The sequence below is a fragment of the Rhizobium leguminosarum bv. viciae USDA 2370 genome (assembly GCF_002008365.1).
GTDB lineage: Bacteria > Pseudomonadota > Alphaproteobacteria > Rhizobiales > Rhizobiaceae > Rhizobium > Rhizobium leguminosarum.
In genome coordinates this window covers 1-115,343 of sequence record NZ_MRDL01000054.1, presented here as the reverse complement: position 1 = coordinate 115,343, position 115,343 = coordinate 1, and the positions used below count along the sequence as shown (strand labels likewise).

Genomic DNA, 115,343 nt, shown 5'->3' with positions numbered 1-115,343 from the left:
GCAGAGGCAGGCGGCGATTGGGATTTTTACACCGCCGGAAAAACCACGTTCGTCAGCGAGACGCTGCGGTTGGCAGACTTGAGGACGTGGAGTGCGCAGCCGCACTCCGCGCCCGATTAATCGCCGTCACCCCGTCCCGATACGATCTCGCGCTTGCCGACGTGGTTGGCTGGGCCGACGAGACCTTCCTTTTCCATGCGTTCTACCAGTGAGGCGGCGCGGTTGTAGCCGATGCCGAGGCGGCGCTGGATGTAGGACGTCGAGCACTTCTTGTCGCGCATGACGACCTTGACCGCCTGCTCGTAGAGTTCATTACCATCTTCCGAGGCCATGGCGCTCTTGTCGAAGACGGCGCCGGCTTCTTCCTCTTCCGTCTCTTCCTCCTCGTCGGCGGTGACGGTGTCGAGATATTCCGGGCGGCCCTGGGTTTTCAGATGGGCGACAACCTTTTCCACTTCGACATCCGAGACGAAAGGACCGTGGACGCGGGAAATCCGCCCGCCGCCCTGCATATGCAGCATATCTCCCTGACCGAGCAGCTGCTCGGCGCCCTGTTCGCCGAGAATGGTGCGGCTGTCGATCTTCGAGGTCACCTGGAAGGAGATACGGGTCGGGAAGTTTGCCTTGATCGTGCCGGTGATGACGTCGACCGACGGACGCTGTGTCGCCATGATCAGATGGATGCCGGCGGCGCGGGCCATCTGGGCGAGGCGCTGGATTGCCCCTTCGATGTCCTTGCCGGCGACCATCATCAGGTCGGCCATCTCGTCGACGATGACGACGATATAGGGCATCGGCGTCAGGTCCAGCGCCTGGCTTTCCTCGATCGGAACACCGGTGCCCTTATCGAAGCCGACCTGGACCATGACATGGATGGTCTCGCCCTTTTCGCGGGCCTGTGCCATGCGGTCGTTATAGCCATCGATATTGCGCACGCCGAGGCGCGACATCTTGCGATAGCGCTCCTCCATTTCGCGCACGGCCCATTTCAGCGCCATGACCGCCTTCTTCGGATCGGTGACGACGGGCGTCAGCAGATGCGGGATGCCGTCATAGACTGACAGTTCGAGCATCTTCGGGTCGACCATGATCAGGCGGCACTGTTCCGGCGTCATGCGGTAGAGCAGCGACAGGATCATCGTGTTGATGGCGACCGACTTGCCGGAGCCGGTGGTGCCTGCCACGAGCAGATGCGGCATCTTGGCGAGCTCGGCGATGACAGGCTCGCCGCCGATGGTTTTGCCGAGGCCGAGCGCCAGCTTGTAACCGCTCTTCTCGAAATCCTGGCTCTCGATCATCTCGCGGAAATAGACGGTTTCACGTGTCACATTCGGCAATTCGATGCCGATGACGTTGCGGCCGGGGACGACGGCCACGCGGGCCGAAAGCGCCGACATCGAGCGGGCGATATCATCGGCAAGGCCGATGACCCGCGACGATTTCACGCCCGGCGCCGGCTCGAATTCATAGAGGGTGACGACAGGACCGGGACGGACATGGATGATTTCGCCCTTGATGCCGAAATCTTCCAGCACGCTTTCCAGAAGCCCGGCATTCTGTTCCAGCGTCTCCTGCGACATGATCTCGCCGAGGCGTTCCGGCGGTTCCTGCAGCAGGGCACGCGGCGGGAATTGATAGCCGGATGCGTCGATCCTTTCGGGCCGCGCGGCCAGGCGCGGCGACGGCAGGACCGCGGCGACAGGCGGCGTGCGCTGCGGCGCTGGTGCTGCCTGAGGGGCTGATGCAATTTGAGGGGCTGGCGCGACCTGAGAGGTTGGCGCCGCCTGAGGTACGGGCGCGACCGGTGCCTCGACAGCGATGCGCCTGGGCCTTTCCAGGGACGGGGCGGCCGGAGGGCGCACGGCGACCTTTGCGGAGATCGCAGCGGGCTGCGGGAGCGGGCAGGAGGTGACGGGAGCAGGGGCCGACCGGCCAGGACGCCATTCCATGACCCGGAACAGCGACGTGATCGACTCGGGCGAGGTCTCGGTCTTCGGGAACGACATCAAGGCGGGCGCGCGAACCGGCACCTCTTCGAAGGCCATGACTTCCCAGAAGGCGAAATCGGAAATGGAGGAAAGCTCGGCTGTGGCACGGAAGGCCGGCACGATGGTCTCGTCAGCGAGCGGTGACTGCTGCAGTTCGACCCTGTGCGGTGCTGCGGAAATTTCGTCCGGCCCCGGCAGATAGATATCGAAGGGCACGTCGACGGCTACCGGCTCTATCCGTATCGCCTGCTGTCCAATCTGCGAATCATCGCGAACGGGCTCATTCGGCGCGCGCCGCCTGCTGATCAGCGTTTCCGGCGTGCGGGTGAAACGGACATTCGGCGCGAGGGAAAAGTTGCTCTGCCAGATGGGTGGCGCCGGCTTCTCCCCTGGGTTTTCCGCCGGAAGGTCCGTTTCAATCTCGCTGGAAAAATCTCCGGCATCAGTCAAATTGGTTCTGGGAAAACGCATGCGTCCGCTACTCACTCATGCTTTGCAAATTACGACCCTACCGGGATAGAAAAGGAAGGTTAATAAGTTCCTTCCTGCCGTATCGTTCCGATACGACCCGTTGGGATAAATCGTTGCACTTTCAATGAGTTCTGGCAGTGAGAAAAATCTTTGCCAATTTTGGGGAAGTCGTTAGTGCGCCTCGTCCCAATTGGTGGCGGCGCGTGCATCGACCCTCAGCGGCACACGCATTTCCAGCGCCGGCATGGTGGCGTTTTCCATCACCGAGACGATGACCGGCATCGCCTTTTCGACATCTTGGTCCTCGACCTCAAAGATGAGTTCGTCGTGCACCTGCAGCAGCATGCGGACGCGATCGGCAAGGCCGACTTCAACAAGCGCCGGCTCTATCTTGATCATCGCCCGGCGGATGACGTCGGCAGCCGAACCCTGGATCGGCGCATTGATCGCCGCACGCTCGTTGAAGGCGCGCACGGATGGATTGGAAGAGCGGATTTCGGGATAGTTGATGCGGCGACCGAAGATCGTTTCGACATAACCCTTGTCGCGCGCCATGGCCTTTCGGCTTTCCATATAATCGCGGATGCCGGGGAAACGCTCGAAATACTTCTTGATATAGTCGCCGGCTTCCGAACGCTCGATCGAAAGCTGATTGGCAAGCCCGAAGGCCGAAATGCCGTAGATGATGCCGAAATTGATTGCCTTGGCGCGGCGGCGCACCTCGCCCGGCATGCCTTCCACCGGCACGCCGAACATTTCCGAAGCCGTCATGGCGTGGATGTCGACGCCATCTTCGAACGCCTTGGTCAGCTGCGGGATCTCGGCCACATGGGCCAGCACGCGCAGTTCGATCTGGCTGTAGTCGGCGGAGATCAGCTTGTGGCCAGGCGTCGAGATGAAGGCGGTGCGGATCTTGCGGCCTTCTGCGGTGCGCACCGGAATGTTCTGCAGGTTCGGCTCGGACGAGGACAGGCGCCCCGTGGTCGTCGAAGCCAGCGAGTAGGAGGTGTGGACCCGCTTTGTCTCGGGGTGAACGTAACCTGGAAGCGCGTCGGTATAGGTGGATTTCAGCTTGGTGACCTGGCGCCAGTCGACGATCTTGCGCGGCAATTCGAAACCGGCGGCGGCCAGATCCTCGAGCACCTGCGCGGAGGTGGACCATTGGCCTGTCTTTGTCTTGCTGCCGCCGGAAAGGCCCATCTTGCCGAACAGGATATCGCCCAGCTGCTTCGGCGAGCCGATGTTGAAACGTTCGCCGGCCAGCACGTAGATCTCGTCCTCCAGCCTTGCTGCACCCTGGGCCAGCTCGCCGGAGAGCCGCGACAGGATCTGCCGGTCGACGGTGATGCCGCGCGCTTCCATACGCGCAAGCACGGGCAATAGCGGCCGCTCCAGCCGTTCATAGACGCTGGTCAGCCCTGCTGCCGCCAGCCGGGGCTTCAGCACCAGCCAGAGGCGCAGCGTCACGTCGGCATCTTCGGCGGCATAGTGGGTGGCGCGGTCGATGTCGACCAGATCGAAGGTGACATTCGCCTTGCCGCTGCCCGCCACGTCCTTGTAGGGGATCGGGGTATGGCCGAGGAATTTTTCCGAGAGCGGATCCATGCCATGCGCGCCGGTGCCGGCGTCGAGCACGTAGGAGATCAGCATTGTGTCGTCGAAACTCCTGGTCTCGATGCCGTAGCGCTTCAACAGCAGGTAGTCGTATTTCAGGTTCTGGGCGACCTTGAGAACCGATTCGTCCTCCAGCAATGCCTTCAGCCGCGGCAGGGCATCGCGCATCGGGATCTGGTTGTCGGCAAGGCCGCCGCCGAGCAGATCGCCGACTCCGTTCTTATGGACAAGCGGCACATAGGCGGCGCGGATCTTCGTGCCGGTGGGATCGGCCGTATTGTCGGCGATCGCCAGCGAAAAGCCGACAAGTTCGGCCTGCATCGCATCCAGCGACGTGGTCTCGGTATCGAAAGCAACGAGGCCGGTAGCGCGCGCATCGGCAATCCATCGGTCGAGCGTCACCAGGTCGCGGATCGTGACATAGGCCGAATGATCGAAGGGCAGCGTTGCAAAGGCCTCGGCCCGCGCCTTGGCAAGATCGGCGGGCGAAAAGGCGCCTTCGACGGCGCTCTTCGCCTTCGCGCGCGGCGGCATCGGCACGGATTCGCCCGAGACTTCGGGGATGCCGCCGGCAACAGGCTCGGGCTCCGCGGCATCGAGATCCGGGCCGCGGGCCGTCTCACCCCATTCGATGCGGACGATCGCCGGTTCGATGGCGCTCGCATCGCAATCGCAGGCCTCGGCGACGCGGCGCGTCAGCGTGGTGAACTCCATCGTCTTCAGGAAGCCGATCAGCTTCGGGCCGTTCTGCGGTTCTAGCACCAGCGCGTCGAGATCGAGATCGAGCGGCACATCGGTGCGCAGCCGCACGAGGTCGCGCGAGAGCCTGGCCATGTCGATATTGGCGAGGATCGTCTCGCGGCGTTTGACCTGTTTGATCTCGGTGGCGCGTTCGAGCAGCGTGTCGAGATCGCCGTATTCTTCGAGCAACTGGGCGGCGGTTTTCGGGCCGATGCCCGGAATGCCGGGAACGTTGTCGACGGAATCACCGGTCATTGCCTGCAGGTCGATCATCTTTTCCGGCGGCACACCCCATTTCTCGATGACATCGGGAATGCCGATCTGCTTGTCCTTCATGCTGTCATACATATGGACATTGGGGCTGACGAGCTGCATCAGATCCTTGTCGGAGGAGACGATGGTGACATCGGCGCCGGTTGCCTCGGCCTGGCGGGCATAGGTGGCGATGATGTCGTCAGCCTCGAAGCCTTCAGTCTCGATGCAGGGCAGATTGAAGGCGCGGGTCGCCTCTCTTATAAGGCCGAATTGCGGGATGAGCTCTTCCGGCGGGGCGGAGCGGTTCGCCTTGTAGGCGTCGTAGAGATCCTTGCGAAACGTCTTGGCGGAATAATCGAAGATGACGGCAAGATGTGTCGGCGTCACACCGACATCGGTATTGCGCGCATCCCTCAGCAGCTTCCACAGCATGTTGCAGAAACCGGACACGGCGCCGATCGGCAGGCCGTCGGTCTTGCGGGTCAGCGGCGGCAATGCATGAAACGCCCGGAAAATGAATCCGGAACCGTCGACTAGGAAGAGGTGATCGCCTTTTTTCATGCGTGCATGGATAGCGCGGGCATCGGACGAGGTCCATATAGAGTTCGGCATAAAGTTCGGCGCGCGAAAAGGATTATGGCGTTCGGAGCGTCACACAGCGCCGCGCGTCTTTTCGGACGCGCAAAGGACGCTGAGCACTTGGCGTTGCTGCATAATTTTAATTCCGATCTCAGGAATTGTGCGGCAGCGATTCCAGCTCACCAAACTGTTACCGATTTGTAACGATCGCCCTCCCTTGAAAAACCACATTCTGAGCCACAAATCCATGTCACCGGCGCTTGATTGCGTCGCGGGTCTGATTACCGGCTTGTCCCCCGCCGCGTCAGGCTTGGACAAAGGCCTTATCCCCCTCTCCGGGCCTTTGTCCCCACTTTAAAGTCGCCATGGCCAACCTCCAGGCCATGGCGACTTTTGTTTTTTCCAGGCACTCGAAATTATCGTCACGGCTTGCATGTTAAGGAGCATCGTATGCGATTTGCTGCATTGTCTCCGGCATGGTTTTGAGCCTAACTTGCAATCATGGGATTTAACCGCATGGATTCGGGAGCCTACCTTGCCAGCCAGCTGGCGAAGGGTTTTGCCCGCTCGCTGCACCAGCGCGCGGTCGGGCTTGGTTTTTCTCCGGGCCAGTTCCCCATCCTGCTGGAACTCTGGGCCGAGGACGGGCTGACCCAGAAACAACTTCTCGAGCGGGTCGATATCGAGCAGGCGACCATGGCCAATACGCTTTCGCGCATGGTGCGCGACGGGCTGATCGAACGCCGGCCGCATCCGTCCGACAAGCGGGCGCAACTGCTCTTCCTGACGCCGAGGGCGCGCGCCATGGAGGCCGAGGCGATCGAGACCGCGCGGGAGGCCGACCTTGCGCTGTTCAAAGGTTTTCGGGTTTTCGAGCGCGAGCTGACGCTCGAATATATCCGCCGGCTTCTGGAAAACGCCAAGGCGCTCTGACCACTGCATAATTCCTTAAATCGTAATCGATTTAAGGATAAATTATGCAGCAACTCAAAGTGTTACAGCGTCCTTTGCGCGTCAGAAATGACGCGCGGCGCTGTAAGATCACTCGCCGGCACGCTGTGCGCATCGCAATGGGGCCCCGCCGGTTTCGATCTGCACACTCAGGACGTTTTCGTCGGCGGCAAGCTTGACGCTCGGCTCGATATCCGGCTTGCCGAGTAAAAGGCCCTGTACTTGCGCGCAGCCTTCCTCAACGACGATCCGGCGCTGCATCTCGGTTTCCACGCCCTCCGTCACGACAGGCATGCCGAGGCTATGACCAAGGCCGATGATGGCGCGCACGATCGAGCGTGCCGACGCATCATGTTCCAGCACGCCGGTGAAACTGCGGTCGACCTTGATCTTGTCGAAAGGGAATGAACGCAGGTTGGACAGCGAGGAAAAACCGGTGCCGAAATCATCCATGACGATGTGCACGCCGAGCTTGTGCAGCCGCAGCAGCGTCGTCATCACCCGGTCGCGATCGCGAATGAGGGCCGCCTCGGTGATCTCGAGCTCCAGCCGGCCGGGCGCAAGCCCGGTTTCGGCGAGGATCGACTCGATCCGCTCACAGAGGTTCGGCAGCATGAATTGCACCGGTGAGAGATTGACGGCGATCATCAGCGGCAGCGGCCAGCGCACGGCCTCCCTGCAGGCCTGCAGCAACACCCATTCGCCGAGTTGGACGATCGAGCCGCTTTCCTCGGCGATCGGGATGAAGATATCGGGCTCGGTCAGGCCGTAACCTGGCCGGTTCCAGCGCATCAGGGCCTCGTAGCCGCCGATCTCGCCGCTCAGCGCATCGAGGATCGGCTGATAGCTGACATGGATCTGGTTGCGGGAGATCGCATGGCGCAGTTCGCTTTCGATCTGGCGGCGGTTCCGTGCCGCCTTGTCCATTTCCGCGTCGAAGAAACAGACCTTGCCGCGACCGTCATGCTTGACGCGGTAGAGTGCGGTATCGGCATTGTTGCAGAGTTCTTCAGCGGCAGCGCCATCCGCGGGATAGAGTGCGATGCCGAGGCTGACGCCGACGGCTGTGGGGTCACGCGCCGTGTCCATTTCGGCGGCGAATTCGTCGAGGATATCAGCGGCAAGCTTTTGCGCCGCCGCCGGCTGTTGCCCGGCGGGCTGAATGATGGCGAATTCATCGCCGCCGAGGCGGGCGACCGTATCGCTCTCATCGGCCACGCGGCGCAGGATCGAGGCGACCTTGCGGAGAATGCGGTCGCCTTCGGCATGACCGAAGATGTCGTTGACGGCCTTGAAGCGATCGAGGTCGAGATAGAAGAGGGCAACCTCGCTGTTCTTTCGTTCAGCCATCTGCAGCGCCTGCCGGATGCGGGTGTCGAACAGCGACCTATTCGGCAGATCGGTGAGCACATCGTGGTGGGCGAGATGCTCGATCATCTCCTCGGCCTGCCTGCGCTCGGTGAGGTCACGCACAGCCAGCACCTCGCAATTGTGCCCGCGATAGACGATCCTGCTCGCGGTCACTTCGACGGCGATCTCCCTGCCGTTCCTGGTGTTGAGCAGCGTCTCGCTGGGTCTGTTCTGCCCAGTTCCCTGAATAGCGGACAAAACAGCCGAGGGCGCCTTGCCAGCAAGATCGGCAAGCTTCCAGCCGGAAAGCCCTTGGAAGCGTTCATTGGCATCGATGATCCGGCCTTCCCGCAGGATCAGCAGCCCTTCCTGCGAGGCATTCGCGAGCCCCCTCAGATCCGTCAGGTGGCTTTCGATAAAGACCACCGCGAGGGCAATCAGAATGAGCGTCGTCGCCGCCACCACGACGATCACAGCAAGCAGGCTGGCGTCGAGCACCGTTGCCGGAACTTGCTTGCCGGGATCCGGCACGAGTGTGATGCTAGCCATCGAGATGAAATGGAGAGCGCAGATCGCGAGGACGAAAGTGATTGACGAGGCGAGGAGCCGCCTCAGTCCCTTCAATTGGAAAAAGGCGTGGAAGGCGGCGCCCGACAACAGCGCTCCTGCGAGAACCGCACTCAGCGTCATCAAGGGATCATAAAGGATGACCGCCTGCGTTTCGATCGCCTGCATGCCGGTCAGGTGCATAGAGGCGATGCCGAGCGCCATCAGGACGCCGCCGCGGATGCGAGAAAATCTGCCGCGGCTTTCCGAAGCGACGAGGATCGCCGCCCACGAACCGACAACCGACAGGAGGAAAGAAAGCGTCGTCAGGCCCAGTTGGTAGCCGATCGGCATGCCGCCGTCATAGGCCAGCATCGCGATGAAGTGCGTTGCCCATACGCCGGTACCGAAAGCGAAAGCCGAGGCGCCGATCCAGAGCTTGCGCCGCCCGGCATCGCATTCCTGGGCGCGGGAAAGCAGCAGCATAGCCGCCGTAGCGCCGACCAGGCAGACCGCGGCGGCCGCAAGCACCAGCCGCCAATCGTGGTTGTCCCGAATACATGTAATGACCGAAAACATCCGAACCTCGCACAGCTGAATTCGGTCAGGCTATTTAGGTTATGCTAAATAACGGTAAATTGAATTAGAATTCTCTTCTATATTAACCAGCAAATCTTCTTGATATTAGTCTATGCCCCGCCGGTCTTTCGCGCCGCCGATTTTTTGTTTTTCCGCCTCGCCTGCCTATCTGGTTTGGTCTATCGTCCGGCCGAATTTCAAAAAGGAGTCGAAAATGACCGATGTACGTCAAGTGCTTGCGCGCGCGGATCAGAATCTTCCATCGAGCCTCGACAAGCTGTTCGAGCTTCTGCGCATCCAGTCGATATCCACCGATCCCGCCTACAAAGCCGAATGCCGAAAGGCTGCGGAATGGCTCGTCGCTTATCTCGGGACGCTCGGTTTTACGGCCTCGGTGCGCGATACACCAGGCCATCCGATGGTCGTCGCCCATCATGCCGGCGCGTCCGCCGATGCGCCGCATGTTCTCTTCTACGGCCATTACGATGTTCAGCCGGTCGATCCGATCGAACTCTGGGAAAACGACCCGTTCGAGCCATCGATCAAGGATGTCGGCGAGGGCCGCAAGATCCTGACCGGCCGCGGCACCTCCGACGACAAGGGCCAGTTGATGACCTTCGTCGAGGCTTGCCGCGCCTATACGGAGATCAACGGCGCGCTTCCCTGCCGCATTACCATTCTCTTCGAGGGCGAGGAGGAATCCGGTTCGCCGTCCCTGAAGCCTTTTCTCGAAGCCAATGCCGCAGAGCTCAAGGCCGACTATGCGCTCGTCTGCGATACCGGCATGTGGGACCGCGACACGCCAGCGATCGCCGCAGCATTGCGCGGCCTCGTCGGCGAGGAAGTGATCGTGACGGCGGCGGACCGCGACCTGCATTCCGGTCTCTTCGGCGGCGCGGCGGCCAATCCGATCCATATTCTCGTCGAGGCTCTTGCCGGCCTGCATGACGAGACGGGCCGCATCACGCTTGACGGCTTCTATGAAGGCGTCGAGGAGACGCCTGACAACATCAAGGCGTCATGGGAGACGCTCGGCAAGACCGCAGAGAGCTTCCTCGGCGAAGTCGGCCTTTCCATTCCATCCGGCGAGAAGGGCCGTTCGGTGCTGGAACTCACCTGGGCCCGGCCAACCGCCGAAATCAACGGCATCTGGGGCGGGTATACCGGCGAAGGCTTCAAGACGGTGATCGCCGCCAAGGCTTCGGCCAAGGTTTCGTTCCGGCTTGTCGGCACGCAGGATCCGGCCGCCATCCGCGAGGCTTTCCGCAGCTATATCAGCTCGAAGATTCCCGCCGATTGCTCGGTGGAGTTCCATCCGCATGGCGGCTCGCCGGCAATTCATCTCTCCTACGATTCGCCGGTTCTGACAAAGGCGAAGAACGCGCTTTCCGACGAGTGGCCGAAACCCGCCATCGTCATCGGCATGGGCGGGTCGATCCCGATCGTCGGGGATTTCCAGAAGATGCTCGGCATGGAATCGCTGCTCGTCGGCTTCGGCCTCAGCGATGATCGCATCCACTCGCCGAACGAGAAATACGAGCTTATCTCCTACCACAAGGGCATCCGCTCCTGGGTGCGGATTCTTCAGTCGCTCGCTGCCTGATGGAAAAGGCGCACCTTCCATCAAGATGCGCCACGCAAAGTCGCGACAAACAAAAAGGCCGGTTCGACCCGGCCTTTCGTCATCCGCTCATCTCAGTGCCAGTTCATCCGTGGTCAAGGAGCAAGCGGGTATTGCAATGAGACTGCCGCCGAAAGGTTAACGGACCGTTAACAGTGCCCGCCCTTGCCGGAAGCACTACTCGCGGCTCAAGGGCGCTGACAGACATTTCGCCGTTCAAGCTACGTTCATCGCGAGCGACGCATAAGCCATTGAAAGATAAGACGAATGATAACGCCCTAAACACCTGCGGGCGATCCGTCTATCTTTTGTTTCAGTGGCATATGCCAAGGAAACGCGGCCCAGCGCTGCCTGAAAAACGTGCCAACAAGGACTGAGAAGCGTGAAAAATCTCTTTGTTAAAATCGCAGCGGTCGGCCTGCTTATGCTGGCGCCTGCCGTAGCGCAGGCTGCCGAGGGCTACTCGACGGCGAACGTCAACATGCGTGCGGGTCCGAGCACCCGTTATCCTGCCGTCGCGGTCATCCCGGCTGGTTCTTCCGTCGAAATCCGCGGATGCCTTTCCGACGTCAACTGGTGCGACGTGGAATTCTACGGCGGCCGCGGCTGGGTTTCCGGCCAGTACGTGCAGGCCTCCTACCAGCAGCGCCGCGTCTATGTCGGCCCGCAATATTACCGTCCGCTCGGCATTCCGATGATTCGCTTCAGCGTCGACAATTATTGGGACCGCTACTACCGCAACCGCGATTTCTATCGCGACCGTGACCGCTGGAGCCGCGGCCCGGACTATTACTATCGCGACCGCGACAATCGGGATCGCGATCGCGATCGGGATAACCGGGATCGCGACCGTAACTGGCGCGAGCGGGATGGCGACCGAGATGGGCGCGACCGCAATCGTGACTGGCGCGACGACAATCAAAGGGACGATCGGCAGAGGGGCGATCGGCAAAGAGGTGAACGGCAGAGGGACGACCGGAGAGGCGATGATCGCAGGCCCGACCGCAGGGACTTTGATTGCCGCCCCGGCGATCCCTCCTGCGACGAATGAAACAGAAAGGGGACGGCAGCGCCGTCCTCTTCCGAGGCTTGAAGCCAAGGGAAAACACCCAAGAAAAAGCCCGGCGCTCCCATGAGGGATGCACCGGGCCTGATGTCGATCGGCGCGTGTTGAGGGGAGACGGCCGATCATGCGCGGGACGTGAGGGGTTGTCCCGCTTGTACTTAAACAATCGCGGAGCCTATTGGTTCCGCCTCCTGCATAATTCCTTAAATCGGAATCGAATTTAAGGACGAAATTATGCAGTAATTCAAAGTGTTACAGCGTCCTTTGCGCTTCTCGAAAAGACGCGCGGCGCGGTAATCCACGTCGTATCGCACGTAACTCACGCCACGCACTTCGGGGCCTTTGTTTTCACGACGCGCGCCGCTTCGCCGGCGAGCGCAAGACAGGAACCGCGGGGGAAGCATCGATCCTCGAATGCGGTCACCGACAATTTGATGTGAAGCCATCGCGAGGCTCTTGTTTTGCAGGATTCTTTATTGCAGTTTTGTGAAGTTGCGGATTGATTTTAATCCGTTCGAGGCTGGACCCTGATGACGCAAGACTACCTGGCTTTCTTCGGGCTTTTCGCCCCTCGGGCAGCCGCCACAGATGTTACCGTTTGGCATAAACACAACCCTATCCTGCCTGTGCGCCTCACCGATGGGGCGAGCCTTAACCCTTCCGGCCAGATCTGGCGCCGCTTTCATCTGGGCGAGTGGGAATATAAGCAGGACCCGGAAACGCTCGACGATTACGAGGCCCGGCAGTTCTGAAGGCCAATGCTGTCGCCCGGCGCGATTTGCTTTACTTTCCATTATTAACACCCCGTTAAATCGCCGCATTTACAGTTCAGTCGGATGATCACGGCGGCACTCAAAGTGCTCCAGCGTCCTTTGCGCGTCTGAAAAGACGCGCGGCGCTGGAGAAGAGCACCGTTATGCGAAGTTGGCTTCGCGATCGAACATGGGGTGTGACCGGTCCGCGATGGCAGGCAGAGGCAGATCAGGCGACAGAATAGAACCGTCCTTCAGCGGCCGCCCGGCGCGCGACGATGACGAATTCTCGCTCGATGCCGACGATCGCATAGCCGGAGGCCGATCCCAGCGCCGCGGCGGCTCGAAACCCCCACCGCAACGTGCAGCCCGCCGGCGGCGGCGCGAGCCGCGGGAGCGTGAAGGCGGCGGGTTTTTCGGATTCCTGCGCCGCGTCATCTACTGGTGCGTCGTGCTTTTCATCTGGGCGGGCATCGGCGTTGCCGGGCTTGTGGTCTATTATGGCTCGCGCATGCCGAGCGCCAGCACATGGGCGATCCCGGAACGGCCGCCGAATGTGAAGATTACTGCCGTCGACGGCAGCGTCATCGCCAATCGCGGCGCGACCGGCGGCGAGGCGCTGTCGCTCGAAAACATGTCGCCCTATATTCCGGAAGCCGTCATCGCCATCGAGGATCGGCGTTTCTATTCGCATTTCGGCGTCGATCCGCTCGGCCTCGGCCGGGCGATCGTGACCAACTTCACGGCCGGCCACATGGTGCAGGGTGGCTCGACGCTGACGCAGCAGCTTGCCAAGAACCTCTTCCTCTCCCCGGACAGGACGCTGGAACGTAAGGTGCAGGAGGTGCTGCTCGCGCTGTGGCTGGAGCAGAAATACACCAAGGACCAGATCCTTGCGATGTATCTCAACCGGGTGTTCTTCGGATCGAACGCCTATGGTGTCGAGGCGGCATCACGCCGCTACTTCAACAAATCGGCGCGTGACGTGAACCTCGGCGAGGCCGCGGTGCTGGCCGGCCTGCTCAAGGCGCCGTCGCGGCTTTCGCCGGCCCGCGATGCCGACGCGGCGAATGCCCGCGCCCAACTCGTGCTCGCAGCAATGCGCGAACAGGGTTTCATCACCGATTCCGAGGTCAAGACGGCGATGTCACAGACCCCGGCTTCGGCCAAGAGCTACTGGTCGGGCGCCGGGCACTATGTCGCCGACATGGTGATGGACGAGCTGCCGGGTCTGATCGGCGACGTCAAGGAAGACGTCATCGTCGATACGACGATCGACAAGTCGCTGGAAAAGAAGGCCGAGCAATCGCTGGTCGACGTGCTCGACAAGGAGGGCGGGAAGCTCGACGCCTCGCAGGCGGCCCTCGTCTCGATCGACGGCACCGGCGCGATCCGGGCGCTCGTCGGCGGCAGGGACTATGCGACGAGCCAGTTCAACCGCGCCGTCAAGGCCAAACGCCAGCCGGGTTCCTCGTTCAAGCCCTTCGTCTATGCCGCAGCACTCGAGAAGGGGCTGACGCCCTATTCGGTGTTCAACGACGCGCCGATCCGGATTGGTGACTGGACGCCCGAAAATTACGAGAAGAAATACAATGGCGAAGTGACGCTGGCGACCGCGCTGGCCAAGTCGCTGAACACGGTGGCCGCCCAGCTGGTGATGTATGACGGGCCGGATCAGGTGATCAAGCTTGCCCACCGGCTCGGCATCGAAAGCGAGCTGCAGCCGAACGCCTCGATCGCGCTCGGTACGTCCGAGGTGTCGCTGATGGAACTTACCGCCTCCTATGCCGCCTTCATGAACGGCGGCTACAAGGCGACGCCGCACGTCATCCGCCGGGTGACGACTGCCGAAGGGAAGGTTCTCTACGAAAATACCTATGACAGCCCGCCGCGCGTGCTCTCCGAGCAGATCGTCGCCGAGATGGATGCGATGATGATGGGCGTCATCGACAACGGCACCGGCAAGAGCGCTAAGATCCCAGGCTGGCAGGCGGCGGGAAAGACCGGCACAACGCAGAATTCGCGCGACGCGCTCTTCGTCGGCTTCACCAGCAACCTCACCACGGGGGTCTGGTTCGGCAATGACGACGGCAAGCCGATGAAGAAGGTGACAGGCGGCGGCTTGCCCGCCAAGGCCTGGAAGGAATTCATGATCGCCGCCCACAAGGGTCTTTCGCCGGCACCGCTCTTCGGCAACGGCCAGTTGATCGCCGATCCGAACAATGGTCAGCCGATGGCGCAGGCAGCCCCTGGTGATGGACAAGCGGGCGATGGGCAGTTGGGCAGCGGGCAACCGATGACGGCCGAGGCGCCGCCGTCGACGATCGGCGGTATCATTTCCGGCGTCTTCGGCGGCGACGACAATGCAAACCGCTATCCGCAAGCGCCTGTCCGGCAGCAGGCGGCAAGCTCCGGCAATGGCCCGGTTCCGCCCGCAGACATTGCCGAAGGCGGCGGCTCGAACTATGAGGGCGTGGTGCCACCCGGGGATGTCGGAGGCGCGCAGACAACCTCTTCTGTCCAGCCGCGGCGCACGACGCTGCTCGATCTGATCATGGGCCAGTGAGATCTTTGCTGCACGTCCAACACAAGCCCGATGCTCTAAAGCGCATCGCGATCTTTCAGAATCGCTCCTCGCGCTTTAGGTCTTCGTTTTACGCATGTCGTCGTCGCAAGACCGCTTCACAGTTTTGCGCGACATGCTCTAAAAATCGGCCGCTTTCCGGACATGGGGCGACCTCTTTCCCGGCTACTGTAAAAATTGAACGCAACACATTCGTTTTGCTGGATTCCGGGGCATTTCTCGCCTTGCAGTCCAGAAAACCGCTCCTTATATACGCCGCATCACCGCAATCACGATTGCGTAATCGCAAGTAGACCCATCCCGTAAGGGGCTGTCAGGGAAATGCCTTCTCGGGGTTCCGACAGCTTGCTTCAAGGAGAGAATGACATGGCAAAAGTAATTGGTATCGACCTTGGAACGACGAATTCCTGCGTCGCAGTCATGGACGGCAAGGACGCGAAGGTTATCGAGAATGCGGAAGGTGCACGCACGACCCCTTCCATGGTGGCATTTTCCGATGATGGCGAACGCCTCGTCGGCCAGCCGGCCAAGCGCCAGGCAGTCACCAACCCGACGAACACGCTCTTTGCGGTCAAGCGCCTGATCGGCCGCCGCTACGAAGATCCGACCGTCGAGAAGGACAAGCACCTCGTTCCCTTCACCATCGTCAAGGGCGACAATGGCGACGCCTGGGTCGAAGCCAATGGCAAGGGCTATTCGCCCGCACAGATTTCCGCGATGATCCTTCAGAAGATGAAGGAAACCGCCGAATCCTATCTCGGCGAAAAGGTCGAGAAGGCCGTTATCACCGTTCCCGCCTATTTCAACGACGCGCAGCGCCAGGCAACCAAGGATGCCGGCCGCATCGCTGGTCTTGAAGTTCTGCGCATCATCAACGAGCCGACCGCTGCAGCCCTCGCCTACGGCCTCGACAAGAAAGAAGGCAAGACAATTGCCGTCTACGACCTTGGCGGCGGCACCTTCGATATTTCGATCCTCGAGATCGGCGACGGCGTCTTCGAAGTGAAGTCCACCAACGGCGATACTTTCCTCGGCGGTGAAGACTTCGACATGCGTCTCGTCGAATATCTCGTTGCCGAGTTCAAGAGGGACAACGGCATCGACCTGAAGAACGACAAGCTTGCCCTGCAGCGCCTCAAGGAAGCTGCGGAAAAGGCAAAGATCGAGCTTTCGTCCTCGCAGCAGACCGAAATCAACCTGCCGTTCATCACGGCCGACGCCTCCGGCCCGAAGCATCTGACGCTGAAGCTGACCCGCGCCAAGCTCGAGAGCCTGGTCGACGATCTCGTCCAGCGCACGATCGCGCCGTGCAAGGCAGCGCTCAAGGATGCCGGTGTCACCGCTGCCGAAATCGACGAAGTGGTTCTCGTCGGTGGGATGAGCCGCATGCCGAAGGTACAGGAAGTCGTCAAGCAGCTGTTCGGCAAGGAGCCGCATAAGGGCGTCAACCCGGATGAAGTGGTGGCGCTTGGTGCTGCCATCCAGGCCGGCGTTCTGCAGGGCGACGTCAAGGATGTCCTGCTCCTCGACGTGACGCCGCTGTCGCTCGGCATCGAGACCCTAGGTGGTGTCTTCACCCGCCTGATCGAACGCAACACGACGATCCCGACGAAGAAGAGCCAGACCTTCTCGACCGCCGAAGACAACCAGCAGGCCGTGACCATCCGCGTTTCACAGGGCGAGCGTGAAATGGCTGCCGACAACAAGCTGCTCGGCCAGTTCGACCTCGTTGGTCTGCCACCGTCGCCGCGCGGCATGCCGCAGATCGAAGTCACCTTCGACATCGACGCCAACGGCATCGTGCAGGTTTCGGCCAAGGACAAGGGCACCGGCAAGGAACAGCAGATCCGCATCCAGGCTTCCGGCGGTCTTTCCGACGCCGACATCGAGAAGATGGTGAAGGATGCCGAAGCCCATGCCACCGAAGACAAGAAGCGCCGCGAGGCCGTCGAAGCCCGGAACCAGGCTGAAAGCCTGATCCATTCCTCGGAAAAGTCGCTGAAAGATTACGGTGACAAGGTTTCCGAGGCCGACCGCACCGCGATCTCGGATGCGATCGCCGCGCTGAAGACGGCGTCGGAAGCGTCGGAGCCCGATGCCGACGACATCAAGGCCAAGACCCAGACGCTGATGGAAGTGTCGATGAAGCTCGGCCAGGCGATCTATGAAGCACAGCAGGCCGAAAGCGGCGCTGCTGGCGATGCCTCCGCCGAAGGCGGCGACAATGTCGTCGATGCCGACTACGAGGAAATCAAGGACGACGACCGCAAGAAGTCCGCGTAATCCGCGACGGCGTGGTTATGCTTCAACACCTGATCCGGCTGCTCACCATGGCAGCCGGAAAATCCATTTCCGGGGTTTAATCCTTAATGGCAAAAGCGGACTTTTACGAAACTCTGGGTGTAGCCAAGTCGGCGGACGAGAAAGAGCTGAAAAGCGCCTTCCGCAAACTGGCGATGAAATTTCATCCGGACAAAAACCCGGATGACAAGGACGCCGAACGGAAGTTCAAGGAAATCAACGAAGCCTACGAGATGCTCAAGGACCCGCAGAAGCGGGCGGCCTATGATCGCTATGGCCATGCGGCTTTCGAGCATGGCGGCATGGGCGGCGGTGGCGGCGGATTTGCCGGCGGCGGTTTCTCCGACATCTTCGAGGATATCTTCGGCGAAATGATGGGTGGTGGGCGCGCTCGCCAGCGCTCGTCGGGCGGCCGCGAGCGTGGTGCCGATCTTCGCTACAACATGGAAATAACGCTGGAAGAATCTTTCTCCGGCAAGACGGCGCAGATCCGCGTTCCCACCTCGATCACCTGCGACGTCTGTACGGGTTCGGGCGCCAAGCCCGGCACGCAGCCAAAGAACTGCGGCACCTGCCAGGGAACGGGGCGCGTGCGCGCGGCACAGGGCTTCTTCTCGATCGAGCGGACCTGCCCGACCTGCCATGGCCGCGGCCAGATCATTCCCGATCCCTGCCCGAAGTGCCACGGCCAGGGCCGGGTGACGGAAGAGCGTTCGCTCTCGGTCAACATCCCTGCCGGCATCGAGGACGGCACGCGCATCCGGCTGCAGGGCGAAGGCGAAGCCGGCGCCCGCGGCGGACCAGCGGGCGATCTCTACATCTTCCTGTCGGTCAAACCGCATGAATTCTACCAGCGCGACGGAGCCGATCTCTATTGCGCGGTTCCGATCTCGATGACGACGGCCGCGCTCGGCGGAACCTTCGACGTAGCGACGCTTGACGGCACCAAGTCGCGCGTAACCGTGCCTGAGGGCACGCAGGTCGGCAAACAGTTCCGCCTCAAGGGCAAGGGAATGCCGGTGCTGCGTTCGGTGCAGACGGGCGACCTCTACATCCAGATCCAGATCGAGACGCCGCAAAAGCTCACCAAGCGGCAACGCGAACTGCTTCAGGAATTCGAGCAGCTTTCTTCCAAGGAGAACAATCCGGAATCGACGGGCTTCTTTGCCCGCATGAAGGAATTCTTCGAAGGCTGAGCCGCAATCGACACGCCTATTTCGAAAGCCGGGGACGGAAACGTCTCCGGTTTTTTTGTTCCAGGAATCCCGATTTGCGACATTCACCGCCCGCGCCGGCCAATCTGTCCCGGATCGATACGGCGGCGGACGGGAAGACGACTTGCGTTAACGCAGCCAGATGATGCCGCTTGCAAGTTTTCCAAATGAATTCAGTCTCTGCGGTCAGCGCATAACTCCGAAGATCGGAATCTCCTTTTGGGGTTATGCACCAAATCAAAGCGATAGAGCGTCCTTAGCACGGCGCTCTAGCGGGGGACAACCAAACCAAGGGTATCGACCATGGCGCCAGCCTTTTCCTCTCAGTCCGAAGACGTCGACGTTCTCGCCGGCGCCATCTACACCTGGTGCGCCGAGCGCAACATCAAGCTTCGCAGCCAGCAGGGCCTTTCAATCGCCAACATCGCGATCGACCTCTATCATGCCGGCCACCAGACGCAGGACGATCTGCTGATGGCGCTGCACGAATGCGAGATTCACTGAAGCGCGCGGCATCGAACCTGAACCGGGCGACCTGCTTCCCGGTCTTCGCCTTGAGGCACGCCGTCATTCCAAAACCGCTGTACACCCGCATCGGTCCGAGATCATCCAGACCTTGAACAGGTCGTGCTTTCGGTGGGAATCCATTGCCCGCTGCATAGCTTATCGGAACCGATGCAGGGATAAAATCATGCAGCAATTCAAAGTGCTAGAGCGTCCTTGCGGCTCTCGAAAAGATGCCCGGCGCTGTCGTGGAATCAAGCGGCGGTTTCGGCCACTTCGCCAGTCATGAGGGTGACGATGGTCTTGACCGCTTCCTTGCCTGCCGGTGAGTTCAGCTTGTCGTAGCTCAGCGCAAGCGCATAGGCGTCGGGGCTGAGTTCGACACGGCTGCCGAATGGTGACATGCCGGCGCCCTCGAAAAGAGCAGAGATCTCAACGTCGAGAAAAACCGCGATCTGATGCAGCTTGCTGGCGGAAACGCGGTTCGTTCCCTTTTCGTATTTCTGGATCTGCTGGAAAGTCAGTCCGAGTGCTTCGCCAAGCTCAAGTTGGGAAACACGGCGAAGGGCGCGAAACTGTCTGACGTTGCGACCGACGATAATATCAACCGGATCTGGCACTTCATCACTCTCTTATACATAAACGTTCCGTTTACCATATCGTCTGCACCAGATAACTCAACCCTGCAGTTGCAAAATTCAACCGACTTTTTTTGGGCTTTACGTTACGTCAATAGCCTTAAAGGATGGCAGCAAACCCTGAATATCCGGAGCTGGGAGGCATTGACAATAACTGTCGACAGTATCAGCTTGGCGATGTCAGACCATCTCCGGTGGTTGTATTTTTAGCAGAATTTCGAAAGTGTCATGGCTGCCGTTACACCGGGAAGATGTCGGACACCAGGACTTCGGTCACGGGATCTCTGGAATATATGTCCTGGGTGGCGCCAGCCGCCGCGTCCCTGACTTGCGGCAGCACCGACGGTACGATCCCACGGCCAAAAAGCTGCCAGCCTTGCCATCAGCGCCGCTTCGGCTTAGCTGTCACGCTTTACGATTCCGGACATTCGATGCCGCACAAGGTTTCTCTTTCCCGTCTGAAGCTGACAGACTTCCGCAACTATGCGGCGGCGGCCCTTACCCTTGACGGTCGGCATGCCGTACTGACGGGAGATAACGGCGCCGGCAAGACCAATCTCATGGAGGCCGTCTCCCTGCTTTCGCCTGGCCGCGGCCTGCGCCGCGCGGCTTATGGCGATATCACCCGCGTCGGCGCCGCCGGTGGCTTTTCGATCTTCGCCGCGCTCGACGGCATGGAGGGTGACGTCGAGATCGGCACCGGCATCGAAACGAGCGAGGAGACCATCGCCCGCAGGCTGCGCATCAATGGCACGACGGCAAAGACTGCGGACGAACTGACCGACCATCTGCGCCTTCTCTGGCTGACACCGGCGATGGACGGGCTCTTTACCGGCGCCTCTTCCGACCGACGCCGCTTTCTCGACCGGCTGGTGCTGTCACTCGATCCCGCTCATGGCCGCCGCGCCAGCGATTTCGAGCGCGCCATGCGCAGCCGCAACAAATTGCTGGACGAAGGCCGCTTCGATCCGTCCTGGCTTGCCGGCATCGAGGAGCAGATGGCAAGCCTCGGTATCGCCATGGCGCTCGCCCGGCAGGAGATGCTCGGCCTCCTGACCCGGCTGATCGAGGAAACACGGGAGAGCTCGCCCTTCCCTTCGGCATCGCTGCAGCTCTCGGGCTTCATGGACGGTCAGTTCTCGCGCCCCTCGGTCGACCTCGAAGATGACTACGCGGCGATGCTGGCAGAGAGCCGCTACCGCGATGCCGGCGCTGGACGCACGCTCGAGGGGCCGCACCGGGCCGACCTCATCGTGCATCACCGCGAAAAGGCGATGGAGGCGGAGCGTTGCTCCACCGGCGAGCAGAAAGCGCTGCTTGTCGGCCTGGTGCTTGCGCATGCGCGGCTCGTCGGGAATCTCACCGGCCATGCGCCGATCCTGCTGCTCGACGAGATCGCAGCGCATCTCGACGAGAACAGACGCGCCGCGCTGTTCGACCTTATCGACGGGCTCGGCGGCCAGGCCTTCATGACCGGAACAGATCGCGCGATGTTTTCGGCACTCGGCGACAGGGCGCAGTTTTTCACGGTTTCCGACGGAAGAGTGTTCGAATGACGGAGGCGGCTTTTCCCGGCGTCGGGCGTCATGATAACATCGGCGCCATGGAACCGCTCAGCCCGGAAGAAATAGCGCGGTATCACCGCCACATCCTGCTCCCCGAGATCGGCGGCGCCGGCCAGCAGAAACTGAAAGCCGCCCGCGTGCTGGTGATCGGCGCCGGCGGCCTCGGTGCACCGGTCCTGCAATATCTGGCCGCAGCCGGCGTCGGCACGCTCGGTATCGTCGACGACGACCGGGTGTCGCTGTCGAACCTGCAGCGCCAGGTGATCCATGATTCCGGCACGATCGGCGAGTTGAAGACGGAGAGTGCCGCCTTCGCCATCGCCAGGCTCAATCCGCATGTCCGACTGATCCGCTTCGAGGAACGCTTTTCCCCGGAGGCCGCCCGCCGTCAGCTCTCCGGTTTCGATCTACTGATCGACGGCTCCGACAATTTCGACACGCGTTATGCCGCCGCCGATGCGGCGGAAGAAGCGCGCATCCCGCTCGTCACCGGCGCCGTCGGGCGCTTCGACGGCTCGCTGACGGTTCTCAAGCCCTATGAGACGGCTGAGGACGGAACGTCCAACCCTAGATATCGCGACCTGTTTCCGGAAGCGCCGCCGGCGGGTCTGATTCCCGCCTGCGCCGAGGCCGGCATCATCGGCGCGCTCACAGGCGTCATCGGCACGATGATGGCGATGGAGGCGATCAAGCTCGTCACCGGCACCGGCGAACCGCTGGTCGGACGGTTGCTGCTCTACGACGCGCTCTCGGCCCGCTTCGACACGGTTCGCTACAAACGACGCCGTACAACACAAAGACCAGCCGGATGACGATTATTCGTCTTGATCATAGCTTCACGCGCTGGGACGAACTGCTGACGCTCGTCCTTTCCGCCTTCGCCTCGATGAACGGCAGGATCGACCCGCCATCTTCGGCGCTCAAGCTGACGACGGAGTCACTGGCCGAAAAGGCCAGGGCCGAGATCGGCCATGTCGCCATCGACGGCGAAAAGCTGATCGGCTGCCTCTTCCTGCGGCCGGAGGCCGATTGTCTCTATGTCGGCAAGCTCGCCGTCCTGCCTGAGATGCAGGGCAAGGGCCTCGGCAAGCGGCTGCTGGCGATTGCCGAGGAAACGGCTGCGGTGCTCGGTCTTCCCGCTTTGCGGCTGGAAACACGCATCGAACTCACCGACAATCACGCCGTCTTTGCCGCCTGTGGATTTTCCAGAACCGCCGAAAAGGCGCATCCCGGCTTTGCCAGGACGACATTCGTCGAGCTGCGCAAGGTCCTTGCGCCTCCAATCTGCGTCGCCTGATTTACAGCGTTCTTCAACGACCCGGCAGCACGCGGTTCGGCGGCCTGTGACCGTCGATGAAGGTGCGGATGTTGATGATGACCTTGTCGCCCATGTCGATGCGGCCTTCGATCGTCGCCGAGCTCATATGCGGCAGCAGCACGACCTTGCCCTCATTGGCGAGCTTGACCAGCTTCGGATTGACGGCAGGCTCGTTCTCGAAGACGTCGAGGCCGGCGCCGGCGATCCGGCCCTCCCTCAGGCATTTGATCAGCGCAGCTTCGTCGACCACGTCGCCGCGCGCGGTGTTGACGAGATAGGCCGTCGGCTGCAGCAGCGCCAGACGGCGGGCCGAGATCAGGTGGAAGGTCGCCGGCGTCGACGGACAATTGATCGAAACGATGTCGACACGGGCGAGCATCTGGTCGAGGCTTTCCCAATAGGTCGCCTCCAGTTCGTCCTCAACGGCCGGATTGACGCGCTTGCGGTTGTGATAGTGGATCGACAGGCCGAAAGCCTTGGCGCGGCGGGCCACCGCCGTGCCGATGCGGCCCATACCGACGATGCCGATTCGCTTGCCGTGAATGCGCCGACCGAGCATCCAGGTGGGAGACCAGCCTGCCCATTCACCCGGCTTGTCGGTCAGCACGCGCGCACCTTCGCCGAGCCTTCTCGGCACCGCGAGAATCAGCGCCATGGTCATATCGGCGGTGTCTTCGGTCAGGACGTTCGGCGTGTTGGTAACGGTGATGCCCTTGCGCGCCGCCGCCTCGACGTCGATGTGATCGGTGCCATTGGAGAAGCTTGCAATCAGCTTCATCTGCGGTCCCGCCTGCTCGATCAACGCCGCGTCGATGCGATCGGTGACGGTCGGCACCAGCACGTCGGCGGTCTTGACCGCGGCGATAAGCTCGGGAACGGAACGCGGCGCGTCGTCGATGTTCAGCTCGGCGTCGAAGAGCTCTCGCATGCGGGTTTCGACGGCATCCGGCAGCTTGCGGGTGATGTAGACCTTCGGTTTTTTCTTCGCTGTCATGGCTGCCTGTGGTGCCTTGTTCAGAGGTCTTTAACCAAGAGGGGTGATAATTTTCCCATTCCGGGCATTTTCTACCAGACCCGCACGCGAAGACAAACAAAACTCGCGGTGCAGCCGGGGAATGTCAAAGCCCGGACCGCGAGCAGGCCGGGCCTGCCCGCGAATTCGAGCAAACGGAAACTTCCATGAGCAGCAAAGTCCTGAAGTCCTGCCTCGCCCTTGCCATCGCACTGGCCGCATCCATGGGAAGTGTCGAATTCGCCCATGCGCAGGCGGCCAAGGGGCCAAGCGGACTGCCGTTGCCGCGCTTCGTCACGCTGAAATCCAAGCGCGTCAACCTGCGCATCGGTCCGGGAACGGATTACGCCGTTTCGTGGATGTACCTGAAATCCGGCCTGCCGGTGGAGATCATCCAGGAATACGACAACTGGCGCCGCATCCGTGATGCTGACGGCACCGAAGGCTGGGTCAACCAGTCACTGTTGTCCGGCCAGCGCGCGGCGATTGCCGCCCCGTGGATGAAGACCAAGGGCAAAGGCGTCTATGTCAATCTGCGCCGCGAGGCGCAGCCCTCTGCCTCGATCGTTGCCAAGCTAGAACCCGGCGTGATGATCACCATTGGCGAATGCAACGGCGACTGGTGCCGCGCCGAAACCGACGGCGCCTCGGGCTGGGTGGCGCAGTCGGAGATCTGGGGCGCCTATCCTGGTGAAGCCTTCAAATAAGCCCTGCCCGTTTGGCTGCCTCGGAAAGCGAGGTCATCGGGCGCGGGCCGATCTGCTGGATGACGATGCCGGCAGCCAGGCAACCGAGCTTGCCGCAATCTTCCAAAGAACGTCCCTGGGTGTAGCCATAGAGGAAGCCAGAGGCGAACAAATCGCCGGCACCCGTCGTATCCACAACTTCCTTGATCCGGATCGCATCGACGTAAAAACGCTCACGGCCCTTCAGGATGACGGCACCATTCTCGCTCATCGTCACAGCGGCGATTTTGCAATCGGCGGCGATCCTGTTCAGCGCCTCCTCGAAATCGTCGGTCTCGTAGAGCGACAGCGCTTCCTGGCGATTGGCGAAGACGATATCGACCTTGCCGGAGCGCATCAGATCGAGGAATTCGCCGCGATAGCGGTCGACGCAGAAACTGTCGGACAGCGTCATCGACACTTCGCGGCCGTTTTCATGGGCGATGCGGGCACAATCGAGGATCGCTTCCTTGGCGCGCGGCGGATCCCAGAGATAACCTTCGAAATAGGTGACCTTGGCGTTGGCCACGACGTCGGTCTCGACGTCTTCCGGGCCGAGCTCGACGCAAGCGCCCAGATAGGTGTTCATCGAGCGCTCGCCATCCTCGGTGACGAAGATCATCGAACGTGCCGTCGGCGGGAAGGTGCCCTTGGGCCGGGTCTGGTAGTGGACGCCCTGGGCGCGGATGTCGTGCGCGAAGATATCACCGAGCTGATCTTCGGCGACATTGCCGAAATAGGCAGCTTTGCCGCCGAGGTTAGCCACGCCCGCCGCCGTGTTGCCGGCGCTGCCGCCGGAGGCTTCGAGCGCCGGTCCCATGCGCGAGTACAAGAGTTCAGCGCGTTCGGCATCGATGAGGTTCATCGCCGCCTTGGTGATCTGGTTGTCAATGAGGAACTGGTCGTCGCAACGGGCAATGATATCCACGATTGCGTTGCCGACTGTCAGAACATCGAATCTTGTCATGAAATGGGGGGTCCCGGATTTTGTGATAGCCGGGGTTTGGTCTTAGCGAAATTTCCGCGGTTTGGAAGGATAAATGGTGGATGGCGCATCTATTTCTTCGCAAAAGTGCCGCCTATTCGTCATGTCCCTGTCATCTTCCAAATCTAGAAATACTCGCAAGAAGACCGGCATGAGCAGCTTTCAGTTGCAGCCGGGCGCACGAGGGATGATCCCTTCGATCTTACCGGCGCGACGCTGACCACGGATGAACTGGCAGCTTCGTGATCCGGGTTTCCGGCAAGACCGGAGCGGAAAAGCGGGCTATGCCCGCTTTTTTTGTTTTGCCGATGCGCCTGATTGGACGGCGATTGCCTTTTCAATCCAAGCGGTTTGCTGCTACTGCATAATTCCTTAAATCGGAATCGATTTAAGGAAAAAATTATGCAGCAATTCAAAGTGCTACAGCGTCCTTTGCGCGGCTCGAAAAGACGCGCGGCGCTGTAGACGTCGAATACTCCCCCGCGCAGAGCAGCCTCCCCCATGTCAGCCATCATTCTCGACGTCCTTCCCATCTTCATCCTGATTCTCATCGGCTGGGTGATCGTCCGCAGCGGATTGATGGCGTCGAATGTCGGCGAAGCGCTCAGCGAATTCGTCTTTAAGATCGCCGTGCCGCTTCTGCTCTTCCGCACCATCGCCGAGGCGGATTTTCATGGCGCCTCGCCCTTCCGACTCTGGATCGTCTATTTTTCCGGCGTTGCCATCACCTGGACGGCCGGCCATATCGCGGCCACACGCCTCTTCGGCCGCGACGAACGGATCGGCGTGCTGGCCGGCGTTTCCTCGGCCTTCGCCAACAATATTTTCATCGGCCTGCCGCTGGTCGAGCGAACCGTCGGCGACGAAGGGCTGGTGGCGCTGTCGATCCTGCTTGCCGTGCATCTGCCGGTGATGATGGTCGCCGGCACGGTCCTGATGGAGCATGCCGAGCGCAAGATCGCCGGCAAAAGCGATCGCAGCATGGTGCTCGTGCTTCGCCAGATCGCGGTCAATCTCGTGCGCAACCCGCTGGTGATCGGGCTTGCGGCCGGCATGGCAATGCACCTTTCCGGTCTCACCATGCCGACGACGGTGGCAACGGTCGTCGGGCAGATCGCCGGCATTGCCGGTCCGGCGGCGCTGATATCGCTTGGCATGGCGCTGGAGAGATACGGCGTCTCCGGCAATCTCGGCATCGCCAGCGTCACCTCGACCTTGAAGCTGCTGTTGCTGCCCGGCTGCGTGTGGGCGGCGAGCCATCTCCTCGGTCTCAGTCCCGAATGGACGGCAGCGATCGTGCTGACTTCCTCCGTCCCGACAGGCGTCAACGCCTGGCTGATTGCCAATCGCTTCGGCGTCGGTCACAGCCTCGCCGCCTCGACGATCACGGTGACGACGGCGCTCGGCGCCATCACGGTCTCGCTCTGGGCCTATTTCCTCGGCGCCTAAAGCGCGTCGTAATGTCGTTAGCGCAAAACCGCTGCGCAGTTTTGCGCGACATGCTTTAAGCGGCTCTCTGCACAACGAAAAGCCCGGCTTGCGGGCCGGGCTTCGATGTCATGCGATTGTCTTCCGCGTCACTGCGTCGCGGCGTTCGGATCCGGCAGCGGCACCGGCGAATCGGCGAGCGTGTGCAGGTAAAGAATGACGTTGGCGCGGTCCTGATCCTTCGCCAGACCGGCGAAGCCCATGGCGGTGCCCGGAACGTCCTTTTTCGGCGCCAGCAGGAACTTGTTGAGAAATTCGAAAGTCCACTTCTCGCTGCTGCCCTTGGAGAAATCCTTCATGGCAGCGGAATAGGCGAAGCCTTCATGCGAGGCGATCGGGCGATCTACGACACCAAAGAGGTTGGGACCGACCTTGTTCGGTCCCCCTTTGGTGCCGTCATGACAGGCCTGACACTTCTTGAAGACCGTTTCACCGGCCTTGGCATCTGCAGAAGCGAGCAATTGCGCGATCGGAACAGCAACGGCAGGCGCAGCCTCACCACCAGCGGCGGGCGCCTCTTCGGCAACGATCGCGAAACCTTCCTTTTCCGGTGCTTCGGAATGGAAGATCCCTTCGGACGCGATGGAGACCGACATCAGAACGAAAATCGTTCCGAGCAGCGCCCCCACGGCCGTATTGACGTATGAATTCATCTGCAATGCTCCCCTTGCAGCCGGCAGACCATAAACCGGACCATCTTGAAATCGCGCGGAACCTATGTCTTTTGGTTGATCGTTGCAACTGTCTAAATGGTCTTGTGCGTGAGACTTTTTGACACTTTTCAGCCCGGAATAGAAGGCCCGAACAATGAGTGATTCAAATTTAGACGGCGTGCTCGTATTGATCCCGGCGCGCATGGCCTCCACCCGGCTTCCGGGCAAGCCGCTCGCCGATATTTGCGGCCTGCCGATGATCGTCCAGGTGGCGCTACGCGCCAGGGAGGCAGCCATCGGCCGCGTTGTCGTCGCCGTCGACGATGATCGAGTGTTCGATGCCGTCGCCGCCGCCGGCTTCGAAGTCGTCATGACCCGCGTAGACCACCAATCGGGTTCTGATCGAATCTTTGAGGCGCTGAAGAAAGTCGATCCGGACGGAAAGGCGAAAATCATCGTCAACGTCCAGGGCGATCTGCCGACGATCGATCCCGAAACGGTGCGCGCGGCTTTGCGCCCTCTCGAGAACGAGGCGGTCGATATCGGAACGCTGACAACCGAAATCGACAATGAGGAGGACAAGTCCGCGCCGCACATCGTCAAGATCGTCGGCTCGCCGATTTCCGACGCCCGGCTGCACGCGCTCTACTTCACGCGGGCAACGGCCCCTTACGGCCAAGGGCCGCTCTACCACCATATCGGCCTCTATGCTTATCGGCGGGCGGCGCTCGAACGGTTCGTCTCGCTCGGTCCTTCGACGCTCGAAAAGCGCGAATCGCTGGAGCAGCTACGGGCGCTGGAAGCCGGCATGCGCATCGACGCCGAGATCGTTGACACGGTTCCGCTCGGTGTCGATACTCCGGCCGACCTCGAAAAAGCGCGGCGCATCCTCTCCGCAAAGTCGAACTGACGGAACCATCATGAACATCAAGACCAACAGGATCGCCTTCCAGGGCGAATTCGGCGCCAATTCCGATATGGCCAGCCGCGACATGTTTCCGACCATGGAGCCCCTGCCCTGTCAGACCTTCGAGGATGCGTTCACGGCGGTCGATAACGGCGACGCCGATATCGCGATGATCCCGATCGAGAACACGATTGCCGGGCGCGTCGCCGATATCCACCATCTGCTGCCGGAGTCGCGGCTGCACATTATCGGCGAATATTTCATGCCGATCCGCTTCCAGCTGATGGTGCTGCCCGGTGTCACCAAGGACGAGATCCGCACGGTGCACAGCCATATCCACGCGCTCGGCCAGTGCCGGAAGATCGTTCGCGCCAACGGCTGGAAACCGGTGATCGCCGGCGATACGGCAGGGGCGGCAAAACTCGTCAAGGAAACCGGCGACCGCTCGATGGCCGCCTTGGCACCACGCCTTGCCGCCGATCTCTACGGGCTCGAGATCATTGCCGAAAATGTCGAGGATACCGAAAACAATGTCACCCGTTTCGTCGTCCTGTCCCGCGACGAGGAATGGGCGCAGCGGAATTCGGCGGAAGAAAAGGTCGTCACCACCTTCGTCTTCAACGTCCGCAACATTCCGGCCGCGCTCTACAAGGCGCTCGGCGGTTTTGCCACCAACAACATCAACATGACGAAGCTGGAAAGCTACCAGCTCGGCGGAAAATTCGTGGCGACGCAGTTTTACGCCGATATCGAAGGCCATCCGAACGATCCGAACGTGCGCCGGGCATTGGAGGAATTGCGTTTCTTTTCCGAGAAAGTCCGCATCCTCGGCGTCTACAAGGGGCATGCGATGCGAGGCCAGCTGTAAGGCAAGCCCCGCAAGTCGCCTTAATTATTTATCCGGCTCACAGACACGCAGCCGATGCCCATCCGGATCGAGCACGACGAAGGTCGGACCAAAATCCAGTTCGGTCAGTTCCTGGGCGATCGGCAGGCCGCGCTGGCGCCAGTCCTCATAATGTCTGGCGACAGCATTTTCTCCCTCGACCATGAAGGCCACTTCGCCTCGATTGCCGATGGCGGAGGGCTGCGGTTCGACCTTGCTGCGCCGCCAGAGACCGAGCGTGAAGCCACCCTCGAGCGGAAAAGCGACGAAATTCGGCGCCTCCACGGCCGGTTCGCGATTGAGCAGGTTCCGGTAGAAACTGGCGCTTTCACCGGGGTCCTTGACGTAAAGAATGATGAGATTGGGGCTGGTCATTTCGGTTCTCCCGTTATTTAAGAATGGCGCCGCGAGAGACCTCGTCTGCTGACAGATTATGGCAGCAGATTACCGAGGGCGTTGCGATCGCAACGCCCCGTTCTCGTCGGGCAGAGTGTTGATAAGGATGGGCGGCCTAAAGCGGTCGCGCATGTCGTTGTCGCAAAACCGCTGCACACTTTTGCGCGATATGCTTTAGAGCGGAAAACGGTCCTCGCAGCGCGGGTCGCGTCCGTCGATGAAGCCGAGGTCGCGCTTCAAGTAATCCGGTGTCGCTTCAAGGTCGAGGCCGGTGCGGTCTCCTCTGCGAAATCGGAAAATGTTCATGACCAGGTCCAGCAGGCCGGACGGCGCTGACTGGCGAACATCGGCAAAAGTCTCGGCCGAAATGACATCGGCAAAGGCCTCGGCCGCAAAACGGTCGTTGGTGAAATGAATGGCTGGAGGCGTTACCATGATCAGTACTCCTTCCTGGTGGATTGGCACTGATAATAACTCCATCTGCTGACAGTTTATGGCAGCAGCGTTCAGTTCTCCATCGGCACGTCCTGCGTCTCGCGCCATTCCTTGAGGAGCACCGTGCGGCGGCGCGGATAACGCCCCTCATGCAACGCCATATCGATGATGCGATCGGTGCGGAAATGGCGAAAATCCTGGCGCAGTTCGCACCAGGCCATGAGGACGCGCACATGCTCGAAATAGCCGAGCGCGAAGGGCCAGACGCGGCGGCGCGAAATACGGCCCTGCTCGTCGCCATAATGCAGTTCGAGGATACGCTCCAGGCGGATCGCCCTACGGATGGCCGAGACATCGGCCTTGTCCTCGTCCCTGCGTTTAGGGCCGACGAAAAGCGCTGCCGAATCGATCATCTCTCGCATATCGGCCGGCAGCACGGCGGCAATCTTGGCCAGCGCGTCGGCGCCAGCGCCGGCAAGGCGCGGCTCGGCGGCGCGGGCAACCCAGCGCGAGCCGAGCACCAATGCCTCCAGCTCTTCTTCGGAAAACATCATCGGCGGGAGCATGAAACCGGGCTTCAGCACATAACCGATGCCGGCTTCGCCTTCGATCATCGCACCCTGGGCCTGCAGGCTGGCAATATCGCGATAGAGCGTGCGCAGGCTGACACCGGTCTCCTCAGCGAGCACCGAGCCGGTCACCGGCCGCCGGTAACGCCGGAGCGTCTGGAGCAGCGTCAGCAGCCGTTCCGAGCGGGCGACCGCCATGGCGCTACCGCTTCCACTCCACCCAGTCACGCATCAGGCGGTGGGCGATCGCCCCTTTCGGCGGCGAGGCCTTGCCTGTCGCGCTCGGGCGTTCCAGCATCTCGATCGTTTCCTCGCGGGTAAACCAGCGACAATCCTCCAGTTCCGTCTCATCGCGGCTGATTTCGGTGGATTTCGCCTCGGCGTAACAACCGATCATCAGGGAATGCGGCATCGGCCAGGGCTGCGAGGCGTGGTAGCGGATGCGGCCGGTGCGGATGCCCGATTCCTCCAGCGTTTCGCGACGCACGGCGTTCTCGATGGTCTCGCCGGGTTCGAGGAAGCCGGCAAGACAAGAATACATGCCGGGCGCGAAATGCGGGCTGCGGCCGAGCAGGCAGAGGTCGCGCTGCTCATCGACCGTCAGCATGATGACCACGGGGTCGGTTCGGGGGAAGATCATGTGCTCGCAGGCGGCGCAGACGCGCTTGTAGCCGCCGATGTGGATCTCCATCGCCGAGCCGCAGCGGCCGCAGAAGCGATTGTCGCCGTTCCAGCGGATGAGGCTTGCGGCCTGGGCGAATTCACCGAGCAACACTTCGTCGATCAGCATTTCGCGAAACAGCGTGCGGCCGTCGGCAGGCTTGTACTGGCTGGTGAGGTCGTCGACATCGATGCCGACGGGAACGGCAAGGCGCGGCTCGCCGGTCTTGCGGTAGCCGAGAAGCACCGTTTCATCCCAATCCGGCTGCAATCCCTGCAGCTCATAGCGGGCAAAGAGCGGGTCGAGCACCTGGCCGTCATGCTTCAGCACCAGCTTATCCCCCGCGAAGGCGAAGATATGGGTGCCTTCCTTTGCCAGCGCCTTTTCGACGGATTGTTCATCGCGATGTTCGGAATCGCGATTGAGGTCGTTGGCGGCAAAGGCCGTGAGATTGCTGGGTTCCGGATGCGGCACATCCGAATCGAAAAGCGAATGACTCATGATGAAAGGGCTTCCCGCAGCTTCGCTATAAATTCGTCTCTCTTTCCGTCCTCGTAGGGCTCCGCGCGCCCGAAGCCCCAGACGGGACCCGGCCAGTTGGCATCGCCTTCGAAGCGGGCAATGATATGAACATGAAGCTGGCGGACGATATTGCCAAGAGCCCCGACATTGATTTTTGTCGCGCCGGTGATCTCCTTCAGCGCCTTGGCGACCAGCTCCGTCTCGAAGGCAAGCAGCACCTGGTCGAGCGGCGTCAGCTCGAAGATTTCCGTGATACCAGCCCGGCGCGGCACGAGAATGAGCCAGGGCCAGCGGGCATCCCTCGACAATCTCAGATCGCAGAGACCGGTGACCATGATGCTGACGCTGTCGTTTTCCAGCCGAGGGTCGAGCGCGAAACCTTTCAAAGGGCATTCTCCTCATGTTTTCCAACGACTAGCAGTTTTTTTGCATGTTGGCTTGCTTTTGATGACGATATTGCCGATATGTGCATCCGGGAGGTTGGTGGTGGACGAGCCACTCGCCAACCGGGTCAGGTCCGGAAGGAAGCAGCCCTAACGAGCCCGGCACGGGTCATCGTGCCAGCCTCCCACCTTCTCTCCACGAAGTGCCCGACGATCCGGGCGACAAGCAGGGCGATGAGCGACACCGAGCGACAATCAAAAGATGCCGCCTCGACGGGCACCGGATACCGGGTGCTGGCTCGCAAATACCGCCCCAAGGATTTCACGGACTTGATGGTCGGCCAGGAGCCGATGGTCCGTACCCTCACCAACGCCTTCGAAACCGGCCGCATCGCGCAAGCCTATATGCTGACGGGTGTGCGCGGTGTCGGCAAAACGACGACGGCGCGCATCCTGGCGCGGGCGCTGAACTACAAGACATCGGAAATCGACAAGCCGACGATCGACCTTCGCACGCCGGGCGAGCACTGCCAGGCGATCATGGAAGGCCGGCATGTCGACGTGATCGAGATGGATGCCGCCTCCCATACCGGTATCGACGATATCCGCGAGATCATCGAGCAGGTGCGGTACCGACCGGTTTCGGCGCGCTACAAGGTCTATATCATCGACGAAGTGCATATGCTGTCGACGCAGGCCTTTAACGGCCTGTTGAAGACGCTGGAAGAGCCGCCGGAGCATGTGAAATTCATCTTCGCCACTACCGAAATCCGCAAGGTTCCGATCACCGTGCTGTCGCGCTGCCAGCGCTTCGACCTGCGCCGTATCAGCGCCTCCGATCTCGTCGGGCTGTTCACGACGATCGCCGCCAAGGAAGGCATCGAGGCGGAAGCCGATGCGCTGGCGATGATCGCGCGTGCTGCCGAAGGTTCGGCGCGCGACGGCCTGTCGCTGCTCGACCAGGCAATCGCCCATGGCGCAGGCGTCGTGCAGGCGGAAGCCGTGCGCGGCATGCTCGGCCTTGCCGATCGCGCCCGGATCGTCGATCTCTTCCAGCATATCGTCAAAGGCGATGTGGCCGCCGCGCTCGGCGAGTTCCAGAACCAATACGAAGCCGGCGCCAATCCGGTGGTGGTGCTGACCGATCTTGCCGATTTCACCCATCTGGTGACGCGGCTGAAATATGTGCCGGATGCGGCAAACGATCCTTCGCTCAGCGAGGTCGAACGCACCAAGGCGGCGGAATTCGCCAAGGGCGTTGCGGTGACAACGCTGTCGCGCATCTGGCAGATGCTGCTGAAGGGCATTCCGGAAACGGAAGGCTCGTCGCGGACGGCAGGGGCAGCCGAGATGGTACTGATCCGGCTTGCACATGCCGCGCATCTGCCGGCGCCCGAAGATGCGGCGCGGCGGCTTGCTGAATTTTCCGGCGACAATTCCGGCCCGCGGCCTGCGGCTCCGCCGTCCGGCAATGGCGGCGGCAACGGGACACGGGTTTCCTATCAGAACAGTGTCGCGGCGCGTGCCGCGGAAGCCGCACCGAGCCCGCCACAGCCTTCGGCGCCGGTCGCGATGCTGCGTGCCGTGCCGAGCAGCCAGCCCGAGACCATGTCTGTCGGGCGGATCGAGCCAAAACCGGCGGAAGCCCTAAAGCCGCTCGTCCCGGTCAATTCGGTCAATGATATCGTCAACCTCGCCACCGAGAAACGCGATCCGAAGCTGAAGGCGATGGTGCGCACCTTCCTGCGCCCCGTGCGGATCGAAGCCGGCCGGCTCGACGTCAGCTTGGCTCCCGGTGCGCCGACGACGCTGCTCAACGAGCTTGCCGTCAAACTGAAGGAATGGACCGGCATCCATTGGATCGTCAGCCTCAGCCGCGACGAGGGCCAGCCGACGCTTGTCGAAGCGGAGGCCAGGACCAGGGAACAGCATGTGATCGACGCGCGCCAGGACCCTGACGTAGCGGCAATCCTTGCGCATTTCCCCGGTGCCAAGATCATCGACGTGCGCGTACGGGCGCCCGAACCGGAGGAGGAAGGCGAGGCGACGCCGCCGGCGGCCGCCGAATCCGAGGAAGGTGACATCCTGCCCGGCGACGACATAGAATTCTAAAGTTTCAACAAGGAGCGAGACGATGCGCGACATCATGGGCATGATGGGCAAAGTCAAGGAAATGCAGGCCAAGATGGAGCAGATGCAGGCGGAGATCGCCGAGCTCACGGCCGAAGGCAAGGCGGGGGGCGGGCTCGTCACCGTCATCATCACGGGCAAGGGCGAGCTGAAGAGCCTGAAGATCGACCCATCGCTGTTCAAGGAAGACGACGTCGAGATCCTCGAGGACCTGATCGTCGCCGCCCACAAGGACGCCAAGGACAAGGCCGAGGCGCTGGCCGCCGAAAAGACCAAGGCGCTGACGGCCGGCCTGCCGATCCCGCCCGGCTTCAAGCTGCCGTTTTGATCTATACGCCACGTATGCCCGGTGGTCAGCGCCCGGCTTCCAACAACGCTCTCAGTTTGTAGTGGAGCGGCGACGCGAGATATCGCGCCCGATCCGTCTCCGAAAGCCTCCGGCCGAAAGTTTGCATCAGCTCCGGCATCGTCACCTTCTCTCCCGTAAAAAGCCGATGGTCGACCGGCATTCCGGCCTCGACCACACCGCCTTTGATGACGCGGCAATAGATGCCGGGACGGGCGGCGTCCGTATAGCGCTTGACGAATGTCGGATCGGCCATCCTGGCGGCGAAGGTGGCGCAGGGAATGCGGCATGACGTGACTTCGAGGACGAAATCGCCGGCGACGAATCGGTCGCCGACTGCGACGTCGCGATTGTCGAGATCCGATATCACCATGTTCTCGCCGAATGTGCCGGGTTCATATGGCCTGCCGAGCTCCCTGCTCCACCAATCGAGTGTCAGCGATCCCTCGACATACACAGCCTGGTCGACGCCGCCATGGTGTTTGCGGTTGCAGATCGCATCGCCGACAAGACCTTCATCATCGATCATCACCGCGCCATTGACGGCTTGTTTGAAGATGCCGGTCTTGTAGCTTTTGCCCGGCAGTCTTTCGGGATTGCCGGTGCACAAGGCCAGGATTTTCATGGGACGGGCAATCCTTCCGCGATTCCGTTTCCGTTCCATATCAGTTAAGAACGACGCATGGCAAAACGAGTCACCGGCCCCGAGATCGAAAAACTCATCCAGCTTCTGGCAAAGGTGCCGGGCCTCGGGCCGCGTTCGGCGCGCCGGGCGGCACTTCATCTGATCAAGAAGAAGGACCAGCTTCTCGGCCCGCTGTCGAATGCGATGGGCGAGGCCTATGACAAGGTGAAGATCTGCTCGCGCTGCGGCAATGTCGATACGGTCGATCCCTGCATTGTCTGCACCGACACGCAACGCGATCAATCCGTCATCATTGTCGTCGAGGACGTATCGGATCTCTGGGCGCTGGAGCGGGCAGGCGCGATGAACGCCGCCTATCATGTGCTCGGCGGCACGCTGTCACCGCTCGACGGGGTCGGTCCTGACGATCTTAACATTCGCGGCCTGATCGACCGGGTCGGCGAAGGCGGCATCCGGGAACTGATCATCGCGGTCAACGCCACAGTCGAGGGACAGACGACGGCGCATTACATCACCGACCAGTTGCAGGGGCTCGACGTGAAGATCACACGCCTGGCGCATGGCGTGCCGGTCGGCGGCGAACTCGACTATCTCGACGAGGGCACGCTTGCGGCGGCACTTCGGGCGCGGACGGTGATATGAAAAACTTGTCTATGCTCAAGCGCACTCTCCCCTGCCTTATCGCCCAACGACTATTCGCCATTCTCATTGTCATCCCCACCCTCCTTCCCTTGCCTGCCCACGCCGCCTCCAAGGCCGATGTCGAGGCGCAGTTCGAGAAATGGGTGCAGAGCGACCTCTGGCCGGAGGCGAAGGCCAACGGCATTTCGGAGAAGGTCTTTCAAGCCGCTTTCTCCGGCATCACGCTGAACTGGAACTTGCCCGATCTCGCTCCGCCGGGCTTCCCGCCGCCGAAGGAACAGAAGCAGACACAGGCCGAATTTTCCTCGCCCGCTCCCTATTTCAACGAAGACCAACTGAAGAAGCTTGCCGCAACGGGACGCGGCTTTGCCGCCCAATATGGCTCGACGCTGAAGCGGATCGAAAAGACCTATGGCGTGCCGGGCTCGATCGTGCTGGCTATCTGGGGCCGGGAGACGGGCTTCGGTGCGGCGAAGATCCCGAATTCGGCGATCGAGGTGCTGGCGACCAAGGCCTTCATGTCGACGCGCAAGGAGATGTTCCGCACCGAGCTGGTGGCCGCACTCCATATTCTCGACGGCGGCGACGTGACACCTGCCAACTTCAAGGGGTCGTGGGCGGGCGCACTCGGCCAGCCGCAATTCATGCCGACGAGCTATCTGAAATATGCGGTGGATTTCGATGGTGACGGTCACCGCAATATCTGGACCTCGGTGCCCGATACACTCGCCTCGATCGCCAATTACCTGGTCAAAAAAGGCTGGCAGCGCGGCCGCGACTGGGGCTTCGAGGTGTCGATACCGGAGGCGGTCTCCTGCGCGCAGGAGGGACCCGATCTGGCAAAGCCGCTGTCGCACTGGGCCTCGCTCGGCATCGACCGCATCTCCGGCAAGGGCTTTCCCTCCGGCGAGATGAAGGCTGAGGGCATGATGCTGGTACCGGCCGGCCGCGACGGACCGGAATTCATCGTCACCCCGAATTTCTACATCATCAAGGAATATAATAATTCCGATCTCTACGCGCTCTATGTCGGCAATCTGGCCGACCGCATCGCCTATAATGGCGGCGCCTTCCAGGGCAGATGGGGCGACGTCGGCAAGATGCTGCGCTCGGACGTCGCCGCCATGCAGAAGGCGCTGGAACGGCAGGGCTATGATGTCGGCGGTTCCGACGGCCTGCCGGGCTACAAGACGCGGCGCTCGATCGGCCAGTGGCAGGCAAAGAACGGCATGAAGCCGACATGTTTTCCGGAGGCCACGATGAAGGGCAAGCTGAAGTAACCGGCTTTAGATATTGCGTTTCAAACCTTCATGGCTGGTGACGAAACCGAGCTTCTCGTAGAAGCGGATCGCATCCCCCCGCGTCTTGTCCGATGTTAGCTGCACGAGGCCACAGCCACGCTCTGCGCATTGGGCGATCGCCCATTCGATGAAGTGCGAGCCGAGGCCTGAACCGCGAAGATCGCTTGCGACACGCACGCTTTCGATCTGGCCGCGCCACATGCCCGTCCTCGAAAGGCCTGGAACAAAACTCAGTTGCAGGCAGCCGACGACCCGATCGGCCGCATCGGTTGCGACGGCCAGAAGCTGATTGGCGTCCGCCTCGATCGCCGCGAAGGCCGAGAGATAACGCGCGTCGACGGGGTCCGAAACGATCTCCCTGGTGCCGCCGAGATCGTCATCGGCCAGAAGCCGGACGATGGCAGCAAGATCGGACGGGCGGGCGAGCCTGAATTTGTACATGCTTGATCTATGCATAGCTGGTCTCAATGATGCAGATCGATCGGCGCCTTGTGGAAGACGTCGTCACCCGGTGGAATGGCCTGGCGTTCGATCATCCGGTGGACATGCAGCGGACCTTCGCCGCGGTGAAGTGCACGAAGCCTGTCGGTGTTTTCGGCATCGGCCTGCGTGCGCCGCTGGTTGTGTCTTATATATTCGACCCAGGTTGGCGTGTGGTAGGTTTCCGTCCAAAGGCTGGGGTTTTCGAGATCACGCATCAGCGCCCAGTTGCGGGCGCCGTCGCGGATGCGGATACGGCGGCGTTCGCCCATCAATTCCATGAACTCGGCAAGGTCCTCATCGGCAATCTCGTAATCGACCTGGATGACGATCGGCCCGCTGCGTGGCGTGATATCGAGACTGAGAGCCGGCTCGGTGAAGCGGTTCAGCGGGTCGAGATTGAGCGAGGCGAAGGCCGGCATCGAAAAACGCAGGCCGATGGCGATGCCGAGCAGCATGACGACGGATGACATCAGCAGCGCATCGGCAACGCCATAGCGATCGGCGGCAATGCCCCACAGCCAGCTGCCGCCGGCAATGCCACCGAAGGTGACGGTCTGATAAAGCGACAGCGCCCGGCCGACCACCCAGCGCGGCGTCGAAAGCTGAACGATGGTATTGAAGAGCGAAAGTGCGGAGACCCAGCAGGCGCCGGAGACGAGCAGCCCGGCAGAGGTGAGGACGGCACTCGGGCTGAAGGCTGCGATGACAGCACTCAGTGCAAAGCCGGCAAAGGAGAGGCGGATGATCATCTCGCTGGAAAGCACCTCGCGAAGCCTGGCATTCAGCACGGCGCCGCCGATCGCGCCGATGCCGAAGGCGCCGAGCATGAAACCATAGGTCAGCGGCCCGCCGGCAACGAGATCGAGGGCGACGACCGGCAGCAGCGCCAGGATCGAGCTGGCGCCGATGCCGAAGAGCAGCCCTCTGACGAGAACCTTTTCGAGATTGGGCGACATCGAGACGTAACGCAGGCCGGCGAAGATGGCGCTGCCGAGCGCCTCGCGCGGCAGGGTCGAGACGGGCGCGGCTGGCCGCCAGCGCAGCAGGGCATAGATCAAGGCGAGGTAACTCAGCGTGTTCACCGCGAAGGCCGCGGCCGCGCCGGCAGCCGCCACGATGACGCCGCCGATTGCCGGGCCGACGCTGCGGGTGATGTTGAAACCCATGCTGTTCAGCGTGACCGCGGCCGGCAGATCGGCGCGCGGCACCATGTCGCCGACCGAGGCCTGCCAGGAGGGATTGTTGAGCGCGGTGCCGCAACCGATCAGGAAGGTGAAGAAGAGCAGCAGCCAGGGCGTGATCCAGCCGAGAAGGGCTGAGGCCGTCAGCAGCGCCGAGACGGTGAGCATCATGCACTGCGCCGTCAGCATGACCCGGCGGCGGTCATAATTGTCGGCCAGCGCGCCCGATATCAGCGAAAACAGCATGATCGGCAGCGCCGTCGAGGTCTGCACCAGTGCGACCATGTCCTCCGAGGCGGTGATCGTCGTCATCATCCAGGCGGCGCCGACCGCCTGGATCAGGCCGCCGAAATTCGAGGAAAGGCTCGCGAACCAGATGGTGCGGTAGGTATCGTGCCGCAAAGGCGCCAATGTCGACGAAGTGTAGGCCACGACTTCTCCCGCTTTTGTTATTGCGCGCCAACGGCAATATATGCGCAAGACCGGCGCTGGCCATAGGCCTGTTCACGTCGCCGGAAGCGAATTGGCCGAATCGGTCGCAGACCTTGCAATTTCGGAAAAACCCGACTATATGCCTCTCAAATTCTTGATCGCTTGATGAAGAGTGGGCCGCAAGGACCCGCTCTTTTTTATTACCGCGATCGCTTAAACAGCATGAAATTGCGAGGAGCGCACCGCTTGTCGGACATGACAAACGCAGACAACGAACTTGAGCCGCGGCTGATTACCGAAACAGGGCTCGACCAGCGTCTTGCCGATATCATCGAACCCGTTCTCGTCGGCATCGGCTTTCGGCTTATCCGCGTCCGTATGCTGAACCAGAACGGCGCGACGATGCAGGTTATGGCCGAACGCAACGACGGCACGATGTCGGTTCAGGATTGCGAAGAAGTCTCGATGGCGATTTCTCCCGTCCTCGATGTGGAAGATCCGATCGATAAAGAGTATCATCTGGAAGTGTCTTCGCCCGGCATCGACCGTCCGATGGTGCGGAAATCCGATTTCGTCCGCTGGCAGGGCCACCTTGTGAAATGCGAGACGTCGATCTTGATCGACAATCGCAAGCGCTTCCGCGGCAAGATCGTCGAAGCAGGCGCAGATGGTTTCACGCTCGAGCGTGACCAGGTTGCCTATGGGGAAGAGCAGAAGGTCACCATTCCCTTCACGGCGCTTAGCGATGCGAAGCTCATTCTGACCGACGACCTGATCCGCGATGCGTTGCGCGCCGACAAGCTGGCGAAAGCCCAGGCTGCCAACCAGAACGAAGCAGAAGACGAAGAATAACCGATCAACAGACCGCTCTAGGGACGGGAACCCGGCGAGTAAAGACGGAGAAACAAGACAATGGCAGTCAGTGCGAACCGGCTCGAACTTCTGCAGATCGCAGATGCAGTGGCGCGCGAAAAAGTCATCGACCGCGAGATCGTGCTGGCCGCTATGGCCGATGCCATCCAGAAGGCGGCACGCTCCCGTTACGGCACCGAGTCCAACATCCGGGCCGACATCAATCCGAAGACCGGCGAAATCCGTCTGCAGCGCCTGCTTGAAGTCGTCGAGAAGGCCGAGGATTATTCGACGCAGATCCCGCTGGAGCTTGCTCGCGACCGCAACCCGGACGCCGCACTCGGCGACTTCATCGCCGATCCGCTGCCGCCGATGGATTTCGGCCGTATCGCCGCACAGTCCGCCAAGCAGGTGATCGTGCAGAAGGTGCGTGAAGCCGAGCGTGACCGCCAGTTCGACGAATTCAAGGATCGCGTCGGCGAAATCGTCAACGGTACCGTCAAGCGCGTTGAATACGGCAACGTCATCGTCGATCTCGGCCGTGGCGAAGGCATCATCCGCCGTGACGAAATGATCCCGCGCGAAAACGTCCGCTATGGCGACCGCGTCCGTGCCTACGTCTATGATGTCCGTCGCGAGCAGCGCGGTCCGCAGATCTTCCTGTCGCGCACGCATCCGCAGTTCATGGTGAAACTCTTCACCATGGAAGTGCCGGAGATTTACGACGGCATCATCCAGGTGAAGTCGGTCGCCCGCGATCCGGGTTCGCGCGCCAAGATTGCGGTGATCTCGAACGACAGCTCGATCGATCCGGTTGGCGCCTGCGTCGGTATGCGCGGCTCGCGCGTTCAGGCCGTCGTCGGCGAGCTCCAGGGCGAGAAGATCGACATCATTCCATGGTCGCAGGACCCGGCGACGTTCGTCGTCAACGCCCTGCAGCCGGCCGAAGTCGCCAAGGTCGTTCTCGATGAGGATGCAGAGCGTATCGAAGTCGTCGTTCCCGACGAGCAGCTGTCGCTTGCGATCGGCCGCCGCGGCCAGAACGTCCGCCTCGCCTCGCAGCTGACCGGCTGGGATATCGACATCATGACGGAGGCCGAGGAATCGGAACGCCGCCAGAAGGAATTCAACGAGCGCACCAACCTGTTCATGGATTCGCTCGATGTCGACGAGATGGTCGGCCAAGTTCTGGCTTCGGAAGGTTTTGCCGCGGTTGAAGAACTGGCTTATGTCGATCTCGACGAAATCTCTTCGATCGACGGTTTCGACGAGGAAACGGCGCAGGAAATCCAGCAGCGCGCCCGCGAATTCCTCGAGCGTCTCGAAGCCGAGATGGACGAGAAGCGCAAGGCGCTCGGTGTTCAGGACGAACTGCGTGAAATCAACGGCATGACCGCCCAGATGATGGTGGCGCTCGGCGAAGACGGCATCAAGACGATCGAGGACTTTGCCGGATGTGCTGCCGACGATCTCGTCGGCTGGACGGAGCGCAAGAACGGCGAAACGAAGAAGTTCGAGGGTCTGTTCTCGAAGTTCGACGTGTCGCGCGTCGAAGCAGAACAGATGATCGTCCAGGCCCGCCTTTCGGCCGGCTGGATCACGCAAGAGGACCTGGATAAGGGGACCGAAGAAGAGGTCACCGAAGCCGAACAAGAAGCATGATGACCGCGCATGAACCGGACGCTCCTCTCGAGGACGACGATCTTGCAGGTTATGACGTGAACGGACGCATGTGCATCGTGACGCGCGAAAGCGGATCGCCGGAAGAGCTGATCCGCTTCGTCGCCGCTCCCGATGGAACAGTTGTCGCCGACCTGAAGCGCGAGCTTCCGGGACGTGGATGCTGGGTGAAGATCGACCGGTCGCTGGTCGACAGGGCAGTGGCGAAGAAGCTCTTCGCCCGTGCACTGAAGACGGATGTAAAGGCGGCGGACGATCTCGGCGCGAGTGTCGATCGGCTGCTCGCGGCGCAACTGATGCAGATGATGAACATGGCTCGGAAAGCCGGCCAGTTCGTCAGTGGATCCTCGAAAGTGGATGCCGCGGTCAGAAGCGGAGCAGCCCTTGCGGTGTTCCACGCGACTGGGGCAGCGGACGACGGCGTCCGGAAAATCGACCAGGCCCGCAAGGCCTGGCACCTCGGAATGGAGACCGAGGAGGAGATACCTTCCTTCCGTCTCTTCTCGGAGAGCGAAATGGAAGGCCTGATGGGCCAGAATGCTTTTATCCATGCCGCAGTGCTTGCAGGGCAGGCGGGTGAAGGTGTAGTGAAGCGCGCAAAGATGCTCGAACAGTACCGTATTGGCGGTCAGTCCCGGGCAGCGGGCGGCGCTGGCCGGCAAAAACAATGAGGCGGTCACCGGCATCGGCCGGTCCCATACTCATTGATCGACAGTATTGAACGACAGGGTCTGATCTAGTCATCGCTCCCTGTCCGAAGGAACGGGAACGAATGACCGATAGTAACGACGACAAGACAATCAGCGTAGCGGGCAAAAAGACACTCACCCTGAAACCATCGGGGATGAGCCAGGGCACCGTTCGCCAGGATATGGGTCGAGGTCGCACCAAGGCGGTCGTCGTCGAGACCCGTAAGCGGCGCCCGATGCGCCCAGAAGATGAAAAGCCGATCACGCCCGTCGCTCCGGCGGCCCCCGTCCGCGCAGCCGAACCGGCGCCCGCACCCGTGCAGGCGCGTCCGCAGCAGCCGACGCCGGCTCCGCGGGTTCAGCAGGGCAACAACAACCAGACGAACCAGCGTCCGCCGCAGCAGTCTCACCAGCCGCCGCGCCAGAACGATCGCCCGCGCCCGGTGGTGCTGAACCATCTGTCGCCGGAAGAGATGGACGCCCGCCGCCGCGCGCTTGCCGACTCCCAGGCACGTGACGCCCAGGATGCGATCCGCCGCGCCGAGGAAGAAAAGCGCCGTGCCGCCGAAGAGGTGATCCGCAAGGCCGCCGAAGCGGAAGAAGCTGCCCGCAGGGCCGCTGAAGAGGCTATCCGGCAGGCTGAGGCACCCGCTGTCGCAGAACCCGCAGTCGCAGAACCGGCTCCGACCGAAGCACGCTCCGACGCGCCACGGCCGCCGCAGCCCGCATCGTCGGCACCGGCTGCACGCCGGTCCGATGCGGCTGGAGCACCTGCTGCCCGTCCGGCACCCGGCGCTGCCGTCCCCGGCGCCGTTCGCGGCCGTCGCGAGGAAAAGGAAGACGACGATCGTGGCGCAGCGCGCGGCGGTCCGGTCCGTGGCCGCGTCGTTCGCCCGGAACCGGCAAAGCCGGTCACCACGCGTCCGAAGACGGACGAAGAGCGCCGTCGCGGCAAGTTGACGATCACCACTGCCAACGTGGACGGCGAGGACAATGCCCGCGGTCGTTCGCTCTCGGCGATGCGTCGCCGGCAGGAGAAGTTCCGCCGCGGTCAGATGCAGGAAACCCGCGAGAAGATCTCCCGCGAGGTGGTTCTGCCCGAGACCATCACCATTCAGGAACTGTCGCAGCGCATGTCCGAACGCGCCGTCGACGTCATCAAGTACCTGATGAAGGAAGGCCAGATGATGAAGCCGGGCGACGTCATCGACGCCGACCTTGCCGAACTCATCGCCGGCGAATTCGGCCATACGGTCAGGCGCGTGTCGGAATCCGACGTCGAACTCGGCATCTTCAACGTCTCTGACGAGGATGGCGAACTGGTTTCGCGCCCGCCGGTCGTTACCATCATGGGCCATGTCGACCACGGCAAGACCTCGCTGCTCGACGCCATCCGCCATGCCAACGTGGTCTCCGGCGAAGCCGGTGGCATCACGCAGCATATCGGCGCCTATCAGGTGGAGCAGAACGGTCAGAAGATCACCTTCATCGATACGCCCGGCCACGCCGCCTTCACGGCAATGCGTGCCCGCGGTGCGCAGGCGACCGACATCGCGATCCTGGTCGTCGCAGCCGACGACAGCGTGATGCCGCAGACAATCGAATCGATCAACCACGCCAAGGCGGCCGGTGTTCCGATCATCGTTGCGATCAACAAGGTCGACAAGCACGAGGCTGATCCGCAGAAGGTCCGTAACCAGCTGCTGCAGCACGAAGTCTTCGTGGAATCCATGGGCGGTGAAGTGCTTGACGTCGAGGTTTCGGCCAAGACCGGCAAGAACCTCGACAAGCTGCTCGAGGCAATCCTGCTGCAGGCGGAAATTCTCGATCTCAAGGCCAATGCGAACCGGACCGCGGAAGGAACGGTTATCGAAGCCCAGCTCGATCGTGGCCGCGGTTCGGTCGCGACCGTGCTCGTCCAGAAGGGCACGCTGCGTCCGGGCCAGATCATCGTCGCAGGCGACGTCTGGGGCCGTGTGCGCGCTCTCGTCACCGACAAGGGCGACCATGTGAAGGAAGCCGGTCCGGCAACGCCGGTCGAGGTTCTCGGTCTGTCCGGTACGCCGCAGGCGGGCGACAAGTTCGCCGTCGTCGAAAGCGAAAGCCGCGCCCGCGAAATCTCGGAATATCGTCAGCGTCTGGCCCGCGACAAGGCGGCTGCCCGCCAGTCGGGACAGCGCGGTTCGCTGGAACAGATGATGATGCAGCGCCAGAGCGTCGGCATCAAGGAGTTCCCGCTGGTCATCAAGGGCGACGTGCAGGGCTCGATCGAAGCGATTGCCGGCGCGCTGGAGAAGCTCGGCACCGACGAAGTCCGCGCCCGCATCGTCCATTCGGGTGCCGGCGGCATCACCGAGTCGGATATCTCGCTCGCCGAAGCCTCGAACGCGGCCATCATCGGCTTCAACGTTCGTGCGAATACGCAGGCACGCCAGTTCGCCGAACGCGAAGGCATCGAAATCCGCTACTACAACATCATCTACGACCTCGTGGATGACGTGAAGGCAGCGATGTCGGGCCTCTTGTCTCCGGAACGGCGCGAAACCTTCATCGGCAACGCCGAGATCCTCGAGGTGTTCAACATCACGAAGGTCGGCAAGGTCGCAGGCTGCCGTGTCGTCGAAGGCAAGGTCGAACGTGGTGCGGGCGTCCGCCTCATCCGCAACGACGTTGTCGTTCACGAAGGCAAGCTCAAGACGCTCAAGCGCTTCAAGGACGAAGTGTCCGAAGTGCCGATGGGTCAGGAATGCGGCATGGCCTTCGAAAACTACGAAGACATGCGCGCCGGCGACGTCATCGAGTGCTTCCGCGTCGAGCATATCACGCGCACGCTCTAAACTGCTGCGCCTGAGCTTTCCGAAAGCCATCCGCCACCGGCGGATGGCTTTCGGGCATCTGCCGCCTTGACCTTTTCGACCAAAAGAGTCATGGACGCTCTCCTTTGACGGGTTCGATTCCCAGCCGCATCGGCAAATAGAGATAACAATGACCAGAGCAACTTCTTCCGCGCCTTCGCAGCGCATGCTGCGCGTTGGCGAACAGGTTCGCGCCGCTATCACCCAGGTGCTGCAGCGCGGCGAAGTGCGTGATGACGTCATCGAAGCGACCGTGATCTCGATCTCGGAAGTGCGCATGTCGCCGGACCTCAAGATCGCTACCGCCTATGTGACGCCGCTCGGCGTTTCAGACCACAGCATCGTCATCGAGGCGTTGAACCGTAATGCAAGGTTCATCCGCGGCCGGCTCGGGCAGCAGCTCCGGCAGATGAAATACATGCCGGAGGTGCGCTTCCGCGACGATACCAGCTTCGACAACTACAAGAAGATCGACGAGCTGCTGCGTTCGCCCGAGGTGAGCCGCGACCTCGACGGCGACAATGACGAACAATAAACAGAAGAGACGCATGTCCAAACCACGCAAACCCAAGGGCCGGCCGATTTCCGGCTGGCTGATCCTCGACAAGCCGGTGGATTTCGGCTCGACGGAAGCCGTTTCCAAGATCAAATGGCTCTACAAGGCGCAGAAGGCCGGTCATGCCGGCACGCTCGATCCGCTCGCCTCCGGCATGCTGCCGATCGCGCTCGGCGATGCGACGAAGACCGTTCCCTACGTGATGGATGGCCGCAAGATCTATGAATTCACGGTGAGCTGGGGCGAGGAGCGCGCGACCGACGATCTCGAGGGCGAAGTGACTGAGAGTTCGGACAAACGCCCGAGCGAACAGCAGATCCGCGATATCCTGCCTCGATATATCGGCACCATCAGCCAGGTGCCGCCGCAGTTTTCCGCTATCAAGATATCGGGTGAACGCGCCTATGATCTGGCGCGCGAAGGCGAAACCGTCGAAATCCCCTCACGTGAGGTCGATATCTTCCGGCTGACCTTGCTTGCCTGCCCGGACGCCAATAGCGCACATTTCGAAGTGGAATGCGGCAAGGGCACCTATGTCAGGGCGCTGGCGCGCGATTTCGGCCGCGAACTCGGCTGCTACGGCCATGTGTCCGGGCTGCGGCGCACCTTCGTCGCGCCCTTCGCGGAAGAGGCCATGGTGCCGCTCGCAGATCTCGTGGCACTGGAGGCGATCGAGGATATGGACGAGCGGCTGGCGGCCCTCGACGCGCTGCTCATCGACACCTGCGAAGCGCTATCGGCCCTGCCCCATCTCGTCATCAACGACGACCAGGCGCACCGGCTGAAGATGGGCAACCCGATCCTGGTGCGTGGCCGCGATGCGCCGGTTGCCGAAAGCGAAGCCTATGCGACCGCCCGCGGCAGGCTGATCGCGATCGGCGAGATCGGCCAGGGCGAGTTTCGCCCGAAGCGTGTTTTCGCCTGAACCCACAACGATAGCGATTGTCAGCCGGTAACGATGCGATATCTTCCCTGTCGGGCCGCCATAGCGGCCCGAGGGGCCATGGTGGTCCGACAGGAGAAAGAATATGCGCGTAACTGCTATCGGAATACTGACGTTCTTTTCGATGTTCCTGACCGTGGCCAACGCTCAATCCGCCGAGCGCTGGGCCGAGCTCCCAGCCTTTCCTTCGATGCCGGCGGCAAAGACGAGCGGCATGGCCGAAGTGAACGACATCAAGATGTATTACGCCGAATACGGCGAAGGCGACCCCATCCTGTTCATTCACGGCGGACTTGGAAATGCCGAGGTCTGGGCTCATCAGGTCGCCGATTTTGCCAAGGACCACTTGGTCATCGTTGCCGACAGCCGCGGCCATGGACGCTCGACGCGCAGCCAGCAGCCCTTCGGTTACGACCTGATGACATCGGATTATGTGGCACTTCTCGACTATCTGAAGATCGACAAGGTGACGCTTGTCGGATGGTCGGACGGTGGCATCATCGGCATCGACATGGCGATGAAACATCCGGAGAAGCTGACGCGGGTCATTGCCCAGGCAGCCAATGTCACGACAGACGGCGTCAAGCCAGACGTGTTGAACGACAAGGTCTTCAACGACTACATCAACGTCGCCGGCGAATATTACAGGAAGCTGTCGCCGACGCCGAACGAATACGACGCCTTCGTCAAGCAGATCTCCGAAATGTGGGCAACCCAGCCGGCCTGGACGGCCGCCGATCTTGGCAAGATCTCGGTGCCGGTCACACTTGCCATTGGCGATCATGATGAAGCCGTAAAGCTCGACCATACGGAAATGATGGCAAAACAGATTCCGGGCGCTAAACTCGTCATCCTGAGAGATGTGAGCCATTTCGCCATGCTGCAGGATCCTTCAGCCTATGACGGGATGATCCGGGGCGCCATGGCGGGCCGTTGAGCCGCCAAGGACGACCCCTCTTTCCATCGATCCATATTTGGTTTATAGGCAGCGCCAGCATCGGGTACGCCCGTTTGCATTCACGGCCAAAGCTGGACGACATCCCGGCTTTTGGCGACTCTATCTCCTCCTCTTAGAAAGGATCACCCGATGTCGATCACTGCTGAGCGCAAGTCTGCGCTGATCAAGGAATATGCGACCGTTGAAGGCGATACCGGTTCTCCGGAAGTCCAGGTCGCGATCCTGACCGAACGCATCAATAACCTGACCGAACACTTCAAGGACCACAAGAAGGATAACCATTCCCGCCGTGGCCTGCTGACGATGGTTTCGAGCCGCCGCTCGCTTCTTGATTATCTCAAGAAGAAGGATGAAGGCCGCTATTCCAAGCTGATCACCAGCCTGGGTATCCGCCGCTAAGATTATCCGGCGGGCGCTTTCCCAAGCGTCCGCCGGATGTGTTTCGGGACACGGCTCCCGATGAAATGTTCCAGCCGCGCCCTATTTTACGCGATGGAAAGACCGGCAGACCCGGATGGGCCGGATCTGCCAAACCAACCGTTGACCTGTCATGGGGCAGGATTGCCGGATGCTTTCGGCCAAGGCTTATCAATGAGCTTTGGCCCGGTTTCTCAAGAACTCCTGAGGAAGCCGAGGATGAAAAGCCTCCCGTTGTCTTGCCCGTGATACGTCACATTGATTGCGGTCGACTGTGCGCTGCGCCTTGATATCGGCGATGGCGCGTGCTCCCGCATTGAAGGACAAGAGATGTTTGATACACACACAGTGGAAATCGAGTGGGCCGGCCGCCCGCTGAAGCTCGAAACCGGCAAGATCGCCCGTCAGGCCGACGGCGCGGTTCTCGCCACCTACGGCGAAACCGTCGTTCTCGCCACCGTCGTCTCGGCCAAGTCGCCGAAGCCAGGCCAGGATTTCTTTCCGCTCACCGTCAACTACCAGGAAAAGACCTACGCGGCCGGCAAGATCCCCGGCGGCTATTTCAAGCGCGAAGGCCGCCCGAGCGAGAACGAGACCCTCGTTTCCCGGCTGATCGACCGCCCGATCCGCCCGCTTTTCCCGGAAGGCTACAAGAACGACACGCAGGTCGTCGTCACCGTTATCCAGCACGACCTTGAAAACAATCCCGACGTGCTGTCGATGGTTGCCACCTCGGCAGCGCTGACACTATCCGGCGTTCCCTTCATGGGCCCGGTCGGCGGTGCGCGCGTCGGCTACATCAACGGCGAATACGTTCTCAACCCGCATCTCGACGAGATGGACGAATCGAGCCTCGACCTCGTCGTCGCCGGCACCTACGACGCCGTGCTGATGGTGGAATCCGAAGCCAAGGAACTCAACGAAGACGTCATGCTCGGTGCCGTCATGTTCGGCCACAAGGGCTTCCAGCCGGTTCTCGACGCGATCATCAAGCTCGCCGAAGTTGCCGCCAAGGAGCCGCGCGACTTCCAGCCGGAAGACTACTCCGCTCTCGAAAGCGAGATGCTCGGCCTTGCCGAAGGTGAACTTCGCGAAGCCTACAAGATCACCCAGAAGGCCGACCGCTACGCCGCCGTCGACGCCGTCAAGGCGAAGGTGAAGGCACACTTCCTCCCCGAGGAAGGCGACGCCAGGTACACGGCCGAAGAAGTCGGCGCGATCTTCAAGCACCTGCAGGCAAAGATCGTCCGCTGGAACATTCTCGACACCAAGAGCCGCATCGACGGCCGCGACCTCGAAACCGTTCGTCCGATCGTTTCGGAAGTCGGTCTTCTGCCGCGTACGCACGGTTCGGCGCTGTTCACCCGCGGTGAAACGCAGGCGATCGTCGTTGCCACGCTCGGCACCGGCGAAGATGAGCAGTATGTCGACAGCCTGACGGGCATGTACAAGGAGCGCTTCCTGCTCCATTACAACTTCCCTCCCTACTCGGTTGGCGAGACCGGCCGCATGGGCTCCCCGGGTCGCCGCGAAATCGGCCACGGCAAGCTCGCATGGCGCGCGATCCGTCCGATGCTGCCGACCGTCGAGCAGTTCCCCTACACGCTGCGCGTCGTCTCCGAGATCACCGAGTCGAATGGCTCGTCCTCGATGGCAACGGTCTGCGGTACCTCGCTCGCTCTGATGGACGCCGGCGTTCCGCTGGCAAAGCCGGTGGCCGGTATCGCCATGGGTCTGATCCTGGAAGGCGATCGCTTCGCTGTCCTCTCCGACATTCTCGGTGACGAAGACCACCTCGGCGACATGGACTTCAAAGTCGCCGGTACCGCCGACGGCATCACCTCGCTGCAGATGGACATCAAGATCGCCGGTATCACCGAAGAGATCATGAAGGTCGCCCTTGGCCAGGCCCAAGGCGGTCGCGCTCACATCCTCGGCGAAATGTCCAAGGCCATTACCGAAAGCCGCGGCCAGCTCGGTGAATTCGCCCCGCGCATCGAAGTCATGAATATCCCGGTCGACAAGATCCGCGAAGTCATCGGCTCCGGCGGCAAGGTCATTCGCGAAATCGTCGAAAAGACCGGCGCGAAGATCAACATCGAGGACGACGGCACCGTCAAGATCGCTTCGTCCTCCGGCAAGGAGATCGAAGCGGCCCGCAAGTGGATCCACTCGATCGTCGCCGAGCCTGAGATCGGCCAGGTCTACGAAGGCACGGTCGTCAAGACCGCCGACTTCGGCGCCTTCGTCAACTTCTTCGGCGCCCGCGACGGTCTCGTCCACATCTCGCAGCTCGCTTCCGAGCGTGTTGCCAAGACGCAGGACGTCGTCAAGGAAGGCGACAAGGTGTGGGTCAAGCTGCTCGGCTTCGACGAACGCGGCAAGGTTCGCCTGTCGATGAAGGTCGTCGACCAGGCCACCGGCCAGGAAATCCCGAACGAGAAGAAGAAGGAAGAAGCGGCCGAATAAGCCGCCTTCCAAATTTAATACCGGGCGCGGAAATGCTTCCGCGCCCTTTTTTGTATCCTAAAGCGTGGCGCGATCTTTCAGATTCGCTTGCCACACTTTAGGTCCTTGGTTTTGCGCATGTCGTGATCGCAAAACCGCTGAACACTTTTGCGCGACATGCTTTAAGACGAGACGAGGCCCATGAGCAGCGAGACGCTGAAGACCCTGTTCCATCCCTTTGCCAGCGGCACAGTCGAGGCGCCCGGCGAGGGCGAGCGCGTGCTCTTCCTCGGCGCCGAGGCAGGCTTTGCGCTGCCGGAAGGCTTTGCCGCCTCGCTCAGCGCCGTCCAGGGCTTCCGGCCACTCTATCGGCAGCTGCTGGCGCAGCGCATCGAAGCAAAGCCGGAGATCGACGGCGAGAACTACGATGCGGCTCTGGTGCTGTGCACCAAGCACAAGGGTGAGAACGAGGCCAATCTTGCTGCCGCTATTGCCCGCACACGGGTCGGCGGCCTGATCGTCGTTGCCGGCGCGAAGGAAGACGGCATCCAGCCGCTGCGCAAGCGGATGGAAGGTTTCAATCTCGCAGTCGATCATATGCCGAAATATCACGGCGTCGCCTTCTGGTTCGGCCGGCCGGCGGATGCCGATGAGATTGTCTCCAAGCTGGCAAAGGCGCCGGTGCGTGTCGACGGCCGTTTCAATGCAACCGCCGGCATGTTCTCGCATGACCGCATCGATGCCGGATCGGAACTGCTGGCCTCGCGCCTACCGCAGGATTTCACCGGCGACGTTGCGGATTTTGGCGCCGGATGGGGCTATCTCTCCGTCGAGCTGGCCCAGAAGTCGCGTGGACTGACGCGCCTCGACCTCTACGAGGCCGATCACGCGGCTCTGGAGGCTGCCAGGGATAATCTGGCGGAGAACTGCCCGAACGCGCCTGCGCGCTTCTACTGGCACGATCTGGCGGGTGAGCCGGTCAAGGACAAATACGATCTCGTCATCATGAACCCGCCCTTCCACGAGGGGCACGCAGCCGAGCCGGCACTCGGCCAGGCAATGATCAAGACTGCCGCATCCGCCCTTCGCGGCGGCGGCCGCCTGATGCTCGTCGCCAATCGCGGCCTGCCTTACGAACCGGTTCTGGCGGCGAATTTCAGGGAAAGCGGGGAAACCTGCCGCAACGCCCGCTTCAAGGTGCTGTGGGCGAAGAAATAGGGCTCAAGCAGCCTCGATCCGATCATTCTTATCGATAGAAAAAGGCCGTGCGCATCATCTGCGCACGGCCTTTGAGTTTCGATCGAATAATGTTTATTCGACGTCCGCTTTGCGCAGCGTTTCCAGCGTCGGCATGGAGGTGACGTTGAAGCCGGCGTCGACGAAGTGGATTTCGCCGGTGACGCCGGAGGAAAGGTCGGAGAGCAGGTAGAGAGCCGAGTTGCCGACCTGATCGATGGTCACAGTCTTGCGCAGCGGTGCATTGCGCTGGTTCCAGGAGAGGATCGCGCGCGCATCCGAGATGCCGGCGCCGGCAAGCGTACGGATCGGGCCGGCGGAAATGGCATTGACGCGGATGCCGCGCGGGCCGTAGTCGGCGGCGAGATAGCGCACCGAAGCCTCAAGCGCTGCCTTGGCAACCCCCATGACGTTGTAATTCGGGATGACGCGCGTCGAGCCATTGTAGGTCAGCGTCAGCATCGCACCACCATCTTCCATCAACGGCGCGCAGCGCTTGGCGATCTCGGTGAAGGAGAAACAGGAAATGACCATTGTGCGGCTGAAATTCTCACGCGTCGTATCGGCGTAGAGACCCTTGAGCTCATTCTTGTCGGAAAAGCCGATGGCATGGACGATGAAATCGAGTTTGCCCCAGCGCTCCTTGATCGCGTCGACCACGGCATCGACCGAGGCGGTGTCCTCGACGTCGCAGGGCAGCACGAAATCCGAGCTGACCTCGGCAGCAAGCGGCTTGACGCGCTTGCCGAGCGCATCGCCCTGATAGGTGAAGGCGAGTTCCGCACCCTGTGCGGCGAGAGCTTTTGAAATCCCCCAGGCGATCGAGTGGTTGTTGGCGACGCCCATGATGAGCCCGCGCGCACCCTGCATAATTCCCGTCATATTATTGTCCGTTATAGCGCTGGAAGACGAGCGTGGCGTTGGTGCCGCCGAAGCCGAAGGAATTGGAGAGGGCAATATCGATCTTGGCGTCGTCGATGCGCTTGCGCACGATCGGGACACCTTCGAATTCGGGATCAAGCTCGGTGATATGAGCGCTTTCGCCAATGAAGCCTTGCTGCATCATCAGCAGGGAATAGATCGATTCCTGCACGCCGGCAGCGCCAAGCGAATGGCCGGTCAGCGACTTGGTCGACTGGACATGCGGAATCTTCGAGCCGAATACCTCGCGGATGGCGCCGATTTCCTTGCTGTCGCCGACCGGCGTCGACGTGCCGTGGGTGTTGATATAGTCGACGTCACCTTTGACGGTGGCGAGCGCCTGGCGCATGCAGCGGATAGCGCCCTCGCCCGAGGGGGCAACCATGTCGTAGCCGTCCGAGGTTGCGCCGTAGCCGACGATTTCGGCATAGATCTTTGCACCGCGGGCCTTGGCACGCTCCAGCTCCTCGAGCACCAGCACGCCGGCGCCGCCGGCGATGACGAAACCGTCGCGGTTGACGTCATAGGCGCGCGAAGCGCTGTCCGGCGTGTCGTTATATTTGGAGGACATGGCGCCCATGGCGTCGAAGAGATTGGACATCGTCCAGTCGAGGTCCTCGTGGCCGCCAGCGAACATCACGTCCTGCTTGCCCCACTGGATCATCTCGGCGGCGTTGCCGATGCAATGCGCAGACGTCGAGCAGGCCGACGAGATCGAATAATTGACGCCGTGGATCTTGAACCAGGTGGCGAGTGTGGCCGATGCGGTCGAGGACATCGCCTTCGGCACGGCGAAGGGGCCGATACGCTTCGGGCTGTTGTTCTTCACAGTGATTTCGGCAGCCTCGATGAGGGTGCGGGTGGACGGGCCGCCGGAGCCCATGATGATACCGGTGCGTTCGTTGTTGCCGATGTCCTTGTCCTCGAGACCGGAATCGGCAATCGCCTGCTTCATGGCGACATGGTTCCAGGCACCGCCCTGCGACAGGAAGCGCATGGCGCGGCGGTCGACCAGTTCGGCAAGTTCCGCCGAACCGAGCTTCGGACTGCCCCAAACCTGGCACTTGAATCCATGTTCGGCGAAATCGCTCGAAAAGGAGATACCCGACTTTGCCTGCCGCAAGGATTCGGTGACTTCGGCCGCGTCGTTTCCGATCGAGGACACGACACCCAGACCCGTGACAACTACCCGTCTCATCTGATCAAACCTTTGTTGTTTTCGTCAGCCGCTCGAAATGCGGTTTCAGGCCGTCTTTTCTTTCGATAGACCGACGCGAAGGTCGGCCGCCTGATATATGGTCTCGCCGTCCGCCTTCAGCCAGCCGTCGGCCGTGCCGAGGACCAGACGGCCGCGCATGACACGCTTGAAGTCGATGCCATATTCGATCAGCTTCGTCTGCGGCCGGACCATGCCCTTGAATTTCACTTCGCCTGTTGAAAGCGCCATGCCACGGCCTGCCTCGCCGAGCCAACCCAGAAAGAAACCGGTCAACTGCCACATGCCGTCGAGACCGAGGCAGCCCGGCATGATCGGATTGCCTTCGAAATGGCAGGGAAAATACCAGTCGTCGGGGCGAACGTCATATTCGGCCCGGAGGTAGCCCTTATCGAAGGTGCCGCCCGTTTCGGAAATATCCGTGATGCGGTGAACCATCAGCATAGGCGGCAGGGGCAGCTGCGCATTGCCGGGGCCGAACAGCTCGCCATGTGCGCAAGCAATGAGTTCTTCATACGAGAAGCTGGACTGTCTGGTCGTCATAAAGTTTCTTTTCCCCCCGCATCAAGCCAATGGATGTGAACGTGTAGTCCAAGTTCTTCAGAAAATGAAGCACAAGCAAGGCAGCTTCATTCATCTCCCCGGACCAGGCTTGCGCCATTATTTGGTGGTCGCATACAGGAAGGCTAGGGCCGGGACCAGACCTATTTGCGTCAAAAGCCCGTTTTTGCCGCGTTTATCAGGCTCCTGTCCCCATTGAACTATTGAAAGGCTCCGATGCAAAAGTTATACCCCTTAAAGAAACATGATTGCTTTATGCCAGAATAACCGGAGTTGGTTTTGATGACGGGTGCACTCCCGATCGCAATAGAGGTAAGGCTGCGCGGTGCGGGCCTGCGCCCTACTCGCCAGCGTGTCGCGCTCGGCGACCTCCTGTTTGCCAAGGGCGACCGGCATTTGACCGTCGAGGAACTGCATGAGGAGGCGGTTGCCGCCGGCGTGCCAGTGTCGTTGGCAACCGTCTACAACACGCTGCACCAGTTCACGGAAGCCGGTCTCATCCGGGTTCTCGCCGTCGAGAGCGCCAAGACCTATTTCGACACCAATGTTTCCGACCATCACCATTTCTTCGTCGAAGGCGAAAACGAGGTGCTCGACATTCCCGTCAGCAACCTGACGATCGCCAATCTGCCGGAACCGCCTGAAGGCATGGAGATCGCCCATGTCGACGTGGTGATCCGCCTGCGCGCGAAGCAGGGCTGACGACGCCTCTAGAGCCGCGCCGGATCGGCCTCATGCGACGCCCTTTAGATCTTTTTTTATGCATGTCGGTGTCCCAAAACCGCTGCGCACTTTTGGGCGACACGCATTAGGCTTCACATGACATCGTCCGGATGCCGGCCAGGCTTGTGCCTGTAGGTGGGGAAGGTCCAGCCGAACCACAGGGCTCCACCGCGCACCGCAAAGGCCGCCACGACGCCGCAGGCAGACGCCAGATAGAGCTGCATTCCGAGCGCATTGGCGAGCGTGAACACGCCGGCGCCGATGAGGGCTGCGGTCACGTAGATTTCCGGCCTCAACAGCACCGAAGGCTCGTTTGCCATCAGATCGCGCAGGATGCCACCGAAGGTCGCCGTCAGCGTGCCGGTGACGATCGCGATGGTCGGCGAGCCGGTGGCGGCGAGGCCCTTGGCGGCGCCGATCACGCAATAGGCGGCAAGGCCGATCGCATCTAGCCAGATCAGCAGGCGATAGCGCGATTCCAGCAGGTGGGCGGTGAAGAAAACGATGACGCCCATGACGCAGCAGACGAGGATATAGGCCGGGTTCAGAACCCAGAAGACCGGCACGCGGCCGAGCACGATATCGCGCACCGTGCCGCCGCCCGTTCCCGTCACCATGGCGAAAAACAGAAAACCAATCAGGTCCAGCTGCTTGCGCGAGGCGGCGAGCGCGCCCGTCGCGGCAAACAGCGCAATGCCGGCATAATCGAGATAGACGAGCAAGGACATGCGAACCTCGGAACCGGCAGAAGTTTCAGAGCATGATGCCGAAAAGTGTCAGCGGTTTTCGGACGACATCATGCTCTACCTGTTCTCGGGAAAGAACCACGGCGGCAAGGGCGGCGCAAGGCGGCGGCGTCATAAAGCGAAGGTCTTTATTTGATGCATGTCGTTGTCCCAAAACCGCTGCACACTTCTAGACGACATGCATTGGGCTACAGAGCCTTCATCCAAAAGAGGAAAGCCGTGAAAACGCTGGTGCTCGCCGTTCTGAATATCGTCCTGCTGCTTGCCATGCCGGCTGTCGCCTTCGGCCAGCAATCGCTGATTTCCGATCCTGAGATCTACGAGAAGAAACATTTCCAGGAGCAGTGCAAGACGGCGGAATTTGCCGATGGCTTCATCATCCGGCAGGACATCAATAATGATGGCCTGATCGACGCGGTGGTCAACGAGGGCCAGCTGACCTGTGACGGGCAGAAGGGGCCGCAATGCAATGACGACGGCTGCACCTATAATTTCTACCTCCAGGTTGCCGAAGGCGGTTATTTCATGATCGCGACGGCGCAGATCTATGGCTACGATTTCGTCCAGCGCTTCGGCAACATGGTGCTGGCGATGAAGATGCATCCGCGTTTCTGCGACCGCACCGAAGGTGATCCCTGCATCGTGACGGCCCGCGTCCGCGGCACGAAATTCGTCACCATCTCGAAGAAATAGCTCAGCGCAAGACCCGAAATCGGAATCGATTTTCGAGTCATTCGCAAATTCAAAGTGATAGAGCGTCCTTGGCGCGTCCTGCTGGACGCGCGGCGCTCTATTGCGGATAAAGTTCCGACGTGCGACCGGCGAGATAATATCCCACCAAGCCGTACCATTCGCGGATCGCCGTCGCCAGGTTCTGCGCGTTGAGGTTCGGCTGGGTGAAATCGAGCCCGAGCCTCACCTGGCCATCGGTGCGATAATCGGTCGGCCAGGGCACGATATCGATGCCGAGCTTGCGGAAGATGCCGACGGACCGCGGCATGTGGAAACCCGACGTGATCAGCAGGCAATTGGAAAGCCCCTGGCTTGCCAGGAATTCCTTGGTGTTAACGGCGTTTTCAAAGGTCGTGCGCGATTGCCTCTCTTCGATCAGGCGATCCCTGCCAACGCCGAAGAGCGGGAAGAAGCGCTCGGATGCCGCCGCATCGCCTTCGTAGATGCCCGAAATGGAGCCGTCGCCGCCCGATACCAGAATGCGCGACTGCGGAAATTTCTGCGCAAGCCGCAAGGCTTCGATGAAGCGGTCGGCCCCGCCGTTTAATTCTATGCCGTGGCGCGCCGTGTTCACCTCATTTTCGAAGGCGCCGCCGAGCACGATCATGCATTGCAGGCGACCCGGATCAGCGGCGGGCTTTGCGAAGCGCTGCTCGAGACCCTGCATCAGAAGGTTGCCGGCCGTGGTGTAGAGCGTGACGAAAAGGATGAGGGCCGCACCCGTTGCGCCGAGGATACTTAAGGTACGCCAGCGCAGAAGACCGGCAAGCAGGGCAAAAAAGACGAGGAAGAATGCCAGCGACAGCGGTTGAGCGAAAATCCAGACAAGCTTCGAAATCAGGAACAAGACCCACTCCTTGGGGATTGGCGGCGGTCCTTTCTATCCGATTCGACGGTAACAGGAATGCGACGGTTCTATTTCACGCGCGCAGCGGCCGATCGATGTGGCGCGATCTTCTGGTTGAAGCGCCGCTGAAGCGGCCGCGGGATGAACATGGCAGCAAGTGCAAGCACCATGGCGAAGAAGGAGACCAGCCACAGTGCATGCGCGCCCGTCAGCCGCGTCAGGACGGCGCCGACGATCGCGCCAAGCATCATGCCCCCCCAGGGCACAATCTGGATCGTCCATTCGATATGGCGGTCGCCGATGATCCAGCGGCCGATGCCGCGGCCGAAGCGCGACAGGGCGCCGGTCACATAGGTTAGGCCGATCGGCAGGCCTTCGATGTGTTCGACGGCAGCGTTCACCATGCCCATGGAAAAAACGATCATGTAGAACCGAGCGAACAGCATGTTCTGCACCGTCATCATCGAGGCGAGCGCCAGGACGAGACCGACGCAGCCGAGCACCACGAAGATGCGGCGCTCGGAGACATGAGCGATGACGACCCCAGCCGCGTTGCCGAGCACGAAAACGACGATGGCGGAGATCAGGACCGCCGCGTGATAAAGATTGCCCTCACTCAAGGCCAGTGCCGCCCGCGTCGTGTTGCCTGTCATGAAGGAGACGAAATCGCCGGTCAGCAGAAGACCGGTCGCATCGGTCATGCCAGCCAGAAACGAGATCGAGCCGACGAGGGCGAGCCCGGTCAGGGTTCGTCGGGTCCGGATGATGCGACGGCGTCTTGATCTGGTCATTGGCTGAGGGTCCTGGAGCCGAATCGCTGAGATTCCAGCAACGAACATACATCCTCTCATTGAGGAATTGGCAAAGGCGATCGGAAGCGGATGAGGGCGGACTTGAATGGCAACACATTTTCGGCCATAGAAACGGCGTTGCTTCAGATCGAAGCTCCGTAAGCGTTTACGTCAATCAACGCGCAACCCGCCGATCGGCGCTGCGCAATTGTCTGATCGGCACCTTACGGAGATCAAAATGCCCAAAGGCAAACTCCCCAAACGTTACAATACGATCGTCATGCCGCTTATCCTCTCGCTGTTGATGACCTCAGTCGTCTCAGCGATCAGCATCGTGAGAGCACAAGGCCTGACTGCGCCTGCACTTGCCATGTGGCCCTCCGCATGGGCGCTCTCCTGGGCGATCGCCTTTCCCGTCCTGCTATTGGTGCTGCCGGTGGTCAAGCGGGTGACGGCTGTTATCGTCGAGATGTGAGCGCAAGGCGCCGGCGGGCTGCGCAGGCGGCCTGCCGGAGTTGGCTGGGGCGATCAGAGTCTTTTCTTTGCGAATGTGCCAAGCATATCCGCAGAATTTAGCTGTTCGGTTTTCGCACGGCAGCATGTGGTGCTTAATCGGAATCGGTCTTTTAATTGGTCAGGCGACCGGGATCCCAATCAAGCTAGACTAATCTCTTGCTGGCAAAAGCCCTGCCAGAATGCGATTTCAGATATTTTTCGAATTCAAGGGCTTTGTGCTTGTCGGGAAAGGCACAATACCAGAGCAAATTCCATGGTACGAATTTGGCAGTGTGGGTGGATTTTCCGGCATTGTGAGCCGCAAGCCGCTGTTTCAGATCTGCGGTAGACCCGGTATATTCCTGATCGGGAAAATCAACGCTGCGGAGAATATAAACATACCACATCAGCGTTTCAGCCCGTCGTCGCCCTTCGGGCTATGCCGGGCACTGCTTCGGCCTAACGGTTTCTCGCGGCGGTGCCACGCGAAGCCCGTAAGGGCGAAGCGTGGTGGAGCTAAGCGGGATCGAACCGCTGACCTCTTGCATGCCATGCAAGCGCTCTCCCAGCTGAGCTATAGCCCCATCAAGGTGGTCCGGCTCGAGGCCGGTCCTGGGATACTCCTCAAGGCGTGCCCTGCGGAGTGGCGGCTTATTACTTCCGGTTTTCAGAGATAGCAAGCCTAAAAAAATGCGGCCCGGAGAATTTTTTCCTCGCCGGGCCGAAATGCAGTCGTCAGACTTCGTCGTCGTCGCCGGTCACGCCAATGATGTCGCTCATGTCGTCATCGTCGTCGTCTTCGTCCGGTGTGAGGAAGGTATCGTCGTCGTCGTCGCCTTCGATTTCAACATCGTCATCGCCGATATCGGGAATGTCGTCGCCGCCGGCGGCTTCATCGGCATCTTCCAGCGAAACCAGTTCGACTTCGGTGTTTTCAGTATCGACTTCCGCGACCTCGTCTTCCTCGGCAACTTCGGCGATCGCCGAGGTTTCTTCGAAGAAGGACAGAGGATAGGACTTGCCGGTATAAGGAGAAACGATCGGATCCCGGTTCAGATCATAAAACTTCTTGCCGGTTTCCGGATCGGTACGCTTGGTTCCAAGTTCCGCTTTCGCCACTATAAGCCTCGTGTGAATGACCGAATAAGAGATTCGGCAAATGCCGATCAAGCCGGCGTTCCATCGGAATTTATAAGCCGGTCCCCTTAATCGCTGTGGCTTCCCATGTCAAAGCCAAACTTTGCGATCGGAGCCCGGGGGTTTTGGCAAGCCGACGGATGACCGCCCGGCGCGTTTGTGTTAACGAGCCGCAACAGCTGCAGAAGCGGACGGGAATTGCGACCGGCCAAGCCTGTCTTGTGGCAAAAATAGACTGCATTTGCAAAGGATTACGCATGTTGCACGGCTCTGCGCCCAGGCCCGCCACCGCCCGCAAATCCGCCGGTCTTACGGGCAGCGTGCGTATTCCGGGCGACAAGTCGATCTCGCATCGTTCCTTCATGTTCGGCGGGCTTGCTTCCGGCGAAACCCGGATCACCGGCCTGCTCGAAGGCGAGGACGTGATCAATACCGGCCGCGCAATGCAGGCAATGGGCGCCAGAATCCGCAAGGTGGGCGAACAATGGCTGATCGAGGGCACCGGCAACGGTGCGCTGCTTGCACCTGACGCGCCGCTCGACTTCGGCAATGCCGGCACCGGCGTGCGGCTGACCATGGGCCTCGTCAGCACCTACGACTTTCGCTCCACCTTCATCGGCGACGCCTCGCTTTCGAAACGGCCGATGGGCCGCGTGCTCAATCCGCTGCGCGAAATGGGCGTGCAGGTCAGCGCCTCCGAGGGCGACAGGCTGCCGGTGACGCTCAGAGGCCCGGGAACGCCGAGCCCGATCCGCTATCGGGTGCCGATGGCATCCGCCCAGGTGAAATCGGCCGTGCTGCTTGCCGGCCTCAATACGCCGGGTGTCACCACGGTCATCGAGCCGGTGATGACGCGCGACCATACCGAAAAGATGCTGCAGGGTTTCGGCGCCGCCCTTTCCGTCGAGACGGACGAGGACGGCGTCCGCACAATCCGGCTCGAAGGCCGCGGCAAGCTGAAGGGCCAGGTGATCGACATTCCCGGTGATCCTTCTTCCACCGCCTTCCCGCTGGTTGCAGCGCTGCTTGTCCCCGGCTCCGACATCACCATCGTCAACGTGCTGATGAACCCGACCCGTACCGGGCTGATCCTGACGCTGCAGGAGATGGGGGCTGATATCGAGGTGCTGAATGCGCGTCTTGCCGGCGGCGAGGACGTGGCGGATCTGCGCGTGCGCCATTCCGAGCTCAAGGGCGTGACCGTTCCCGAAGATCGCGCTCCGTCGATGATCGACGAATATCCTATTCTCGCCGTCGCCGCCTGTTTCGCTGAGGGCGTCACCGTCATGAAGGGGCTTGAGGAATTGCGCGTCAAGGAGTCCGACCGTCTTTCCGCTGTGGCCGACGGGCTGAAACTCAATGGTGTGGATTGCGACGAAGGCGAGGATTTTCTCATCGTGCGCGGCCGGCCTGACGGCAAGGGCCTCGGCAACGCTACCGACGGCAGGGTCAGCACACATCTCGACCATCGCATCGCCATGAGCTTCCTTGTCATGGGGCTTGCCTCGGAGCATCCTGTCACAATCGACGACGCGGCGATGATCGCGACCAGCTTTCCCGAATTCATGCAGCTGATGACCGGCCTTGGAGCAAAGATCGACGAGGTGCCGGAATGATCTACCCGCCGCGGCAATTCCGCGAAAACAAACTCATTCGCCGTTTCGGCGCGGTGCCGCAGGACTAATTTGATGACAACCAAGACCTTCATTATCGCCATCGATGGCCCGGCGGCAGCCGGCAAGGGCACGCTCTCACGCCGCATCGCCGACCAATATGGCTTCCATCATCTGGATACCGGCCTGACCTATCGCGCCACGGCCAAGGCGCTGCTCGATGCCGGCCTGCCGCTCGACGACGAGGCGGTGGCGGAAAAGATCGCAAGAGAGGTTGAACTCGCTGGATTGGATCGCGATATACTTTCCAAACATGAGATCGGCGAAGCCGCCTCGAAGATTGCCGTCATGCCGGCGGTGCGCCGGGCTCTGGTCGAGGCGCAACGGCGGTTTTCGGCGAAAGCGCCTGGAACCGTGCTCGACGGGCGCGATATCGGCACCGTCGTCTGCCCGGATGCGCCGGTGAAACTCTATGTAACGGCGTCGCCGGAAGTTCGCGCAAGGCGCCGTTATGACGAGATCCTCGGCAAGGGCGCTGCGGCAGATTTCGATGCGATCTTCGAGGACGTCAAGCGGCGCGACGAACGCGACATGGGACGGGCCGACAGCCCTTTGAAACCAGCGGTCGATGCGCACTTGCTTGATACGTCGGAAATGAGTATAGAGGCCGCGTTTCAAGCTGCTCAATCGATCATCGATGCGGTCTTGAGCCGAAATGCCTAAATTCAAGCGATTTTGCGTGCTCTGAGCATGGATCGCTTCTAATATAGCAAGCCTGAAATTCCGTCCAAGCGCCGGATTGCCTTCGTGAGAGGGCGGACTGGGTTCAGGCCCGTTCAACGCAAACCAACCGGCGCATACGTGTCCGCTTCCGTTTCAGGACACGCAGGAGATTTTATGTCAGTAGCTACCCCCTCCCGCGAGGATTTCGCGGCTCTTCTCGAAGAGTCCTTTGCCAAGAACGACCTGGCCGAAGGCTATGTCACCAAGGGCATCGTCACGGGCATCGAGAAGGACGTCGCCGTTGTCGACGTCGGCCTGAAGGTTGAAGGCCGCATCGCGCTCAAGGAATTCGGCGCGCGCGCCAAGGACGGCCTGTTGAAGGTCGGCGACGAAGTCGAAGTTTATGTCGAGCGCATCGAAAACGCGCTTGGCGAAGCCGTTCTGTCGCGCGAGAAGGCTCGCCGCGAAGAAAGCTGGGTCAAGCTCGAAGCCAAGTTCGAAGCTGGCGAGCGCGTCGAAGGCGTGATCTTCAACCAGGTCAAGGGCGGCTTCACGGTCGACCTCGACGGTGCGATCGCCTTCCTGCCGCGTTCTCAGGTCGATATTCGCCCGATCCGCGACGTGACCCCGCTGATGCACAATCCGCAGCCCTTCGAAATCCTCAAGATGGACAAGCGCCGCGGCAACATCGTGGTTTCGCGCCGTACGGTTCTGGAAGAGTCCCGTGCCGAGCAGCGTTCTGAAATCGTCCAGAACCTCGAAGAAGGCCAGGTTGTTGACGGCGTCGTCAAGAACATCACCGATTACGGTGCGTTCGTTGACCTCGGCGGCATCGACGGCCTGCTGCACGTCACCGACATGGCATGGCGCCGTGTGAACCATCCGTCGGAAATCCTGAACATCGGCCAGCAGGTCAAGGTTCAGATCATCCGTATCAACCAGGAAACCCACCGTATCTCGCTCGGCATGAAGCAGCTCGAGAGCGATCCGTGGGATGGCATCCAGGCCAAGTATCCGGAAGGCAAGAAGATTTCCGGTACCGTTACGAATATCACCGACTATGGTGCATTCGTCGAGCTGGAGCCGGGCATCGAAGGCCTGATCCACATCTCGGAAATGTCCTGGACCAAGAAGAACGTTCACCCCGGCAAGATCCTGTCCACGAGCCAGGAAGTCGAAGTCGTCGTTCTCGAAGTCGACCCGTCCAAGCGCCGTATTTCGCTCGGCCTCAAGCAGACGCTGGAAAACCCGTGGGCAGCATTCGCCCGCAGCCATCCGGCCGGCACTGAAGTCGAAGGCGAAGTCAAGAACAAGACCGAATTCGGCCTGTTCATCGGCCTCGACGGCGATGTCGACGGCATGGTGCACCTCTCCGACCTCGACTGGAACCGTCCAGGCGAACAGGTCATCGAGGAGTTCAACAAGGGTGACGTCGTCAAGGCCGTCGTTCTCGACGTCGATGTCGAGAAGGAACGCATCTCGCTCGGCATCAAGCAGCTCGGCAAGGATGCAGTCGGCGACGCCGCTGCTTCTGGCGACCTGCGCAAGAATGCAGTCGTTTCCTGCGAAGTCATCGCAGTCAACGACGGCGGTGTCGAAGTGAAGCTCGTCAACCACGAAGACATCACTTCCTTCATCCGTCGCGCCGACCTCGCCCGCGACCGCGACGAACAGCGCCCTGAGCGCTTCTCGGTCGGCCAGGTCTTCGACGCCCGCGTCACCAACTTCTCCAAGAAGGACCGCAAGATCATGCTGTCCATCAAGGCTCTGGAGATTGCGGAAGAGAAGGAAGCCGTTGCCCAGTTCGGTTCGTCCGACAGCGGCGCTTCGCTCGGCGACATCCTGGGCGCAGCCCTGAAGAACCGCGGCGGCGAATAAGCCTCGCATCCGCCTTTGAATTGAAGAACCCGCCGGAGCGATCCGGCGGGTTCTTCATTTTCAGGCAATCAACGTGTTATTCCCAGCCGACCATACGCTGATAGAGCGCATAGACCGGGTCGTCGGCCGGGCGGCCGGGCTGATAAGCCGACGGTTCGGTATCAATCATCCTCGGCGTCCTCCGCTCGGGTGCCGCGTCGGTCGTATCGGCATCGGGCTCGGCATCCTCGCCACCGGACTGTGCCTGCTGCTGATCCTCGGACGCGTCGTCGCGGTGGTGCTGATGCTGGTGGTGCGTTTCGCCCGCCTTCTCGTTCGATGGCGTATCCTTGGCGAATTGGTAGGGCAGCTGGCTATAGGCAAGGCCCTCCGGCATCTTTGCCGCCAGCGGCACATAGGAGGCCTCGGCCGTCTCGGGGATCGGCATCATCTGCGGTTGCGCGGAGATTTCTTTCGGCTGACGGGCTGCCGCCGCCGCGGCCTCAATATCCATCTGCGGTGGGCGTAGTGCTGCTGATTGGCGGGGATCGGGTGCTGTGAATTCGGCCGGCTGCCTCAAGGTCTCGGTCGCATCGCTGATGACGGCGTCGTCGAGGATCGCATCTATCTCCACTGCCGCCTCGACGGCAACATCCTCCAGCACGGTTTCGACGTCTTGCTCGCGGATGATCGTGGCGATCAGCTCGGAGACTTCTTCGGTCATGGAGGCAACGATTCCTGCCCAGTTCCTGGGAATGACAGGATCGACCTTTTCCGACGTCGCGTGAGGTTGGATGGCAGGCGGCTCCGGCGTTTCCTGCGTATCGTCGGCCGCTGCGGCTTCCGTCGACGAGGCTTGCCGGGTTTCGATCTCCTTCGACGCAGACATTTCCGGGGCGACCTCCCTTGCCGTCGCCGGGGTGGACTGAGCCCGGTTTTCAGCATGCGGCGTTTCCGGATCGGCAGCTTCCGCGGCTTCGGCGATAAGCGCGTCCTCGGTGGTCATCAGAGCTGCGGCCTCGATCAGCGAATCGGCCGGCGCGGGCACCTTGTCTACCGGCTGGCGCATGGCGGCAGGCAGGCTGTCCTCATGCAGCCGGATCTCGGGGCGAGCTTCGGCGCGCATCGGCGAAGCGTCATTCTGGCCATAGGAGCGGACGACGGCGCGGGCGGCGAGGTCGCGATCCTTGTAGCGGACGATTTCCAGATAGGCGACGATGCGGGCGGCTTCAGGGCCTGTCGGGTTCTTCAGGGCCTCGGCGATTGTTCGGAGCGGCACGCTATGCCCCTGCTCGGTGAGCTGGCGCTCAACCTCGTCGATCCTAGCGGTTGGCAGCTGCCGGATGGCATCGGCCAGCCGAGAGGCGAAGGCAAGATTGCTCTCGTCCTCGCCACGATCCAGCGAGATCGAGCGGCCTGCCGCATCGATGACATCGAAAAGGGCTTCGACCATGCGCTCGCGCGCCGCAAGGAGCAGAATATTCAGTTTGCCGGCAATGGCGGAATTGAGGTCTGCGGCTTCGACGGCGTTGACAGGCGGGGGGGCAATCACGGAGTGGCCGAGACCGCTGGCGACGATCGCCGCTGTCTGACCCTGGGACGAAAAGCTTGCATTGGACGCTGCACGAACGGGAGTCAACATGGCATGCTCCTTTCGTAAAGTGACGATGAAAGCAGGCTCTAGAAAAGGACCGCGCTCATCCGGCCCCCTTGCATCCCAGCAGATCCTCCTGTCCGCATGACGCAGTTTCGGCGTCATCGAATGCATAAAAATTAACAGGAATGTTAATAAACAGGCGTTAATGAATCGCTAACGGCCGCGGACAAGTCTGCCGCACGGTTATTAGCAAACGCAGAATGAAAGCAATTCGCTCAGCTGTGGGCGAAGATATCGGCCTCTTCCCAGCCGAGCAGGTCGAGCTTGGCGCGGGTCGGCAGGAATTCGAAGCAGGCCGTCGCATGATCGTAGCGGCAGTCGCGGATCAGGCGTTCCGTCAGCTTATCGCGCAACGCATGCAGATAAAGCACGTCGGACGCGGCATATTCGAGCTGGGCCGGAGACAGCGTCTCGGCCGCCCAATCGGAAGATTGCTGCGCCTTGGAGACATCGACGTCGAGCATCTCCTTGAGATTATCCTTGAGGCCGTGACGATCCGTATAGGTCCGGATCAGGCGCGAGGCGATCTTGGTGCAGAAAACCGGGGTCGTCGTGACGCCGAAAGTATGGAAGAGCACGGCAATATCGAAGCGGCCGTAATGAAAGATCTTCTGATGGGTGGGGTCTTCGAGCAGGGCGACAAGATTTGGCGCCTGCTTCTGGCCGGCGGCGATGCGGATGATATCGGCGGTGCCGTCACCCGGCGAAAGCTGGACGACGCAGAGCCGATCGCGGCGCGGCACCAGGCCGAGCGTTTCGGTGTCGATTGCTATCGCGCCGGTGTAGCGGGCGGCATCGGCCGCGGAAATATCGCCTTCGTGAAAACGTATGGTCGCCGCCATGAGACTGTCTTTCGTTCGAATGCATCCCCTACAGCGCCGCGCGTCTTTTCGAGAGCCGCAAAGGACGCTGTAGCACTTTGAATGGCTGCATAATTTTATCCTCAAATCGATTCCGATTTAAGGAATTATGCAGCAGCGCTATAGCGCAAAGGCGCAGAATGCGAAACCGCTTTCCTGCCACTAGAGTGCCGTGCGTCCTCTCGGACGGATTTAGGACGCTCTACCTCTCTTAATCTTCGCATCGTGCTGGCGGTTCAGAAAGTCGGCGGCGTGTTAATCCAGAGAAGCACGGTTTCGCCATCGTGGCGATTGCGCCAGGAATGGTCGCGGCGGCTTTCGAAATAAAGTGAATCGCCAGGCCCGAGATCGAAGAATTGATCGCTGTCGAGCACCAGTTCGAGCCGGCCGGACAGAACATGCATGAATTCCTCGCCCTCGTGGCGATAGGCGCCTTCGCTGGCAGCACCCGGCGCCAGCACGAAACGATGGCAATCCATCATCCTGCGGCCTTCGGCAAGGAGCTGCACCGTGACACCCGGCGTTGTTTCCGGCCACTTGTGCCATTCGCCGGCGCGCACCAGCACCGGCACGTCCCCATTTTCTTCGCCGGAAAGGCGGGAGACGGTGGTGCCGTAATATTCGGCAAGATCATGCAGCGTCTTGAAACTGACGCCCTGCGAGGTGCGCTCCAGCGTCGAGAGCGTCGACGAGGTGACGCCGATGTCGCCGGCCACCTGATCGAGCGTCTTGCCGCTCGCATGGCGCAGGCTGCGCAGCTTGCGGCCGAGGCCGTTGTCCTGGCTTGCCTCGGCGCTATCAGCGGAGGGCTCCTCGCCCTCCAGCGCCTCGCGGATTGCCGCGGGATTGAGGCCACGCTCGACACGATACCAGGAGATGCGCTTCAACCGCGCCACATCGTCGGCGCTGTATTGCCGATGGCCGGTTTCCGAACGGCCGGGAACCACCAGACCCTGGCTTTCCCAGAGGCGTAGCGTCGAGGCCGAAACGCCAGCCAGCCGCGCGGCTTCCGCCACCTTGTAGCGTACAGGTCCATTATCGTTCATCCGAAAGTATCCCCGATTCCAATCGCCCCAGAGCCTTCATCAAAAAGCGTGATGTTTGAAGCAAAAAATGCCGCTTGATTTCTTGCAGGAAAAATGTAGGAACTTTCTATAGATCTTGCAGAACTTATGCAAGATAGTTCTGAAGCCCCTTTTCAGCGCAGGAGCGCATCGATGAACGCGATCAACCTTACGGACCGGAAGAACGCTGCTATTTCACGCGGCGTCGGCATGACGACACAGATTTATGCGGATCGCGCAGAGAATGCGGAGATCTGGGACAAGGAGGGCCGCCGCTACATCGATTTTGCCGCCGGCATCGCCGTTCTCAACACCGGCCACCGCCATCCCCGGGTCATCGCAGCGGTCAAGGATCAGCTCGACCGCTTCACCCATACCTGCCATCAGGTGGTGCCCTATGAAAGCTACGTCCATCTGGCCGAACGGCTGAACGTGCTGGTGCCCGGCGACTTCGAGAAGAAGACGATCTTCGTGACGACAGGCGCCGAAGCGGTCGAGAACGCCGTCAAGATCGCGCGCGCCGCAACCGGCCGCTCGGCCGTCATCGCCTTTGGCGGCGGCTTCCATGGCCGCACCTTCATGGGCATGGCGCTGACCGGCAAGGTCGTGCCCTACAAGGTCGGTTTCGGCGCGATGCCGGGCGATGTGTTCCACGTTCCCTTCCCGATCGAGCTGCACGGCGTCACTGCCGATCAGTCGCTGGCGGCGCTGAAGAAGCTCTTCGCCGCCGATGTCGATCCGCAGCGCGTCGCCGCCATCATCATCGAGCCGGTGCAGGGCGAAGGCGGCTTCTATGCGGCCCCCGCCGCCTTCATGAAGGCGCTGCGCGAGCTCTGCGACCAGCACGGCATCCTGCTGATCGCCGACGAGGTGCAGACCGGTTTTGCCCGCACCGGCAGGATGTTCGCAATGGATCACCACGAGGTGGCGCCTGACCTGACAACGATGGCAAAGAGCCTGGCCGGCGGCTTTCCGCTCGCCGCCGTCACCGGCCGCGCCGAAATCATGGATGCGCCGGGACCGGGCGGGCTCGGCGGCACCTATGGCGGCAATCCGCTCGGTATCGCGGCCGCCCATGCCGTGCTCGACGTCATTGTCGACGAGGATCTCTGCAACCGGGCCAACCAGCTCGGCGGGCGGCTGAAGCAGCGGCTGGAATCGTTGCGCGAGACGGTGCCGGAGATCGTCGACATCCGCGGGCCGGGTTTCATGAACGCGGTCGAATTCAACGACCGGACGACGGGACTGCCGAGCGCGGAATTTGCCAACCGGGTGCGGCTGATCGCGCTCGACAAGGGTCTGATCCTGCTCACCTGCGGCACCCACGGAAACGTCATCCGCTTCCTCGCACCGATCACCATCCAGGACGAGGTCCTCGGCGAGGCGCTCGATATTCTCGAAGCCTCAATGCTGGAGGCGAGCGCGGGCAAGTGACCGCACCGAACCCGGATTTCAGCGGGCTGCCGGCAACCGGCAGCCGCACTCCCAAGGAGGATATGACATGGCTTTCACCACCGCACTGACCAAGCACGTTCCCTTCTCCTCGCCCCTGCTGCGCGATGCCGGCTATATCGGCGGGGTCTGGACATCAGGCGATGCCACTCGGACATTCGACGTTCTGAACCCGGCAACCGGTGAGCTGCTCGCCTCGCTGCCCGATATGGGTGCGGCCGAGACGCGGGCGGCGATCGATGCGGCTCATGCCGCCCAGCCGGCCTGGGCAGCCCGTCCGGCCAAGGAGCGCAGCGCGATCCTGCGCAAATGGTTCGACCTGATGGTCGCCAATGCCGACGAACTCGCCGCAATCCTGACCGCCGAAATGGGCAAGCCGTTCCCGGAAGCGCGCGGCGAGATCCTCTATGCCGCGGCCTATATCGAATGGTATGCGGAAGAAGCCAAACGCATCTATGGCGAGACGATCCCCGCGCCTTCCGACGATAAACGGATGATCGTCATCCGGCAGCCGGTCGGCGTCGTCGGCACGATCACGCCGTGGAATTTCCCGGCGGCGATGATCACCCGCAAGATCGCTCCGGCGCTTGCCGTCGGCTGCACCGTGGTCTCGAAGCCCGCAGAACAGACGCCGCTGACGGCGATCGCGCTTGCCGTACTCGCCGAGCAGGCCGGCATTCCGGCAGGCGTCTTCAACGTCATCGTCGGGGTCGACGGCCCGGCAATCGGCCGCGAGCTCTGTGGCAACGAAAAGGTGCGCAAGATCAGCTTCACCGGTTCGACGGAGGTCGGCCGCATCCTGATGCGGCAGTGCGCCGACCAGATCAAAAAGGTGAGCCTGGAGCTCGGCGGCAACGCGCCCTTCATCGTCTTTGACGATGCCGATCTCGACGCTGCCGTCGAAGGCGCGATCGCCTCCAAATACCGCAATGCCGGCCAGACCTGCGTCTGTGCCAACCGTCTCTATGTCCAGTCGAACGTCTATGACGCCTTCGCAGCCAAGCTTGCCGCCAAGGTCGCCGAGATGTCGGTCGGCGACGGCTTCAAGCCGGGTGTCGTGATCGGGCCGCTGATCGACGAGCAAGGCCTTGCCAAGGTGGAAGATCATGTCAGCGACGCGCTTGCCAAGGGCGCCAAGGTGCTGATCGGCGGCAAGCGCATCGACGGCGCCGGCACTTTCTTCACGCCGACGGTGCTGACCGGCGTTGCGCGCGGCATGAAGGTGGCGCGCGAGGAGACCTTCGGGCCGGTGGCGCCGCTCTTTCGCTTCGGCACGGTCGAGGATGTCATTCAACAGGCCAACGACACGGAGTTCGGCCTCGCCGCCTATTTCTACGCCGGCGATCTGAAAAAGGTCTGGCGGGTGGCGGAAGCGCTGGAATACGGCATGATCGGCATCAATACCGGCCTGATGTCCTCCGAGACGGCGCCCTTCGGCGGCATCAAGCAATCCGGCCTCGGCCGCGAAGGCTCGCGGCACGGCGCCGACGACTATCTGGAAATGAAATATCTCTGCATCGGCGGCGTCTGATTCACCATCCTAATGAGACAGGCACGCGGCATTGCGCCGCGTGCCGTCAATAATGCGGCGGGCGGGTGATGCCAGGAGCTTCCAGCGACTGCTCCTCGAGCGACAGGAAGCGTTCGGTGAGCCGGTCGAGCTTGGTGCGCATCTGCTCGACCGTTTTCCATTGCTCGGCGAGCTGATCGGAAAGCTCTTCGATCGTCTTTGCCTGGTGGGCCAGCATTTCTTCCAGCTGGGTGATGCGGTTCGTCTCGTCGGACATTAGAGCCTTTCCGGGTTAAATTGCAGCATTCTGCCGGAGCAGATTTTCGTCAGGGCAAAGGCGATTGGCGAAGGGCATACCTCTTGGTACGTCCGAGCCGATCGCCTTTGCCCTGGCGCATAGATGCCCGGCCCTTCAGGTTGGCTGAAACGGGCCGGCTGATCGACCGGCCGGCTTGGCCGTAGAGCTGGGCTACGACGCGCGCCGGCCGGTCGACCATCCGACTCCGTTTGAGCCAACAGAATGCTACAATCTAACCCGGAAAGGCTCTAGACCCTCCTTTGCCGAAACCGGCAGAACAGATGGTTCTGCAAAGCGGAAATAGGCCGCCGCGTCAATGCTTTCCCTACCCGGCGCAGCCATGCGCAAAACTGTACCGTTTGGTTACTAAAAGACCTTGCCGTGCCTGATGTTGTGGGGTAGGCCCTTAGCCATCAGGGAGGAATACTGATGGATGCAGGAAACGGCTTTCTTCATCCGGACCGGCTTTTCCCGGCTGATCCGGCAACACGGACCATCGCGCGAGACCTCTACGAGACAGTGCGCAATCTTCCGATCGTCAGTCCGCACGGGCATACTGAACCTTCCTGGTTCGCCGACGACAAGCCCTTTGAAGACGCGGCCTCGCTGCTGGTCATTCCCGATCACTATCTCTTCCGCATGCTGCACAGCGTCGGCGTCACTTTGGACGAACTCGGCGTGCCGCGGCTCGACGGCAAGCCGGTGGCTGAGGGGCGGGCGATCTGGCGGACATTTGCCGCACATTATCATCTCTTCCGCGGAACGCCTTCGAGCCTCTGGGTCGACCACGCCATGTCGGCCGTACTCGGCTGCACCGAGCCGCTGACGGCTGACAATGCCGATGCGCTCTACGATCATATCAATGCCCAGCTTGCCCTTCCCGAATTCCGCCCGCGGGCGCTGCATCAGCGATTCGGCATCGAAACGATCGCGACGACGGATGGGGCGCTCGATCCTCTGGCGCATCACCAGAAGATGGCGGCCGACGGATGGATCGGCAAGGTGCGCACCACCTACAGGCCGGACAGTGTCACCGATCCCGACGCCGTCGGCTTCCGCGACAATCTTGTCAAGTTCGGAGAGATCACCGGCACCGACGTGACGCGCTGGGACGGTCTTATCGAGGCACATCGGCGCCGACGCGCCTATTTCCGCCAGTTCGGCGCCACCGCGACCGATCACGGCGTGCCCACAGCCTTTACATCAGATCTGCCGCTTGCGGAAAAGCAGGCGTTGCTCGAGAAGGCGCTGAAGGGTCCGCTTTCGGCCGGGGAGGCCGAGCTCTTCCGTGGCCAGATGATGACCGAGATGGCCGGGCTTTCGGCTGAGGACGGCATGGTGATGCAGATCCATGCCGGCTCCAGACGCAACACCGACCGCGGACTTTTCTCGACCCGAGGCCCCAATATGGGCGCCGATATCCCGACAAGCACCGACTGGGTCGGCGGCCTGAATGCCCTGCTTTCCAGATACGGCCATGCGCCGGGGCTGCGCGTGCTGCTCTTCACGCTCGACGAGACGACCTATGCGCGCGAGATGGCGCCAATGGTCGGCCATTGGCCCTGCCTGATGATCGGCCCGCCCTGGTGGTTCCACGACAGCCCGAATGGCATCCGCCGCTACCTCGACCAGGTCGTCGAGACGGCCGGCTTTGCCAATATGGCGGGTTTCAACGACGATACGCGTGCGCTGCTTTCGATTCCGGCCCGGCATGACGTCTGGCGTCGCGAAGTCTGCCGTTTCCTCGCCCAGCTCGCCGCCGAGCACCGGATTTCCAAGCGGGAAGCCGAGATCGTTGCAGGTGAGCTCTCCTATGGCAATGCGAAGAAGGCCTACAAGCTGTGACCGAACGACTGCAGACCCTTTCCGGCCTCGCCCCGACGGCGAAGCTTCCCGCCTATGACCGTAACCAGCTGAAAAGCGGCATCCTGCATCTCGGGCCGGGCGCTTTCTTCCGCGCGCATTTCGCGCCGTTTACCGATGCCGCACTTGCGACAAGCGGCGGAGACTGGGGCATCGAAGTGGCGAGCCTGCGCACTGCCGATGTCGCCGATCACCTCAACGAGCAGAACGGCCTCTATACGATGCTGATCCGCGATACGTCGGGCACGGTAGCGCAGGTGATCGGCCCCATTTTACGGGCGCATGTGGCGACACGTGATCCGGCAGGACTGCTCGATCGGCTGGAAGATCCGGCGATCCGCATCGTCAGCCTGACGGTGACGGAAAAGGCCTATGGCATGGATTCCGCGACGGGAGGGCTCGACCTCAACCATGCCGATGTGGCGGCTGACCTTGCCAACCGTCATGCGCCGCGCGGCGTCATCGGCTATCTGGTCGAGGGACTTTCCCGGCGCCGGGCGAAGGGCCTCGCCCCCTTCACACTGCTCAGCTGTGACAATCTTCCGAGCAACGGCGCCGTTCTGAAACGACTGGTTCTCGATTTCGCCGAACGCGTCGACCCCTCACTTCGTCAATGGATCGAGGCAAATGTGCCCTTCCCCTCGACCATGGTCGACCGCATCACGCCGGCGAGCACCGAGGCGACCTACCAGGATGCCGAACGGCTGACCGGACGGCAGGATCTGGCGGCGATCGAGACCGAACCCTTCACGCAATGGGTGATCGAAGATCATTTCGCCAATGGCCGGCCGGCCTGGGAGAAGGCCGGCGCCTTGATGGTCACGGATGTTTCGGCCTATGAGAAGATGAAGCTCCGGATGCTGAATGGCGCGCATTCGCTGCTCGCCTATCTCGGTTATATCGGTGGCTATGAATTCATCCGCGACGTGATGGATGATGCCGGCCTGGCGGCCCTTGCCTACCGCCACATGCATGCGGCCGCAAGAACGCTCGATGCGGTTCCCGGCATCGACCTCGATGACTATGCCAGCGAATTGATAGCGCGCTTTGCAAACAAGGCGATTGCGCATCGCACCTATCAGATTGCCATGGACGGCACGCAGAAACTGCCGCAGCGGCTGCTGGAACCGGCAACCGAGGCACTGGCGCATGGCGACAAGGCGGAGACCTATGCGATCGCCGTTGCGGCATGGATGCGCTATGCGATCGGCGAGCACGGCAACGGCGAGCGCTATGAACTGCGCGATCCCCGTGCAGGCGAAATCGCCGCTCTCATCGCCGATGTCCCGCGCACCGGCCTGGCGATCTCGGCGGCTCTTTTCACCCTTCCCGGACTCTTCCCGGCAGCTTTGACAGGACACCGCGCGTGGACGCAGGACGTCTCCGACAAGCTGGAGATCCTGATTCAGGACGACCGGCTGCCGCTGTTCTAGACCCGGCTACGCCTTGATGCGCGCCATATCCGGATCGTAGAGCGGCGACAGCGACACCTTGCAGGGGATGCGTTCCCGCGCGACATCAAGCTCATAGGTGCCGGAGAGGACGAAATCCTCGGTCACGCCGTCGGGATTGCGGACGTAGCCGTAGCCGATCGGCTTGCCCAGCGTATAACCGAAGCCGCCGCTCGACAGCCAGCCGACGCGCTTGCCGTCGCGATAAATCGTTTCGCGGCCGAGCAGCACGGCATCGGCATCCTCCGGAATGAAGCAGGCGAGGCGCTTCTTTACCCCGCCCGCAAGCTGCCGTTCGATCGCCTCACGGCCGCGGAACGGAATATTCTTTCGCATCTTCACCGCCCAGCCGAGACCGGCTTCAACAGGCGTATGGTCGGGACCGATGTCTGGTCCCCAGGCGCGATAACCCTTTTCCAGGCGGCAGCTCTCAATGGCGCGGTAGCCGGCATTGACGAGGCCGAGCTCGCCGCCTGATGCCATCAGCACGTCATAGACCGTGGTCGCATACTCGATGGGAACATGCAGTTCGTAGCCGAGCTCGCCGACATAGGTGATGCGCAGCGCCCGCACCGGGCAGCCCGATATGCCGATGGTCCTGACCTTGCCGAAGGGGAAGGCAGCATTCGAGACATCGCTGCCCGTTACCTTTTCCAGCACGGCGCGCGAATTCGGTCCCATCAGCGACAGCACGGAATAGGCTGAGGTGACGTCGACCAGCTCGGCATGCATTGCCGCCGGGATATTGCGTGCGATCCAGTCGAAGTCATGGGTGGCGAAGCCGGTACCGGTGACGATGTAATATTCGTTCTCGGCGATGCGGGCGACCGTCACGTCGCATTCGATGCCGCCCTTGTCGTTCAGCATCTGCGTGTAGACAAGCGATCCCACAGGCCTTGCGACATCGTTGGCGGCGATCCAGGACAGCGCTGCCTCGGCATCCCTGCCCTTCAGCACGAATTTGGCAAAGGAGGTCTGGTCGAAGATGACGGCCGCTTCGCGCACGGCCTTATGCTCGCGGCCGACGGCGTCGAACCAGTTCTGCCTGGTGTAGCTGTAGATATCCTTCGGCTCCTCGTTGGCGAAGAGATCGGCAAACCAGTTCGGCCTTTCCCAGCCAAGCTTTTCGCCGAAACAGGCGCCCTGCGCCTTCAGCCGGTCATAGAGCGGCGATTTGCGGCAGGGGCGGCCGCTCGAATGTTCCTCGAACGGCCAGGCCATGGTGTAATGTTTGCCATAGGCTTCGAGCGTGCGTGTCCGCACCCAGTCGGTATCGAAATGCGGCCGGCCGAAACGGCGGATATCGACCGGCCAGAGATCATAAGGCGGTTCGCCCTTTGTCACCCATTCGGCAAGCGCCATGCCGGCGCCGCCAGCCGAGGCGATGCCGAAGGCGTTGAAACCAGCGCCGACGAAGAAATTCTTCAGCTCCGGGGCCTCGCCGAGAATGAAGTTACCATCCGGCGTGAAGCTTTCCGGGCCGTTCAGCAGCTGCTTGACGCCGACATTTTCCAGCGCCGGGACGCGGCCGAGTGCCTGTTCCATGATCTGTTCGAAATGGTCGAAATTGCTGTCGAGCAGCGTGTAGTGGAAACCCTCGGGGATGCCGCTCTTTGCCCAGGGAATGGGGTTCGGCTCGTAGCCGCCCATGACGATGCCCCCGACCTCCTCCTTATAGTAGGTCAGGCGATCGGGATCGCGCAGCGTCGGCAGGTTGGAGGGCACGCCGAAGGATTCGGTGATGATGTATTGATGTTCGACGGAGACCAGCGGTACGTTGACGCCGAAGCGGGCGGCGAAGGCGCGCGTCCATTGGCCGGCGCAGACGACGACGCGCTCGCATTCGATGCGCCCTTGCGCCGTGACGACGGCGCGGATCTTTCCCTTGTCGATTTCAAGGTCGAGGACTTCCATATCCTCGAAGATCGAAACGCCTGACATGCGGGCGCCCTTTGCCAGCGCCTGGGTGATGTCGGAGGGATTGGCCTGGCCGTCGGTTGGGAGGAAGGCGGCGCCGACGAGATCGTCTGTTGTCATTAGCGGCCAGAGATCGAAGGCTTCCTGCGGGGTCAGCAACTGCATTTCGAGGCCGAAGGACTGGGCGGTAGTCGCCTGGCGCCTGACCTCGGTCCAGCGTTCCTCGTTGCAGGCAAGGCGCAGGCCGCCATTCATCTTCCAGCCGGTGCCGAGACCCGTTTCCGCCTCCAGCCGCTTGTAGAGATCGACCGAATAGCCAAGAAGCTGGGTGATGTTGGCGCTGGTGCGCAGCTGGCCGACGAGGCCGGCGGCGTGGAAGGTGGTGCCCGACGTAAGCTTCTTGCGCTCCAGCAGGACGGTATCGGTCCAGCCAAGCTTGCCGAGATGATAGGCCGTCGAGCAGCCGATGATGCCACCGCCGATGACCACGGCCTTCGCCGTCTTCGGTAATTCCTTCGTCATTTATTGATCCCGTTCAAAGGCTTGATAGGCGCGCTCGAAGCGCGCGATATTTTCGGCGGTGTAGCCGGCGTAATCGAAATCAATGGTGGAATGAATTTCCGAAATCATGCTCCAGAGCGCCTCGCGCAGCAGCGAGGCGCATTTCATCGCGGCATAGCGCCTGCTGAGATTATCGGTCAGCGGCTGGTCGAAATAGATCTCCAGCATCGCGCGCTCGGCCGCTTCCGGGAGTTCGTTGTTGGAGGCCAATCCGCCAAGATCGAAAAGCGGCGTGTTGAAACCGGCATAGTCCCAGTCGATCAGCCAGAGCCGCTTGCCGTCATCGAGAAAGTTGGCGGCCAGCAGATCGTTGTGGCCGAAGGCGATCTCGAAAGGTCCTGCCGCTTCTTCCAACATATCAGCCCTGCCGACGAGCCCCGGCAGCAACGGAAGATAGGCGCTCTTCGACGCCTTCAGATTGGCGGCGTAGTCGCGGATGACGTGGAAGACCCAGAAGATCATCGCCTGGCCCCGGAAATGCCGGGCGATGTCGCGATGGCAAGCGCGGACCAGCGGCACGACCTGGGCCAGCATTTGCGGCCTCCTGATATCCTCCGGCGAAAGCGCTCTCGCCTCGATATATTCGAGCACCAGGACGCCCGGCGAATGGTGGATGACCGCCGGCGAAATACCGGCTGCATGGGCGGCACGGCTTGCGGCAAGCTCGTTCTGCCGGCTGATGTGGTGGATCGGAATATCGGTGCCGAGCCTAACCACGCAGCGCGCGACGGCGTCGCTGACCAGATAATTCCTGTTGGTGATGCCGCCTGCTATCGGCGAGATTTCGATCGGGCCCTGCCAGATACCAAGCGCATGAATCCTATCTTCAGGCGTCATGCTTATCCCCCAGAGCATGATGCCGAAAAGTGTGAGCGGTTTTCGGACGACATCATGCTCTAACTATTTAACTTAGAACAGGATTCAGATTTTAGGCCGACCCGGCCTAAAATCATCCTGTTCTAGCGACCCCTGTCGAAATGATGGGGCAGAGGAGGATCTGATGTCAAGCAGCGGTACGCTTAGATCGTCTTGCCGGCGGCATCGAAGACGTGGCAGCGGGCCGGATCGAAGGAAGCCTTCACATTGGCGCCGCGCTCCACCTTCTGCTGGCCGTCAAGCGCGACGGTCAGGAGCTGGTTATCCGGCGTGGTGGTGTAGAGCATGGTGGCGCCGCCGAGATTTTCAACGAGATCGACGTTGACGGTCGAGAGCGCGATTGCACCTTCGGCCAGCGAAAGATGCTCGGGACGGATGCCGAAGGTGACGTCCTCTCCCGCCCCGCCGTTCAGGCGGCGCGGCAGGCGGACGGAATTGCCGCAGACATGGATGCTGGTTTCGGCCTCGCCGACCTGCTCGATGCGGGCCTTCAGGAAATTCATCTTCGGGCTGCCGATGAAACCGGCGACGAACCGGTTGGCCGGATTGTTATAGAGATCGAGCGGCGCGCCGACCTGCTCGATACGGCCGGAATTCAACACCACGATCTTGTCCGCCATCGTCATGGCTTCGACCTGGTCATGGGTGACATAGATCATCGTATTGCCGAGGCTGCGGTGCAGGCGGGAGATCTCGACGCGCATCTGCACGCGCAGTTCGGCATCGAGGTTCGACAGCGGCTCGTCGAACAGGAATATCCGCGGCTCGCGTACGATGGCGCGGCCGATCGCGACACGCTGGCGCTGGCCGCCGGAGAGCGCCTTCGGCTTGCGCTCCAACAGCTTCTCGATCTGCAGGATCTCGGCGGCGCGCTTCACCTTCGGCTGGATCTCGGCCTTCTTGTAACCCGCCGTCTCCAGGCCGAAGGCGAGGTTCTTGTAAACCGACATATGGGGATAGAGAGCATAGGACTGGAAGACCATGGCGATGCCGCGCTTGGCGGGCGCCACCTCGTTCATGCGCTCGCTGTCGAGCAAAAGCGCGCCGCCCGATATCTCCTCGAGACCGGCGATCATGCGCAGAAGGGTCGATTTTCCGCAGCCGGAGGGGCCGACAAAAACGACGAATTCGCCGGGATCGATCGTCAGGTCGATGCCATGGATCACATCCATCGCGCCGTAGCGCTTCTCGACCTTCTGAAGAACGACACTGGTTGCCATCTTCTCAAAACCCTCTCTTTTTATTTTGTCGGTTACTTCGTTCTTGCGCGCCAATCGGCGTATTTCGGACTGTCGGGGCCGACCGGCAGCGGCACGTCAGCGCCGCTGTCGGAAGACTGGTAGATGGCGGTGACGAGTTCCAGCGCACGGCGGGCATCGACCGTCGTCACCGGCAGCGGCGCATGGCCGCTGAGGAAGGCGTGGAACTGGCCCATCTGGGTGGTGAAACGCGGCGCAACCGGCTGCCAGTCGCCAACCACCTTGTCGATCTGTTCCCGGACGTCGTCATTCGCGGCGATGATCTTCCAGGGATCCTTACCTGGCGCATAGGGCTCGTGGCTGCTTTCGAAAGTGACATTCTCGAAATGCAGCCTGAGCCGGCTAATCTGCTCCTGCGAACCAAGGGTGCAGGAAAGCGAGACAAAGGCGCCGTTTTCCATCAGCAGGCTGGCGGAGGCACAATCCTCGACCTCGATATCATTGACACGGGTGGCGACGCGGCCGAAGACCCTTGCCGCAGGCCCCATCAGATGCATCAGCATGTCGTGCAGATGCAGCGCATGGGTGACGAGAACGCCGCCGAGCTCCGTCGCCCATTTGCCGCGCCAAGGCACTGCGTAATATTCCGGCTTGCGCAGCCAGAAGGTTTCGACCGAAGCGGTATAGGGCTTGCCAGCAATACCGGCGTCGATGATCCGCTTGGCCTTCTGGATGCCGTCGCCGTAACGGTACTGGAAGATCGGCATCAGCACGCCTTTGGCGGTCTTTTCCGCTGCCATGATGGTATCGACAGCGGCAAGCGAGCCCGTCAGCGGCTTTTCGCAGACGACATTTTTACCGGCAGCCAGGGCTGCGACCACCTGTTCCAGATGGATGCCGGGAGGAGTGCAGATATCGATGATGTCGATCGTGTCGTCGGCCAGCAGTTCCGCGAAGGAAGTCGTGCGTCGTTCGATGCCGAACTCGTCGCCGACCGCTGCCATGCGCTGCTCGTTCAGGTCGCAGATCGCCACGACCTTGAACTTGTCGGAATGCGGCAGGTAACCCTCGACGATATGGGAGCGGCCGATACCGCAACCAACGATCGCGACCGTCCTGATGCTCATGTCGCTCTTTCCCGTTATCGCCATCAACGCTTCATGCCCGTTGTGGCGATGCCCTCGATCAGCAGGCGCTGGAAGAACAGGAAGAAGAAGAAGACCGGCACGAGCGTCAGGGTCGACATGGCGAACAAACCGCCCCAATCCGATGCACTGGTGGAATCCACGAAAGTGCGCAGGCCGAGCTGGATCGTGTAGGTGTTCATATCGTTCAGGTAGATCAGCGGACCGAAGAAATCGTCCCAGGTCCAGATGAAGGAGAAGATGGCGGCCGTTGCCAAAACCGGCAGCGATAGCGGCAGCATGATCTTCCAATAGATGCGCCAAGCGCTGCAGCCATCCATCATCGCCGCCTCATCGAGTTCGCGCGGGATGCCGCGGAAGAACTGCACCATGAGGAAGATGAAGAAGGCATCGCTTGCCAGGAACTTCGGCACAACAAGCGGCAGGATGGTGTTCACCCAGCCGAGGTTGAGGAAGAGTACATATTGCGGGATCAGCGTCACATGGTAGGGGATCATCAACGTGCCGAGCATGATCGCGAACCAGAAGTTCCGGCCGGCAAAACGCAGCCGCGCGAAGGCGAAGGCGGTCAGCGAACAGGCGATGACATTACCCGTCACCACCAGCAGCGAAATGACGAGCGAATTCCAGAAGAACCGGCCGAAGCTGACATCGAGACCGACCCAACCGCGCGCATAGGAGGAGAGATCGATCGACGACGGGATGAGCGAGGTCGACGAGAAGATCTCGTTTTCCGGCCTTACCGATGCCGAAACCATCCACAACAGCGGATAGAGCATGAGAAGTGAAGCGGCGATCAGCAGGGCGTGGATGATGAGCGACGCAGGCAGGCTGCGTTTGGTGATGTCGGATGGCGGCCTGGCCGCAGTGACGGAAGCGGTCATCTCAGTCATCGTAGTGCACCCAATAACGTGAGGTCAGGAAGGAGAAGGCGGTGAAGATCGCGATGATCACCACCAGGATCCAGGCGAGTGCCGAGGCGTAGCCCATGCGGAAATTGCCGAAGGCTTCCTGATAGAGGTAGAGCGTGTAGAAGAGCGTCGAATTGATCGGACCGCCCGTGCCGCCGGAGATGATGAAGGCTGGTGTGAATGCCTTGAAGGCTTCAATCGTCTGGACGACGGCGTTGAAGAAGATCACCGGGGTCAGAAGTGGCAGCGTGATCTTGTAGAATTGCCGGAACTTCGAGGCGCCGTCGAGGCTGGCGGCCTCATACATATCCTGCGGGATCTGGCGCAGGCCGGCCAGGAAAATAATCATCGGCGAGCCGAACTGCCAGACGGACAGAGCCACCAGCGTGTAGATCGAATAGTTCGGATGCGAGATCCAGCTTGGGCCTTCGATGCCGAAATGCGAGAGTGCGGCATTGACGAGGCCATCGCTGGCGAAAAGCTGACGCCAGAGCACGGCGATCGCCACGCTGCCGCCCAGCAATGAGGGGAGATAGAAGATGGCGCGGTAGATCGACAGCCCACGCAGGCCGCGGTTCAGGGCCATGGCGACCAGCAAGGCGAAGGTCAGTTTGAACGGCACCGAGAAGACGACATAAGTCAGAGTGACGTGCATGGCGGCCGAGAATTTCGGATCGGCCGTGGCGATGCGCACATAATTCGCCATTCCCACCCACCTCGGCGACTGCAGCATGTCGAAGTCGGTGAAGGAGAGGTAGAGCGAAATCAGGGCCGGCCCGAGCGTCAGCCCGAAAAAGCCGATGAGCCACGGAAGAAGGAAGAGATAGCCGGGAGCATTGGCATTCCAGAGACGCCTGAAGCGTCCTTCGGCCACGGCCCCCTGATATCTTTCCACATTTATGGCCCCTGCGGGCGTGCGCATCGCATTGCTCATACGGGATCAGCCTCGTGCGAGAATCTGCGTGATTTCATCGACAAGCTGTTTGCCGCCATCGGAAGGAGATACCTGTCCAAAGGCCACTTGTTCGGCGATGTTGCGTAGGGTCAGCTCGCCTTCACCGGCGCCGGCGGGCGGTGGCGGCGGCAATTTGCCGGCGAGTTCGCCAAGGCCGCTGACATAGGCCAGCGCAATCTTGCCGTTCTCGTCGAGCTTCGCCGCGACGACCTCACGCATGGCGCTCGATTCGGGAATGCCGCGTTCGACATCCAGAAGCAGCGCTGCCTCAGGGTCCTTGACGAAGAAATTGACGTAGTCCACGGCCAGGTCCACAGCTTTCGACTGGGCGGAGACCGAGAAGAACATCGACGGCTTGCGGTAGTGGCCGCCCTTCGAATCCGCCTTGACCCGCATGTAGTTGGTCAGCGCCAGCTTGTCCTTGTTCATTGCCTGATAGGCGACGAACTGGTTGGAATGGGCGAAACCAGCGGCCGACTTGCCGAGCGATATCGTGTTGGTTTCGATATCGTTCTTATCGAGGGCCTGGACATCGGCAGGAACGCAGGCGCCGGCAGCCCGGAACTTGGCCCACATGTCGTACCATTCCGAGGCATCGTCCACGCCGAAGGCGATCTTGCCGTCGGCAGTATAAAGCGCCTTGCCGCGCTGACGCAGCCAATTTTCGAACAGTGGTTCACCGCCGCTGCCGTCGGCCATGCCGAACATGCCCTTGCGTTTGCCCGCCTTGGTGATCTCCGCACCGATGCGGCCGAATTCTTCCCAGGTGGTTGCCTGGGTCGGCAGATCGACGCCGGCCTCCTTGAAGGCAGTGGTGTTCAGGACCGTGGCCGCCGAATTCGCCCCGAGGCTGACGCCGTAGAGGTGGCCGTCGACACTGCCGCCTTCGATCTGCGCCTTGTCGAAATCGTCGAGGTTGAGCTTGGCCGGCATATAGGATTCGAGCGGGGCGAGCGCGCCGCGCCGCGCATACTGGACGATATAGCGATAGTCCATCTGGATGACATCGGGCGCGTTGCGGCCGGCGACCTGGGTCGCAAGGCGCGGCCAGTAGTCGCCCCAGCCGAGGAATTCGCCGGTGATCGACGTGCCCGGCTTCTTCGTCTGATAGAGCTGCGATACCTTGTTGGTGCGATCGGCGCGCGGCTGCGAGCCCCACCACAGGAGACGCAGGCGCGTTTCCTGTGCCAAAGCGCTGGTTCCCAGCGCCGAGAGCGAAAGAAGCGTCGCTCCTCCCGCAACGAAATTACGTCTGCTTACACGTAGGCTCATTTTTTCCTCCTCCAAAGGGAAGCGCCTCCACACGCTTCCGAACCTAGTTACCCTTGCATAAATAACTAATTGGTTACAAGCTACGGGCAAAGCGGCGAGCGTGTCAAGCGGTGTCGCTCGCGGGCCGTTCAAATTCGGTTTTTACAATTTCGCACCGAAGGCTTATGAGCGCAACATGTGAAGACGGAGGTGGAGAGATGAACGACAGCGGGGAGAAGGGGGCAAAGAAACGGTCTCGACGCCCGGTCGCGGAACGGGCGGCCCACCGCGATCCGGAGCGGACACGCGCTGCGATCCTCGAAGCGGCAACCCGGGAATTCGCTGAAAACGGCATGGGTGGGGCTCGCGTCGATGCGATCGCCGAGCGCGCTGGCACCAACAAGCGGATGCTCTATCATTATTTCGGCGACAAGGAGCAGCTCTACCTCAAGGTGCTCGAAGAAGCCTATGTCGGCATCCGCACCGCCGAGCGCGCGCTTCATATCGGCGACCGCAGCCCGGAGGAAGGCATCGGCGAACTGGCACTCTTCACCTGGCGTTATTTTCTCCAGCATCCGGAATTTCTCAGCCTGCTCGGCACGGAAAATCTGCATCGCGCCCGCTGGCTGCGTCAGTCCGTCCGGCTCAAGGAACTGCATTCGCATTTGATCGGCGAGCTTTCTCAAGTGCTCGAGCAGGGAAAGAAGCAGGGCGTCTTCATCCAGACCGCCGATCCCCTGCATGTCTACCTCACGATCGCCTCGCTCGGTTATTTCTACCTTTCCAACCAGTACACGCTGTCGACGATCTTCGGCCGCGACCTGATCGAGCCGACCCATCTCAATGCCTGGGAGAGGCATATCGTCCACGTCACGCTCGCCTCGATCAAGCGCTAGAGCCTTTCCTGATCTCGAAAATCGGATTTGACTCTTGACAGCCGCTCCGATCTTCTGCCATCAAGTAACTGTTTAGTTACCGGCTTGGGAGGGCCGGGCCAGGATGCCCGCTCCCGCCGCAAAAGATTGCTGGGAGGAAAAAATGGCACGCTTGGGGATCATCTTGCACGGCGTCACCGGCCGCATGGGGTACAATCAGCACCTGGTGCGTTCGATTCTCGCTTTCCGCGACCAGGGCGGCATCACGCTCAAATCGGGCGAGAAACTCGAGATCGACCCGATCATCGTCGGCCGCAACGGCGCCAAGATGGACGAGCTGGCGAAGAAGCACGGCATCAAGCGCTGGTCGACCGATCTCGATGCGGCTCTTGCCAATCCCGACGACACGATCTTCTTCGACGCAGGCACGACGCTGATGCGAGCCGAGCTGCTGTCCAAGGCGCTCGATGCCGGCAAGCATGTCTATTGCGAAAAGCCGATCTCCGACGATCTGCAGGTGGCACTCGACCTTGCGCGCAAGGCGCGCGGCTCCGGCCTCAAGCACGGCGTCGTGCAGGACAAGCTCTTCCTGCCCGGCCTGCGCAAGCTGGCGCTGCTCAGGGATTCCGGCTTCTTCGGCAAGATCCTCTCGGTGCGCGGCGAATTCGGCTACTGGGTTTTCGAAGGCGATTGGGGCGTGCCGGCTCAGCGCCCGTCCTGGAACTACCGTAAAGGCGACGGCGGCGGCATCATTCTCGACATGCTCTGCCACTGGCGCTACGTGCTCGACAATCTGTTCGGGGAGGTCAAGGCTGTCTCCTGCCTCGGCGCCACTCATATCGGCCAGCGCATCGACGAGCAGGGCAAGCCCTATGATTGCGACACGGACGATGCGGCCTATGCGACCTTCGAGCTCGAAGGCGGCGCGATCGCGCAGATCAATTCCTCCTGGGCCGTTCGCGTCCGCCGCGACGACCTCGTCACCTTCCAGGTCGACGGCACACATGGTTCGGCCGTCGCCGGCCTGACGAAATGCTGGAGCCAGCACCGCGTCAACACGCCGAAGCCAGTCTGGAACCCGGACCAGCCGCAAACGATCGACTTCTACAAGACCTGGGACGAGGTTCCTGACACGCAGCCATTCGACAACGGCTTCAAGGCCCAGTGGGAAATGTTCATCCGCCATGTCGTCGAAGATGCGCCGTGGCCCTATGGCCTGGAAGCCGGCGCCAAGGGCGTACAGCTTGCCGAACTCGGCCTGAAATCATGGGCCGAGCGCCGCTGGCTCGATGTTCCCGCACTGGAGTTCTGAGCCGTGACGACGATCAATCTCCCTCTTGACGGCAAGATCGTTCCCTACACGCTGACAGGCACGCCGATCGCGCTCGCCAAGCGCGACGCCAAGGCCTTTCCACGCATCGCCTTTGCCGCGGCCCATGTCGTCGCCGATCCGCTCGCCGACAACGATCCGTGGCTGACACCGGCGATCGATTGGGAGCGGACGCTCGCCTTCCGCCATCGGCTCTGGGATCTCGGCCTCGGCGTTGCCGAAGCGATGGATACGGCGCAGCGCGGCATGGGCCTCGGCTGGCCGGATGCGCGCGACCTCATCCGCCGGGCGCTCAGTGAGGCGGCCGGCCGCAAGGACGCGCTGATCGCCTGCGGCGCCGGCACCGACCATCTGACGCCGGGACCTGACGTCACTATCGACACGATCCTCAGGGCCTATGAGGAGCAGATCGAAACGGTGGAGGCGGCCGGCGGCCGCATCATCCTGATGGCAAGCCGGGCGCTTGCCGCCGCCGCCAAAGGACCGGACGACTATGTAAGCGTCTATGACCGCATCCTCCGCCAGGTCAGGGAACCCGTCATCATCCATTGGCTCGGGGAAATGTTCGATCCGGCACTCGAGGGTTATTGGGGCAATGGTGATCATATCCAAGCCATGTCCACCTGCCTTGAGGTGATCGAAGCCCATGCCGACAAGGTCGACGGCATCAAGATCTCGCTGCTCTCCAAGGAGAAGGAAGTGGCGATGCGCCGCCGGTTGCCGAAAGGCGTGCGCATGTATACCGGCGACGATTTCAACTATGCCGAACTGATTGCCGGCGACGAAGAAGGCCATTCCGACGCGCTGCTCGGCATTTTCGATGCGATCGCGCCGGCAGCCTCGGCAGCCCTCGAAGCGCTCGGCCGCAAAAGCAACCATGAATTCTTCGATCTGCTGGAGCCGACCGTGCCGCTGTCGCGCCACATCTTCAAGGCGCCGACCCGCTTCTACAAGACCGGCGTCGTCTTCCTCGCCTATCTCAACGGCCTGCAGGACCATTTTGTCATGGTCGGCGGCCAGCAGAGCACCCGCTCGCTGACGCATCTGGCCGAACTCTTCCGCCTGGCCGACAAGGCACGGGTTCTGGCAGATCCCGAACTTGCTGCAAGCCGCATGCGTCAAGTGCTCGCCGTCCACGGCGTCAACTGAAGCGCTGAGGTGATGGGAGGAGAATGACATGCAGGTCGAAGGGCTTTCGATCAATCTGGCGACGATCCGCGAACAGTGCGGCTTTGCCCAGGCCGTCGATATCTGCCTGAAACACGGCATCACCGCGATCGCGCCCTGGCGCGACCAGGTTGCCAAGGTCGGTCTCGATGAAGCGGTGCGTATCGTCAAATCCAACGGCATCAAGCTGACCGGGCTTTGCCGCGGCGGCTTCTTCCCGGCGGCAAACGATGCCGACTGGCAGAAAAATCTCGACGACAACAGGCGTGCCATCGACGAAGCGGCGGCATTTTCAGCCGATTGCCTCGTGCTCGTCGTCGGCGGCCTGCCGGGCAGTTCGAAGGACATCGTCGCCGCCCGCCAGATGGTGTTCGACGGCATCGCCGCCGTAATGCCGCATGCGCAGGCCTCGGGTGTAAAGCTCGCTATCGAGCCGCTGCATCCAATGTATGCCGCCGACCGTGCCTGCGTGAATACACTCGGCCAGGCGCTCGACATGTGCGAGCAGCTCGGGGAGGATGTCGGCGTTGCTGTCGATGTCTATCACGTCTGGTGGGACCCCGATCTTGCCAACCAGATTGCCCGCGCCGGGCGCATGAAACGCATCTTTGCCCATCATATCTGCGACTGGCTGGTGCCGACAAAGGACATGCTGCTCGACCGCGGCATGATGGGCGATGGTGTGATCGACCTCAAAGGCATAAGACGGATGGTGGAGACCGCCGGTTTCTTCGGCGCGCAGGAGGTGGAAATCTTTTCGGCCGAAAACTGGTGGAAACGCCCGGCCGAGGAAGTGATCGCCACCTGCGTCGAGCGCTTCAGGAGCTGCTGCTAAAGCGTGTCGCACAAAAGTGTGCAGCGGTTTTGCGACCATGATGTGCGAAAAACCAAAGACCTGAAGCGCGGGCCACGCGAATCTGAAAGATCGCGACGCGCTTTAGGCCTGATTTTCAGTATTTGTTTCATCACGCATGCAGGAGGATCATTCGATGGAAAAACGCCGTTTTGCCCTGATCGGTACGGGAAACCGCGGCACCACCATGTGGGGCAAGGATCTGCTTGCCGGCTGGCGCGAGCATGTCGACCTGACCGCGATCGTCGAGAAGAATTCGCTGCGCGGGGAACGCGCGCGTAACATGATCGGCAGCAATGCACCGCTCTACGAAAACATCGATTCGATGCTCAACGAGCAGAAGCCGGATCTGGTCATCGTCTGTACGCCCGACCATACGCATGACGACATTGTCGTGCGGGCGCTGGAGTCCGGCATCGACGTCATTACCGAAAAGCCAATGACGACCTCGGTCGAAAAGATTCGCCGGATTCTGGATGCCGAAAAGCGCACGGGTCGCCGGGTCGACGTGTCCTTCAACTATCGCTATGCGCCGACGGCTGCGAAGATCAAGGAACTGCTGAATGCCGGCGAAATCGGCCGGGTCACCTCGGTCGACTTCCACTGGTATCTGAACTCCAAGCACGGCGCCGACTACTTCCGCCGCTGGCATGCCTATACGGAAAATTCCGGCAGTCTGTTCGTCCACAAGGCGACCCATCATTTCGATCTGCTGAATTGGTATCTCGACAGCGATCCCGACGCCGTCACCTCCTTCGCCGACTTGCAGAATTACGGTCGCAAGGGCCCGTTCCGCGGCCCGCGCTGCAAGCTCTGTCCGCACACGCATGAATGCGACTACTACCTCGATCTCGAGGCAGATCCCTTCCTCGATTCACTCTACGAGGATCCCTCGAAGATCGACGGCTACTTCCGAGACGGCTGCGTCTTCCGCGAGGACATCGACATTCCTGATACGATGGTGGTGTCGCTCCGTTACCGCAACAACGTCCATGTCTCTTATTCGCTGAACACCTTCCAACCGATCGAAGGCCATCACCTTGCCTTCAACGGCACCAAAGGGCGCATTGAGCTTCGTCAATATGAGGCCCAGCCCTGGGAAGAGCCGAAGGAGGACACCATCCTCCTCATCCGCAATTTCCCGAACGGCAAAGAGGCGGTGGAGCGCATCGTCGTTCCGCATTTCACAGGCGGCCACTACGGCGGCGACGACCGGATGCGCAATATGATTTTCAAACCCGATATTGAAGACAGGCTCGCCCAGCGCGCCGGCACGCGGGCGGGCGCCATGTCCGTGCTTTGCGGCATTGCCGCGCTGACGAGTTCGCGCACCGGCAAGTTGGTCAACATTGCCGATCTCATGCCCGAACTTGCCAATGACGGTTCGCCAAATTCGCTGAGGACGTCGCGCTGATACCTGTTGCCTAAGCCCCTTGACGCGCCTCAGGCGATGTTTTCGAGATTTGCCTGATGGATCTGGTAGAGCAGCGGCTGACCGGTCACGAAGCGCTCGATCTCGTCCACGGCCATCTCGCCGAGGCGCGCCCGTTCCAATCCGATAGCGCCGGCAATATGCGGTGTCAGAAAGACGTTCGGCAGATCGTAGAAAGCAGAACCCGCCTCCGGGATCTCCGGATCGGTGACATCGAGGACCGCGTCGATACGGCCGGTCTTGAGCGTCGAAAGCAGCGCGGCCTCATCGATGAGAATGCCGCGCGCCGTGTTGACGAGCGTCGCGCCGTCCTTCATCAGCGACAGCCTTCGCGCATCGATCATATGCCGCGTCGACGGCAGCGACGGCGCATGCAGGGAAACGATGTCCGCTTGCCGCATCAGTTCGTCGAGATCGACCTTTTCCGTTCCGAGGCCGGCTGCCTCGGCGGCATCAAGCGTCGGATCGGCGAGCAGCAGTCTATAATCAAAGGGTTTCAAGAGCTCGATGACGCGCCGGCCGATGCGCGAAGCGCCGACGATGCCAACGGTGCGGCGGTAATTTCCGATCGCTTCGCGCTGCATCGGATGGGTGCGGTTGCGGTTTCGATCGGCGACGTAGAGATCGCGGAAACGGAAAACGCGCTTGCCGGCGAAGATGATCGCCGCCAGCGTGAATTCGGCCACCGGCACGGCATTGGCCTCGGCCGAATGGCTGACCGGGATACCGGCTTCGAAGATGGCGTCGTCTATGACGCCTTTGACCGTGCCCGCCGCATGGACGATGAGCTTAAGATGCGGCGCGGCGGCGAGGATTTCGGGCCCGACATAGGGCCCGCCCCAGCCGGTGATCAGGATTTCGGCTTGGGCCAGCAGACGTCTCGCACGCTCGTCGTCGAAGCGCTGCAGCGGTTTGGGATCCAGCAGGCGACCGATGCCACTCAGCCGGCGCAGGACCTCATCCGGCAGCACATGCTCCGTGCGCGACGGTTGCATGGCAAAGACGATGGCCGGCTGGCTCATGGCATCTGTCCCGGCGCTTCGATGGCGCTGACTGTCACGCCCTTTTCCTTCACTAGGGCCTCCAGCGCTGCAATGTCAGGCGCTTTCGGCGGGTTCGTCCAGACAGACGAGACAGCAGCGGGATCGTCAAGTGCCAGCACTGCCGTCACCAGGATGGTTTCACCGGCCGAAATCTGCCCGCGCAGCTGCGGCACGAGGGTTTTCGCGACGATCACATTGGTGTTGGGCATTGCCTTCTGGACAAGCCCCGAACGTTTGACCGAAGAGCCGAGATCGAGAATGCCGGTGAAATCGGCTTCGCCGATCGCATAGGCAACCCCATTCGACGCGGATAGCGTATCCAGCTCGAAATCCCGGCGGCCGATGGCAAATCCGCCTTCGGCAATCCGCAACGGCCGGCTTGTCCTGATCCGGTGGAAGCGGATGTGCCAGGGTGCGACCGGCACGAGCCAGGTTTCGACGTCGACATCTGGGAAAGGCGACCACTTCGCATAGAGCACGTCACCTGCGAGCCTGGCTTCCTCGTTCGTTTCGCGCACGCGGTAGTGAAGGCCGTCATCGCTGAAGGCAAGCGCTGAATCGAAGGCGGCAAGCGCAAAGGCACGCTCATCGGCCTCGACACTGAAGCCGTATCGAGCGGAATAAGCAAACTTCGCATATTTTTCCGTGCCGCACCGCATCTGCAGGTTTTCCTGGCCGGAAGACAGCGCCACGACATCGCCGCCCGCCCGCATGATCACCATGCCGGGATGACGCTGGGGAACGATGTCAGGCGCCTGCTCCGGCACTTTTTCCTTCGCCGTCCAGAATGGGTGATCCTCAGCGATCGCCAGCGGCAGGAAGGCCTTGAAGGCCCAGTAGGGCGAGCCGGCGGAATTGTAACTCTCCGACATCAGCAGGTTCGGATAGCCGAAGCCGATCGACAGCACGCCGTCGCGATCGGCAATCGGCTTGTCCTTCCACCAGCGCAGATGCTGCAGGCAGAGATGCTTGACCTCGCCCCAGGGCAGAGCCTCGACATCGGCAAAGGCGAGCGCGGACCAGAAGCCGGCGCAGGCAAAACGATAGGTCAGGCTGCGGCCGAAGGGGATCGTCGCCCCGTCAGCGGCAAACCAGTGCCGGAAATCCCGGGCGAAGAGGACCGCGCGCTCGCGGTAGCGCTTTGCATAATCGTCATCGACGAGCTTCGAATAGATCAGGCCATAGAAATGCATGGCGAAGGGAATGTAGTGGTCGATACGGCGCACGTTTCCGTCGCGATACCAGCCGTCGCCGATATAAAAGCCTTCGAGCTCCTCAAGATATTGCCGCGTCAGGCTGCGGTCGAAATCGGCGCCGAGACGATCGAGCGCGATATCGACGAAGATCCGGAAGAATTTCCAGTTGTTGTCAGCATAATCGAACTGCCTGACATGCTTGAGATAGGCGACGACATTGCTGCGGGCGCGCGCATCGAGCGGTTCCCAGATTTTTTCGGGCACCAGCGCCAGGGCAAAACCGAGAGCGGCAAGCTCAACCATCCGCTGATCGCGGCCATTGACCGTTCCCCAATATTCCGGATGGGCGGGATCGGTGCCATTTGCGAGACCCTCGGCGAAACGATGCCAATGGGCGAAGTCGCCCTTGCCTGCGCCAAGCGGCGCTAATCCCCAGAGCGGGCGGGCGAACCCTTCGAGATCGGCCGCTGCCCGGTCGAAATGGGCGCCGCCGCCATTGAGGGTGACGCGGGCATTGCCGTTCGAGAAACAGGCAAGCAGCGGATCAAAGAGCGCAAGCAGCGCACGGCTCATATCGGCGCGGGTTTCCAGCGGATTGCCTGCGAGCGGGTTGGCGCTGGCGGGATCATAGGTCATCGGCATCACTCACGGGTTTTCGATGTTCGGAACGGTTCCTCCCGGAATGGGAATGACCGCCTGGCAGATATGGCGCGCAGCGGCCGTCCTGTTGCGGAAGCGGGACAGCATCAGCGAAACGGCTTCGCGCCCGAGGGCAGCGCGGTCGACGCGCATGGTGGAAAGCTGCGGACTTGTCATCAGCGCGCAGGGCAGATCGTCGAAACCGACAATCGCGAAATCCTCCGGCACACGCAGCCCGGCCTCGGTGACGGCTTCGAGCACGCCGACGGCGATAAAATCATTCATACAGAAAGCGGCGGTAAAACCGGCATCCTCGGCAAGTGCGGCGGCGGTGCGTTCATGCGCCTCCCGGCTGGCGCTGCCGTCAAGGGTCAGGGACACGAGACGGCCCTCTGCGCCGGGGACGGCGGCGATCGCCGCCTCGAAGCCGCGCACGCGCTCCCGGATCGTGTGGCGGTGGGAGCCACTCAGATGCAGGATCCGACGATGGCCGGCCTCGGTCAGCCGGCGGGTGGCCTCGTAGGCGCCAAAGAAATTAGCCGGCGAAACGCCGTCAAACTGCATCCTTGGATCGGTGCCGTTGACAAGAACGGTCGGTGTCATGCTGGCTTGCAGCCAGCCACGCAACGTCTCGTTCGGATCGATACCGACGAGAAAGAGACCTTCAGCTCCCGCGGTCTGCATATAGTCGCGCACGGCATCCGGCGTGATACGATCTTCGCGGACCAGCCGGACGTCGAAGGGCATGCCCGCTTCCGCAGCGCCGGCGCGCAGGCCGTCGACGATCGCTTCATAGAAGACGCTGAGAGTGCCGGTGACGCCGTCGCTGGCAATCAACGCCAGCCCGCCGGCAACGGCTTCGGAAGCCGGTTTGACGGGATAGCCGTTCTCGGCTGCCACCTTCAATATCTGGCGCCGGACGGTATCGCTGATACCAGGTTCGTTGGCGAGCACGCGCGACACCGTGGAAACGGAAACGCCGGCCAATGTGGCTATATCGGCCTGACGCGGCCGTCTGATCTTTTGGTCGTTCATAGGCAAACATTATGCAAATAATGCAAATTTGCAAGAAAATGGTTGCTTCTTGCAATAAAATTTTTTTTGCGTAATCTGTTTGCCGAAGTGCTCGATAATGCCGTTGGAGGATGGCAGCGGGCAGTTGGGACAAGGAGGAATATCATGCAGGTCAATCGCCGTTCATTTCTGATGGGTTCAGCCGGTGCGGCCGCCGGTCTCGCCCTCGGTGCCGGAAGCGCCATTCCGGCCTTTGCCGAAGACGCACAGCTGCGTGCCATGTGGTGGGGGTCCAACGACCGCGCCAAGCGTACGCTCGATGTTGCCAAGCTTTATCAGTCGAAGACGCCTGGCGTCACTCTGGTCGGCGAATCGCTGTCGGGCGACGGCTACTGGACGAAACTCGCAACGCAGATGGCCGGCCGCTCGATCGCCGACATCTTCCAACTCGAGCCAGGAACAATCTCAGACTATTCGAAGCGCGGCGCCTGCCTGCCGCTCGATGAATTCGTCCCCTCGACGCTGAACGTTCAGTCCTTTGGCGCCGACATGCTGAAACTGACCACCATTGACGGCAAGCTCTATGGTGTTGGCCTCGGCCTCAACTCCTTCTCGATGTTCTTCGACACAGTCGAATTCGAAAAGGCAGGCATCCCGTTGCCGACGCCCGACCTCACCTGGGATGAGTACGCCAAGCTCGCCGTAGAACTCGCCAAGTCTTCCGGCAAGGGCGGCGGCCCCTATGCGGCGCGCTACAACTATGTGTTCGATGCCTGGCTGCGCCAGCGCGGCAAGAGCCTCTTTGCGAGGGAAAGCGTGGGGCTCGGCTTCACGGCCGACGATGCCAGGGAATGGTTCGACTACTGGGAGAAACTGCGTAAGGCGGGCGGCACCGTTGCTGCCGACGTGCAGACCCTCGATCAAAACACCATCGACACCAATTGCCTTGGTCTCGGCAAATCGGTGATCGGCATGGCCTATTCAAACCAGATGGTCGGCTATCAGCTGATCATCAAGAACAAGCTTGGCATCACCATGCTGCCGCGTGAAAAGAAGGGCGGACCATCCGGCCATTATTACCGTCCGGCACTGATCTGGAGTGTGGGCGCTACGACCAAGCAGGGCGAAGCTGCCGCGAAGTTCATCAGCTTCTTTGTCAATGATCCCGAAGCCGGCAAGATTCTCGGTGTGGAACGCGGCGTGCCAATGTCGCCTACCGTCCGTGAAGCCATCCTGCCGCAACTCAACCCGACGGAGCAGGAAACGGTCAAATACGTGAACCTGCTCAAGGATCAGGTCGGCGAGTATCCGCCGCCGGTGCCGATGGGCGCAACCCAATTCGACCAGCGCGTGCTGCGCCCGATTTGTGACGAACTCGCCTTCGAACGGATATCGCCCGCCGATGCGGCGACCCGGCTCATCGAAGAGGGTAAGGCAACGATCAAGGGATGATCGGTCGCCCGACATGAGGAGAGGCCCGCAACACCCCGGCGGGCCTCTCCGTTTTTCAGGCCTCTGTTTTCCGGACTATCAGTTGCTGTCCAGGTTTTCGACCACGCGCCAGTCCGGCCGGCCGAGATCGAACGGCCATGCGTGCACATCCCGGTCGTTGAAATAGACGACTTCCTGCAGATTCGGGAAGGCGCTCTGCTTCAACGTGGCAGTTTCGATCCACGGCCTGATATAGGCGTCGCCGCCTTCATAGCCGAGCTCCGCCACCCAGATGGGCTTTCCGTAACCGGCGACGAGATCATACCCCTGCTTCAATGCTTCCGAGAACGTCCGGTGCTCATTGTAGGCAAGCTCGTCGTAGCGCTGCAGACCGAAGACCGAGAGCCCGATGAGATCGACATAATCGTCGCCGGGATAATAGGCCTGGAGACCAGGCTCTCCCTTCGGCGACCACATGAGCTCTGTGCCGGGCGCCTCCTGGCGGACAATGTCCATCATCCGCTTGTAGGCCGTGATATAGTCCTGCGGGCTCCAGCCGGACCATGAGAACCGCCCTGACTTGTCCTCCATCTCCTGTCCCCAGCGGACGATCACCGGGCTTTTCAGCTCGGATATCATATGCGCGATCGAACGCATGTTGACATCGTAGTCACCGCGCAAAACCTTGGCGCGAAGCTGTGCCGAGGTGAGCCGCCAATCGACGTCCCAGGACCATGGCTCCACAGTGATCAGCAGGTTGCGGCCTCTAGCCAGCGCATAGGCATCGGCGACGCGCAACGTTTCGAGGTCGACGTCCTCCCACGGCAGGAACAGGGCTTCGGTCGCGACATTCGCCTGCGCGCCGAAATCGCCGTGCGGATCGTAGGCCCCGAACTTGATTCCGTCGGCATGAAGGACGGGGCGCTTGTCGATAATCGTCTGCACGGCCGCCGCCGGGTTTGGCGCAATGCCCGCATATTGCACTTCGCTTCGGCCCGGAAGATCCGCGAGACACAACAACAGCAGCGCAATCGCGGTGGTCGAGAGGTTGTTTTTCATTAGCTTCTTCATGGCTTCACCCTCCTTTTCGGGCTATTTCCTGGCTCAGCAGGACCTGCTTCAGTTCGCGCGCCTTCGCGCTGACCGTATCGACGGGAACGAGCTTGCGGAACTCGTCATCCGGGAGCACCGATGCATGACGGAAGACGTACCACTTGCCGTCCGGCTGGCGCCGCTGATAGATCGTGTTGCCGATCTTGCGGTGACCGAAACAGGTGCTGGCGCGGGCCGCACCCTCGGCATTCGTCCAGGTGGCACGCATGCAGAGCTGGCCGAGATCGTCGACCACCCATCTGCCTTCGGCGAAGGACGGCTTCCCCTTGTCATTGCTCCAGGCGATAAATCGCCGGCCGTCATCGAAAAAACGGCCGCCGCCGGTGTTCCAGGTCCAGGTCTTGTCGCCATAGATACGATAGAGCTCATAGGCGCTGACCGGCGTCGGCGCTTTCTGTTTGGCGACCTCGGCGCCGTGTGCCGCCATGGGCAGACACAGGCTGAGAGCGAGGGCCGCTCCGTATAGTCTCGATCCGATACTCATTACATCCTCCTACTCGACACTTGCCGGTTCCGCCGGCTCAGACACCTTGTTCGTCCCGCCCCGTGCTTCCGAACCCATTCCATCTGAGGCGGAACTTCACGATCCTGGTCTTGCCGCCGCCGACACCGGCACCGGCTACGGCAAACTGTGATTGGCTGAAACTGATGAACGTCTGGCCGTGGGAAAGGGCCTCGAGGCTATGCAGACCATGGCTGCCCGCCTGCATGCCGCCGGTGATGCAGATCGCAAGCCCCGTGGCCGTCGCAAGCCACAGCCCGCGTGATTGCGGCAGCCGCGGCAGATCGTTCTCGATCGCATGGCGAATGACGATCAGCACCGTCAGCGACAGATAGATCGAGAGATTCATCGCCGCGAAAATATAAAAGCCTTGGGCGGCAGCGGCCTCACTGGCCAGTGCCATGGCGGCTGCGCACAGTCCGGCGAGCGCGATATAGGGCGCGATGACGCGCAACGGCAAAGACCGCTGCTGCTGCCTTCCCTTCGGCGTGATGCGGAAATCGACGAAGGAGCCACTGATATAGTCGCGAAGCGCAGCGAGGCTGCCGGCAAGCGACCACGGCCAGCGCAGGAAGATAAAAGCAAGCCCTTCCCAGCCGAACAGTTTCGCATCGTGCGGCCTGAAGGTTCCCGTGGCCCGCCAGAAGAAGGCAAACAGCGTCAGCACGACCGATATCGGCGTAAAATGCAGCAGGAAATCCGGATAGGTCACATTGACGAAGACTTGGCCCGTCATCAAGGCGGCAACCGGCAGCAGGAACATCACGGCCATGAAGGCGGAGAAGAGCGGATACCACAGCTGCGAGAACACGAACTGAAATCTCAGTCGCCAAGGCAGGTGCATGATGTGACGGCGAGAATGTTGCAGCAGGATCGTGACGAGGCTGCGCGACCACTGGAATTCCTGGACGACGAGATCGGTGAAGTTTGCCGGTCCGTCGCCATGAGCGATCGCATCGACGGCATGCACGCCACGCCAGCCGCCGGCATTCATCATCAGCGTTGTCGAATGGTCTTCCGCAAGTTCCGGGCCGAGGCCGCCGATCTGACGAAGGGCCGCCGTGCGAACCGCATAATGAGAACCGATGCAAAGAGGCGCCCAGCCACTATTGTAACCCGTCTGCAGCGAACCGTGCAGGCTTGCCTCGGCATAGAGCCTGCCACGCGCCGCCCAGCTTTCGCCGGCATTGGCATCGCAGATGCTGGGAGCGGAGACATAGCCGATCTTAGGGTCGGCGAAGGGGCGCAGGATTTCACGGAGGTAGGTCGGCGTCGGCACATGGTCGGCATCGAACTGGGCGACGAAATCGTAGCGCGCATAGCCGGAATGGTCGTAGAAATAGGCGAGGTTGCCTTCCTTGCAACGCGTCCGGCGCGGCCAGGTGGTGCGATGATACTCCGCCACGCCCTTTCGGGTGGAGATCAGCACGCCGTGCGCCGCACACCAGCGCCTGGTTTCCTCCGAAGGGTCCTCGTCGGCCAGCCAGACATCGAAATCGACGCCGATCTGGTCAAGCATCGCCTGCAGCGTGGCGCGGACGACGGCAAAGGGCTCGGACGGCGCCTTGGTGACGACCATTGCCACCCGCCCTTCCGGCAGCCGTGCCGCAGGATTGACCGTCCTCGCATCGAGGAAGATCAGGATGAAATAGGCCGGCACGAGCGTGATCCAGGCAAGCACGAGGGTGATAAGCACGAAGGCGGCCCAGGAAATGATATGGGCGGACTGGCACCACCAGATCCAGAAATAACCGAGTGCTGTCAGCCAGCAGAGGATGCCGAAGCCATAGGCGACGCGGTTCCAGCCAGCGAAAACAGGATCGAATGCCTCAGCTGCGGCGGCCTTCGCCGTCCTGGCGCTGTGACCGACTTGCAGTGCGTCGCTCATGCCGTCAGCTCCAGTCCGAAGGTGGGGCCGGCGGTGCGGATGATCGTATCGATATCCGAGAAAACCGGCGAGAAACCGAGCTCCGCCTTCGCCCTTGCGGTGTTGGCAAAGAGGACCGGCGGATCGCCAGCGCGGCGAGCGCGATAATTCACGGGGACTTCACGGCCGCTCGCGCGATAGATCGCCTCGAGAATCTCGCGCACCGAGGTGCCCCGGCCAGAGCCGAGATTGACGCTGAGCGAGCCGCCGCCCGCCATCAGATGATTGACGGCGGCGAGATGCGCCTGCGCCAGATCGCTGACGTGAACATAATCGCGAACACAGGTTCCATCCTCGGTCGCATAATCGGTGCCGAAGATATCGAGCCGCTCCAGCCTGCCGGCGGCGGCAAGAAGGGCCCGAGGGATGAGATGGGTCTCGGGGTGATGCCGTTCGGCAAGCTCGCCATCAGGATCGGCGCCGGCGGCATTGAAATAACGCAGTGCGGCAAAGCGGATGCCATAGGCAGCGGCAAAATCCTCGAGCGCCATCTCGAAGATCAGCTTGGTACGCCCATAGGGATTGACCGGGTGCTGCGGGCTTTCCTCCCGTATCGGCAACGAGGCGGGAACGCCATAGATGGCGCAGCTGCTCGAAAAGACGATCCGGTCGATATCCTGATCGAGGCAGGCCTCGAGCAGGGTCAGGCTGCCAACGACATTATTCCGGTAATATTTCCTGGGCATGTCGACGGATTCGCCGACATAGGCATTGGCACCACAATGGATGACGCAATCGGGCGAAAACTCTGCAAGAGTCCGGCGCAGCGCGGCGGCGTCGGCAATCTCTGCCCGGATGAGCGGGCCCCAGCGGACGCTGTCGGCATGTCCCGTCGAGAGATTGTCGTAGGTGACAGGGATCATGCCGGCACGCGACAGCGTTTTGCAGATATGACTGCCTATGAAACCGGCGCCGCCGGTGACGAGAATGTAGCGGGGCATCTCATACGACCTCCGCCTTCTCTGTGCCGGCCAGCAGGCCGTCGAAATATTCGACGGTGCGAGCCAGGCCGGTTTCGAGCCCGATGCGGGGCTCCCAGCCCAGCTCGGCCATGGCCCGGGAAATATCCGGCCGCCGCTGACGGGGGTCGTCGGTGACCGCAGGCAGGTGGACGATCCGGGAACGCGAGTTCGTCAGGTCCCGAATGATTTCCGCCAGGCGGCGAACGGTCATTTCGGCTGGATTGCCGAGGTTGATCGGGCCGTTGCAAGCACTGCCGGCAGCCGAAAAACGCAGGAAACCGTCGACGAGATCGTCGACGTAGCAAAAGGAACGGGTCTGCTGGCCATCACCATAGATCGTCAGATCGGCATTGCGCAGAGCCTGCACGATGAAATTGGAAACCACCCGCCCGTCGTCCAGGCGCATGCGCGGCCCGTAGGTATTGAAGATGCGGCCGACCTTAATGTCGACGCCGTAAGTCCGGTGGTAATCGAAGAACAGCGTTTCAGCGCTGCGCTTGCCTTCGTCGTAACAGCCGCGCGGTCCGATCGGGTTGACATTGCCGCAATAGGATTCGTGCTGCGGGCTCTGGCTCGGGTCGCCATAGACCTCCGACGTCGACGACTGGACGACGATCGCACCGGTCTTTCGCGCGCAGTCCAAGGTGTTGACGGCGCCGAGCACATTGGTTAGCAGCGTTCCCACCGGATCCCGCTGATAATCGGGCGGAGAGGCTGGGGAGGCGAAATTGAAGATGAGCGACGCGTCGATATCGAAGGGCTGCCTAACATCGTGCTCGACGATGCGGAAGCGGGTGTTCGATGTGAGATGATCGACATTCGCACGGCGGCCGGTCGAAAAATTGTCGAGGCATATGACGCTGTGGCCGCGCTGCAGGAGCCTTTCGCAGAGATGTGAACCGAGGAAGCCGCCCCCGCCATTCACAAGAACGGTGCGTCGCCCTTGGAGCACCGGTATGCCTGACACTTCAGAATAACCTTCGTTGGGAACGAAACTACGCATTACAAACTCCTTCCCATGTATTTAGTCTTTTGATTATTTATGCACTGCATGCCTCCGTTATCCGCTCTGGATATTCATGAAACTGAGCGTCCATACATGAATAACTTTGTAGTTACTCTCCAGATACCGAATTACTATTAAAACAATACAACGACTTCCGCCAAGGTCAACTTGAAAAATTCCAGCTATCCAAAATAATTACGCAAGTATTCTTCAAAGTAACAAATGATTAATCACTTTCAACGCTTTACCACCAATACGCCTCTCATCCGCCTCTCAAGCTTCACTCAATGCAGCTAATATACGAGGGAAGTCGGGTGATCGGCCGCGCTCAACGGCAAGGCCGATCTTGCATCCGGAAGCGCCATATGCGAGGGGTTTGGGCTATGTTGAAAAAACAAGATGCAGCGCAGCTGAAAGGCCGGCGTCTTCGCTTGGCGATGTTCGTCTGGGGAACGGCGCTTATGGCGATCGGACAGACGGCCTGCACGGTCGTTGATGACGACATCGCGGTCGTCGCGAAGAAGAGTATCGTCGAGGCGCCGCGCGTCTCCAAGGCCTATGCCTATCCGGAAAATCGCGCCGGGCGCCCGGCCGGGGTCACGGCCCGCACTGTCGCCTATCACGGCTCAGCGCCTTATATCTGCTCCCCAAGCGGCTTCGGACAGAAGTCGCGCTGCTTTGCGCGTCCCTCTATCTGAAGCAAAACTGATCGTTACATCAATTGCGCCACCGACCGGACATATCGTCTTCGCCGGCAGGGTGTTCATTGAAGAAACGGGAAGCCGCTTCCGTGCGGTTTCGGACATTCATCTTCTTGTAGATGTTGCGGACGTGAACCTTCACGGTGTTTTCGGAAAGATGCAGCTTGTCGGCGATGATCTTGTTCTGCGTCCCCTTGCATATGAGATCCAAGATCTGAACCTCCCGGGTGGTCAAAGCGGAGATACTGTCGCGTCTCAGCTTGAGCGCATTGTTGCGCGCCGCATCGACCGATTTTGTCTGATAGAGCGAAGGTTCCAGCTGGGTGTTCTTGTTGTTGAGACGGTTTAGAAGTGCTGACGGAAAATGTTCGCCGCCCTTCATCAGTAGATCCACAGCGGCCATGAAGACGTCGAGCCGGAGGTTGAGCGGCAGGACGCCATCGATGATCCTTGCCTCCACCAGCCGGCTGACATAGGGCTCGAGCATGTCGATAGCTTCGACGACAAGTCCGATCGAGGTTTCAGGGTGGTTTTCGCGGGCAGCCTGCAGCGCTTCTTGAAGCTCAGGGCCAGGTATATGATAGAATAAAACGAGCTTCATATCGCTGGTATCTTTTTCCAGCATCGGCTTTGTGCTCGTTATGCTTGCTACTTCACAGTTCGGAAATTTCTTCGCCAGTGCTTCTACCATGCATTCCGAAAACAGATCCGCCTTGGCTACCACTAGTATAGTATCTCCAGACGAACTCAACTTCCTTCCTTGGTCCGCATTCTCCATTCCAGACCCTGTCATGAACATATACGCCTCCCCTAGCGTTACACTTTACTCAAACGTGGAGCGATGGCGGGTATTAAATAGTATGAAATGTCGATCCCGAATGTCATCGCCTTATTTTTTAGACATTTCTTAATTATGTTAATACGGATTGAGAAGGAAGGAAATGGCCCAAAGTGATTAGTTTTAGCGGGGGAAAAACGATACGATACAAAGCCTTGGTTGTATTTTCACTTCGATAGATACTTCAAGGTTATATTTGCTCTGACTATAGCTGAACAGCTTAATGTAATATTTCAGTACAGATTGTCATAATTTCGTCATGCAGGGTGGTGGCCGGATACAGGACGGGGAAACATCGAGAGGTGCCCCTCAACCCGGCAGCGAATGCCGAGAGCCCCGAATTCTCATTGCCCGCCGACGCTCCCGCCGAAGAGATCTTAACGCTCCAACGACAGGGGCTATCCAGGGCTAGCCGGGCATGGCAGATCCGCCTTAGCCCGAATTGATGTCTATCGGATCCGCATTTTTTCCAGCAATCTGTGATCGTCGTCCAAGTGGCGACATGGAAAACCCATGTACTGTTTAGCGTTTTGATACATGGCCTCCATTTAGGGCAACTCAACGAAAAGAAGACCTGACTACTCCTTATCCATTTCAGGATTCGGAGCCGGATATGTGCGGCCTTGTACTGAGTACGTACGTTCCCAATACCAACGGTTTGATCAACAAATCGCGAAGAAGCCGCAGATGACTAGTACCGAATACATCTGCCGATGTTAACCGCATCGGAGCGAGCGCGAGTAAAATCCCATTTGAGATGAGAGGGATTTCGAAAAGCTGCTCCGGTTTTTTTCTGGAGAAACTTGAATGTCTGACGACATCGAAATCACGAAGGTCGGGGCGCTTGCCGACGGCTTTGCCAACAGCGCTATCAATTCAACTGAAGTTGACGACGGCTCGACCGGTTATGTCGGCGGCGTCGCCAATGGCGACAATCGCGACAATACCGACAACAGCGTAGATGTGGACGTCAAGGCCGAGCTCTCCGCAAATAATGGCGACAACCGCGACAACGAATATGACTGGAGCTACAAGTCCGACGACGATACGAGCACCAAGACCACGACGATCACCGACTCCAATAACGACTACGACTGGAGCTATGACAGCAAGTCGTACAGCGACAACGACACCGACACCAAGACGATCACGGACACCGATACGAAGACCGTGACAGACACCGACATCAAGACCATTACGGATACGGATACCAAGACGGTCTCCGACAGCAACAACACGGCCGACAGCTTCAACAAGACGGATACCGACTTCGCCGTTATCGAAGACGTCAAGGACTTCGACAATCTCGGCGTTGCCGGCCACGACCTCACCTTCAACCTCGGCGACGACTTCTCCTTCACTCTCGACGTTGACAGCATCCTCAACAATTCGCTGTCCGGCGAGGGCAACGACAGCGGCTTCAGCGCCGTCCAGGCGAACCATCTGGCTGACCAGGACCAGGCCTGGAACATCAAGATGGACAATGGCGGGGCCGACAACCATCTGAAGGCCGATGGCGGCCACGCCGATAGTGCAGAAGGCATTGAGATGGACGGCAAGGGCTGGGATCTCAAGGCTGGCGACGATGCCAATGGCTCGAGCACGGCCGACGCTTCGGCCATCCTTGCCAATTCCGGCTTCCACCTCGAGCTTGTTCAGGGTGCTAACCTGCTCAGCAACACAATCGACTCCAGCGTCATCGGCGGCAATTCTCATGTTTCCGACGTCGGCGAGGATACCAGCACCTGACACGGACCTCCAACGACCAAGACGAGCTGCACCGGCCCCGGCCGGTGCAGCTTGATTGCTTGAAAACGGTTTGACGACCACACCGCAGCTCCCAGCGAGGGGCGCCCAGAAGGCCGATCGTCATTTCGAATGGGAGGGCCGAACCATGCATATCGAGAAGATTTCGGAAATCATCGCGCACTTCATCGGTCTCTTCGAGATGACGACCGACGAGATGCGGTTGCGCACCAACTATGCTGAAGGCGCAGGACCGGGCGCGGATGGACCCGTTCTGCCGGATCAGGATGCCTATACGGCTGCCTTCTCTTCCGATCTTCAGCTCAAGGATTACGATCCAGGCGTCATTTACAAAAGCGGCAGCTACGAGATCGAATATGGTCCGGCGCGCCATTTAGGCCGCGTCTTCGAAGAGAGCCTCGAGAAGCTGGCGGCGATTGCCGCAAAGGACATCCCGTTACCGCATTTCGGCGATCCGACGGATATCGTGCTCATGGATGAGCCGGAACTGACCGTCTTTGCCGGGCCTGGCTCGACGATCAGTCATGTCCTCCAGGTCAACGTCCTCTACGACGACGATTATCTCGACATGACGAACGGCGTCCATGCGCCGCGAGACACGACTTTTGTCATCGAAAAGCTCGCGGACTTCAGCACCAAGGCCGAGATCTTCACGCCTTTTTCGAGCCTCCACAGAACCGACACCTATGATGGCGCGCTGAAGATCGCCCAGGATCTCGAAAGCTATATCCAGAATGCCCAGAATACCGAGGACAGCGGGACAACCTCGCCCAGCACCGACGCGACGCATCATTTTGTCACCACCCATCCCGCGGGCGACGGCCCCATCGTCTACGTCAATGGCAAGGCCGAGACCGATATACCCGTCCTCGACGACTTCCTGCCCGACCGCGGTCTCGCCAAGCTCCAGGAAGAACCCGACGACAGCAATTCGTCCGTCGAACAGACAGATCCCAGCGGCAGTAGCCTTGATGTGACCGCCGGTGCAAATCTCCTTGTCAACGTCGCCTCGGTGATCAACACCGGCGTCATTACTTCGGTCACCGCGGTAATGGGCAACTACCACCAGATCGACGCGATCTCCCAGGCCTTCGTCTACAGCGATCACGACGAGATCGCCTCGGCGCTGCGCTCATCCGGCCATTCGGCCGAGGAGGCGGGAACGGTCGCCAAGAATATCGCCATCTTCGAACACAGCACCTTCGAAGCATCGAGCCACGCCGACAGCGATGCTGCCGAGCCGACGTTCCCGAACAGCTGGCGCGTCAGCGTCATCGATGGCGACGTCTCCTTCGTACAGTGGATCGAGCAATATCACTTCGTCAGCGACAACGACACGATGACGGTAACCACCTCGGGATCCGAAGCCACGGTTCTGACGGGCGGCAATACCTCCATCAACTTCTCCTCCTTTTTCGGGATGGGCATGCAGTATGATCTGGTGATCATCGGCGGCAATGTGCTCGACATCAACAGCATCACGCAGATCTCGCTGCTCTACGACAATGACTGGGTGCGGGCGGAAGACGGCGTCGATCCCGGCGCCGACATCCAGACCGGCAACAACCTGATCTGGAATTTCGCCTCGATCCACAATGTCGGGACGGACAGCCCCTTCGCGGCCATGCCGGACTATATGGTCGAGGCGCAGAAGGCGATCGAAGATCGCGATCCCAATATGCCCGAAGGGCTGTCGTTCGACGTGAATTTCCAGGGATATGCCGGCCTCAACGTGCTCTATATCACCGGCAATCTCTACGACATGACGATCATAAAACAGGTCAGCATTCTCGGCGATTCCGATGATGTGACTCAGGCGGCATCGACCATCCTCGACAACAATCCCGATGCAACGGTTACGATCGACACAGGCAGCAATGCGGTCATCAACATCGCCGAGATCGTCGACTACGACAGTTTCGGCCAGACGACCTATCTGGCGGGCCAGCTCTATTCAGACGCCATCCTCATTCAGGGCGGGCTGGTGGAGCATGACACGACGCAGCCGCAGCCGGCCGACGACAGGCTCGCCAACGAAGTTATTGCCTTTCTCGACAACGACGATCCGGCGGGCAGCGATTCTGCGGACGGCGTCATCAATGCCGGACATGATTTTTCATGGTCGTCGGCGCACCCCGCCGACGTAATGCAAGCCATGGTCGCGTGACCTTGAGTATTGCGGAGGAACCACGATGAACCAGATTTCAAAACAAATCTTTGCGGCAGGCAGCGCCCTCGATCTGAGGTCGGGTAATATTCCTTCCGCTGCCCCCTCGGACGCTGCGATGAGCGAGGTGTGCATCTCCGCTATCGACCAGGCGGTCGAGAATCTTCGCAGGCTCAGTGGCGCCGTTGCTTCGTCTCCCGATGGCAGCAAGGAGACGATCGAAATCGCGGCGCGCGAGGCTGCCGATATCGGAGGCGCAAGTGCAACTCAGCCGCCCCTGACGCAGAAAACAGTGCCGGCGGAAGCCTCGAATGTGAAAACGGCGCCTCCTGCCGCAGTGGCGCAGAGCCCGGCGACAGCAGAACCGGTGGAAGCACTCGCCCAGCCGCGGATCGAAGCGCGGGTGCCCCCCGAACTGCCGAAAGAGAAGACCGAGCTCAAATCGAGCCCGACGATGCCCTTCGGCAAGACCATCGAAGGCGAAAGTGGCCCGATCAGCGAGAGTGACAGGCGGCTGCGCACCGGCGGCGGCGGAAACGGCAAGGATTCCGATCCCGGGGGCGGCGGGGGCGGGGGCGGAGGAAGTGGCGGCGGTTTTCACAAGCGCAGCGAGCCTGTGAATTTCGCCGCCAGCCTCTCGCGCGGCATGGCGGCGGTGCGACGCAACATGGTGGTCGTCATGATGTTCACGATCGCCATCAACGTCCTTCTGCTGGCGATCCCGCTCTATCTCTTCCAGATATCCGACCGGGTGCTGACAAGCCGCTCCATCGATACGCTCGTCATGCTCTCGATCGCCGTGATCGGCGCCGTGCTGCTGCAGGCCTTCATGGATTCGGTGCGGCGCTTCATCTTGATGCGCACCGCGGTGGAACTCGAAGTGCAGCTCGGCGCGCCGATCCTCAGCGCGGCAGCGAGAGCATCGCTGCATGGCAGCGGCAAGGACTATCAGACACTGCAGGACCTGCAGTTGCTGCGCGGCTTCCTGACATCCGGCACGCTGATCGCGTTTCTCGATGCGCCGCTGATGCCGTTCTTCGTGGTCGTCGTCTATTTCGTGCATCCGCATCTCGGCATCATCATCATGACCTGCTGCGCGGTGCTTTTCGTGATCGCCTACCTGAACCAGAAATTCACCGCCCGGCAATTTGCCGAATCCAACGGCTATCTCAGCCGGGCAAATTTCCACCTCGATTCCATGTCGCGCAATTCGCAGATCATCAACGCAATGGCGATGATCCCCGAAGCGGTGAAGATGTGGGGCCGGGAAACGGCGGGCTCGCTGAAATCGCAAGTCGAGGCGCAGGACCGCAACATCATCTTCTCCGGCATATCGAAGGCCTGCCGCATGATCACCCAGGTCACCCTGCTCGGCTGGGGCGCGCACCTGTCGCTTTCGGGCGAGCTGACGGGCGGCATGGTGATCGCCTCCTCGATCATATCGGGACGCGCGCTGGCGCCGATCGAAGGCGCCATCGAAGGCTGGCACCAGTTCAACCGGTCGGCCGCCGCCTATGGCAGGATCAAGAGCCTGCTCTTGAACTCGCCGTTGAACTTCCCGCGCCTGCGCCTTCCCAATCCCGAAGGCCGGCTCGATGTCGAACGCATTCTCTTCGTGCCGCCGCCGCAGAAGAAGGTCATTCTCAACGGCATCTCCTTCTCGCTCAGGAAGGGGGAATCGCTTGCGATTATCGGCAATTCCGGGTCCGGCAAGACGACGCTCGGCAAGATGCTCGTCGGCTCGATCGTCCCGACATCGGGAAATGTTCGCCTCGACCTGATGGATCTGCGCAACTGGGACCAGCGCCAGTTCGGCGAAAGCATCGGCTATCTGCCGCAGGACGTGCAGCTCTTTCCCGGTACGATCAAGGCCAATATCTGCCGCATGCGCGACGACGTCGACGATCATCAGATCTACGAAGCCGCAGTGCTTGCCGACGTGCATGAGCTCATCGCAGGCTTTCCCCAGGGCTACGAAACCATCGTGGCGGCCGATGGCGCTCCGCTTTCGGGCGGCCAAAAGCAGCGCATCGCGCTGGCCCGCGCCTTCTTCGGCAATCCCAAATTCGTCGTCCTCGACGAGCCGAATTCGAACCTCGATACCCAGGGCGAGGCAGCGCTTGCCAGGGCGCTGATCCATGCCAAGAAGCAGGGCATCACCACCGTCACTATCACCCAGCGCCCAGCCCTTCTCCAATGCGTCGACAAGATCCTCGTGCTCAAGGAGGGCACTGTCGCCATGTTCGGGGAAAGGATCGAGGTGCTGACGGCGCTTTCCAAGAACAACGGCAATAACGGTCAACAAGCACCACGCATCGAAGGATGAACGACATGGGACGGAAAAAGCAGGAGACGACCGGTCCGGTGCAGCTCGAATGGTATAGCGACGTGCCGCGCTCGATCCGGATGCACAGCATCGTCGGCCTGACGGTTCTCTTCACCTCGTTTGGAGGCTTCGGCTTCTGGGCGGCGACGGCACCGCTTGCTTCCGCTGTTATCGCGCAAGGAAGCTTCGTCGCGACCGGCAACAACAAGATCGTCCAGCATCTGGAAGGCGGCATCATCAGGGAGATGCGCGTCAGCGAGGGCGATACGGTCAAGGAAGGCGATATCCTGCTGACCCTCGACCCTACAGCGTCCCGCTCGAACGAGCGGATGCTGCAGCTTCGCCGGCTGCGCCTGGAAGCTGTCGTCGCAAGGCTCCGCGCCGAAGCGCAGGGCCTGCGCGAATTCCAACTTCCCGATATCGTAATGAAAGAGGCAAGCGATCCCGACATCAACGCGATCATCCAGAGCCAGAACGTCGTCTTCCACAGCAAGCAGATCAAGCTCGAGGAGCAGCTCAATCTGATCGAGAAGAACATCAAGTCGCTGGAATACCGTTTCGCCGGCTATAAGGGCCAACGAGAATCCTTTGAAAGGCAATTGTCGCTGCTGACCGAGGAACGCGATTCCAAGGCCCGACTGGTCAAGGTCGGCTATATGCGCAAGACGGATCTTCTGGCCATCGAACGGGCGATCGCCGATGCGATGGGCGACATTGCTCGACTGAACGGCGAGCTCAACGAGAGCGAGGCGGAGATCGCCAAATTCCGACAAGAAGCCGTCATCGCCGTCAACTCCAACAAGCAGGCGGCGCTCGACGCGCTCGAGACCGCCGAAACCGATCTGGACAGCGTGCGCGAACAGATGCGCGAGGCCGCCGGCGTGCTCGAACGCACCACCATCCGTTCGCCGGTGTCGGGCACGGTCGTGCGCTCCTATTTTCACACAGCCGGCGGCGTCATCACGACGGGCAAGCCGATCATGGAGATCCTGCCGGCGCATGTGCCGCTGATCCTGGAAGCGCAGGTGCTGCGCACCTCAATCGATCAGCTGCATGAGGGCGAAACGGCCTCGATCCGCCTCACGGCGCTCAATCGGCGCACGACCCCTGTTCTGCAGGGCAAGGTCTTCTATGTCTCAGCTGATTCGATCGAGGAAAATTCGGGAGCTTCAGTCAAGGACGTCTATATCGTCCGCGTCGGAATACCCGATTCCGAGATTGCACGGGTGCACAATTTCCATCCCGTTCCCGGCATGCCGGCCGAAGTGCTGATCCAGACGTCGGAACGCACCTTCTTCGAATATTTGAGCAAACCAATTACCGACAGCATGTCGCGGGCTTTCAAGGAACGCTGATCGCCCGCGATCCGGTAGATGCGACGGACTTGCCCGTTGTTCTGATGTAATGTCCATATGCCATCCTTCATGGATGGATCCCCTCCGGGGAGAAAGGGTCAAGCATGGCGGCGATGTCCGATGTCCTGCTGCGGGTCGGCCGGCTGAACTATGTCTGGACGAACACCGAAAGCCTGCTGATCTACATCATCGCCCATCTTCTCCGGGTCGAAAAGGAAGCAGCAATCGTCGTGTTCCTGACGCTCAACACGACGCGCGCCCGGATCGACCTCATCGAACGGCTTTCCAAACTCGCTTCGACATCTCCTTCCGACCGCAAGGCGATCCTTTCGGCCATGTCGCGGCTGAAGAAAGAATCCAAGACACGCAACAAATACAATCACTGCATCTATTCCTTCGACGATAAGGGAGAGATCTCGAGCACGCAGCTGATGCGGCTCGTCGAGGACGACAAGGAGATCCGTTACGGCAAGATCGAGCAGATGGACGCACGCGAGATCGACCTTCTGGAAAAGTCGATCGCCGAAATCGTCGCCATCAGCCGGACGCTCTGGGCCTTCATCCATGCGAGCCCGCAGATCGCCGGTGAGCTCTGATCTAATCCTTATGTATGCATGTTCTCAAAACCGCTGCACACTTTCGGGCGATGTACATTGAAGCGCGCCGTCCTCCAAGAGGCGGTACGCTCTATCACTCTGAATCTATGCATGATTTTCACCAAAAACGGTCGCGATTTTGGGTTATACGCCGGCTCCGGACTAATCACATTTAGGTCCTGCAAATCATCCGGACGGTTTATTTGAAGATCGGTGTTTGCCATTAGAATGAAACCTCCCGAGTGACGTATGGGGTAGTGGGGGGCGGCATGCGCATAGATATCATCGACACCATTGCCGGGCTCGAGGCGGTACGCGACAACTGGGATCAGGTCTTCATGGAAGATCCCGACGCGCAGCATTTCCTCTCCTGGATCTGGCTGAAGAATTATCTGTCCCGCCGACGCCGCTGGTTCATCCTTGCTCTGCGCGAACGCGACCCCGAAGCACCTTATGTCGCCTTCTTTCCGCTGCGCCTCATCACGCATCTGAACGAGAAGACCGGGCTCTTCTACGACGAAATCATCATGGCCGGGAATTTTGCGGCCGATTATACCGGTCTCATCGTCAGACCGGATTACGAGCATCATGCCATTGCCGGCTTTGCTTCGTTTCTCAAACATCAGAACTGGACCGACCTGAAGCTCGAATATTTCAGCGGCCCTGCCGGCCGGCGCGAGAAGATGATCGAGGCGCTGCAGGGACCGGAGGTGATGTTTCGCGACAGCTCGCCCAAGAACAGCGAGAATATCGACAATACGATCTGTCCCATCGTCCCCCTGCCGGCCAGCTTCGACGACTATCTCGAGCAGCGGATGAGCAGTCAGACACGCCAAAAGCTCCGGCGGTTCCTGCGCAAGGTCGAAGGCGACGATATTTACCGGATCACGATGGCAACACCCGAGACCATCGATCGGGACATGGACATCCTCTTCAATCTCTGGCGGATCAAATGGAGTGCCCGCAAAGGCGCAGAGCGGACCGAGCGGCTGATCATCACCACGCGCGAGATGCTGATGGACAGCTTCCACTGCGGCAATCTCGAGGTGCCGGTCTTTTGGCATGGCGACCAGCCGCTCGGGGCGTTGGCGAATATCGTCGACTGGCAGAGGAAGGCCATCCTCTTCTATATCACCGGCCGCGACGAGAATTGGAAGACGCCGTCTCCCGGCCTCATCCTGCATGGATACTGCATCCGGCGAGCTATTGAGCACGGCTTCAAGACCTATGACTTCCTGCGCGGAAACGAACCCTATAAGTACATGTTCGGGGTGGAGGAAAGGCGGATCAGCTGCACCCTGTTCCGCACCCGCAATGGCCAGAATCTGCATGGCGTGCTCAACCCGCGCAGCATTCGTTTCGTCTATGACCAGGCGCTCGACATGTACCGCAATGGGGCCCGGAGCAAGGCGGAGATCGCCTTCAACCAGGTCCTGCAATCGGCTCCAGGCCATACCGGCGCGGAATTCGGGCTCGCCAATCTGCTGTTCGACCGGGGCAAGCTGACGGAGGCACTGGCTGCCTACAAGGCCCTCGTCGAGCAGGCGCCCGATCCGACGCCGATCCACATGCGGCTTGGTGACACGCAGCTTGCGCTACATCAATATGAGCAGGCCGCAGAGACTTTCCGCCGGGTTGGCGAGATCGGGCCGCATCTCATCCAGGCGCATTACAAGCGCGGTATCGCCCTTGCGGCCAGCAAACGGCTGGCCGAGGCGGAGACAGTCTTCGCCGCGATCCAGGAGGTGCATTCGGACGATCCGGCCGCCCTCGACTATGCCGCCAAGGCGCGTGTTGCCCTTGAACGGATCCGCATGAGTGCCGAGGCCGCCGCTCGCAAGACGGACGTCGTGCCGGAGACCCTCGCCCGCTGGAGCCGCGGCCGTCATCTGAGCGAGCGGCGCCGCCTGCGGCTGCATTGACGATTGTTGTGGACGCGCGATGCCCAGTGTCCAAACACACGAAAGCCCGCACGAGGCGGACTTTGTGTATCTGGTTGCGGGGGCAGGATTTGAACCTGCGGCCGGCCTGGCGATTGGCCGGCTGCCGGGCCGGTAAACGCCTCGCTCAAAGCGTCCGGGTCCGACCGAATGTCCGAAGCAGAAGGTTGATCGAGACAGCGACTTTGTCAATGTCACGAACGTCCTGGGAGTAACGCCCGGTATAAAGTTTCACGATCATTTTATCGCGGGGCGAACCGCTAAGATTGAAAAAAAGGTGCAGGTAGAAGGCCTCCTTGTCGCCTGAGCGGGCAATGCTCCTTCGTCTTTGGGTGACCGTCCTTAGTTCGGTCTTGAAGGGCGAGAACCCCTCGAGCGACAGCGTGACATCGGCGGATGCAAAGCGCGTCTCCGGTGGCACAGCAACGACTGCCTTGTCGAGCGCCAGACTGACTATGCGGCCGGAAACCCCGTCGACGTGAACCGCTTCGTCAAGTTTGAACGCATCGAAGAGCCGTCGCGGTTTTTCGAAGCAGATCAAGGACGCAATAGCGAGAACGAGAATGTTGATGCCCGACCAGCAAACCGCAATCGGCGAGAACTGCGCCTCGATATGGGAGGTCTCAGGGACAATATTGATGACAAGACCGATGGCCGTCGCCACGATCAACGCCGCTATCCAGGCAAGGCTGTATCCGTCAAATCCGATCGCCTCGTTGCCGCTGCCCTTCGGGGTCACCCTGAATGGCTTGCCGAAGGGACGCACCACACTGGAAATAACGGTTGGCAACATCCGAAACGTCGAAAAAGCCCCGACGGCACTCGATACGACAGGCAAATATCGGGTCGGTGTTATCCAGAGCATCAAAAGGAAATAGGCCGTCAGCAACGGCACCTGATGGGAGATATAGTCTGCAGCGTTGGTGAAGTAGAGCGGCAGCAAGCCGAACCAGAGATATATGATCGGGATGATCAATATCGTAAAGCGCACCAGATACTGCACCAACCACGACAGCGGAAGGAACATGATGCGTTGAAAAAGCGACAGACCAGGTCCGCGCAGTGGGCCGTTGTGAAGATAGAGTGTTTGAATTCCTCCCTGACACCAGCGCTCGCGCTGTACAAAATAGCCAGTCAGATTCTCAGCGGCCAATCCCATCGACAGGCGCTCATTCAGGTAACGGGTCTTGTAGCCCTTGTTGAGCATGGAAAGGGTGGTCAACAGATCCTCTGTGATGGATTCCGTTGGAAACCCCCCAATCTCATCGATCGCCTTGCGTCGCGCGATTGAGCAAGACCCACAGCAGAAACTGACGTCCCAGATATCTCGGCTCGGTGCAATTTCATCAAAGAACAAACGCTGCTCGTCCGGCCAGATGTTTTCGAGACCGAGATTTGTTTGCACCGGATCGGTATTGAAGAAATGCTGTGGCGTTTGAACGATGCCGATGGTCGCATCGGAAAAGAAGGGAAGCGTCCGGCGCAGGAAGTGACGATAGGGCACGAAGTCAGCATCGAATATCGCGATGAAGTCGCCGGAGCTGACCTTCAGACCATTGTTCATGTTGCCGGCTTTGGCATGGCTGTTGTCGGGCCGTGTGACGTGGATTGCTCCCTTCTCCTCGCAGTAGGCCTTGAGCCAATTACGACGCTGATCGTCGAGCACGTAGACTTTCAGCTTGTCTTGCGGATAATCGAGCGCAAGCGCCCCTATGATCGTCCGTTCCAGGACGTCGAGCGGCTCGTTATAGGTAGGAATGAACACATCCACCGTGGGCAATTCATCCTCGTCACCTCTAAAGAAGTCTGGCGCGAGCCTGTCGGCTTCTGCGCTCCGGTCCACGTATCGACTCATCAAAACCAGGAAGAGCACGACTTCGAAGAATGCGAGGATTTCTATGATGAACAGAAACCAGACCCAGTAGAAGTTGAGGCCATTGTTGGGATAGGGAAGTACAGTCTCGAATAACCGCCAGAGTATATAGCGCAACGCAATGGCGCCAACGACCACGCATGTGATTGCGCGCGTCGAGCTATAGTTACGCGACCAGTTGAAAGGCCCAAGCAAAAAGAACGCCAAAACCGAAAATGTCGGAGCCAGTGCTATGAGATACTGAACCACAGGCTCTCTACCCAGTTCCATATGTGGATGTTAGGTTTGGGAAGGCGCACCTGAACAGAACGCCCCACCTGACAAAAGTTCGCATAATCCGTATTGAGAGCGGAGGGAGCCAGACCGACGCGTATTCGATCGTTGCGTTTGGTTGTTTCGGGCTGATTGGCTGCCAGCGTGTCCTTCTCGGCGACCGCGGAACTGCCTCTTACCGATAGGACAACGCCTTTGAAGGCCTCGCCTCCGCCTAATAAGCGCACCTCCGCAGCAAGGCCTGGATAAATCTCTTGGTAATCGACCTCCGGAACAAGGATATCGACGAAAAGATCGCTGCAATCGAGGATGCGCATCAGCTCGGTATTGAGGATGACGTTCGAGCCGTTGACGATGTTGCTACTCCACACGACTCCGTCGAAAGGTGATGGATCTGATGCCGAAGTGAGACTGCGGACGCGGTTTTCCTCCTCAATCAGCTGCATCTGTACCTGCGCGCCCCGTGTTTCGTTTTCGGCGATGCGCGTATTGAGATCGTTGATCCGAACGATGACCTCATCCTGTCGCTGGCGAGAATAGGGCACGTCGTTCTGGCCGTCACCGAAAACGAAAACACCCTTGCGAACGGCTTCCAGCTTTTGTTCGAGCTGGGCTACGGTCAAGCCACTGATTTCGAGTTCGCCCCCCGCCGCTTCCCAGGCGGCTCGGGCGGACTCGACCATCTTGGTGGACAGGATACCCTTCGCCTCAAGCGCGAGCCGCCGGTCAAAGTCGACTTGCGCGACATTGTCCTGCGCCTTGGAAACCTTGACCCGTTTGTTTAGAATTTCAACTTGTCGCTCCAAGTCGGCAACGGTTGTGCGCGTAAAGACTTCCATGCGTGCGCCCAATTGATCACGAAGCCGTACAAGCTCATCGCGTTCCCGCTTTAGCGCCGCAACATGTTCGACAGCAGTCATGTGGTCGGCCTGCAGCGAAGTCAGTATTGCGCGGTTCACGCGGGCATTGTGTATCACGGCGAGCGGCGCTCCTGCCGACACGCGCGCACCAACTTTTGGGGGCGTTTCTGCGACTTCGCCGTCGATAGGAGCGTTCACGATCGCAAATCGCGCATTGACTGTACCGTCGAGACTTGTAAAGCCAGTCAGGCCGGGCAGCAAAAGTACGATGGCAAGCGCGAACAGTGATATGCCGATCAGAATGCGGGTAATGCGGTGGTTCCAGATCATTGGCAATTCCAAAATCATCAACCGCAAGGCACTCGTGTGAGACCTGCGTAACTGCAACCATATCTTGTAGAGATGTAGGCGCACCATGGCCATAGACAAGGGGACGAGCTGGCTGCACTCGATACGTTCGGTAAAAAGTCGCAATAAGGCTAACCTGGGATTAGCTATGTACTGCAGCGGAGGCTCGTTTGTATGATGATGGACCGTGCCGACGCCCTGAGGAGGCGTTAACCTCGCCCCGTTACCAAACGCACAAAGCCCGCACGAGGCGGGCTTTTCTTTAGATCATCGTCCGCTGGAAATTTGGCCGGCGCTCAGCGAGAGGCGTCGCCCGCGCCTGCATTGAGGGTTGTTGCTGCGTGTACCGTAGACTAGACGCAAAAAAGCCCGCCGGAGTGAACTGACCCCCGAAAGTTGGACATCCACCTTCGGGGGTTTTGC

99 protein-coding genes, 1 tRNA gene and 1 other RNA gene (1 of these 101 running past the window's edge) are annotated in these 115,343 nt (G+C 60.9%); 55 read left to right on the top strand and 46 right to left on the bottom strand.

The features are described from left to right. Positions 1-120, top strand: partial view of a GrpB family protein gene (locus tag BS629_RS32280; RefSeq protein ID WP_018244295.1) — the 3' portion only. The gene continues 414 nt to the left of window position 1, outside the view; the window shows 120 of its 534 coding nt (coding positions 415-534); its start codon lies off the left edge, out of view; its stop codon occupies positions 118-120. Here BS629_RS32280 and BS629_RS32275 read toward each other — a convergent pair. Together BS629_RS32275 and polA are read right to left on the bottom strand one after the other, a co-directional pair. Continuing rightward, a complete protein-coding gene (locus BS629_RS32275) occupies positions 117-2,459 on the bottom strand; it encodes a DNA translocase FtsK (RefSeq protein ID WP_018244294.1) in 2,343 nt (780 codons plus the stop codon). The genes BS629_RS32280 and BS629_RS32275 overlap by 4 nt on opposite strands. Positions 2,460-2,630: 171 nt before the next feature. Next, a complete protein-coding gene (gene polA / locus BS629_RS32270) occupies positions 2,631-5,630 on the bottom strand; it encodes a DNA polymerase I (protein WP_032981348.1) in 3,000 nt (999 codons plus the stop codon). A gap of 534 nt (positions 5,631-6,164) precedes the next feature. On the opposite strand from polA, the gene BS629_RS32260 reads away from it, so the two are divergent. After that, on the top strand, positions 6,165-6,581 hold the full coding sequence (locus BS629_RS32260; RefSeq protein ID WP_003544385.1) for a MarR family winged helix-turn-helix transcriptional regulator: 417 nt from the start codon (positions 6,165-6,167) through the stop codon (positions 6,579-6,581). A gap of 108 nt (positions 6,582-6,689) precedes the next feature. On the opposite strand, the gene BS629_RS32255 is transcribed toward BS629_RS32260, so the two are convergent. Beyond that, complete coding sequence (locus BS629_RS32255) at positions 6,690-9,074, bottom strand: bifunctional diguanylate cyclase/phosphodiesterase (RefSeq protein WP_018244291.1); 2,385 nt, start codon at positions 9,072-9,074, stop codon at positions 6,690-6,692. A 214-nt stretch (positions 9,075-9,288) separates the two neighbouring features. On the opposite strand from BS629_RS32255, the gene BS629_RS32250 reads away from it, so the two are divergent. The 7 genes from BS629_RS32250 (at position 9,289) to BS629_RS32220 (ending at position 19,116) form a co-directional block, all read left to right on the top strand. Then, positions 9,289-10,677: a M20/M25/M40 family metallo-hydrolase gene (locus BS629_RS32250; protein WP_026242288.1), complete on the top strand. Its 1,389-nt coding sequence runs from the start codon at positions 9,289-9,291 to the stop codon at positions 10,675-10,677. A 400-nt stretch (positions 10,678-11,077) separates the two neighbouring features. After that, positions 11,078-11,746 carry an SH3 domain-containing protein gene (locus BS629_RS32245; RefSeq protein WP_018244289.1) on the top strand — a complete coding sequence of 223 codons (669 nt, stop codon included), beginning with the start codon at positions 11,078-11,080 and terminating at the stop codon, positions 11,744-11,746. Positions 11,747-12,291: 545 nt separating this feature from the next. Next, positions 12,292-12,513 (top strand): hypothetical protein, encoded by a 222-nt coding sequence (locus BS629_RS32240; RefSeq protein ID WP_018244288.1) that lies wholly within the window; start codon positions 12,292-12,294, stop codon positions 12,511-12,513. A 211-nt stretch (positions 12,514-12,724) separates the two neighbouring features. Then, positions 12,725-15,079 (top strand): transglycosylase domain-containing protein, encoded by a 2,355-nt coding sequence (locus BS629_RS32235; protein ID WP_018244287.1) that lies wholly within the window; start codon positions 12,725-12,727, stop codon positions 15,077-15,079. A 384-nt stretch (positions 15,080-15,463) separates the two neighbouring features. Beyond that, complete coding sequence (dnaK, locus tag BS629_RS32230; protein WP_018244286.1) at positions 15,464-17,380, top strand: molecular chaperone DnaK; 1,917 nt, start codon at positions 15,464-15,466, stop codon at positions 17,378-17,380. A gap of 86 nt (positions 17,381-17,466) precedes the next feature. Next, positions 17,467-18,594, top strand: a complete 1,128-nt coding sequence (gene dnaJ, locus BS629_RS32225; protein ID WP_018244285.1) for a molecular chaperone DnaJ — start codon at positions 17,467-17,469, stop codon at positions 18,592-18,594. Between the two features lie 321 nt (positions 18,595-18,915). After that, a complete protein-coding gene (locus BS629_RS32220; protein WP_018244284.1) occupies positions 18,916-19,116 on the top strand; it encodes a hypothetical protein in 201 nt (66 codons plus the stop codon). A 254-nt stretch (positions 19,117-19,370) separates the two neighbouring features. On the opposite strand, the gene BS629_RS32215 is transcribed toward BS629_RS32220, so the two are convergent. Continuing rightward, positions 19,371-19,736 (bottom strand): helix-turn-helix domain-containing protein, encoded by a 366-nt coding sequence (locus BS629_RS32215; RefSeq protein ID WP_018244283.1) that lies wholly within the window; start codon positions 19,734-19,736, stop codon positions 19,371-19,373. Between the two features lie 449 nt (positions 19,737-20,185). On the opposite strand from BS629_RS32215, the gene recF reads away from it, so the two are divergent. Genes recF through BS629_RS32200 form a run of 3 tightly spaced genes read left to right on the top strand, consistent with a single transcriptional unit; the run spans position 20,186 to position 22,616 of the window. Further along, positions 20,186-21,310, top strand: coding sequence for a DNA replication/repair protein RecF (recF, locus tag BS629_RS32210; protein WP_018448011.1), 1,125 nt, complete (start codon positions 20,186-20,188; stop codon positions 21,308-21,310). Next, positions 21,307-22,131 (top strand): molybdopterin-synthase adenylyltransferase MoeB, encoded by an 825-nt coding sequence (locus BS629_RS32205; RefSeq protein WP_018244281.1) that lies wholly within the window; start codon positions 21,307-21,309, stop codon positions 22,129-22,131. Before recF ends, BS629_RS32205 begins: the two co-directional genes overlap by 4 nt. Beyond that, a complete protein-coding gene (locus BS629_RS32200; RefSeq protein WP_018244280.1) occupies positions 22,128-22,616 on the top strand; it encodes a GNAT family N-acetyltransferase in 489 nt (162 codons plus the stop codon). The genes BS629_RS32205 and BS629_RS32200 overlap by 4 nt, the downstream gene beginning before the upstream one ends. Positions 22,617-22,629: 13 nt before the next feature. Here BS629_RS32200 and BS629_RS32195 read toward each other — a convergent pair whose 3' ends face one another. Beyond that, positions 22,630-23,631: a 2-hydroxyacid dehydrogenase gene (locus BS629_RS32195; RefSeq protein WP_018244279.1), complete on the bottom strand. Its 1,002-nt coding sequence runs from the start codon at positions 23,629-23,631 to the stop codon at positions 22,630-22,632. A 185-nt stretch (positions 23,632-23,816) separates the two neighbouring features. Here BS629_RS32195 and BS629_RS32190 point away from each other — a divergent pair, with 185 nt between their 5' ends. Next, positions 23,817-24,356 (top strand): SH3 domain-containing protein, encoded by a 540-nt coding sequence (locus BS629_RS32190; RefSeq protein WP_018244278.1) that lies wholly within the window; start codon positions 23,817-23,819, stop codon positions 24,354-24,356. Here the strand turns inward: BS629_RS32190 and BS629_RS32185 are convergent. Next, positions 24,349-25,341 carry an adenosine kinase gene (locus tag BS629_RS32185; RefSeq protein WP_018244277.1) on the bottom strand — a complete coding sequence of 331 codons (993 nt, stop codon included), beginning with the start codon at positions 25,339-25,341 and terminating at the stop codon, positions 24,349-24,351. The genes BS629_RS32190 and BS629_RS32185 overlap by 8 nt on opposite strands. 519 nt (positions 25,342-25,860) lie before the next feature. On the opposite strand from BS629_RS32185, the gene BS629_RS32180 reads away from it, so the two are divergent. Further along, positions 25,861-26,808: an AEC family transporter gene (locus BS629_RS32180; protein ID WP_003555804.1), complete on the top strand. Its 948-nt coding sequence runs from the start codon at positions 25,861-25,863 to the stop codon at positions 26,806-26,808. Between the two features lie 128 nt (positions 26,809-26,936). Here the strand turns inward: BS629_RS32180 and BS629_RS32175 are convergent, their stop codons facing one another. Continuing rightward, positions 26,937-27,500 (bottom strand): c-type cytochrome, encoded by a 564-nt coding sequence (locus tag BS629_RS32175; RefSeq protein WP_018244276.1) that lies wholly within the window; start codon positions 27,498-27,500, stop codon positions 26,937-26,939. A gap of 154 nt (positions 27,501-27,654) precedes the next feature. On the opposite strand from BS629_RS32175, the gene BS629_RS32170 reads away from it, so the two are divergent. Next, positions 27,655-28,410 (top strand): 3-deoxy-manno-octulosonate cytidylyltransferase, encoded by a 756-nt coding sequence (locus BS629_RS32170; RefSeq protein WP_018244275.1) that lies wholly within the window; start codon positions 27,655-27,657, stop codon positions 28,408-28,410. A gap of 10 nt (positions 28,411-28,420) precedes the next feature. Beyond that, entirely contained in the window at positions 28,421-29,275 is an 855-nt protein-coding gene (locus BS629_RS32165) for a prephenate dehydratase (protein ID WP_018244274.1), read from the top strand. A gap of 24 nt (positions 29,276-29,299) precedes the next feature. Here BS629_RS32165 and BS629_RS32160 read toward each other — a convergent pair whose 3' ends face one another. From BS629_RS32160 to BS629_RS32140, 5 genes are all read right to left on the bottom strand, one after another. Then, positions 29,300-29,668, bottom strand: a complete 369-nt coding sequence (locus BS629_RS32160) for a VOC family protein (RefSeq protein ID WP_003555800.1) — start codon at positions 29,666-29,668, stop codon at positions 29,300-29,302. A gap of 195 nt (positions 29,669-29,863) precedes the next feature. Continuing rightward, positions 29,864-30,124: a hypothetical protein gene (locus tag BS629_RS32155; RefSeq protein ID WP_018244273.1), complete on the bottom strand. Its 261-nt coding sequence runs from the start codon at positions 30,122-30,124 to the stop codon at positions 29,864-29,866. Between the two features lie 71 nt (positions 30,125-30,195). Beyond that, positions 30,196-30,891 (bottom strand): helix-turn-helix transcriptional regulator, encoded by a 696-nt coding sequence (locus BS629_RS32150; RefSeq protein ID WP_018244272.1) that lies wholly within the window; start codon positions 30,889-30,891, stop codon positions 30,196-30,198. 4 nt (positions 30,892-30,895) lie between these two features. Next, positions 30,896-31,855, bottom strand: coding sequence for an NAD(+) diphosphatase (gene nudC / locus BS629_RS32145; protein ID WP_018244271.1), 960 nt, complete (start codon positions 31,853-31,855; stop codon positions 30,896-30,898). Continuing rightward, positions 31,852-32,262 (bottom strand): HIT domain-containing protein, encoded by a 411-nt coding sequence (locus BS629_RS32140; RefSeq protein WP_026242289.1) that lies wholly within the window; start codon positions 32,260-32,262, stop codon positions 31,852-31,854. The genes nudC and BS629_RS32140 overlap by 4 nt, the downstream gene beginning before the upstream one ends. A gap of 89 nt (positions 32,263-32,351) precedes the next feature. Between BS629_RS32140 and ffs the strand changes: the two genes are divergently transcribed. The 3 genes from ffs to BS629_RS32125 all read left to right on the top strand — a co-directional run bounded on the left by ffs (position 32,352) and on the right by BS629_RS32125 (position 34,717). Continuing rightward, positions 32,352-32,448: signal recognition particle sRNA small type (gene ffs / locus BS629_RS32135), an RNA gene on the top strand. A gap of 45 nt (positions 32,449-32,493) precedes the next feature. Then, positions 32,494-34,371, top strand: coding sequence for a DNA polymerase III subunit gamma/tau (locus BS629_RS32130; RefSeq protein ID WP_018244270.1), 1,878 nt, complete (start codon positions 32,494-32,496; stop codon positions 34,369-34,371). Positions 34,372-34,393: 22 nt separating this feature from the next. Next, positions 34,394-34,717 carry a YbaB/EbfC family nucleoid-associated protein gene (locus BS629_RS32125; protein WP_018244269.1) on the top strand — a complete coding sequence of 108 codons (324 nt, stop codon included), beginning with the start codon at positions 34,394-34,396 and terminating at the stop codon, positions 34,715-34,717. 25 nt (positions 34,718-34,742) lie between these two features. Here the strand turns inward: BS629_RS32125 and BS629_RS32120 are convergent, their stop codons facing one another. Further along, complete coding sequence (locus BS629_RS32120) at positions 34,743-35,360, bottom strand: MOSC domain-containing protein (RefSeq protein ID WP_018244268.1); 618 nt, start codon at positions 35,358-35,360, stop codon at positions 34,743-34,745. Between the two features lie 57 nt (positions 35,361-35,417). Here BS629_RS32120 and recR point away from each other — a divergent pair, with 57 nt between their 5' ends. Then, on the top strand, positions 35,418-36,023 hold the full coding sequence (gene recR, locus BS629_RS32115) for a recombination mediator RecR (protein WP_003555792.1): 606 nt from the start codon (positions 35,418-35,420) through the stop codon (positions 36,021-36,023). An 11-nt stretch (positions 36,024-36,034) separates the two neighbouring features. Further along, positions 36,035-37,303, top strand: coding sequence for a lytic murein transglycosylase (locus tag BS629_RS32110; RefSeq protein WP_018244267.1), 1,269 nt, complete (start codon positions 36,035-36,037; stop codon positions 37,301-37,303). Positions 37,304-37,309: 6 nt separating this feature from the next. On the opposite strand, the gene BS629_RS32105 is transcribed toward BS629_RS32110, so the two are convergent. Together BS629_RS32105 and BS629_RS32100 are read right to left on the bottom strand one after the other, a co-directional pair. Beyond that, positions 37,310-37,765, bottom strand: coding sequence for a GNAT family N-acetyltransferase (locus BS629_RS32105; protein ID WP_026188573.1), 456 nt, complete (start codon positions 37,763-37,765; stop codon positions 37,310-37,312). A 23-nt stretch (positions 37,766-37,788) separates the two neighbouring features. Next, positions 37,789-39,468 (bottom strand): MFS transporter, encoded by a 1,680-nt coding sequence (locus tag BS629_RS32100; RefSeq protein WP_018244265.1) that lies wholly within the window; start codon positions 39,466-39,468, stop codon positions 37,789-37,791. A 198-nt stretch (positions 39,469-39,666) separates the two neighbouring features. Here BS629_RS32100 and rimP point away from each other — a divergent pair, with 198 nt between their 5' ends. The 10 genes from rimP (at position 39,667) to BS629_RS32050 (ending at position 52,036) form a co-directional block, all read left to right on the top strand. After that, positions 39,667-40,272 (top strand): ribosome maturation factor RimP, encoded by a 606-nt coding sequence (gene rimP / locus BS629_RS32095; RefSeq protein ID WP_018244264.1) that lies wholly within the window; start codon positions 39,667-39,669, stop codon positions 40,270-40,272. A gap of 60 nt (positions 40,273-40,332) precedes the next feature. Continuing rightward, positions 40,333-41,934: a transcription termination factor NusA gene (nusA, locus tag BS629_RS32090; protein WP_018244263.1), complete on the top strand. Its 1,602-nt coding sequence runs from the start codon at positions 40,333-40,335 to the stop codon at positions 41,932-41,934. Next, positions 41,931-42,623: an RNA-binding protein gene (locus BS629_RS32085; protein WP_017989926.1), complete on the top strand. Its 693-nt coding sequence runs from the start codon at positions 41,931-41,933 to the stop codon at positions 42,621-42,623. The genes nusA and BS629_RS32085 overlap by 4 nt, the downstream gene beginning before the upstream one ends. A gap of 101 nt (positions 42,624-42,724) precedes the next feature. Further along, positions 42,725-45,478, top strand: coding sequence for a translation initiation factor IF-2 (gene infB, locus BS629_RS32080; protein WP_018244261.1), 2,754 nt, complete (start codon positions 42,725-42,727; stop codon positions 45,476-45,478). Positions 45,479-45,626: 148 nt separating this feature from the next. Beyond that, on the top strand, positions 45,627-46,031 hold the full coding sequence (gene rbfA / locus BS629_RS32075) for a 30S ribosome-binding factor RbfA (RefSeq protein ID WP_017966457.1): 405 nt from the start codon (positions 45,627-45,629) through the stop codon (positions 46,029-46,031). Between the two features lie 13 nt (positions 46,032-46,044). Further along, positions 46,045-46,977 carry a tRNA pseudouridine(55) synthase TruB gene (gene truB / locus BS629_RS32070; protein ID WP_018244259.1) on the top strand — a complete coding sequence of 311 codons (933 nt, stop codon included), beginning with the start codon at positions 46,045-46,047 and terminating at the stop codon, positions 46,975-46,977. Positions 46,978-47,080: 103 nt separating this feature from the next. Continuing rightward, positions 47,081-47,932: an alpha/beta fold hydrolase gene (locus BS629_RS32065; RefSeq protein WP_018244258.1), complete on the top strand. Its 852-nt coding sequence runs from the start codon at positions 47,081-47,083 to the stop codon at positions 47,930-47,932. 150 nt (positions 47,933-48,082) lie between these two features. Further along, positions 48,083-48,352, top strand: a complete 270-nt coding sequence (gene rpsO / locus BS629_RS32060; RefSeq protein WP_003544317.1) for a 30S ribosomal protein S15 — start codon at positions 48,083-48,085, stop codon at positions 48,350-48,352. A gap of 348 nt (positions 48,353-48,700) precedes the next feature. After that, on the top strand, positions 48,701-50,839 hold the full coding sequence (gene pnp / locus BS629_RS32055; RefSeq protein WP_026188572.1) for a polyribonucleotide nucleotidyltransferase: 2,139 nt from the start codon (positions 48,701-48,703) through the stop codon (positions 50,837-50,839). Between the two features lie 180 nt (positions 50,840-51,019). Further along, the gene (locus BS629_RS32050; RefSeq protein WP_018244256.1) at positions 51,020-52,036 is read left to right on the top strand and encodes a class I SAM-dependent methyltransferase; all 1,017 of its coding nucleotides are present in this window, start codon (positions 51,020-51,022) and stop codon (positions 52,034-52,036) included. 93 nt (positions 52,037-52,129) lie between these two features. Here the strand turns inward: BS629_RS32050 and fabI are convergent, their stop codons facing one another. From fabI to fabA, 3 genes are read right to left on the bottom strand one after another with little or no spacing between them, the layout of a single operon-like run. Further along, complete coding sequence (gene fabI, locus BS629_RS32045) at positions 52,130-52,936, bottom strand: enoyl-ACP reductase FabI (RefSeq protein WP_077988764.1); 807 nt, start codon at positions 52,934-52,936, stop codon at positions 52,130-52,132. Between the two features lies 1 nt (position 52,937). Then, the gene (gene fabB, locus BS629_RS32040; protein ID WP_026188571.1) at positions 52,938-54,173 is read right to left on the bottom strand and encodes a beta-ketoacyl-ACP synthase I; all 1,236 of its coding nucleotides are present in this window, start codon (positions 54,171-54,173) and stop codon (positions 52,938-52,940) included. A 45-nt stretch (positions 54,174-54,218) separates the two neighbouring features. Then, the gene (gene fabA / locus BS629_RS32035; RefSeq protein WP_018244253.1) at positions 54,219-54,734 is read right to left on the bottom strand and encodes a 3-hydroxyacyl-[acyl-carrier-protein] dehydratase FabA; all 516 of its coding nucleotides are present in this window, start codon (positions 54,732-54,734) and stop codon (positions 54,219-54,221) included. Between the two features lie 300 nt (positions 54,735-55,034). On the opposite strand from fabA, the gene irrA reads away from it, so the two are divergent. After that, a complete protein-coding gene (irrA, locus tag BS629_RS32030) occupies positions 55,035-55,454 on the top strand; it encodes an iron response transcriptional regulator IrrA (protein WP_003555773.1) in 420 nt (139 codons plus the stop codon). 113 nt (positions 55,455-55,567) lie between these two features. Here the strand turns inward: irrA and BS629_RS32025 are convergent, their stop codons facing one another. Then, on the bottom strand, positions 55,568-56,203 hold the full coding sequence (locus BS629_RS32025; protein WP_018244251.1) for a trimeric intracellular cation channel family protein: 636 nt from the start codon (positions 56,201-56,203) through the stop codon (positions 55,568-55,570). On the opposite strand from BS629_RS32025, the gene BS629_RS39415 reads away from it, so the two are divergent. Beyond that, positions 56,202-56,357 carry a hypothetical protein gene (locus BS629_RS39415; RefSeq protein WP_018244250.1) on the top strand — a complete coding sequence of 52 codons (156 nt, stop codon included), beginning with the start codon at positions 56,202-56,204 and terminating at the stop codon, positions 56,355-56,357. The genes BS629_RS32025 and BS629_RS39415 overlap by 2 nt on opposite strands. 83 nt (positions 56,358-56,440) lie before the next feature. Next, positions 56,441-56,914: a hypothetical protein gene (locus tag BS629_RS32020; RefSeq protein WP_018244249.1), complete on the top strand. Its 474-nt coding sequence runs from the start codon at positions 56,441-56,443 to the stop codon at positions 56,912-56,914. A 97-nt stretch (positions 56,915-57,011) separates the two neighbouring features. Here the strand turns inward: BS629_RS32020 and BS629_RS32015 are convergent, their stop codons facing one another. Together BS629_RS32015 and BS629_RS32010 are read right to left on the bottom strand one after the other, a co-directional pair. Continuing rightward, positions 57,012-57,800 (bottom strand): YdcF family protein, encoded by a 789-nt coding sequence (locus BS629_RS32015; protein WP_018244248.1) that lies wholly within the window; start codon positions 57,798-57,800, stop codon positions 57,012-57,014. Positions 57,801-57,868: 68 nt separating this feature from the next. Beyond that, positions 57,869-58,591, bottom strand: a complete 723-nt coding sequence (locus BS629_RS32010) for a YoaK family protein (protein ID WP_026188570.1) — start codon at positions 58,589-58,591, stop codon at positions 57,869-57,871. 238 nt (positions 58,592-58,829) lie between these two features. On the opposite strand from BS629_RS32010, the gene BS629_RS32005 reads away from it, so the two are divergent. Continuing rightward, positions 58,830-59,066, top strand: coding sequence for a DUF2798 domain-containing protein (locus BS629_RS32005; RefSeq protein ID WP_018244246.1), 237 nt, complete (start codon positions 58,830-58,832; stop codon positions 59,064-59,066). Between the two features lie 184 nt (positions 59,067-59,250). Here the strand turns inward: BS629_RS32005 and BS629_RS32000 are convergent, their stop codons facing one another. From BS629_RS32000 to BS629_RS31990, 3 genes are all read right to left on the bottom strand, one after another. Beyond that, positions 59,251-59,493 carry a GIY-YIG nuclease family protein gene (locus BS629_RS32000; protein WP_018244245.1) on the bottom strand — a complete coding sequence of 81 codons (243 nt, stop codon included), beginning with the start codon at positions 59,491-59,493 and terminating at the stop codon, positions 59,251-59,253. A 101-nt stretch (positions 59,494-59,594) separates the two neighbouring features. After that, positions 59,595-59,670: transfer RNA gene (locus tag BS629_RS31995), tRNA-Ala, on the bottom strand. A 151-nt stretch (positions 59,671-59,821) separates the two neighbouring features. After that, positions 59,822-60,205: a TIGR02300 family protein gene (locus BS629_RS31990; RefSeq protein ID WP_003544290.1), complete on the bottom strand. Its 384-nt coding sequence runs from the start codon at positions 60,203-60,205 to the stop codon at positions 59,822-59,824. Positions 60,206-60,480: 275 nt separating this feature from the next. Between BS629_RS31990 and aroA the strand changes: the two genes are divergently transcribed. The 3 genes from aroA to rpsA all read left to right on the top strand — a co-directional run bounded on the left by aroA (position 60,481) and on the right by rpsA (position 64,437). Beyond that, entirely contained in the window at positions 60,481-61,839 is a 1,359-nt protein-coding gene (gene aroA, locus BS629_RS31980; RefSeq protein WP_018244244.1) for a 3-phosphoshikimate 1-carboxyvinyltransferase, read from the top strand. Between the two features lie 72 nt (positions 61,840-61,911). After that, a complete protein-coding gene (gene cmk / locus BS629_RS31975; RefSeq protein WP_018244243.1) occupies positions 61,912-62,559 on the top strand; it encodes a (d)CMP kinase in 648 nt (215 codons plus the stop codon). A gap of 174 nt (positions 62,560-62,733) precedes the next feature. Continuing rightward, a complete protein-coding gene (gene rpsA / locus BS629_RS31970) occupies positions 62,734-64,437 on the top strand; it encodes a 30S ribosomal protein S1 (RefSeq protein ID WP_003544285.1) in 1,704 nt (567 codons plus the stop codon). 76 nt (positions 64,438-64,513) lie between these two features. Here rpsA and BS629_RS31965 read toward each other — a convergent pair whose 3' ends face one another. The 3 genes from BS629_RS31965 to BS629_RS31955 form a co-directional block, all read right to left on the bottom strand. Further along, positions 64,514-66,058, bottom strand: a complete 1,545-nt coding sequence (locus BS629_RS31965) for a hypothetical protein (protein ID WP_018244242.1) — start codon at positions 66,056-66,058, stop codon at positions 64,514-64,516. 230 nt (positions 66,059-66,288) lie between these two features. Then, positions 66,289-66,915: a ribonuclease D gene (locus BS629_RS31960; protein ID WP_018244241.1), complete on the bottom strand. Its 627-nt coding sequence runs from the start codon at positions 66,913-66,915 to the stop codon at positions 66,289-66,291. 254 nt (positions 66,916-67,169) lie between these two features. After that, a complete protein-coding gene (locus BS629_RS31955; protein ID WP_018244240.1) occupies positions 67,170-67,979 on the bottom strand; it encodes a MerR family transcriptional regulator in 810 nt (269 codons plus the stop codon). 171 nt (positions 67,980-68,150) lie between these two features. On the opposite strand from BS629_RS31955, the gene BS629_RS31950 reads away from it, so the two are divergent. Further along, on the top strand, positions 68,151-69,431 hold the full coding sequence (locus tag BS629_RS31950) for a 4-aminobutyrate--2-oxoglutarate transaminase (protein WP_018244239.1): 1,281 nt from the start codon (positions 68,151-68,153) through the stop codon (positions 69,429-69,431). 67 nt (positions 69,432-69,498) lie between these two features. Further along, on the top strand, positions 69,499-70,980 hold the full coding sequence (locus tag BS629_RS31945; protein WP_018244238.1) for an NAD-dependent succinate-semialdehyde dehydrogenase: 1,482 nt from the start codon (positions 69,499-69,501) through the stop codon (positions 70,978-70,980). Positions 70,981-71,026: 46 nt separating this feature from the next. On the opposite strand, the gene BS629_RS31940 is transcribed toward BS629_RS31945, so the two are convergent. Continuing rightward, the gene (locus BS629_RS31940; RefSeq protein WP_012759624.1) at positions 71,027-71,236 is read right to left on the bottom strand and encodes a SlyX family protein; all 210 of its coding nucleotides are present in this window, start codon (positions 71,234-71,236) and stop codon (positions 71,027-71,029) included. Between the two features lie 450 nt (positions 71,237-71,686). Here BS629_RS31940 and uxaC point away from each other — a divergent pair, with 450 nt between their 5' ends. Together uxaC and BS629_RS31920 are read left to right on the top strand one after the other, a co-directional pair. Beyond that, on the top strand, positions 71,687-73,102 hold the full coding sequence (gene uxaC, locus BS629_RS31925; RefSeq protein WP_018244236.1) for a glucuronate isomerase: 1,416 nt from the start codon (positions 71,687-71,689) through the stop codon (positions 73,100-73,102). Continuing rightward, on the top strand, positions 73,099-74,553 hold the full coding sequence (locus tag BS629_RS31920) for a mannitol dehydrogenase family protein (protein WP_018244235.1): 1,455 nt from the start codon (positions 73,099-73,101) through the stop codon (positions 74,551-74,553). Before uxaC ends, BS629_RS31920 begins: the two co-directional genes overlap by 4 nt. A 6-nt stretch (positions 74,554-74,559) precedes the next feature. Here BS629_RS31920 and BS629_RS31915 read toward each other — a convergent pair whose 3' ends face one another. The 7 genes from BS629_RS31915 to BS629_RS31885 all read right to left on the bottom strand — a co-directional run bounded on the left by BS629_RS31915 (position 74,560) and on the right by BS629_RS31885 (position 83,407). After that, complete coding sequence (locus BS629_RS31915; protein WP_018244234.1) at positions 74,560-77,010, bottom strand: GcvT family protein; 2,451 nt, start codon at positions 77,008-77,010, stop codon at positions 74,560-74,562. After that, complete coding sequence (locus tag BS629_RS31910) at positions 77,011-77,886, bottom strand: phosphotransferase (protein ID WP_026188569.1); 876 nt, start codon at positions 77,884-77,886, stop codon at positions 77,011-77,013. 182 nt (positions 77,887-78,068) lie between these two features. Beyond that, positions 78,069-79,145, bottom strand: a complete 1,077-nt coding sequence (locus BS629_RS31905; protein WP_018244232.1) for an ABC transporter ATP-binding protein — start codon at positions 79,143-79,145, stop codon at positions 78,069-78,071. A gap of 32 nt (positions 79,146-79,177) precedes the next feature. Then, positions 79,178-80,275: a Gfo/Idh/MocA family protein gene (locus BS629_RS31900; protein WP_018244231.1), complete on the bottom strand. Its 1,098-nt coding sequence runs from the start codon at positions 80,273-80,275 to the stop codon at positions 79,178-79,180. After that, the gene (locus BS629_RS31895) at positions 80,275-81,162 is read right to left on the bottom strand and encodes a carbohydrate ABC transporter permease (RefSeq protein ID WP_027682265.1); all 888 of its coding nucleotides are present in this window, start codon (positions 81,160-81,162) and stop codon (positions 80,275-80,277) included. Before BS629_RS31895 ends, BS629_RS31900 begins: the two co-directional genes overlap by 1 nt. Continuing rightward, positions 81,155-82,114, bottom strand: coding sequence for a carbohydrate ABC transporter permease (locus BS629_RS31890; protein ID WP_018244229.1), 960 nt, complete (start codon positions 82,112-82,114; stop codon positions 81,155-81,157). The genes BS629_RS31895 and BS629_RS31890 overlap by 8 nt, the downstream gene beginning before the upstream one ends. 6 nt (positions 82,115-82,120) lie before the next feature. Continuing rightward, positions 82,121-83,407 (bottom strand): ABC transporter substrate-binding protein, encoded by a 1,287-nt coding sequence (locus BS629_RS31885; protein WP_018244228.1) that lies wholly within the window; start codon positions 83,405-83,407, stop codon positions 82,121-82,123. Positions 83,408-83,604: 197 nt separating this feature from the next. Here BS629_RS31885 and BS629_RS31880 point away from each other — a divergent pair, with 197 nt between their 5' ends. The 5 genes from BS629_RS31880 (at position 83,605) to BS629_RS31860 (ending at position 89,025) form a co-directional block, all read left to right on the top strand. Continuing rightward, the gene (locus tag BS629_RS31880; RefSeq protein WP_018244227.1) at positions 83,605-84,282 is read left to right on the top strand and encodes a TetR/AcrR family transcriptional regulator; all 678 of its coding nucleotides are present in this window, start codon (positions 83,605-83,607) and stop codon (positions 84,280-84,282) included. A gap of 142 nt (positions 84,283-84,424) precedes the next feature. Further along, positions 84,425-85,573 carry a Gfo/Idh/MocA family protein gene (locus BS629_RS31875; RefSeq protein ID WP_018244226.1) on the top strand — a complete coding sequence of 383 codons (1,149 nt, stop codon included), beginning with the start codon at positions 84,425-84,427 and terminating at the stop codon, positions 85,571-85,573. Between the two features lie 3 nt (positions 85,574-85,576). After that, positions 85,577-86,740: a dihydrodipicolinate synthase family protein gene (locus BS629_RS31870; RefSeq protein WP_018244225.1), complete on the top strand. Its 1,164-nt coding sequence runs from the start codon at positions 85,577-85,579 to the stop codon at positions 86,738-86,740. Between the two features lie 28 nt (positions 86,741-86,768). Further along, a complete protein-coding gene (locus BS629_RS31865; protein ID WP_018244224.1) occupies positions 86,769-87,593 on the top strand; it encodes a sugar phosphate isomerase/epimerase family protein in 825 nt (274 codons plus the stop codon). Between the two features lie 154 nt (positions 87,594-87,747). Further along, entirely contained in the window at positions 87,748-89,025 is a 1,278-nt protein-coding gene (locus BS629_RS31860) for a Gfo/Idh/MocA family protein (protein WP_018244223.1), read from the top strand. Between the two features lie 29 nt (positions 89,026-89,054). Here the strand turns inward: BS629_RS31860 and BS629_RS31855 are convergent, their stop codons facing one another. Genes BS629_RS31855 through BS629_RS31845 form a run of 3 tightly spaced genes read right to left on the bottom strand, consistent with a single transcriptional unit; the run spans position 89,055 to position 92,956 of the window. Further along, on the bottom strand, positions 89,055-90,065 hold the full coding sequence (locus BS629_RS31855) for a hydroxyacid dehydrogenase (RefSeq protein WP_018244222.1): 1,011 nt from the start codon (positions 90,063-90,065) through the stop codon (positions 89,055-89,057). After that, positions 90,062-91,918, bottom strand: a complete 1,857-nt coding sequence (locus tag BS629_RS31850; protein ID WP_026188568.1) for a DUF2264 domain-containing protein — start codon at positions 91,916-91,918, stop codon at positions 90,062-90,064. The genes BS629_RS31855 and BS629_RS31850 overlap by 4 nt, the downstream gene beginning before the upstream one ends. Before the next feature lie 9 nt (positions 91,919-91,927). Beyond that, positions 91,928-92,956, bottom strand: coding sequence for a LacI family DNA-binding transcriptional regulator (locus BS629_RS31845; protein ID WP_018244220.1), 1,029 nt, complete (start codon positions 92,954-92,956; stop codon positions 91,928-91,930). A gap of 144 nt (positions 92,957-93,100) precedes the next feature. On the opposite strand from BS629_RS31845, the gene BS629_RS31840 reads away from it, so the two are divergent. Continuing rightward, positions 93,101-94,387 (top strand): ABC transporter substrate-binding protein, encoded by a 1,287-nt coding sequence (locus BS629_RS31840; protein WP_018244219.1) that lies wholly within the window; start codon positions 93,101-93,103, stop codon positions 94,385-94,387. A gap of 78 nt (positions 94,388-94,465) precedes the next feature. On the opposite strand, the gene BS629_RS31835 is transcribed toward BS629_RS31840, so the two are convergent. Genes BS629_RS31835 through BS629_RS31815 form a run of 5 tightly spaced genes read right to left on the bottom strand, consistent with a single transcriptional unit; the run spans position 94,466 to position 99,873 of the window. After that, positions 94,466-95,437 (bottom strand): glycoside hydrolase family 26 protein, encoded by a 972-nt coding sequence (locus tag BS629_RS31835; RefSeq protein WP_018244218.1) that lies wholly within the window; start codon positions 95,435-95,437, stop codon positions 94,466-94,468. 4 nt (positions 95,438-95,441) lie between these two features. Continuing rightward, positions 95,442-95,963 carry a DUF995 domain-containing protein gene (locus tag BS629_RS31830; protein ID WP_018244217.1) on the bottom strand — a complete coding sequence of 174 codons (522 nt, stop codon included), beginning with the start codon at positions 95,961-95,963 and terminating at the stop codon, positions 95,442-95,444. A 37-nt stretch (positions 95,964-96,000) separates the two neighbouring features. Beyond that, positions 96,001-97,869, bottom strand: coding sequence for a glycosyltransferase family 2 protein (locus BS629_RS31825; RefSeq protein ID WP_018244216.1), 1,869 nt, complete (start codon positions 97,867-97,869; stop codon positions 96,001-96,003). Next, positions 97,866-98,849 carry a UDP-glucose 4-epimerase GalE gene (gene galE, locus BS629_RS31820; protein ID WP_018244215.1) on the bottom strand — a complete coding sequence of 328 codons (984 nt, stop codon included), beginning with the start codon at positions 98,847-98,849 and terminating at the stop codon, positions 97,866-97,868. The genes BS629_RS31825 and galE overlap by 4 nt, the downstream gene beginning before the upstream one ends. 1 nt (position 98,850) lies before the next feature. After that, on the bottom strand, positions 98,851-99,873 hold the full coding sequence (locus BS629_RS31815; RefSeq protein WP_018244214.1) for a UDP-glucuronic acid decarboxylase family protein: 1,023 nt from the start codon (positions 99,871-99,873) through the stop codon (positions 98,851-98,853). A 386-nt stretch (positions 99,874-100,259) separates the two neighbouring features. On the opposite strand from BS629_RS31815, the gene BS629_RS31810 reads away from it, so the two are divergent. Next, positions 100,260-100,574 (top strand): hypothetical protein, encoded by a 315-nt coding sequence (locus BS629_RS31810; RefSeq protein ID WP_018244213.1) that lies wholly within the window; start codon positions 100,260-100,262, stop codon positions 100,572-100,574. A 19-nt stretch (positions 100,575-100,593) separates the two neighbouring features. On the opposite strand, the gene BS629_RS31805 is transcribed toward BS629_RS31810, so the two are convergent. Further along, positions 100,594-101,376 (bottom strand): helix-turn-helix transcriptional regulator, encoded by a 783-nt coding sequence (locus BS629_RS31805; protein ID WP_018244212.1) that lies wholly within the window; start codon positions 101,374-101,376, stop codon positions 100,594-100,596. Between the two features lie 846 nt (positions 101,377-102,222). Here BS629_RS31805 and BS629_RS31795 point away from each other — a divergent pair. The 6 genes from BS629_RS31795 to BS629_RS31770 all read left to right on the top strand — a co-directional run bounded on the left by BS629_RS31795 (position 102,223) and on the right by BS629_RS31770 (position 111,548). Beyond that, positions 102,223-103,164, top strand: a complete 942-nt coding sequence (locus tag BS629_RS31795; protein ID WP_018244211.1) for a hypothetical protein — start codon at positions 102,223-102,225, stop codon at positions 103,162-103,164. A 145-nt stretch (positions 103,165-103,309) separates the two neighbouring features. Next, the gene (locus tag BS629_RS31790; RefSeq protein WP_032981543.1) at positions 103,310-105,349 is read left to right on the top strand and encodes a hypothetical protein; all 2,040 of its coding nucleotides are present in this window, start codon (positions 103,310-103,312) and stop codon (positions 105,347-105,349) included. Positions 105,350-105,374: 25 nt separating this feature from the next. Then, on the top strand, positions 105,375-107,675 hold the full coding sequence (locus tag BS629_RS31785) for a type I secretion system permease/ATPase (protein WP_018244209.1): 2,301 nt from the start codon (positions 105,375-105,377) through the stop codon (positions 107,673-107,675). Positions 107,676-107,680: 5 nt separating this feature from the next. Further along, positions 107,681-109,030: an HlyD family type I secretion periplasmic adaptor subunit gene (locus tag BS629_RS31780; protein ID WP_026188567.1), complete on the top strand. Its 1,350-nt coding sequence runs from the start codon at positions 107,681-107,683 to the stop codon at positions 109,028-109,030. A 104-nt stretch (positions 109,031-109,134) separates the two neighbouring features. Beyond that, positions 109,135-109,626, top strand: coding sequence for a hypothetical protein (locus BS629_RS31775; protein WP_018244207.1), 492 nt, complete (start codon positions 109,135-109,137; stop codon positions 109,624-109,626). Between the two features lie 269 nt (positions 109,627-109,895). Next, positions 109,896-111,548 carry a GNAT family N-acetyltransferase gene (locus BS629_RS31770; RefSeq protein ID WP_026242290.1) on the top strand — a complete coding sequence of 551 codons (1,653 nt, stop codon included), beginning with the start codon at positions 109,896-109,898 and terminating at the stop codon, positions 111,546-111,548. A gap of 145 nt (positions 111,549-111,693) precedes the next feature. Here BS629_RS31770 and BS629_RS31765 read toward each other — a convergent pair whose 3' ends face one another. Continuing rightward, positions 111,694-113,688 carry a glycosyltransferase gene (locus BS629_RS31765; RefSeq protein WP_018516412.1) on the bottom strand — a complete coding sequence of 665 codons (1,995 nt, stop codon included), beginning with the start codon at positions 113,686-113,688 and terminating at the stop codon, positions 111,694-111,696. Then, positions 113,670-114,902, bottom strand: a complete 1,233-nt coding sequence (locus BS629_RS31760; RefSeq protein WP_018244204.1) for an HlyD family secretion protein — start codon at positions 114,900-114,902, stop codon at positions 113,670-113,672. Before BS629_RS31760 ends, BS629_RS31765 begins: the two co-directional genes overlap by 19 nt. Positions 114,903-115,343 lie beyond the last annotated feature (441 nt).

Excerpts from the sequence above, each read along its gene's own strand:
- BS629_RS32275 (WP_018244294.1), bottom strand. The coding sequence starts at position 2,459 with ATGCGTTTTCCCAGAACCAATTTGACTGATGCCGGAGATTTTTCCAGC.
- polA (WP_032981348.1), bottom strand. The coding sequence starts at position 5,630 with ATGAAAAAAGGCGATCACCTCTTCCTAGTCGACGGTTCCGGATTCATT.
- BS629_RS32260 (WP_003544385.1), top strand. The coding sequence starts at position 6,165 with ATGGATTCGGGAGCCTACCTTGCCAGCCAGCTGGCGAAGGGTTTTGCC.
- BS629_RS32255 (WP_018244291.1), bottom strand. The coding sequence starts at position 9,074 with ATGTTTTCGGTCATTACATGTATTCGGGACAACCACGATTGGCGGCTG.
- BS629_RS32250 (WP_026242288.1), top strand. The coding sequence starts at position 9,289 with ATGACCGATGTACGTCAAGTGCTTGCGCGCGCGGATCAGAATCTTCCA.
- BS629_RS32240 (WP_018244288.1), top strand. The coding sequence starts at position 12,292 with ATGACGCAAGACTACCTGGCTTTCTTCGGGCTTTTCGCCCCTCGGGCA.
- BS629_RS32235 (WP_018244287.1), top strand. The coding sequence starts at position 12,725 with ATGGCAGGCAGAGGCAGATCAGGCGACAGAATAGAACCGTCCTTCAGC.
- dnaK (WP_018244286.1), top strand. The coding sequence starts at position 15,464 with ATGGCAAAAGTAATTGGTATCGACCTTGGAACGACGAATTCCTGCGTC.
- dnaJ (WP_018244285.1), top strand. The coding sequence starts at position 17,467 with ATGGCAAAAGCGGACTTTTACGAAACTCTGGGTGTAGCCAAGTCGGCG.
- BS629_RS32220 (WP_018244284.1), top strand. The coding sequence starts at position 18,916 with ATGGCGCCAGCCTTTTCCTCTCAGTCCGAAGACGTCGACGTTCTCGCC.
- recF (WP_018448011.1), top strand. The coding sequence starts at position 20,186 with ATGCCGCACAAGGTTTCTCTTTCCCGTCTGAAGCTGACAGACTTCCGC.
- BS629_RS32205 (WP_018244281.1), top strand. The coding sequence starts at position 21,307 with ATGACGGAGGCGGCTTTTCCCGGCGTCGGGCGTCATGATAACATCGGC.
- BS629_RS32200 (WP_018244280.1), top strand. The coding sequence starts at position 22,128 with ATGACGATTATTCGTCTTGATCATAGCTTCACGCGCTGGGACGAACTG.
- BS629_RS32195 (WP_018244279.1), bottom strand. The coding sequence starts at position 23,631 with ATGACAGCGAAGAAAAAACCGAAGGTCTACATCACCCGCAAGCTGCCG.
- BS629_RS32190 (WP_018244278.1), top strand. The coding sequence starts at position 23,817 with ATGAGCAGCAAAGTCCTGAAGTCCTGCCTCGCCCTTGCCATCGCACTG.
- BS629_RS32185 (WP_018244277.1), bottom strand. The coding sequence starts at position 25,341 with ATGACAAGATTCGATGTTCTGACAGTCGGCAACGCAATCGTGGATATC.
- BS629_RS32180 (WP_003555804.1), top strand. The coding sequence starts at position 25,861 with ATGTCAGCCATCATTCTCGACGTCCTTCCCATCTTCATCCTGATTCTC.
- BS629_RS32175 (WP_018244276.1), bottom strand. The coding sequence starts at position 27,500 with ATGAATTCATACGTCAATACGGCCGTGGGGGCGCTGCTCGGAACGATT.
- BS629_RS32170 (WP_018244275.1), top strand. The coding sequence starts at position 27,655 with ATGAGTGATTCAAATTTAGACGGCGTGCTCGTATTGATCCCGGCGCGC.
- BS629_RS32165 (WP_018244274.1), top strand. The coding sequence starts at position 28,421 with ATGAACATCAAGACCAACAGGATCGCCTTCCAGGGCGAATTCGGCGCC.
- BS629_RS32160 (WP_003555800.1), bottom strand. The coding sequence starts at position 29,668 with ATGACCAGCCCCAATCTCATCATTCTTTACGTCAAGGACCCCGGTGAA.
- BS629_RS32155 (WP_018244273.1), bottom strand. The coding sequence starts at position 30,124 with ATGGTAACGCCTCCAGCCATTCATTTCACCAACGACCGTTTTGCGGCC.
- BS629_RS32150 (WP_018244272.1), bottom strand. The coding sequence starts at position 30,891 with ATGGCGGTCGCCCGCTCGGAACGGCTGCTGACGCTGCTCCAGACGCTC.
- nudC (WP_018244271.1), bottom strand. The coding sequence starts at position 31,855 with ATGAGTCATTCGCTTTTCGATTCGGATGTGCCGCATCCGGAACCCAGC.
- BS629_RS32130 (WP_018244270.1), top strand. The coding sequence starts at position 32,494 with ATGAGCGACACCGAGCGACAATCAAAAGATGCCGCCTCGACGGGCACC.
- BS629_RS32125 (WP_018244269.1), top strand. The coding sequence starts at position 34,394 with ATGCGCGACATCATGGGCATGATGGGCAAAGTCAAGGAAATGCAGGCC.
- BS629_RS32120 (WP_018244268.1), bottom strand. The coding sequence starts at position 35,360 with ATGAAAATCCTGGCCTTGTGCACCGGCAATCCCGAAAGACTGCCGGGC.
- recR (WP_003555792.1), top strand. The coding sequence starts at position 35,418 with ATGGCAAAACGAGTCACCGGCCCCGAGATCGAAAAACTCATCCAGCTT.
- BS629_RS32110 (WP_018244267.1), top strand. The coding sequence starts at position 36,035 with ATGCTCAAGCGCACTCTCCCCTGCCTTATCGCCCAACGACTATTCGCC.
- BS629_RS32105 (WP_026188573.1), bottom strand. The coding sequence starts at position 37,765 with ATGTACAAATTCAGGCTCGCCCGCCCGTCCGATCTTGCTGCCATCGTC.
- nusA (WP_018244263.1), top strand. The coding sequence starts at position 40,333 with ATGGCAGTCAGTGCGAACCGGCTCGAACTTCTGCAGATCGCAGATGCA.
- BS629_RS32085 (WP_017989926.1), top strand. The coding sequence starts at position 41,931 with ATGATGACCGCGCATGAACCGGACGCTCCTCTCGAGGACGACGATCTT.
- infB (WP_018244261.1), top strand. The coding sequence starts at position 42,725 with ATGACCGATAGTAACGACGACAAGACAATCAGCGTAGCGGGCAAAAAG.
- rbfA (WP_017966457.1), top strand. The coding sequence starts at position 45,627 with ATGACCAGAGCAACTTCTTCCGCGCCTTCGCAGCGCATGCTGCGCGTT.
- truB (WP_018244259.1), top strand. The coding sequence starts at position 46,045 with ATGTCCAAACCACGCAAACCCAAGGGCCGGCCGATTTCCGGCTGGCTG.
- BS629_RS32065 (WP_018244258.1), top strand. The coding sequence starts at position 47,081 with ATGCGCGTAACTGCTATCGGAATACTGACGTTCTTTTCGATGTTCCTG.
- rpsO (WP_003544317.1), top strand. The coding sequence starts at position 48,083 with ATGTCGATCACTGCTGAGCGCAAGTCTGCGCTGATCAAGGAATATGCG.
- pnp (WP_026188572.1), top strand. The coding sequence starts at position 48,701 with ATGTTTGATACACACACAGTGGAAATCGAGTGGGCCGGCCGCCCGCTG.
- BS629_RS32050 (WP_018244256.1), top strand. The coding sequence starts at position 51,020 with ATGAGCAGCGAGACGCTGAAGACCCTGTTCCATCCCTTTGCCAGCGGC.
- fabI (WP_077988764.1), bottom strand. The coding sequence starts at position 52,936 with ATGACGGGAATTATGCAGGGTGCGCGCGGGCTCATCATGGGCGTCGCC.
- fabB (WP_026188571.1), bottom strand. The coding sequence starts at position 54,173 with ATGAGACGGGTAGTTGTCACGGGTCTGGGTGTCGTGTCCTCGATCGGA.
- fabA (WP_018244253.1), bottom strand. The coding sequence starts at position 54,734 with ATGACGACCAGACAGTCCAGCTTCTCGTATGAAGAACTCATTGCTTGC.
- irrA (WP_003555773.1), top strand. The coding sequence starts at position 55,035 with ATGACGGGTGCACTCCCGATCGCAATAGAGGTAAGGCTGCGCGGTGCG.
- BS629_RS39415 (WP_018244250.1), top strand. The coding sequence starts at position 56,202 with ATGCGAACCTCGGAACCGGCAGAAGTTTCAGAGCATGATGCCGAAAAG.
- BS629_RS32025 (WP_018244251.1), bottom strand. The coding sequence starts at position 56,203 with ATGTCCTTGCTCGTCTATCTCGATTATGCCGGCATTGCGCTGTTTGCC.
- BS629_RS32010 (WP_026188570.1), bottom strand. The coding sequence starts at position 58,591 with ATGACCAGATCAAGACGCCGTCGCATCATCCGGACCCGACGAACCCTG.
- BS629_RS32005 (WP_018244246.1), top strand. The coding sequence starts at position 58,830 with ATGCCCAAAGGCAAACTCCCCAAACGTTACAATACGATCGTCATGCCG.
- BS629_RS32000 (WP_018244245.1), bottom strand. The coding sequence starts at position 59,493 with ATGTGGTATGTTTATATTCTCCGCAGCGTTGATTTTCCCGATCAGGAA.
- aroA (WP_018244244.1), top strand. The coding sequence starts at position 60,481 with ATGTTGCACGGCTCTGCGCCCAGGCCCGCCACCGCCCGCAAATCCGCC.
- cmk (WP_018244243.1), top strand. The coding sequence starts at position 61,912 with ATGACAACCAAGACCTTCATTATCGCCATCGATGGCCCGGCGGCAGCC.
- rpsA (WP_003544285.1), top strand. The coding sequence starts at position 62,734 with ATGTCAGTAGCTACCCCCTCCCGCGAGGATTTCGCGGCTCTTCTCGAA.
- BS629_RS31965 (WP_018244242.1), bottom strand. The coding sequence starts at position 66,058 with ATGTTGACTCCCGTTCGTGCAGCGTCCAATGCAAGCTTTTCGTCCCAG.
- BS629_RS31960 (WP_018244241.1), bottom strand. The coding sequence starts at position 66,915 with ATGGCGGCGACCATACGTTTTCACGAAGGCGATATTTCCGCGGCCGAT.
- BS629_RS31955 (WP_018244240.1), bottom strand. The coding sequence starts at position 67,979 with ATGAACGATAATGGACCTGTACGCTACAAGGTGGCGGAAGCCGCGCGG.
- BS629_RS31950 (WP_018244239.1), top strand. The coding sequence starts at position 68,151 with ATGAACGCGATCAACCTTACGGACCGGAAGAACGCTGCTATTTCACGC.
- BS629_RS31945 (WP_018244238.1), top strand. The coding sequence starts at position 69,499 with ATGGCTTTCACCACCGCACTGACCAAGCACGTTCCCTTCTCCTCGCCC.
- BS629_RS31940 (WP_012759624.1), bottom strand. The coding sequence starts at position 71,236 with ATGTCCGACGAGACGAACCGCATCACCCAGCTGGAAGAAATGCTGGCC.
- uxaC (WP_018244236.1), top strand. The coding sequence starts at position 71,687 with ATGGATGCAGGAAACGGCTTTCTTCATCCGGACCGGCTTTTCCCGGCT.
- BS629_RS31915 (WP_018244234.1), bottom strand. The coding sequence starts at position 77,010 with ATGACGAAGGAATTACCGAAGACGGCGAAGGCCGTGGTCATCGGCGGT.
- BS629_RS31910 (WP_026188569.1), bottom strand. The coding sequence starts at position 77,886 with ATGACGCCTGAAGATAGGATTCATGCGCTTGGTATCTGGCAGGGCCCG.
- BS629_RS31905 (WP_018244232.1), bottom strand. The coding sequence starts at position 79,145 with ATGGCAACCAGTGTCGTTCTTCAGAAGGTCGAGAAGCGCTACGGCGCG.
- BS629_RS31900 (WP_018244231.1), bottom strand. The coding sequence starts at position 80,275 with ATGGCGATAACGGGAAAGAGCGACATGAGCATCAGGACGGTCGCGATC.
- BS629_RS31895 (WP_027682265.1), bottom strand. The coding sequence starts at position 81,162 with ATGACTGAGATGACCGCTTCCGTCACTGCGGCCAGGCCGCCATCCGAC.
- BS629_RS31890 (WP_018244229.1), bottom strand. The coding sequence starts at position 82,114 with ATGAGCAATGCGATGCGCACGCCCGCAGGGGCCATAAATGTGGAAAGA.
- BS629_RS31885 (WP_018244228.1), bottom strand. The coding sequence starts at position 83,407 with ATGAGCCTACGTGTAAGCAGACGTAATTTCGTTGCGGGAGGAGCGACG.
- BS629_RS31880 (WP_018244227.1), top strand. The coding sequence starts at position 83,605 with ATGAACGACAGCGGGGAGAAGGGGGCAAAGAAACGGTCTCGACGCCCG.
- BS629_RS31875 (WP_018244226.1), top strand. The coding sequence starts at position 84,425 with ATGGCACGCTTGGGGATCATCTTGCACGGCGTCACCGGCCGCATGGGG.
- BS629_RS31865 (WP_018244224.1), top strand. The coding sequence starts at position 86,769 with ATGCAGGTCGAAGGGCTTTCGATCAATCTGGCGACGATCCGCGAACAG.
- BS629_RS31860 (WP_018244223.1), top strand. The coding sequence starts at position 87,748 with ATGGAAAAACGCCGTTTTGCCCTGATCGGTACGGGAAACCGCGGCACC.
- BS629_RS31855 (WP_018244222.1), bottom strand. The coding sequence starts at position 90,065 with ATGAGCCAGCCGGCCATCGTCTTTGCCATGCAACCGTCGCGCACGGAG.
- BS629_RS31850 (WP_026188568.1), bottom strand. The coding sequence starts at position 91,918 with ATGACCTATGATCCCGCCAGCGCCAACCCGCTCGCAGGCAATCCGCTG.
- BS629_RS31845 (WP_018244220.1), bottom strand. The coding sequence starts at position 92,956 with ATGAACGACCAAAAGATCAGACGGCCGCGTCAGGCCGATATAGCCACA.
- BS629_RS31840 (WP_018244219.1), top strand. The coding sequence starts at position 93,101 with ATGCAGGTCAATCGCCGTTCATTTCTGATGGGTTCAGCCGGTGCGGCC.
- BS629_RS31835 (WP_018244218.1), bottom strand. The coding sequence starts at position 95,437 with ATGAAGAAGCTAATGAAAAACAACCTCTCGACCACCGCGATTGCGCTG.
- BS629_RS31830 (WP_018244217.1), bottom strand. The coding sequence starts at position 95,963 with ATGAGTATCGGATCGAGACTATACGGAGCGGCCCTCGCTCTCAGCCTG.
- BS629_RS31825 (WP_018244216.1), bottom strand. The coding sequence starts at position 97,869 with ATGAGCGACGCACTGCAAGTCGGTCACAGCGCCAGGACGGCGAAGGCC.
- galE (WP_018244215.1), bottom strand. The coding sequence starts at position 98,849 with ATGCCCCGCTACATTCTCGTCACCGGCGGCGCCGGTTTCATAGGCAGT.
- BS629_RS31815 (WP_018244214.1), bottom strand. The coding sequence starts at position 99,873 with ATGCGTAGTTTCGTTCCCAACGAAGGTTATTCTGAAGTGTCAGGCATA.
- BS629_RS31810 (WP_018244213.1), top strand. The coding sequence starts at position 100,260 with ATGTTGAAAAAACAAGATGCAGCGCAGCTGAAAGGCCGGCGTCTTCGC.
- BS629_RS31805 (WP_018244212.1), bottom strand. The coding sequence starts at position 101,376 with ATGTTCATGACAGGGTCTGGAATGGAGAATGCGGACCAAGGAAGGAAG.
- BS629_RS31795 (WP_018244211.1), top strand. The coding sequence starts at position 102,223 with ATGTCTGACGACATCGAAATCACGAAGGTCGGGGCGCTTGCCGACGGC.
- BS629_RS31790 (WP_032981543.1), top strand. The coding sequence starts at position 103,310 with ATGCATATCGAGAAGATTTCGGAAATCATCGCGCACTTCATCGGTCTC.
- BS629_RS31785 (WP_018244209.1), top strand. The coding sequence starts at position 105,375 with ATGAACCAGATTTCAAAACAAATCTTTGCGGCAGGCAGCGCCCTCGAT.
- BS629_RS31780 (WP_026188567.1), top strand. The coding sequence starts at position 107,681 with ATGGGACGGAAAAAGCAGGAGACGACCGGTCCGGTGCAGCTCGAATGG.
- BS629_RS31775 (WP_018244207.1), top strand. The coding sequence starts at position 109,135 with ATGGCGGCGATGTCCGATGTCCTGCTGCGGGTCGGCCGGCTGAACTAT.
- BS629_RS31770 (WP_026242290.1), top strand. The coding sequence starts at position 109,896 with ATGCGCATAGATATCATCGACACCATTGCCGGGCTCGAGGCGGTACGC.
- BS629_RS31760 (WP_018244204.1), bottom strand. The coding sequence starts at position 114,902 with ATGATCTGGAACCACCGCATTACCCGCATTCTGATCGGCATATCACTG.